Here is a 114587-nt window from a genome sequence, read left to right on the forward strand (position 1 = left end):
GTCCCAGTGTAGTGGCGGCCCGCCCCCGCGGGCGGGGGGGCCGCGGGGGCGGGGGTTCTGGCTTGTTCACACGCCCCCCCACCCCCCCCCCCGCCCGGGGGGGGGGGGGGGGGGGCCGGGCCCCCCCCCGGCCCCCGCCCCCGTTTTGCCGCCCCGGAACACGGGCCTCACCGCCCAGGTGTACGCCGCCTTTCCCCGGGCACACGAAGCTCAGCGGAAATATCTCCCAGCGGACATATCAATGGCGCATCGCCGATCCGCCGAAAGAATGAGCTGGGCGACCTTCGCGAAAGGAGCCACAATGAGCGACTCCCTCTGGGGCTATCAGCCGTCGAGCGGCCACACCGCAGGCGCCGATCTGACCGGATATTCGGTCGAGGCCACCGACGGCAGTATCGGAAAAGTCGACAAGAATTCCGACGAGGTGGGTTCGGCCTATCTGCTCGTCGACACCGGAACCTGGATCTTCGGCAAGGACGTCCTGCTGCCCGCGGGCACGGTGAAGCGCATCGACACCGAGGACCGGAAGGTCTACGTCGACCTCACCAAGGAACAGGTCAAGGACTCCCCGGAGTTCGACCGCCACCGGCAGGCCGACGACCCGGGCTACCACGAGCAACTGTCCGCGCACTACCTGGCGTACCGCATCATGTGACCCGGCGTACGCCCCCGAACGGCGGCGGGCCCGGCCCCGAGGAGGGGCCGGTCCCGCCGCCTCGCGCGGGTGTGCCCTACGGAGAAGCGACGCCGGCAACGTGAACTCGCGGCCGTCGGGCCGGCCCCCGGGACCGACCGGAACGGCGTCCCGCCGTCGGGGCAGTGCGGCGAGCCCGCCCCGCCCGGCCTCAACGCGGCAGCTGCCCCTCCCTGTTGATCTCCGTGACGCGGGCCCGCAGCACCACGCCCGGTGACGCCGGCCGCACCGCCTCCGCCGGGCAGTCCCACTCCGGCCCGCCGCCGGGCGGCCGCAGCCGCACGTTCGGCCCTGACCGGCCCGTCACCCGGCCGACCCGCCCGTCCCGCACGTCCACCGCGAACGCGCCCGGCTCGGGCGCTCCCGGCTCGTCTCCCTCACCCGCCATGACCGCTCTCCTTCTCCGCCAGCACCTCGCACAGCCGCAACGCGGTGTCGATGTTGCAGCGGCCCAGGTCGACCAGGGGCGCCGGTTCGTCGCCCGCGCACGAGACCGGGTCGATCCGCAGGGACGGCAGCTTCACCCCGAACTCCGCCAGCCCCTCCCTCAGCTGCTCCACGGCGTCCTCCGCCGTCCGCACGCGGTCCGCCGCCGCCCTGCGCCGCTCCATCGCTTCCATGCCGCACACCTTCCACTCTGAGTGATGGTCATGCATACCCAGCGTGTCCAACGCGCAGTGGGCCCGGAAGAGGCGCGGTTCCGGCAAGCGACCGCTGCGGGATGGTCAGCCCAGCCGGGAGAAGTACCCCCAGCCGCCGGTTCCCACCGACACGCCACCGGTCTCCGCGAAGGGCGCTCCGCCCGGGTGGAAGACCAGGTCGGCGGCGGCCGTAGTGGTCCAGAGGTCGGCGTGCCCGTCGCCGTCGACGTCACCGAGGGAGAGCCCCAGCGGACGGGACGCTCTGGGGAGACTGCCGAGCGCGGTGGGGGCGCCCAGGGTCTTCGTAGCGCTGTCGTAGCCGTACTGCTCGATGGTCCCGTCGGCACCGCGGGCCCAGACCTCCGCCCTGCCGTCCCCGTCCGTGTCACCGGGGGCGAGGACCTCGCGGTCCTTCCACTCCGCAGGGCCGATCCGCACGGCGCCGAAGGACAGCCAGCCGCCGTCCGCCGCCACCCGCCCCCGGTGCAGCCAGAGGCCGGTGGAGCTGGTGGCCAGGACGTCGGGGCCGCCGTCCCCGTCGATGTCGCCCGCCGCGACCGGGGACGCGTGGGCCCAGCCGGTCTCCGACACCTTCATCACCACGCCGGGTTCGAGGTCGCCCGTGCCCGTGTTGCGGTGGAGCAACAGCTGGTCGCCCGTGCGGGCGACCACATCCTCGTCGCCGTCGCCGTCCCAGTCCCCGCGGTGGCTGACCACCGCGCCGTTCCATTCGGGCCCACTGCCGACCACACGGGGGGAGCCGAAGGAGCCCCTGCCCGTTCCCGGGTACAGCCGGAGCGTGCCGTCCTTGCGGACGGCGAGCATATCGGGGCAGAGGTCGCCGGTCAGATCGCCCGGCACCCGCGTGGCGACCCGCTCCAGCGGCTTCGCCTCCGCCCACAGCATCTTGTGGTCCTCCCCGGGAGTCAGGTCGATGTCGGCGGTCCGGGCCCGCGGTTCCGTGAAGTCCCCGCCGCCGAAGAAGGCGTGGTCGTACTTGAGCCGGTAGGTGAACGGCGCCGCACTCGCCCAGGCCGTCGGGGCGTTCCTCCCGGCGTCCGCCTCGACGAACGGCCCCGTGCCGCACAGCCCCGACCGCAGGGGGACGAGTGCGGAGTGGCCGGGCACCGCGTTGAAGTCCCCGGTGACCAGGGCCGGCGAACCCGCCGCCCACCGCTCCATGTTCCGCAGCACCACCGGCGTCCCGTTCGACGGCAGCGAGGTGCCCAGATGGACTCCGCAGGCGAGGGTGGTCCGGCCGCCGATCGGGCCCTTCGCGCACAGCACCCACCGCTGCCGCGGGAGGGAGGTCTCGTCGGGGTTGACCAGGGCCCGGTACGGCGTGAAGTCCGCGGCCTCGCCCTTGACGAACAGCGCCTGGCCGAACTTCGTCGAGCTGCCGCCCCAGCGCCCGCACCCCTCGGGCTCCTGCTCGCCGGCCCACACCGGGGTGTAGCCGACGAGCACCTGCCGCAGGGCCTCGTACTGGCCGGTGCATATCTCCTGAAGCGCGATCACATCGGCGGGCCCGCCCTCGGCGTTCATCCGCGACCGGAACTTCGCCACCCAGGTGTCGGCGCTGTCCACGACGTTCTGGCAGGTGTGCGCGCCGCACGCGTTGTACGAGACGGTACGCACCGGTGCCGGCCCGGCGGGGTCGGCGGCCACGTGGTGCCCGCTCCCCGCCACCGCCCCCACCAGCAGGGCCGTTCCGACAGCCACCCGGGTTGCCGCGCTGCCGCGGAGTCTGCGCAGGACTCTCAAGGTATTCGTCCTCACCTGTGAAGATCGAGTGATGAATGAGCGGTCATCGTAAGGGGGTCCGCTTCGGGGCAGCGGGCACGCGCGGTGCCCCCGGCCGTCGGTCCGCGCTCTCCCGAGAGCCCCCGCGACCGCACTCCTGGAAGCGCTCTCAGCCTTGTCGGCGCCCGGCGCTAGGCTGTAGACGAATCCGGCGGCGACACCGAGCACGCACACAGCACCACGCAGCGCACCCACGTGCGCACCCGCACCAGCACGGGTATCGCCGCCCCCGTCGACGAGGAGCGACCGCCTTGCCCGAGCAGTCCCCCGGGTCCCGGCCCACTCTGGAAGCCGTCGCCGCACACGCGGGGGTGTCCCGGGCCACCGCCTCCCGGGTCGTCAACGGGGGCGCCGGGGTCCGCAAGCCGCTCGTGGACAAGGTGCGCAAGGCGGTCGACGAGCTGGGCTACATCCCCAATCACGCGGCCAGGACGCTGGTGACCCGGCGGACGGGGGCGGTGGCCGTCGTCATCGCGGAGCCGGAGATACGGATCTTCTCGGACCCCTTCTTCTCCCAGCAGATCCGGGGCATCAGCAAGGAACTGACCGCTCACGACACCCAGCTCGTCCTGCTGCTGGTGGAGGGGCCCGGCGACTTCGACCGGATCGCGCGGTATCTGTCCGGCGGACACGTCGACGGGGCGCTGGCGTTCTCCCTGCACACCGACGACCCGCTGCCCGCGATCACCCGGCGGGCGGGGATTCCCACGGTGTACGGGGGCCGGCCCAGCTGGACCGCCGACCCCGGCGCCCAGGCCGTCCCGTATGTCGACGCGGACAACCGGGGCGGGGCGCGGGTGGCCGTGCGGCATCTGAAGGACCTCGGGCGGGAGCGGATCGCGCACATCGGCGGCCCTCCCGACCAGACCTCGGCGGTGGACCGCTTCGACGGCTACCGGGACATCTTGCTGGACGTGGACCCGACGCTCGTCGCCGAGGGCGCGTTCACCGTGGAGAGCGGGGCGCGCGCGATGGCGGAGCTGCTGGAGCGGCGGCCCGATCTGGACGCGGTGTTCGCGGCGAACGACCTGATGGCGTCGGGTGCGTTGCGCGTCCTGCGGGAGCGCGGGGTGGCCGTGCCGGAGCAGGTGGCGATCGTCGGGTTCGACGACATGGACTCGGTGGCCGAGACGACCGATCCGCCGCTGACCACCGTCAGCCAGGACATCGAGGGGCAGGGCCGCCTGATGGCCCGCCTGCTGCTGCGCGGCCTGGACCGGGACCGTACGGGCAGCGGCACGGCCCCCGACTCGGTGATCACCCCGACGACCCTCGTGCGGCGGGCCTCGGCCTGAGACCCCGGGGCGCGCGGAAGTGCGGCGGGGCCTCCGCCCGAAGGGCCCGCGCGGCACAGGAGTACGTCGGGCTCCGCCCGAAGAGCCCGCGCGCGGCACAGAAGTGCGGCGGACCTCCGCCCTGAGGAGCCGGAGACCCGCCGCACCGGTCGTGCCCGTACGCACGTGTCCTTGTCCTCACACGTACGTACGGATGTCGCCGCTTATCCGCAGCCCGCCGCGGGCCGGGCGCTCGCCACGCGTCCGCGGCCCGCCGCCGGTCCGCAGCTCGCGTCGCCCCGGTACGGGATCACGCGTCAGGCCCGTACGGGATCTTCAGGACGGCCGCGTCCGTGCCGGTCTGCACCTGGGACGTGCCGTTGCCGAGCGCGTTCCAGATCTCCAGGCGCACCGTGCCGCCCCTGAGTTCGCCCAGGCTTCCGGTGACGGCCTGCGTGCCGGACGCGTGCGTGTACTCCTCCCAGCCGTTGACCGGGTCGGTCGCGAAGTAGCGGAAGGTCTCGGTCCGGTCGAAGGCGCCGTCGCCGGTGAGGTCGTAGCTGACCCGGACCTGCGGGGCGTGCCCGACCCTCGTTCCCGCGTCCACCCGGAGGCGGAACGTGGTGGCCGCGCCCGGCGTGACCTTGCCGTTGACCTGCTTGACCTGGTAGACGGTCGGGCGGTACGGGGTGCCGTCCCGGTTGACGCCGTCGGCCGAGGCGATGGAGTCCGCGCCCGCCGGGTCGGTGGTGGCGGTGGTGAGGACCCCGCCGCTCTTGAGGCGGAAGGTGTTGCCGGTGGACGGGCCCGGCTCGTCCGGGTCGGGGTCCGGTTCGCCGCCGCCGGCGCCCGTACCGGTGGCCGTCGAACGGGCCGGGACGGACAGGGACTTGCCGTCGGAGAAGGTGACCGTACGGGTGGTGGAGCCGTGGTTGTGCGCGGTGTAGGTACGCGTGCCGTTCTTGGTGAAGACGGCGGAGGTGGGCAGGTCGCCGCTGACCGTCATATCGGGCGCGCCGACCGTGTTCAGGGTGTTGATCCAGTGGTAGGTGTGCGCCTTGGACTCACCCTGCTCCGGCTCGTAGTTCCCGTTCACACCGTCCCACTTGGCCTTCGCCGCCGCCGGATCGGACAGCGCCTCGAACTCCCAGAGCAGGTCGCGCCACTCCTGGGCGGGTCCGCCGTTCTCGCGCTCCATCTCGGCGATGTTCCGCTTGATGGCGGCCTTCTCGCGGGCCAGGTGGAGTGAACCGCCGGTCACCGGAAGGACGTTGATGCCGTGGATCTCCTCCGGGTTGGCGGTCCACCAGGTGGAGTACGCGCCGCCGCTGCCCCAGACCATGCCGACCGTGTCGTGGCCGAAGGAGGCGGGGAAGACCTGCTGCGAGGCGTCGAACCAGTACTGCGTGATCGCCTCGGACTCGGTGGTCAGCAGGAAACTGCCGAGGTCCCGGAGGGCGGTGTCGCCGGTGGCGGCGCCCCAGAGGACGAGCCCCGCACTGAGGTTGATGGACTCGGAGGAGGACTCCTGGTTGTTGCCGGCCGCGAAGCCCTGGTGGCCGGAGGCCCAGCTGTGGCCGGCGTACACGTCGAAGCCGCGCAGGAAGGGGTAGGCGGAGTCGGTGCGGCTGGGGTTGGCCGCGTCGCGCACCAGGTGCTTGACCATCGAGCCCCACGCGGAGTCGGCGGCCCACGCCTGGTCGTACTGGGCGATGATCGCCGCCGCGTAGACGTAGTAGCTGTAGTGGAAGTGGTGGTCGTTCAGTTCGGTGTCGCTGCCGTACGAGGCCGGGTAGCCGGTGAGGGTCTTCCAGTCCCTGTCGTAGCTGAACTCACTGGCCCCGCCCGCCGTGAACCACTCCTGGAGCCGGCCCTTCATCAGGCCGAGGAGCTTGTCGCGGGTGGCGGTCTGGCCGATCTGGTCGGCGACGGGCACCAGTTGGGCGAGGCGGCCGAGCGCCTTGCCGGTCCAGTAGGTGTCCGCGGCCCCCGAGAACGGGTCGGAGGCGTTCGCGACCTCGTTGAGATAGCCGGTCAGCCGGGCCTTGTCGACACCGCTGGACGCGGGCAGCGCGGGGACGACGCCGTTGTTCTTCTGGCTGGTGGTGAAGGAGGCGGACTCGCGCACCTTCATCGTGCCGCGCGGTGACACGTACGTGTAAGGGGTCAGCGCGTCGGTGGTGTGCAGCCACTGGTGGCGGTAGAGGGCCTGGAGCGCGCCGCGCTCGGAGCCCTCCTTGGCCTCGGTCGTCAGGCTGTAGGTGGCCTTCACCGTGCCGCCGGTGGACTGCCAGGCCACCTGGGAGCCGGTGACGAAGCTGAACGCGTACTTCCGGTAGGTCGCCAGCGCGTCCCTGGACGGCAGGACGGCGAGGGAGAAGTAGTCCTTCCCGCCGAGGCCCGCGGTGATCGTGGAGCCGGAGACGTTCCAGTCGCTGCCGGTCGGGGCGAAGAGGGCGTAGTGGTGCCCGGCGACGGTGATGCCGAGGACGTTGCCGTTGTCCGAGAAGACGGTGGGCGCGGAGGCCGTCGTGACGCGGGCGTCTCCGCCGGAGCCCTTGGCGTACACGAAGGGCATGCCGTGGCCGATGGTGGCCCGGAAGGTGCGGGAGCCGTCCGCCCAGTAGGGCGTGACCGTCCAGTCGGACCAGGAGTCGGCCTTGGTATCGGGCGAGTTGAGGCCGCTGAGGCCGACGGTGAGGTCGGCCTTGTGGGCGTACTCGTACTGCCGGCCGTCGCCGACGATCGCGGGTGTGGTCGGGTAGCCGACCTCCAGGCCGGACGCCTTGGCCTGGTAGGTGAGGGGGTGGCCGTACATGGGGGTGCTGTACGGGTTGTCGCCGTAGCGCTGGTAGGCGAGCGAGGACCACCAGTCGTTGGTCGGGACCGGCTTGTCCCGCGCGGCGGCGGTGACCTTCGGCGTGATGGGCGCGCCGGTGTTGGTGGTCGGGCCCGAGGTACCGGCGGGGCGGGTGTCGCTGTAGCTGCCGGCGCCGGCGGGGATGGTGGCGGCGGCAGCGGGGGAAGCGGCGGGCCCCAGGCCCACGGCGGCCACGGCGATGGCGAGGAGTGACGCCGCAGCGGGTCTGGAGGCGAGTCTGGAGAGGGAGGTTCGCACGAGCAGCACCTCGATCATGGGGGGGGAAGAGCGCGTTCGAGAGCGCTCTCACGTGTCAAGGAACGTAAAACTCCTGAAACGTAAGTGTCAAGAGAACGCACACAGACAGCAGTTGGGTGGCCGCCGGACGTAACCCCAAGCTGTTATGTGTTCGAGTCTTGACGGGGCGGGGGTGGTGGGGGACGCTCCAGACGCAGGTCTGAGAGCGCTCTCAAAGCGCTCGGTTCATCCCGAAGCCAAGGGAGGCTTCCCATGCCCATCGCCCGAGCCGCCAAGAGAGCCACCGCCCGCCTCGGCGCGGTCGTCCTCGCCGGGGCCCTCCTCGCCGCCTGTGGATCCAGCGACTCGTCGGACTCCTCCGACAGCGCGGGCGGAAAGGTCACGCTCACCGTCGACCTCTTCGGGTCCTTCGGCTTCAAGGAGGCCGGCCTGTACGAGGAGTACCAGAAGCTCAACCCGAACGTGACGATCAAGCAGAGCGACACCCAGGACGAGGCGGACTACTGGAAGTCGCTCCAGACCCGCCTGGCGGGCGGCGGCGGTCTCGCGGACGTGCAGGGCGTCGAGGTGGGCCGCATCGCGTCGGTCACCCAGCAGCAGGCCGACAAGTTCCAGGACCTGAAGGAATTCGGGGCGGACAAACTCAAGGACGAGTTCGCCGAGGCCAAGTGGTCGGCGGCGACCACCGAGGACGGCAAGATCCTCGGCCTCGGGACGGACGTCGGCCCCGAGGCGATGTGCTACCGCACGGACCTCTTCAAGGAGGCCGGGCTGCCCACCGACCGCGAGGAGCTCGCGAAGAAGTGGGCCACGTGGGACGGCTACCTGGAGCTGGGCAAGCAGTACAAGAAGAAGGCTCCCGCCAAGAGCGCCTGGCTGGACAGCGTCGGCTCCCTCTACGGGATCATGATCGGCCAGGAGAAGGAGCGGTACTACGACGCCTCCGGCGAGCTGATCTACGAGAAGAACCCGGCGGTCAAGGAAGCCTGGGACACCTCCGTCGAGGCCGCCGAGGCGGGCCTGAGCGCCAAGCTCGACCAGTGGTCCCCGCAGTGGAACCAGGCGTTCTCGGCCGGTTCGTTCGCGACGATCCCCTGCCCGGCCTGGATGCTCGGCTACGTCAAGGGCCAGGCCGGTGACGCGGGCAAGGGCAAGTGGGACATCGCCAAGCTGCCCGGCGGCGCCGGCAACTGGGGCGGTTCGTACCTCTCGATCCCGCGCGCGGCCAAGCACAAGAAGGAGGCGTACGCGCTCATCGAGTGGCTGACCGCCCCCGAGCAGCAGGCGAAGGTCTTCCAGAAGCAGGGCAACTTCCCCTCCTCGACCGGTGCCATCGAGACGATCGCGGACGCGAAGGACGAGTACTTCTCGGGCGCCCCCATCGGCCAGATCTTCGGTGACGCGGCCAAGGCGTCCCCGGTCCAGGTGCTGGGTGTGCACGACCAGAACGTGATGCAGCAGATCACGAACGCGCTGAGCGAGGTCGAGCGCAAGGGGACGTCGTCGGACAAGGCATGGGAGACGGCGAAGAAGGGCGTGGACAACGTGATCGGCTGACGCCGCTCGCCGCCCCGCCCCTCCTCCTTCCCCCCGGCCTCACCGCCGCTTCCTCTCCTCCCCTCCTCCCCCCGGCCTCACCGCCCTCCTCTCCCGTCCCCTTCTCTCCTCCCTCCTCCGTGCCGCTTCCCCTCCCCTTCTCCCCCTCCTCTCCCAGGGGCCGGTCCGCCCGCGCGTCGCGGACGGGCCGGCCCCGGCCCCGTACCCCTGGCTCCATCGCCAGCCCGCTCCCGATCCCGAAGGGCCGCACCGTGTCCCTCACCGCCACCGCGAAGGCCGGGCCCCGCCCGTCCGGATCCGGGCCCGGCCCCGACGACGGCCGGGCCGCCGCCCTCCGGCGCACCTGGCGCAAGGCATCCCCGTACGCCTATATCGCCCCCTTCTTCACCCTGTTCCTGGCCTTCGGGCTCTTCCCGCTCCTCTACACGGCGTTCGTCTCCCTCTACCGGGTCGAACTCCAGACGAGCGGCGAGATGGAGTGGCGGGGCATCGCCAACTACACGGCGCTGTTCACCGACGACTACTTCTGGATCTCGCTGCGCAACACGTTCACCATCGGCGTGCTGTCCACGGTCCCGCAGCTCGCGATGGCGCTCGGACTGGCCCATCTGCTCAACTACAAGCTGCGCGGCCGGACCTTCATCCGGACCGCGATCCTGCTCCCGTACGCGACGTCCGTCGCCGCCGCGACGCTCGTGTTCGCGCAGCTCTTCGGCCGCGACTTCGGGCTGATCAACTACGTGATCGGGCTGGTCGGCTTCGACCCGGTGGACTGGCAGACCGGCACGGTCGCCTCGCAGATCGCGGTCTCCAGCATCGTGATCTGGCGCTGGACCGGGTACAACGCGCTCATCTACCTGGCGGGGATGCAGTCGATCCCGCACGAGCTGTACGAGGCGGCGGAGATGGACGGGGCGTCGCGGTGGCGGCAGTTCATCCACGTCACCCTCCCCGGACTGCGGCCGACGATCGTCTTCACGGTGATCATCTCAACGATCGGCGCGACACAGCTCTTCGGCGAGCCGCTGCTGTTCGAGGGGTCGATCTCCGGCGGCATCTCGCACCAGTACCAGACCCTCGGCCTGTACATGTACGAGCAGGGCTGGGGCTTCTTCCACCTGGGCCGGGCCGCGGCCATCGCCTGGGTGATGTTCGTCCTGATCGTGGTGCTCGTCGGGGCCAACGCCCTGCTCGTGCGCCGCCGTGCACGCAAGGAGGCCGGCCGATGACCGCGCTCGCCGCACCGCCGACCGCGCCCCGGAAGGGCCGCCCGCCGCAGGACCCGCCCGGAAAGCGCCCCCGGTTCCGCAAGGGCGGTGGCGGGGCGGGCCGGACGATGAAGGGCGGCTGGCTCTCCTACCTCGTCCTCGGCTTCGCGGTGCTGATCTCGGCGTTCCCGTTCTACTGGACGATCGTCGCGGCCAGCCGGTCCAACGCCGACCTGGCCCAGGTGCCGCCGAGCCTGCTTCCCGGCCCCAACCTGATCAAGAACTTCGACGCGGTCCTCGAAGAGGCCGACATCGGCAAGGCCCTGCTGAACTCGCTGATCGTGTCCGGCTCGATCACCATCGGCACGGTCCTGTGCTGCACACTGGCCGGATTCGCCTTCGCCAAACTGAAGTTCCGAGGCCGGGGCGCGCTGCTGACGCTGACGATCGGCACGATGATGATCCCGCCGCAGCTCGGCGTGATCCCCCTCTTCATGCTGATCGCCGAACTCCAGTGGGTGAACCAGCTCCAGGCGGTGATCCTGCCGGGCCTGGTGTCGGCGTTCGGGGTGTTCTTCATGCGCCAGTACCTGGTGCAGTCGCTGCCGGACGAGCTGATCGAGGCGGCCCGGGTGGACGGGGCGTCGACGGCCCGGATCTTCTGGTCGATCGTGATCCCGATCGCGCGGCCCGGGATGGCGGTGCTCGGGATGCTCACGTTCATGACCGCGTGGAACGACTTCTTCTGGCCGATCATCGCGCTGTCCTCGCAGGAGCCGACCGTGCAGGTCGCGCTGCGCCAGCTCGGCGGCGGCTATGTCAACGACCAGTCCGTGATCATGGCCGGCACGCTGATGGGCACGCTGCCGGTGCTGCTGGTCTTCGGCCTGCTGGGCCGGCAGATCGTCGGCGGGATCATGCAGGGCGCGGTCAAGGGCTGACGCCCGGACCGGACCGGACCGGTCCGGCCGAGTCCGAGGCCGTCACCGGCTGCCCCCCCGGGTCGGGTCCGGGACGACGGCGGCGGCGACGGGCTGACACGAACGGCGGGTCCGGGCCCGCGACCGGCTGCCCCCCACGCCCCCGGGCCCCCGGCCGCCCCCGGCTGACCCGCGCACTGCTGGACCCCCGACCGCCCTGGGCCGGCCCGCGCGCCCGCCCCCTTCTCTTCGTCCTCCGCCCCCTCACTTCTGGAGTGTCACTCTCATGACCGCTGTCGATGCCCGTCCGGCGACCTCCGCGGGTCCCCGCCCCGAGACCGTGGCGGGACTCCGCTTCCCCACCGAGTTCCGCTGGGGGACGGCCACCGCCGCCTACCAGATCGAGGGCGGGGCGGCCGAGGACGGCCGTACACCGTCCATCTGGGACACCTTCAGCCGGACGCCCGGCAAGGTGCGCAACGGCGACACCGGCGACATCGCCGCCGACCACCTGCACCGGATGCCGGACGACGTACGCCTGATGAAGGAACTCGGCGTCACCGACTACCGGTTCTCCGTCTCCTGGCCCCGGGTCCAGCCGACCGGCCGGGGCCCCGCCGTCGAGCGCGGCCTGGACTTCTACCGTCGCCTGGTGGACGAGCTGCTGGCGGCCGGGATCAGACCGGTCGCGACGCTCTACCACTGGGACCTCCCGCAGGAGCTGGAGGACGCGGGCGGCTGGCCGGAGCGGGACACCGCGCACCGGTTCGCGGAGTACGCGGGCCTGGTCGCCGGGGCGCTGGGCGACCGGGTGCCGACCTGGACGACGCTCAACGAGCCCTGGTGCGCGGCCTTCCTGGGGTACGGGAACGGGGTCCACGCGCCCGGCCGGACCAGCGACCTCGCGGCCCTGCGCGCCGCGCACCACCTGAACCTCGCACACGGGGCGGGCGCGCGGGTCCTGCGCGACCGCCTCCCGGAGACGGCCGAGATCTCCCTGACCCTGAACCTCCACGCCCTGCGGCCCCTGAGCGACACCGGGGCGGACCGGGACGCGGTGCGCCGGATCGACGCGGTGGCGAACCGGATCTTCCTGGACCCGGTCTTCCACGGCCGGCTGCCGCGGGACCTGGTCGACGATACGGCGGCGGTGACGGACTGGTCGTTCGTCCGGGACGGCGACCTGGAAGTGACCTCCACCCCGATCGACTCGCTGGGCATCAACTACTACTCCCCCAGCGTCGTTTCGGCGGGTTCCTCGGAGTCCCCCTCCCCGTGGGCGGGCGCCGAGAAGCACGTGGCGTTCAGCCCGGCGGCGGGCCCCCGCACCGCGATGGACTGGCCGGTCGACGCGAACGGCCTGTACGAGCTGCTGACCCGCCTCCGCGACGAACTCCCCTACGTTCCGCTGCTGGTGACGGAGAACGGGGCGGCGTACGACGACTACGCCGACCCGGAGGGCGACGTCCACGACCCGGAGCGGGTGGCGTACCTGGACGCCCACCTCACGGCCGTGCACCGGGCGATCGCGGACGGGGCCGACGTACGCGGGTACTTCCTGTGGTCGCTGCTGGACAACTTCGAGTGGGCGTACGGCTACAGCAAGCGGTTCGGCATCGTCCACGTCGACTTCGCGTCCCAGCGCCGCACGGCGAAGGACAGCGCGCGGTGGTACGCGGAGGTGATCGCGCGGGGCGGGCTGGAGAGCTGAACCGGAGCGGGTAGCCGGGCGGCGCTTGGAGCCGGAGGCTGGGCGGCCGGAGGACGGGCGGCCGGGAGCCGGGCGGCCGGGAGCCGGGCCCTGGGGTGCGGGTTCCAAGAGCCGGGGTCCGGGGCCCCCGGGTCCGGCTTTCGTGGTCCGGGGCCCCGGGGTCCCGGGCCCGGCATTCGGCTTCCAGGTTCCGGCTTTCGGCCTTCGGCGGGCCCCGGGGGCGCGCGCCTCCGGGGCCCCGCCCTGTGCTCGGCGTGTGCCCTGCGACTGCTCGGCGGCGTGTACCTGGCCCGCCCTCTGCGGTGCACGGCGTGGAGTGGGAGCGCGGGGCGGGCAGCGGGGGGCTGGGCAGCGGGGGAGGGGCCGCACGGGATGGGCCGGGCCGCCCGGACGGTGCGCGTTTTCGCCGGGAATCGGCCGGGCTGGTTTCGGCCGGATGAATCACCGGTGGCATCCGGCGCGCCAGTGGGCAGCGGGCCCACCGGACGACCGGGCGACCATATGGCTCGAAGTGGCCGTGGAGGACGACGCCCGGCCCGCGGCCCCGAGGCGCGACGGGGCCCGCGCCGGCAGAACGGGGCAGCTCAGCGGAGGGGCGGGCCGGAGTCCGCCCCCGCCGGTGAACCGGGGGCGGCCCCGCCGGGCCCCGTATCCGCGCCCCCGGTTTCCCCGCGCCGCACACGATCGCGGTCAACACCGACCGCGCTGGTGCAACATGGCGCGAATGCGTCTCCTCCGACAGGGGCCGCTCCGCAGACCTCTTGACCTGCCGACCCCCGTCCGTATGGTCTAGACCAAGCAATGAGAGGCAGTCGGCGGTGGCGCTCGTATGCCGCCCCTGCCTCGCCATATATCCGGCCAGGCGCGTTCGACCTCCCCTTCTTCCCGATCCTCCAGCTGAGGAGAACCGCATGAGCAGCCAGAGAAGCGGGCCGTAGTGCAGGGGCCGGAGACCGACGGGTATGCGGCGGCAGCCCTCCTCGTCGGCAGGGCGCGGGCACCCGGCCGCGCCTCCTCCTCACCGCGGGAACGCCGAACGCTCCACGCCGCGGCCGGCGTCCGCCACACGGAAGTCGGCCTCCGCCGCACGACAGTCGGCTTTCACCACACCGCAGTTGACGACCCGGAAGCCGGGGCCGCCGGCAGCTGACCACCGCCCCGGGGAACGGGCCCGAGCGAAGGGCCCGCGCCGCCACCCCCCGCGTCGGGCGACGAAGCGACAGGGCAACGAAGCAAGAGCAACGGAGCCGACGCTTCCCGTACTCACCCACAGGCGCTCCGCGTACCCGCGCGGGCCGCCCATGCACGCTTTCCCACCCCCACGGACACAGCGGGAGATCGCACATGAGGAGTCACACCGCCGAGCCGAGCCCGCCCCAGCCCGGCACCGCATCCGAACCCTCGCCCGACCCGGCCGGTTTCGGCCGCGTACGCCCGTCGACGGCCGCCGTACGGACCCTCCGGCGGCTCGCGGACCACGTCAACACACGCGCCCGGGTCCTGCTGAGGGTGACGGTGGGCATCGTCTTCCTCGGCTTCGGCGTCCTGAAGCTGTTCCCCTCGGCCAGCCCCGCGGAACAGCTGGCCGTCGACGCGGCGGTGAAGATGACGCTGGGGCTCGTACCGGAGACGGGGCTACTGCTCTCGCTAGCGGCCCTGGAGACGGCCATCGGGATCGGCCTGATCACCGGCCTGCTGCTGCGCCCCACGCTCATCGCGTTCTTTCTCCACATGGGCGGCGTCTTCTCGACCCTCTTCCTCCTGCCCGACGCGATGTGGCAGCCCCACTCCCCCGCCCCGACCATGGAGGGGCAGTACGTCGTCAAGAACGTGATCCTGGTGGCCGTGTGCCTGGTCGTGGCGGCGGATGAATGGGGGCGGGGATCCCGGTCACGGAGGCCGGACGGGACGGACCGCGACCGTACGACGGCAGGATGAGCGGAGCCGGGTCGGGCCGGGTCGGGTCCGGTCCGGTTCGCCGGACCAGTCCCGGGCAGGGCCTCGGCCTCCGGGCGCTCCGGGCGCTCCGGGCGCTCCGGGCGCTCCGGGCGTAGCACCCGGAGGGCGGCGGTGCCAGCGGTCACCCCACGTGGGCCGGCACCTCGGCGAGCTGTTGCGGGGTGGCCACGGGGCGCGGGCCGCGGAGCATGGTCGCGGCGATGACCGCCGCGACCACCAGGGTGACGGCGGTGGCGAGGAACACCGCGGAGTAGCCCTCGGTGAGGGCGGTCGCCCGGCCGCCACCGGCGGCGGCGGACCGTTCGACGGCACCGAGGTAGATCGTGGTGAACACCGACAGGCCCACACATCCGCCGATCTGCATGGCGGAGTTCACGAGGGCCGATGCCGCCCCCGCGTCGGCGTGGCCGACGCCGGCGAGAGCGACGTTCTGCACGGGGATGATCACGAACGCGATGCCGATGCCCACGACCACGAGGCCGCCGAAGACCTCTGTCCAGTAACTTCCCTCAGCGGTGATGAAGGTCAGCCACAGCATCCCGGCGGCAGCGATGAGCGGCCCGCCCGTCATCAGCACACGCGGGCCCTGAACGGGCAGCAGCCGGGCGGCCACGGGCGCCGTGATCATGGTGGCGAAGGTCATCGCGAGGCTCGCGAGTCCGGCCATCAGCGGGGAGAGCCCGAGGACGATCTGCAGGTGGAACATCAGGTAGAGGGTCATCCCGATGTAGACGGCCCCGATGGTCGCCTGGATGAGGAACGCTCCGGCGCGGGCGCGATCACGCACGACCCGCAGCGGCAGCAGCGGCTGCGCGACGCGGGCTTCGATCCACACGAACGCCGCCAGCAGCACCAGGCCACCGGCGAGGAAGCCGATGGTGTCGGGCTCGGTCCACCCGGACTCGGCCAGGGTGAACCCGTAGACCAGGGCGGCCAGGCCGAGGGTGACGGCCAGGGTCCCCCAGACGTCGTACCGGTTGTCGCCCTCGACGCGGCTCTCGGAGACGAACAGCAGCGCGCCGATCAGGCCGACGACGGCGAAGACGATGTTGACCAGCAGGCACCACCGCCAGTCGGCGAATTCGGTCAGGACGCCGCCCAGCGCCAGGCCCACGGCGGCACCGGTGCCCGCGACGGTACCGAAGACCGCGAACGCCGTCCCGCGCTCGCGCCCGGCCGGAAACGTGACCGTCAGCAACGCGAGCGCCGCAGGCGCCAGCAGCGCGGCGAACACCCCCTGCAAACCGCGCGCCACGATCAGCTCGGTCCCGCTCTGCGCGAGACCGCCCCACACGGAGGCGAGACCGAACCCGAGCATCCCGACCATGTAACTGCGCTTACGGCCCCAGTAGTCGGCGATACGCCCGCCGAGCAGCAGCAACGCGCCGAAGGCCAGGACGTAGGCGGTGATGACCCACTGCCGCTCGGTGTCGCTCAGCTCCAGTTCGAGCTGTGCCTGGGGCAGGGCCACGTTCACGATGGTCGCGTCGAGCACGACCACCAACTGCGTCAGGGCGATCACCGTCAGCGCCCACCATCGGCGGGGGTCAGGAGCTGCGGGCAGGGACGGCGAGACAGACATGAAGAAACCTCCGGGGTTCTGTCCAACGAGCGCCGGAGGTTTCAAGCCTCGGACCAGACACCGGACGGCCGGGTCTGACCACCTCGACCATGGGGCCGAGCACATCCATCCTAACCACCCGTTTCCCCCCGCTCCGCGCCACAGAAGGCCGTGATTCGGCTCACAGGGCGAGCTCACTCCCCCGCCGAATCCGTGCCGGCACCTGAATCTCACGGCAGAAATGGCACCGGCCCGCCCCGCCCCGAGCCTTCGGCGACGAGCCCTGCGGGCACCTGGCCGGGCGTGCGTGCGCAGCTACAAGATCGCTGCTGCCCAATCGCGCAAGCTTCGCCCGCACAGGCCGGATCGAGAGCCATGATGGAGTCATGCACCTTGGCCCCGGCCCGCCCCCGTTCGGGGGGCGGTGCGCCCGCGAACGGGACGATGGGGCTGCACGATCGGCCTCCGGGAGCCATGAGAGGAGGTGGGCGATATGCCCGTTTCTCGGGAAGTGGTGAAAAACAACCCTCCGGCCGCATAAACCCGCAGGTCACGAACTGTCCTCCCCGCGCGTGCGGGGGTGTTCCCACGCCTCCGAGCACCGACCGGGGCCTGTGGCAGTCCTCCCCGCGCGTGCGGGGGTGTTCCCTGCCCGGTGGCCGGGTTGTAGTCCAGACCGTCGTCCTCCCCGCGCGTGCGGGGCTGTTCCTGGCGCAGGACGCCCCCCGCGCCCTCGGTGACTCGTGATACTGGGCGACCGCGGTTACGACCACCACGAGTACCCCAGCCCCGTCCGGGGACCTCGGTGTAAAACCGCCCCTCGCCAGCCGGGGCACCGAGCACGGCTCCGGACCGGGCACCGGGCACCGGGCACCGGGCACCCAACGATGGGACGCAGAGGGCGCGTTCGCTCACCTGCGTTGGTACCGGGCGGCCGAGGTCCCGCTGGGAGGTACGCGGCGACGCCCGTGCAGCCTTCCTCGTCCTCGGATGCGCACTCATCCACTGGGGGCGTCCGAACGCACCGCGTACCAGCGGATGATCGCGCTTCCGCCACTCGGGGGAAAGCACGTCGTGGCGACGGTACCCAGGCGTGACGCCTGGACGCCCGCCACAGGAGCACGGTGGACACGGCCGACGACAGCCGTTGGCCAGTGAGAACACTGGGCGGGAGTGGAAATGGCGCGCGTGGTGACGCCAAGGGCAGCTCGGATGGTCGTGGCGCTGGGCAGTGCGGCTGCCGCGCCCTATGTCGCTATGAAGATGTACTGGGCGTTCGGCGGCAGGGCGGGGCTTGCGGACGGGTTCGATGTGGCGGGCGAGTTCGAGAGGAACGGTGCTCCCGAGGCGTTGGTGTGGCTGGAACGACACGGCATCGACTTCACGGCCGTGCTGGCGCTGATGGGGGTGATGCTGGCATTCGCCCTCGTCCGGCCATGGGGACGAAGGCTCCCTCGGTGGCTGTTGCTTCCCCCGGCCTGGGCGGGAACGCTGTTGATCCCTTGGGGCCTGCTGACCGCCGTAGCCGCCCTCGCCGGCAACAGCGGTGATGCCACGCCTTCGGTGACGCAGTGGGTGGTGCCCGCCGGCGTCGGCGCTTTCCTGGGCATCGGAACAGCCCTGGGCGTCGGAGCCTGGTCACGCCTGAACCGACACACCGTCACCGAAAGCATGCCTTGTTGAAGCGGGCGTGCGATAGCCGGGCCGCGTCCTCGCGGGCAGTCCGGGGCTTGGACCATGCCGTCCCGCACCCGAATCGTCACTCCCACGATGATCCGACCGACGCAGAGATCACAGCGAGGAGTACCTGCGACCCCCCTCACACGCGAGGGACGAGCACAGGACGTGCACGGCCTTGCCACGAGGGTCAGTTCGGTTGTGAAGGCGACCGCGTCGGGCCCGGTCGCGCGCCGGAGCGACGCCGCCGGCTACGAGGCGAGCAGCACGTGCCGGGCATCAGGCAGGGCCGGCCGGTCCTGGACGGCACTCTCCGGCCGGCTGATGTCGGCCCAGACCGCGTCGAGGGACAGCCCGAGGGTGTCGGCGATCGCCGCGATGGTCGGAAAGGCGGGGGTGGCCACGCGGCCCGATTCGATCTTTCGGAGCGTCTCCGGCGAGATGCCCGCGGCGAGCGCGACGTCGAGCATCGAGCGGCGGCCCCGGGCCCGGCGGAGCAGGGCGCCGAGACGCTGTCCGCGTTCGACCTCGGCGGGAGTGAGCGGCAACCTGACCATTCACCCATTCTAATACCGGTACAGTTAGACCGGTATAGTTATTGGAAGCACGTGAGAGGTCCCCCGTGATTGAGATCCTGAACTCCACCCGGCTCGATCGGGCCAAGGACACCGGAGCGTTGGTCGGCCACATCCTGCACACGCTGAAGCGGCGCAGCACGGTCGGCACGAACCTTCTGGACATCGACCAGTGGGCCAAGGAAATGATCACCGAAGCCGGGGCGCAGTCGTGTTACGTCGACTATGCGCCGTCCTTCGGTCGCGGCCCGTTCGGCCACTACATCTGTACGGCCGTCAACGACGCCGTACTCCATGGCCGGCCCCACAACTACACGCTCACCGACGGCGACCTGCTGACGCTCGACCTGGCCGTCTCCCTGCGCGGAGTGGCCTCGGATTCCGCGATCAGCTTCCTCGTGGGCAAGGCCCGGCCGGCAGAGAGCGTCGCGATGATCGAGACGACCGAACGCGCGCTGGCGGCGGGCATCGCCGCAGCCAGGCCGGGTGCACGCGTCGGCGACCTCTCCCACGCCATCGGTACGGTCCTCGGCGAAGCCGGCTACCCGATCAACGTGGAGTTCGGCGGCCACGGCATCGGGTCGACCATGCATCAGGACCCGCACGTCCCGAACACCGGGCGGCCCGGCCGTGGCTACAAGCTGCGCCCCGGACTGCTTCTGGCCCTGGAGCCCTGGGTCATGGCCGACACCGCCACGCTCGTCACCGACGCCGACGGCTGGACGCTGCGCAGCGCGACGGGTTGCCGGACGGCACACAGCGAGCACACCATCGCCATCACTGACGACGGAGCCGAGATCCTCACCCTGCCCCCGGAGGCGTAGCCGTCGAGTAGGCAGCAGCACCCCCAAGCCGCCCCGGGCCTGCGGGCGGCGGGTCAGTGGGCCAGCGGGTCGGCAGGTCGGTGGGCCAGCCGGCGAGGGGCGGTGGGTCAGCGGCCCCTCGTTCACGCGTGCGCGGATCGCCGGCCTCGCACCCTGCCCGGAGAGAGGACGCCCGGGCGTGCCGTTCTCCGGCCCCGAGCACGCGGTGGGCGTCCTCATCGACGCCTGCGGCCCCTCCTCCCTCTCGGCCCCGGCCCGGGGAGACGTCTAAAGTCCGCCACGCCCCGTAACGCGCCTGTGTGCTCGGCGCGGGTACCGGGCGGGGGCGGTGAACTCACCCCGCCCACCGTCCCGTCAGGAACGTCAGCGCGACGAGCGTCGTCAGGGGGGCGGCCACGCACAGGTACGCGGCCCTGAACCACGGGCGGCGCAGGGTCAGCGCCGCCAGGCCGATCCACAGCGGCCACCACAGCAGCGTCGCGCGCGGGATGGACGTGTACCAGTACGAGGTGCCCAGGGCCCACAGGCTGAGGGCCACGTACACCGCCTCGGGCCAGCGGCGGCGGCGCAGGAGGACGGCTACCAGCGCCAGGCCCACCAGCATCGCCGCCAACTCGGCCTGGAACATGAACGCGTATCCCGTGGACTGCGACTGGCCGAACGCCCCGTGCCAGGTGTTCCCCCACGCCTCCCAGGGAGTGTGGAACGTGCGGTACCAACCGCGTTCCTGAGCGTGCTTCCAGGCCATCCAGTCGCCCGTGTGCGTGTGCAGGTACCAGCTGTACGCCGCCGGGGGCAGCGCCGGAAGCAACATCCAGCCCGCCCCCCGCCAGCTCCGCCGGCCCTGCAAGCCCTGCCGTTCCTGCCGGACCTGCCGGCCCTGCCGGTCCTGCTGATCCCGCCGGTTACGGACGGACAGCAGGAAGAGCAGGGCGATGGCTGCGGCGAGGAACAGGCCGCTGACGCGCACCGTCGTCGCCAGCGCGGTCAGCACGGCGGCGAGCGCCCAGCGGTACCGCGCGGCGGCGAGCCAGGCCGGCAGCGCGAACGCGAGGAACAGCGCCTCCGTGTAGCCGGCCGCCAGGAAGACCGCGCAGGGCGAGAGCAGGAAGAGGACGGCCGTCCGGTGGCCCGCCGCGTCCTCCGGCAGGTACGCCCGCGCGATACGGGCCAGGGCCAGTACGGCCACCGCGCCCGCGACGAACGAGACCAGCAGTCCGGCCGCCGTCCAGTCAGGGACGACGGTGTGCACGGCGCGCAGGACGAGGGGATAGCCCGGGAAGAACGCCTCCCGGTTGTCCCAGCCGCTCGTCCAGGGACCCGCGCCTGCGGGGAAGTATCCGTCGCGCGCTATGTGGAGGTAGTGGTTCGCGTCCCACCGCTGAAAGGGCGCGAGGACGGGTGCCGCCTCCCGCGTGCCGGAGCGGGCCGGAAACAGCCAGCGGGCGAAGTGGGCGGTGATCCACAGGGATATTCGGGTCAGGAGGTACAGCCACAGCACGCCCCGGTCGGCGGGGGTCAGGAGGTCCGCCACCCGGCGGAACCGCCCTGTCCGGGGCTCGGGGGCGACAACGGTCCCGACGGTCCGGGGCTCAGAGCGCGCGGGCCCCCGGGGCTCGGGCGGTGCTGGGCGGGGTGCTTCTGGCCGCAGACCGGGGGAAAGCGTGGACAACTCAGGCACCTTTCGGGCGCGCCTCGCGGTACGTCGAGGCGTACGGGACCACCCGGTCGAGTCGCCGGGACACGGACAGACGTGGGGAGGAGGAGAAGAAGGAAGACGAGGAGGGGGCCGGGGCTGGGCAAAGAGGGGGGAGAAGAGGGGGAGAAGGGGAAGGGGGCGCGGGCCGGGACCGCGTACGGCGAGTGCCGGGCTGCCTCGGCAGGGTGTGCGGTGAGGCGTACGCCGCCCGCGCGACGGCCGGGGTCAGGGCCTCGACGCGGCCCCATCGGTTGTCTCCGTCGGCGTCGGCGGCGATGTCGACAGCGGCGGCGATGTCGATTTCGGCGGTGGCGGCGCTCCCGAGGCCGATGTCGAGACGGAGGTGGGCGTCGATGTGGCGGTCGAGGCCGGTCCGGTGGGCCGGTCGTCGCCCGCCCCCCGGGTCCCCAGGGTCGTCGCACCCCCGGGCAGCGTGCTGTCCGGCGTCGGCGGTGAGGACCGCTCCTGCGGCAGCCGGCCGGACGGTGTCGGGGACGGGTAGCCGGGCGACGGGCCCGTGGCCGGGGCGACCGGTTCCGGCCGTAGCGGCAGCAGGCCGACCGCGACGGCTCCACCGCCGCCGACGACCAGGCACACGCCCATCGCGACCACGGCCATCCGGCGGCGCTGCGCGCGCGTTCCGCGTTCGGTGATGCTCGACACCGGGTCCGCCGCGGAGCGGGCCTGCCCGAAGTCACCGGCCTCCCGGAACAAGGACCGCAACGGATCCCGGGGTTCAGACATCAGGAGCCTCCTCGATGCGGGGGTCCCGCAGACGGTGGGCGAGCGCCGCACGTCCGCGAACCAGATGCGTCTTGATGGTGCTGCTCGAAAGTCCGGTCTCCCCGGCGATCTGCTCGACGGTGAGGTCACACAGGTAGTGCAGGGTCAGGGTCCGCCGCTGCTGAGCGGGCAGTTCGCGGAGCGCGTCGACGAGCACCACATGGCCCGGGTCCGGCGGCTCGACGTGCCGGGGCGCACCGCTCCCCCGGCCCCAGGCGTCGGCCGAACGCCGCCGGAAGCGCCAACGGCTCACCGCCAGCCGCCAGGCGACCGTACGGATCCACGCCTCGGGCTGTCCGTCACGCTCCAGGCGGGCACGCCGGACCCACGCCTTGACGAACGCCTCCTGCACGACGTCCTGCGCCTCCTGGAGGTCGCCGGTCATCACGTACAGCTGGCCTGTGAGACGCGCGACCGCCCGGGCGTAGAACTCTTCGAACTCCTCGACGGTCAAAACTTGCTCCCGGATCTTTCGCTTCACCGGGTATACGCCCGGCACTCCGCATCCGGTCGACACCACCTGCCGTCCGGCCGCGGTGACGGTCGTCACATTCCCGAACGGCGCGGGGCCGCCGCCGCCCCCGCGCGCCTCCCGAAGCTCAAGCAGCGAGATCCGAGCGCTCTTAACAGTGATGGGGTGGATGGGTCAGTTCTCCCACCCGCCCACCCTTGCTGCGAAGTTGACACTTTGTGATCGAGTTGCGACGCACGGTCGCCAGGCTCTAGCGTTCGGCAGGACCACGACCAGACAAAAGGACGACCCCCACCGGTGCACCAACACCGACAGGGGTCTCACCAACGAAGATCGGACACAACGATCCCCATGGCTGACAGCCACCTTAATGCCGACCCCTGCGCCCCTCCGGCAGCCCCTGCCGCAGCCCCGGTCGCAGCCCCTCTCGCGACGCCTCCCGCAGCCCCTGCCGCAGCCCCTCTCTCGGCCCCTCTCTCGGCCCTTCCCGCGACGCCTCCCGCGACGCTTCTCGCGGCCCCTCCCGCGAGCCCGAGGGCCGCCCACGCGATCCCCCACCCCATGGCCGGGCCCGGCTACGGCAAGCGCTCCGCCCCCGACGAACGCCCTCGCACCGACCGGGACTTCGCCCACCTGCTCCCGCGCGACGCCGCCGTGGCGGCCTACATCGACCGGCTGCCCGACGGCTCCGACATCTCTGTGAAGACCCTGGCCAAACACCTCCCGTACGGCCAGTGCGCCCTGCGCACCACCCTCAACCGGCTCCAGGGCGCGGGGCACCTGCGACGCGGCAGCGAGTGCGTGATCACGGACAAGGTCATGCTCTGGGTGACCCGGAGCTTCTTCTCCCGCACCGCACGCGAGGACGACTGGTGGAACGCCTACACCCGGGGCGACGCTCCGCCAGACGAACACCAACGCCCCACCCGGTCCCGTGCGTTCATTCTGCTGGCCGCCCTGGGCCGGACGGCCCCCGTGCTGACGCTGTCCGCCGCCGACTGCGTACACCTGGAACCGCGGGTGGCGGAGTGGTTCGCACGGGGCGCCACCGAGGCGGAACTGCTGCACGCGCTCACCCACGGCCTGCCGTCGCCCGTCCACTGCGCCGCCCGCCTCGTCGAACGGCGACTGCTCGACAAGCTGCCGCCCGAGCGGGTCCTGCCGGGCCCCCGGGCCGTCCTGCGCACCCTGGAGTGCGGCGAGTGCGGGGTCCCCGGCCCGCCCGGGGCGCTGCTCGGCGGCCTCTGCCGGCCGTGCCGGGGGGCCTCCCCGGAGCCGCCGGCCGGCCCGCCGGGGGCCGTGCGGCCGACCGGCGTACGCGACCGGATGAACGCGGTCCGGGCCGGGCTGGTTCCCCGGTCCGAAAGGGCCCGCCGATGACCGTGCGGCTCACCCGACGGGCGGGACGGCCGCCGCCATGGCCGCCTAGACGGCCCTCTCCGCGCTTCTCAAGGGCCGCCCCGTAGACCCTCCGTGGGCGTCCACCGCGAGCTGGGTCGTCGCCAGCTCCCGGTAGAGGTCGTCCGAGGCGATCAGCTCCTCGTGCGTGCCCGCCGTGCGGACCCGGCCGTCCTCCAGGACCACGATGCGGTCCGCGTGGCGGACAGTGGACAGGCGGTGCGCGATGACCAGGACCGTGGTCTGCTCCGCCAGTTCGAGGATCACGTCCCGCAGTGCCTGCTCGTTGACCGCGTCCAGTTGCGAGGTCACCTCGTCGAGGAGGAGCAGCCGGGGGCGGCGCAGGAGGGCCCGGGCGATGGCGATGCGCTGGCGTTCGCCGCCGGAGAGGGTGACGCCGCGGTGGCCGACCGCCGTGTCCAGACCCTCGGGCAGCCGGTCGACCAGCGTGTCCAGGCGGGTCCGGGAGACGGCCTCGGCCAGCGCCTCCTCCGAGGCGTCCGGTGCGGCGAAGGCGAGGTTCTCGCGGAGCGTCCCGGCCAGGACGGGCGCGTCCTGCTCCACGTAGGCGAGGGACCCCCGCAGTTCGGCCAGCGGCCAGTCGCGGATGTCCCGGCCGTCCACGGTGATCGTGCCGGAGTCGTGGTCGTAGAACCGTTCCAGCAGGCTGAACACCGTCGACTTGCCCGCCCCCGACGGGCCCACCAGCGCCACCAGACCGCCGGTCGGAACGTCGAACGTCACTCCCTTGTGGGCGGGGGCGCGCTCGTCCCCGTACCCGAACGTCACGTCCTGGAACGTGACGCCGAGCGGCGTCGAGGGCGCCTCCCGCGATACGTCCCCGGGCGCGGCGGCCGGCTCGCCGGGCAGGGACTCGACCTCGTCGATCCTGCGCACCGCGGCGAGCCCGCTCTGCAGGCCCGTCCAGCCCTCGACCAGGCCGCCGATCGGGCCCATCAGGTAGAAGAGGTAGAGCAGGAAGGCGATCAGTGACGAGATCTCCAGCGAGCCGGAGGCGACCCGCGCGCCGCCGACGCCCAGCACCGCCAGGAACGCCAGCTGGATCGACATCATCATCGTGACGTCGGAGACCGACGACCACCGCGCCACCGAGACGCCCCGGTCGTGCGCGTGCCGGGCGGCCGACGCGACGGCCGCCGTCTCCCGCTCCTCCGCCCCGCTCGCCTTGACCGTGCGGAACGCCTGGAGCACCCGGTCCAGCGCCGCGCCCATCGCGCCGACGGACTCCTGGGCGCGCAGCTGGGCCCGCTGGATGCGGGGCATCAGCAACGACGTGACGGCTCCGATGCCGACGATCACCACCAGCGTCACGCCGAGCAGCGTCAGGTCCATGTACGCCATGAAGCCGATCGTCCCCAGCAGCATCAGCACGCTGTTGAACGACTCGACCAGACCGCTGGAGAGGACCGTCCGCAGGAGGGTCGTGTCGCTGGTGACGCGTGACTGGAGGTCGCCCGGGGTCAGCCGGTCCACCGCCGGGACCTTCAACCTCATGATGCGGCCGACGAGCTGGTCGCGCGCCCGGAGGACGACGCCTTCTCCCGTACGGGCCATGAGATAGCGCCCGTACGCGGAGAGGCAGGCTCCGAGCAGCACGAGCGCGGTCAGCGTGACGAGCGGACCGGCGGGTGAGCGCTCGGCGGCGAACGCGTCGACCGCGTGCTTCGCCATCAGCGGCATCGCCAGTCCCGCCGCCGATCCGGCGAGCGAGAGCAGGCCCGCGCGGACGAGAACGCCCCGGTGCGGGCGGACCCGCGAGAGGAGGAGGCGGAGCGGGGAGGGCCCCTGCCCGCCGCCGTCGGACTTCCCGGGGGCGCCGGCAGGGGGCTTCCCGGCGGACTCCCCGGGGGAGCCCGCGGGAGGCTTCCCGGTGGGCTTCCCGGTGGGCTCCCCGGCAGACGTCGCGGCGGACTCGCCGGAGGGATTTCCGAGGGACTTGCCGGAGGACTCCCCGGCGAGATTCCCGGAGGACTCGCCGATGGGCTCCCCGGCGGGCTTCGCGGCGGCGTCCTCGGGAGGTATGCGCTCCTCGCCGTGAGCCCCGTCCGCCCGCTCAGGCGGCCTGCCCGCTTCCGCCCCTGTCGTCCCCGCCACCGTGCTCATCCCGCACCCCTTCGCCTGCCGCTGCCGCTGCCGCTACCACCATCAAGGGACGCAGATCCGCCGGTTCCGCCTTCTCCCCGACCGTGCGGCCCCCGGCCTGTACCCAAGCATGTGGGGAGAACGGAGGGGCCGCCCGCACCCCCGCGCACCACTCGGGCCAGACACCGGACATCCGGCAGGCCAGGGCGACGGCGACCGAGCGGGGCAGGCAGCCGTAACGGCCCGCGCAGCGGCGGCTGGACGTGACGACCGCCTCGAACACCTCCAGCGTCTCCGCGTACGAGGCCGGGCGCGCTCCCCGGGCGCAACCGGCCAGCACCCGGCGCAGACGGCCGGGCTTGAGGCGGGCCAGGACGAACGCGGCGGCGATGGCCGCGCGCAGCCGCACCCCGCCCGCTCCCGCGTTCCGGCGCGGCATGGTCATCTCGGTGGTCATGGGCGCAGGATCTTCGCCTCGACGAGCTGCCGGGTCAGTTCCGCGACGTCCGACTCCGCCTCCGCCCGCTCGACGTCGAACGCGGCGAGAATGCGCTCCACGGCGGTCTCGGGCGGGTGCCCCTCGGCGAGGGCTTCGACCACGATGGTGCTGGTGTCGTTCAACTGCCAGTAGCTGCCGTCCTTCTCGTCGAGGAGGACGCCGCCGTACTCGGTGGTCGTGACGGCGATGCCTTTTCTGAGCTTCAAAGCGATGCCTCGCTGGTAGAGGGCCGGTGGGGCGGGGGCCAGGCGTTCTCGGCCGTACGGAGCCAGGTCTCCCCGGCCACGGTGGAGCTGACGGAGTGCTCGACCAGGACCGGCGAGAAGGGTTCGGCGGCCAGCCGGAGCAGTCGGCGGGAGTCGACCAGGCCGCGCTCGGCGAGCCGGGAGTCCGTCCACAACTCCGCCAGCTCCCCCGCGTGTTCGCGCAGGCCCTGGTGTTCGTCCGAGGACATGTGGTCCTTCGTCGTGCGGGCCGGCAGCACGTCCGGGACCACACCGCGCATCGCCTCGACGAGCAGCGGCTTGTAGCGCCAGGGGCTGATCCGCTCCGACAGGCGTACGGCGAGGGCCGCCTCCAGGACCCGGTCGTCGTAGAAGGGCGCGGCGACCGGCAGCCCGAGCGTCATGCCGATGTCCTCCATCGCCTGGAAGTGCCGGGCTCCCATCCGTACGGCGTCGATGTCCACGTGCCGTCCGCGCCAGGGGTCGATCGGCTCGGCGTGTTCGGCGGCGGCCCGGAACTCCTCGGTGATCAGAGTGTTCGCGTGCTCGGTGAACCAGGGCCGCAGCGACTGCCGCACCCCCCAGGAGAGCAGCGGAGTGCGGGCGACGGGCTGGGGTTCGGCGGTGACCGCCCCGGCGAGCCAGCGGGGGAACGGGGAGCGGTCCAGCAGGGCCCTCACCGTGGGCAGGAGCGGCCAGCCGAGCTGGTGGCGCAGGCCGCCGAGGTGGTTCCAGGCGGTGAACGGGTTGCCGTGGAAGAGGTCCTGGTAGGCGTGGGGCAGGCCGAGGAAGAGTTCGTCGCCGCCGTAGCCGGTGAGGTGACAGCGCGAGCCGGTGGCGTGGGCGCGGCCGAGGAGGAGGTGCGCGCGGGCCCGGCCGGGGGCGACCGGGAGCGGTTCGTCGTTCAACTCGGCGGCGCAGGAGGCGAGGTCGGCGTAGAAGTAGGGGGCGTCGTCGGCGGGGATCACGTGGTGGGACAGGGCGGTGGCGTCCGCCCCGCCTCTCCGCGCCGCCGCGCCCGCCCGGGCCGGCGTGCCGTGCCGTGCCGCCTCCACCGCCCTGAGCGCCCAGGTCTCGTCCTCGCTGTAGCGGTCCCGGGCGGCCACGGTGAGGAGGGACAGCTCGGCGGGCCCGGTCGCACGCGCGGCGAACATGAGCGCGGTGGAGTCCACACCGCCGGACAGCTCGCAGCTGATCCGGTCCAGGCCGCCGACATGGGCCCGTACGGAGGCGGCGACGGCGTCACCGACCGCCCGGGCCCCCTCGGCCAGCGGGAGTTCGGCGGGCGGCGGCTCCCACCAGCGGTGTTCGGCGGGGCCGGGGACGGCGGCCGTGCCCGGTGCTGCGGCGGGCAGGGCCAGGCCGTACCCGGCGCCGGTCTCGTGCACCCCCCGCCACACGACGCGGCGGCTGAGGGGATGCGGCAGGAAGTCGAGCATGCGCAGCGCCAGCGCGCCGTCGTCCAGGGGTGCGCCGATCAGGCGGGCGAGGACGGCCGGCCGGTCGGAGGCGATGGTTCCGGCCTCCGGGTGCCGGGCGTGGTAGATCCGGCGCAGCCCGGAGGCGGTGCCCCGGATCCAGGTCTCCCCGGAGAGCCGGGCGACCACGTGGTGGAGGCCGGGCAGCCGGGCGAGGCGGCGCTCCAGGCCGGCCCGGTCCCGGGCGCCCTCCAGGAGACCGGCGAGCACGGCCTCGGGCACACGGCCGGGGCCGATGAGCACGAGGGCGTCGTCGCCCCGGCGGAGGTGGCTCACCTCGCGGACCAGCGGACGGGCGAGGACCCAGGGCCGCCCCGACGCGTGCGGGACGGCCGGCGCGCCGCCCGCCCCCGGGGGAAGCTGCCCGGCCACCGCCGCTCCCGCCGCGCTGTCCGGCAGGACGACGAAGTAGTCACGCAGATGGCCGGGCATGTTCACCTTCCGGAAGTTCTCGTACGGGTTCTCATACGGAGCGCGGGGAACCAGGAGCCGATCAGATGATGCGACGGACCCAGTACTCCTTGTACGAGCCGTAGAAGTAACCGGCGGTCTTCTTCGAAAAGTCGCCCTGCTTGAACAGCGACGGCTTCACGTAAGCCTTCTTCTGCTGCTTCATGACACCTTCCCTTATGCGCGGTTGACGACCGCTATGCCCGACTGACTGCCGCACAACAGGCGTTGCTCGTGCGACAGATGTTCACCGGAGGAACACCAGAGCCATCATGTCCCGCTGCCGAACCGGTACGCATGATTCCGACTTACCGTGCGAAGTTGGCTGGATAGCGCGAACGGCGAGACCTCCGGGGGCGGGCACTCCGGGCCGTCTCCGCCGGGTCCCGGACTGCCGGGCGGCCGCCATGTGCAGTCGCACACCGCTGAGGTGCGGGCGGGGGTGGACGCCGGGCGGACTGGACCATTGGTCGGCTGCGGTCACCGGATCGGGCGGTGAGCTGGCAGGAGACGGCGCGGTGGCCGGGAGGGACGGGAAACCAGCCGGAACGGGCCTCCGGCCGGTCCCGCCCGGCCCCGGCCCGGCGGGTGCGCGGGGCGGGCGAGCGGACGCCGTCATCGACGGGACCGCCCCGGTCCGCGCTGCCGTACGGGGAAAGAGTGCGGCAAGTAGCCATTCGGCCACGCCACCCGCACGGTGAGAGCCCCGGGGCGGCGCTCACACGGTGAGAGCCCCGGGGCGGCGCTCACACGGTGAGAGCCCCGGGGCGGCGCGCTCTCGGGGAGAGCCCGGGAGGGGCGTCGGGCGCTCAGAGCACACCACCGGGCCCCTTCTGTGCCCGGGAACGCCACAGGGCGCCGCCGAGGCCGGGAACGCCACAGGGGCGGCACCTCCGTGAGGAGATGCCGCCCCCGTGGGACGTACGCAGGACTGCGATCGGGTGGGGGGCCGGAGCCCCCGCGGCCGATCAGAAGTCCATGTCACCGCCCGGCATGCCGCCCGGAGCGGCCGCGCCGGCCTTCTCGGGCTTGTCGGCGATGACGGCCTCGGTGGTGAGGAACAGCGCGGCGATGGACGCGGCGTTCTGCAGAGCGGAGCGCGTGACCTTCGCCGGGTCGATGATGCCCTCGGCGATCATGTCGACGTACTCGCCGGACGCGGCGTTGAGGCCGTGACCGATCGGCAGGTTGCGGACCTTCTCCACGACGACGCCACCCTCAAGACCACCGTTGACGGCGATCTGCTTGAGCGGGGCCTCCAGCGCGAGCTTCACGGCGTTGGCGCCGGTAGCCTCGTCGCCCGTGAGGTCGAGCTTCTCGAAGACGGCCGAAGCCTGGAGCAGAGCCACGCCACCACCGGCGACGATGCCCTCCTCGACGGCGGCCTTGGCGTTGCGCACCGCGTCCTCGATGCGGTGCTTGCGCTCCTTGAGCTCCACCTCGGTGGCGGCGCCGGCCTTGATGACGGCCACGCCGCCGGCCAGCTTCGCCAGACGCTCCTGGAGCTTCTCGCGGTCGTAGTCCGAGTCGGAGTTCTCGATCTCGGCACGGATCTGGTTGACGCGACCCTGAACCTGGTCGCTGTCACCGGCGCCGTCGACGATCGTGGTCTCGTCCTTGGTGATGACGACCTTGCGGGCACGGCCGAGCAGGTCCAGGCCGGCGTTCTCCAGCTTGAGACCGACCTCCTCGGAGATCACGGTGCCACCGGTGAGGATGGCGATGTCCGCGAGCATGGCCTTGCGGCGGTCGCCGAAGCCCGGAGCCTTGACGGCGACGGACTTGAACGTGCCCTTGATCTTGTTGACGACCAGGGTGGAGAGCGCCTCGCCCTCGACGTCCTCGGCGATGATCAGCAGCGGCTTGCCCGACTGCATGACCTTCTCCAGCAGCGGGATGAGGTCCTTGACGCTGCCGATCTTCGAGTTGACGATCAGGATGTACGGGTCGTCGAGCGACGCCTCCATACGCTCCATGTCGGTCGCGAAGTAGGCCGAGATGTAGCCCTTGTCGAAGCGCATACCCTCGGTGAGCTCAAGCTCCAGACCGAAGGTCTGGGACTCCTCGACGGTGATGACGCCTTCCTTGCCGACCTTGTCCATCGCCTCGGCGATCTTGGCGCCGATCTCGGTGTCGGCGGCGGAGATGGAGGCGGTCGAAGCGATCTGCTCCTTGGTCTCCACGTCCTTGGCCTGCTCCAGCAGAGCGGCGGAGACGGCCTCGACGGCCTTCTCGATGCCCCGCTTGAGGGCCATCGGGTTGGCGCCTGCGGCGACGTTGCGCAGACCCTCGCGAACGAGAGCCTGAGCCAGAACGGTGGCGGTGGTCGTACCGTCGCCGGCGACGTCGTCCGTCTTCTTGGCGACCTCCTTGACCAGCTCCGCACCGATCTTCTCGTACGGGTCCTCGAGCTCGATCTCCTTGGCGATGGAAACACCATCGTTGGTGATCGTGGGCGCGCCCCACTTCTTCTCGAGGACGACGTTACGGCCCTTGGGGCCGAGGGTGACCTTGACGGCGTCGGCGAGCTGGTTCATCCCGCGCTCGAGACCGCGCCGTGCCTCCTCGTCGAACGCGATGATCTTGGCCATGTGAAGTGGTCCTCCCGGACAGGGGTGGATTCTCCGGACCGAGAGGCGCCCGCGACGGACGGCCTGCCTGCGTGGTGGTTCCTTGCCCCACCGCGCCTGCGGGCCTCACCGGCCCGGTCCAAGTTTCTGTCACTCTCACCTGGAGAGTGCTAACGCCAATGATTAGCACTCGACCCCTGCGAGTGCAAGCGTCCCCTGCCGGATCCGGACGGGACGTGGGCCCAAGGTGCCCCGGAAGCGGGCCGCGGCGGGACCCGGGAGCGGCCGGCGGCGCACCCCTCGCCGGTACCGCCGAAGACGCGCGGGCCCCCGGAGCGCGGGAACGCGGAACGCACGCAGGGCCCGGTCCCCTGATCCCGGGGCCGGGCCCTGCGTGCGTGAGTAGTGTCGTCGGACGACCGCGCCGAGCTCAGCCGACGGCGAGCTTGACCATGTCGGCCTGGGGCCCCTTCTGGCCCTGCGAGATCTCGAATTCAACTCGCTGACCCTCTTCGAGGGTGCGGTACCCGTCCATCTGGATCGCGCTGTAGTGGACGAAAACATCCGCACCACCGTCGACCGCGATGAAGCCGTACCCCTTCTCCGCGTTGAACCACTTGACGGTGCCCTGAGCCATGCCTAACTCCCCTATTACTGGCCCTTGCACGGGACCGCACTTCGCGGCCCCGGGTCGGAACTCACCCTCCGACAGGAGAGGGTGCGCGGCGCCGCAGCGCGTCGACCGCGGCCGAATGTATCCGCCCAACTGCCCTCTGCAACAGGTCAGTCGGACGAGAATTCTGGGCGCCGAAGAACACGCGAATATGCGGGTTTGCTGAGATTTACGGGCAAGTCGGGCCAGACAAAGGGCACTTATGCCACAAGAGGTTCACGCACTTTGGCTGCTTCTTATCGGGGCCGGGCGCATTCTCATATGCGGGCGGCACGAGCAGCAGACGGGGCTTCCCCAACTGTACCGCGCTCAACCATGCAGAATTGCCCCCTCCGCTTCTCTCGCGGAGGGGGCAACCGTGGTCACACAGAGGTGCGGTGGAGGCCGCCGTGGGGCGGCCCGGGGCGGTTCAGCAGCCGCCGGCCACCGCGGGGATGATCGACACGCCCGCGCCGTCCGGGGTGGCCGCGTCCAGGCCGCCCTCGAAGCGCACGTCGTCGTCGTTGACGTACACGTTCACGAAGCGGCGCAGCTTGCCCTGGTCGTCCAGGACGCGGGCCGCGATGCCCGGGTGGTCCTTCTCCAGGGACTCGATGACCTCGGAGAGCTTCGCGCCCTCCGCCGGGACCTCGGCCTGGCCCCCCGTGTACGTACGGAGGATGGTGGGGATACGGACCTTGACGCTCATGGTGGGTGCCTTCCTGGAGTCTCGGGTGGTCAGCTGCCGGCGAGGCCCGCGGCGCGGAACGCGTCCAGGCTCGGCTTGATGGTCGCCGTGGCCTGCGAGGTCGGGGCGACCGCGTCGAGCGTCTTGAGCCCGTCGCCGGTGTTCAGGACGACGGTGGTGAGCGCCGGGTCGATGACGCCGGCCTCGATGAGCTTCTTCGTCACGCCGAGCGTCACCCCGCCCGCCGTCTCGCCGAAGATGCCCTCGGTACGCGCCAGCAGCTTGATCGCGTCGACGACCTGCTCGTCGTCGACGTCCTCGACGGCTCCGCCGGTGCGGCGGGCGATGTCCAGGACGTACGGGCCGTCCGCCGGGTTGCCGATGGCCAGCGACTTGGCGATGGTGTTCGGCTTCTGGGGGCGCACCACGTCGTGGCCCGCCTTGAAGGCGGCGGAGACCGGGGAGCAGCCCTCGGCCTGGGCGCCGAAGATCTTGTACGGCCGGTCCTCGACCAGGCCGAGCTTGATCAGTTCCTGGAAGCCCTTGTCGATCTTCGTGAGCTGGGAGCCGGACGCGATCGGGATGACGATCTGGTCGGGCAGCCGCCAGCCGAGCTGCTCGCAGATCTCGTACGCCAGCGTCTTGGAGCCCTCGCCGTAGTACGGGCGCAGGTTGACGTTGACGAAGCCCCAGCCCTCGCCGAGCGGATCGCCGATGAGCTCGGAGCAGAAGCGGTTGACGTCGTCGTAGTTGCCCTCGATGCCGACCAGCTCACCGCCGTACACCGCGGCCATGACGACCTTGCCCTGCTCCAGGTCGTGCGGGATGAACACGCAGGAGCGCAGCCCGGCGCGGGCGGCGGCGGCGCCGACGGCTCCGGCCAGGTTGCCCGTGGAGGAGCAGGAGAGGGTGGTGAAGCCGAAGGCGCGGGCGGCCTCCACGGCGATCGCGACGACCCGGTCCTTGAAGGAGTGCGTCGGGTTGCCGGAGTCGTCCTTCACGTACAGGCCGCCGGTGACGCCGAGTTCGCGGGCGAGGTTGTCGGCCTTGACGAGCTTGGTGAAGCCGGGGTTGATGTTGGGCTTCTCCGCGACATCGGCGGGTACCGGCAGCAGCGGGGCGTAACGCCAGATGTTGTCCGGGCCGGCCTCGATGCGCTTCCGCAGCTCCTCCGGGGAGCCGGTGGGCAGGTCGTAGGCCACTTCCAGCGGTCCGAAACAGGAGGCACAGGCGAAGAGGGGGCCGAGCTCGAAACGCTCGCCGCACTCGCGGCAGGAAAGCGCCGCGGCGGGACCGAGATCGACGGCCGGGGCGGGAGCGGTGGTGCCTGCGACGGTCTGAACAGCCATGATGGCGGAGTCCCTTTCTCCTCATCTTCCTTGCGACGCATTTCGCCACAAGACGGAATTGGCACCTTCCCCACCGTGACCTCGCGGTCGGCAGGGGGGTTGCCGGGACTTCAACGGGCCGTTCCCTCAGTCCCTCTGGATGAGCTCTATGGCACTGGATCTTCGATCCAGGCGTTTATCCGCGGTCCGACCCCGACATGCGACGGTCATCCGCGTTGTTCAAGACTGTAACCGAAGCATCGGACCGTCGAGATAGCCGTCCGAACCGCGAGATGGATCACACACAGGGAGTACCGACCGTGCTCGAAGAGGTGGAACGCTGGCTGACCAGGCGTTCCTGGTCGTCCGGCGACCGCCCGCTGAACCGGCTCGCCGACGCCCGGGACGCCGACCCGCGCGGCACGTCCGTGAGTGTGGTGCTGCCCGCGCTGAACGAGGAGGCCACGGTCGGCGCGATCGTGACGACGATCCGCCGGGAGCTGATGGAGAAGGTCCGGCTCGTCGACGAGCTGGTGGTGATCGACTCCGGCTCCACCGACGCCACCGCCGCCGTGGCCCGGGCGGCGGGCGCCCGGGTGGTCCACCGGGACGCGATCCTCCCCCGGATTCCGGCCCTGCCCGGCAAGGGCGAGGTGCTGTGGCGGTCGCTCCTGGTGACCGGCGGCGAGATCGTCTGCTTCGTCGACGCCGACCTCAGGGACTTCTCGGCGGACTTCGTCTCGGGCACGGTCGGCCCCCTGCTCACCGACCCGGCCGTCCAGTTCGTCAAGGCGATGTACGACCGTCCCCTCGGCGACACCGCAGGTCAGGGCGGCCGGGTCACCGAACTGGTGGCACGCCCGCTGCTCAATCTGCACTGGCCCCAACTGGCCGGATTCGTGCAGCCGCTGGGCGGCGAGTACGCGGTGCGGCGGTCCCTGCTGGAGCGCCTGCCGTTCCCGGTCGGCTACGGGGTGGAGCTGGGCCTGCTGGTGGACGCGCTGCACACGGTGGGCCTGGACGCGCTGGGCCAGGTCGACGTCGGCGTGCGCAAGCACCGCCACCAGGACGGGCAGGCACTGGGCCGGATGGCGGCGGCGATCTACCGGACGGCGCAGCTGCGGCTCTCCCGGGGCCATCTGGTGCGGCCCGCGCTGACCCAGTTCGAGCGCGGCGCGGACGGCTTCGTGCCCCGCACCCATGCGGTGGACACGGAGGAACGGCCCCCGATGCGGGAGATCGCGGAGTACGCGGAGCGGCACGCGGCCTGAGGGCTGCCGCCGGGGCGCACTCCCCGGCCCGCCGGCGCCCGGCACGCGCCTCCCGGCACGAGGAGCGGGAGGCCCGGGGGGCGTTTGACGGCTTCCCGAACGGGCTAGGTTGCGCACATGGTCTCCGAGTACGCCGAATCCGCAGCAGCTTCCACCGCCCAGGTCCTCGTCGCGTCCAACCGCGGCCCGGTCTCGTACACGCTCGGCGATGACGGGACGCTCGACGCCAAGCGCGGGGGCGGCGGCCTCGTCTCCGGGCTGAGCGCCGTCGACGACAAACTGTGGGTCTGCGCGGCCCTCGGCGACGGCGACCGCGAGGCGGTGCGGCGCGGGGTCGGCGAGGAGGGCGTGCGCATGCTCGACATCGACGCCGAGGTCCACGCCGACGCGTACAACGGCATCGCGAACTCGGTGCTGTGGTTCGTCCACCACCTGCTCTACCAGACCCCCGTCGAGCCCGTCTTCGACGCCGAGTTCCGCCGCATGTGGGCCTCGTACGAGACGTACAACCGGGCCTTCGCCGAGGCGCTCGCCGAGGAGGCGGGCCCCGGGGCCTCGGTCCTGGTCCAGGACTACCACCTGTCCCTGGTGCCCGGAATGCTCCGTGAGCTGCGCCCCGACCTGCGGATCGGCCACTTCTCGCACACCCCGTGGGCGCCCGTCGACTACTTCCGGCTGCTCCCCGACGACATCGCCGAGCAACTGCTGCGCGGCATCCTCGGAGCGGACCGGGCCGCGTTCCTGACCCGCCGCTGGGCGGACGCGTTCATCGGCTGCTGCACGGAGATCCTGGGCGGGACGGGCCGCACCAGGGTCGGGGTGCACGGCCTCGGGGCGGACGCGGACTTCCTGCGCCGGCGCTCGCACGAGGCGGACGTGGACGAGCGGATGGCGACGCTGCGCGAGCAGGTGGGCGAGGGCCGGAAGACCGTCGTCCGGGTGGACCGCACCGAACTGTCCAAGAACATCGTGCGCGGCCTGCACGCCTACCGCGCCCTGCTGGACGCCCGCCCGGAATGGCGCGAGCGGGTCGTGCACATCGCCTTCGCCTACCCCTCCCGGCAGGACCTCGCCGTCTACCGGGACTACACGGCGGCCGTGCAGTCCCTGGCCACGGAGATCAACGGGGCGTACGGCACGGAGACCTGGACGCCGGTCGTCCTCCACGTCAAGGACGACTTCGCCCGCTCGCTGGCCGCGTACCGGCTGGCGGACGTGGCCCTGGTCAACCCGATCCGCGACGGGATGAACCTGGTCGCCAAGGAGGTCCCCGTCGTCTCCGACCACGGCTGCGCCCTGGTGCTGTCGCGGGAGGCGGGGGCGTACGAGGAGCTGGGCCGGGACGCGATCGTGGTGAACCCGTACGACGTGACGGGCACGGCCGAGGCCCTGCACGAGGCGCTGACGATGAGCCCGGACGAGCGTTCCGCCCGCACGGAACGGCTGGCCGAGGCGGCCACCGCGCTGCCGCCCCAGCAGTGGTTCCTGGACCAGCTGGAGGCGCTGCGGCGGGAGTGAGGGACGCGTGGAGCAGCGGCTGGGGGGCCGAACAGGTTCTCCTCGCCGGGGTGTCCGCGTGCCGCATATGCCATGGAGGTGTTCCGTGGGCAGGGTGGTCGCACTGCACGTCACCGATGGCATGAAGGAGAGCGGTTTCATGATGCGTCGTATCGCGATCACCCTGGCGGCTGTCGCCGCGGCCGGGTTCGTCGCCGCGGGCCCGGCCGCCGCGCACGGGACGAACGGCGGGGACGGCCCCGCCGGCGCCGGCCACGCGGGGATCGAGGGCGGCTGGGCCAGCGGCGAGTACCGCAACCTCGGCGGCCCGTACGGGATCACGTACATCAAGGGCGAGAAGGCGTACTTCGACGCGGAGCGCGGCTACTTCGTCCGCTGACCCGGCAGCCGGCACGTCCGGCCGCGGCGGTTCCACAACGGTGAGGGCCCGCGCCATCCGGTGCGGGCCCTCACCCGTGTCGTCCCGCCCCGGAGGGGCCGCCCCGCGTCACCGCAGCAGCCCGCTCGACGGTGGAAGGCGGGCAGGCCGGGCCGCCGCGGGCCCGGCTACAGCCGCTCGGCCAGGGCCGTCAGGAAGCCGACCACGCCGGCCGGGCCCGGCACCGCCAGGTCCGCGCGCTCGGCCAGTTCGGGTACCTCGGCGCTGCCGCTGCACACCAGGAGGCCGGGGATGCCGTCGGGGCCCTCGGTCCGCAGCTTCTCCACCGCGGCGAACGCGGCGAGGTCGCCGAGGTCGTCGCCCGCGTAGATCACCGACTCGGCGTCCAGCTCCGCGACGAGCGTGGCGAGCGCGACGCCCTTGTCCATGCCGGGCGGGCGCAGCTCCAGGACCAGGCGGCCCGGTTCCACGATCAGCCCGTGTTCCGCGGCCAGTTCACCGAGGGGGCCGCGCAGCGCCTCGAAGGCCGCCTGCGGGTCCTCGGCGCGCCGGGTGTGGACGGCGACGGCCCGCCCCTTCTCCTCGATCCAGGTGCCGTGCCAGGCGCCCACCTCGTGCAGTACGCCGGGGAGACGGGCGCGCGCCGCGGTGACGCCCGGGTGCGGGGCGGGGGCGTGGACGGTGCCGGTCACGGCGTCCCAGCGCTCGGCGCCGTAGTGCCCGAGCACGACGAGGTGCTCCAGGCCGGGGACGCCCGCGAAGCCTCCGTAGCGCACCGCGACGCCCGCCGGGCGGCCGGTGATCACGGCGATGGCGGCGACCTTCGGCGCGAGCGCGGCGAGCGCGGTCACCGTGCCGGGGTGGGCGCGGGCCTGCTCGGGGTCCGGGACGATGTCGGCGAGCGTGCCGTCGAAGTCGAGGGCGACGACCGCGCGGTCGGGCCGGGCGAGAACGGCGTCGAGCCCCTCGCGGCCGGCCGGGGTGGTCGGGTTCGGCAGGTTTTCCGGGTGGCTGCCCATGGGGCGAGCCTATGCCCTGGACGGGTCGATCACGAGCGATGCCGGCCACGCGACGACTACTCACGGGCGCCCGCGAGTTCGACCGGCCGGGTCCGCAGGGCGAGCGAGGCCGGCAGAACGGCGGAGACGGCGGCCAGGAACACGGCGGCCACGACGACGAGGCCGAGCGTCCCCCACGGCACCACCACGACGGCGGACGTGACCCCCAGCAGCACCAGCGCACCCCACACCACCAGCAGGTTCACCGCCGCGACCGCGCCCCCGAGCACGGCGCCGACCCCCACCGCCGCCACCGCCTCGGCCACGACGAGCCGCAGGACCTGGGGGACGGTGGCCCCGGCGAGGCGGAGCACGGCGAGGTCGCGCACCCGGTCGGAGGTGGCCATGACCAGGGTGTTGGCCAGGGCGATCGCCGTGCAGAGGAGCGCGATGCCGAGGATCATCCGGAGTCCGGTCCCGGTGTGGTCGTTCGTCCCCGGGCTGTTCGCGGCCGGCCACGCGGCGCGGGTCGTCACCCGCGTACCGGTGTCGGCCGCGGCGGTGTGCAGTGCGGCGGCGACGGCCCGCCGGTCGCCGCCCTCGGCGACCTTGACGTCGATCCGGTCGACGCCCGCGCCCCCGGCGTTGCGCGGGGTGACGTAGACGCCGTTGTCACCGGTGCCGGTGGCCAGGACGGCGGCGATCCGCAGCGAGGTCTCGCGCCCGTCGCCGAGCCAGACGGTGACCCGGTCGCCGATCCGCGTGGTCAGCCACTCCTCGTTGACGACGATCGAGCCGTCGTCGAGGTCGGTCAGCCGGCCGGCGGTCACGGGCAGCCGCGACACGGCGGCCAGCCGGGCCGGGTCGACCGCGCGGGCCGGGGAGGAGACGAGGGCCGTGTCCTCTTCGAGGACGGTGACGGCGGTGGACCGCGAGACGCTGACCACGGCCCCCTCGACGGCCCGCGCCCGCTCCACGAGGGCGGGCGCCAGCGGCCGTCCCTCCTGTCCTGGCGTCACCACGAAGTCGGCGGTCGTGGCGGTGCGCGCCTCGGCCGCCCTGGCCTCCTCCAGGGTGGCGACGGTGCCCGTCAGGGAGGCGGCGAGGGCGACGGTGATGAGGACGGGCGCGACGACGGCCGCGGTCCTGCGTACTCCGGCGGCGGTGTTCTCCCTCACGAGTACGCCGACGGCGCCGGGCAGCCGCGCGGGCAGCCAGGTCAGCAGTCGGCCGACCGGGCGCACCAGGACGGGGGCGAGGAGGGCGCAGCCGACGATGAGCGGCATCGGCCGGGTGACATAGGACTTGCGGCCCAGCAGATCGCCGGGGTCGGTCGCCAACGCCAGTGCGGGCAGGCCCAGTCCGGCGAGCAGCACCAGGGCGGCGGACACCCAGCGGCTCACCGGCATGACTCGGCTGTCGACGGCCGCCTCGCGCAGCGCCTCGGTCGGGGCGGTCCGTCCGGCCCGGTGGCAGGAGACGAGCGCCCCCGCCGTGGCGACGAACACCCCGGTCCAGAAGGCGGTGTGCAACGGCCAGGACGCGTCCCCGAGGGCGAACCAGGACGGCGCGAGGCCCGCGTCGGTCAACCGGCCCACCAGCAGCGGCGCACCCCTGGCCCCCAGCCAACTGCCCACGGCCGAGGCGAGGGCGCCGATGAGGACCGCTTCGGCGCACACCGTACGGCGGATCTGTCCGGGCGTCGCGCCGGCCGTGCGCAACAGGCCGAACTCCCGCCGGCGTTGGGCCACGGCGAAGGAGAACGTCGAGGCCACCACGGCGGCGGAGACGAAGAGGGTGATGCCGGCGGCGGTGCCCAGCAGGGCGTTGACGGAGACGAGGGCCCGGGCGTCGCGGTCGGGGTCGGGGTCGGCGCGGCGGCGGTCGTGGCCGGTGAGGACGTCCATGCCGCTGTCCGGCCCGAGCGCCCCGCGTACGGCGGTGGCGCCGGCGTGGACGACGAGGGCGTCGATGTCCGGGGAGATCCGGGCGGCCTCGTCGTCGGTGAAGAAGACGGCCTCCTCGAAGCCCCGGTCCGCCACGGTGCCGACGACGGTCCGGGGAGCGCTGCCGGCCGGGGTGCGGATCTCGACCCGGTCCCCGGTGCGGAGCGGTGCGCCGCCGGGCCCGGTGGTGACGACGACCTCGCCGGGGGCGGCGGGGGCCCGGCCCGAGGTGAGCCGGTACGGGGCCCCGGCGGCGATCGACCACGGATGACCGACCCGGGCCCCGGCTCCCCGGCCGGTCGGGGACTCCCCCGCCTCAGCGCCGGTACGAGCCGCCGTGACGTCGGCCGGGAACGTCCGGTCCGCCACCGTGCGGCCGAGGGCGGCCAGCCGTTCGGCGACCCGCGGGCGGACCGGTCCGGGGTCGGCGAGCGGCTTGGTCCGGGTCCCGGTCGGGGTCTCGACCCGGAGGTGAGCGGAGGTCCGGACGACGACGGGAGCGGCGGCGAACCGTTCGGGCCCCCGCTCCGGTGCGGCGAACGTCGCCGCGAGGGCGAGGCCGGTGGCCGCGATCAGGCCCACGCCCAGGACCAGGGCGACGAACGACCCGACGAAGGTGACCCAGCGTTCGCGCAACCCGCGCAGGGCCGGCATCAGCACGGGACCACCGCCGGGGCCGCGGAGCCCGCCGGGGAAGCCGGGGCGGCACCCGCTGCCATGCGGGCGGCGACCCGCTCCGCCGAGGGCGCGTCCAGTTCGTCCCGGACCCGGCCGTCGGCGAGGAAGACGACCCGGTCGGCGAAGGAGGCGGCGACCGGGTCGTGGGTCACCATGACCACGGTGCGCCCCTCGTCGGTCATCTCGCGCAGAAGGCCCAGCACCGCCCGGCCGGCGGTGGAGTCCAGCGCCCCGGTCGGCTCGTCGCCGAAGAGCACCTCGGGCCTGGTCACCAGGGCGCGGGCGACGGCCACCCGCTGCTGCTGGCCGCCGGAGAGCTCGCCGGGCCGGTGTCCGGCCCGCTCGCGCAGCCCGACCCGGTCCAGCGCGCGGAGCACGTCGGCCTTGCGCGGCCGGCGGCCGGCGAGCCGCAGGGGCAGGGCCACGTTCTGCGCCGCGGTCAGGGAGGGCAGCAGGTTGAACGCCTGGAAGACGAAGCCGATCCGCCCCCGGCGCAGGCGGGTCAGCCGGGCCTCGCTCAGCCCCGTCAGATCGGTGTCGCCCAGCAGCACCCGGCCGCCGGTGGGCCGGTCCAGACCAGCCACGCAGTGCAGGAGCGTCGACTTGCCGGAGCCCGAGGGCCCCATGACAGCGGTGAACGTGCCGCGGCGGATGGTGAGGCTGACGTCGTCGAGGGCTTTGACCGTGCTGCCGTCCCGGCCGTAGGAACGGGTCACGGACCGGAGCCGTACGGCCGGTACCTGGTCGATGCGCGCTGCTGGATTCATGAGGTCCACTCAAGCGGCGGCGCTCGCACGGCACATCACAGCGGGAGGGGGCGTCCCTGGTGGAGCCAGCTCCACCACGCGCCTGGCGGAGAACAGGGTGGCCGCCCGGCGCGGGCGTCTCGTAGCGTGCCCGGATGCCCTCCCCCAGCCCGCCGCCCATGTCACCGGCGCCCCGGCCCGCCCTCCCTCATGACGCCTCCCGGGACCTCCCCGGCGCGCTGCCCGGCCGGCTCCCCGGCGGTCGGCCGTGGCGTGCCGCGCTCTACCTCCTGACCAGCGTGCCCCTGGGCGTCGCGACGCTGGTGGCGCTGCTCCTGCTGGCGGTGGCGGGCAGCGCGCTGGCCGTCCTCGTCATCGGGGTGCCGCTGCTGCTCACGCTCGTCCTCGCCGGGATTCCGCTGGGCGCGCTGGAGCGGCGCAGGCTCCGGCTGATCGACCCGGTCCCGCTCCCCGACCCGCACCGCGAACCGCCCGAGCCGGGACTGGCGTCCTGGCTGCGGACCCGCCTCCAGGAGCGGTGCACCTGGCGGGAGCTGGCGTACGCGTTGCTCTTCGCGTCCGTCCTGTGGCCGCTGGAGGCGCTGGCCGTCGGCAGCGTCCTGCTGGTGTGCGGCGGGCTGATCGGCACCCCGGTGATGATGGCGGCGGGCGGGGACGGGGAGGCGCGCGTCCTGAAGCTCTGGCTCGCCGACTCCTGGCCGGAGGCGTTCGCGGTGCTGCTGGCCGGGGTGGTGCTGCTGCCGTTGCTGACCTGGCCGCTGGGGGTGGTGGCCCGGGGCCGGGCCGTGCTGACCCGGGCGCTGCTCTCCCCGTCGGCCGCCGCGCTCGACTCCCGGATCGCGGAGCTGGACCGGTCGCGGACACGGCTGGTGGACGCGTTCGAGGCGGAACGCCGCCGTATCGAGCGCGACCTCCACGACGGGGCGCAGCAGCGGCTGGTGGCGCTCTCCATGACGCTCGGGCTCGCCCGGCTGGAGAAGCCCGCCGACCCGCTGGGCGGGCTGCTGGAGCGGGCGCACGAGGAGGCGTCGGTCGCGCTGGTGGAGATCCGCGAGCTGATTCACGGCATCCACCCCCACCTCCTCACCGACCGGGGTCTGGAGGCCGCCGTCGAGGACCTGGCGGACCGCTCTCCCGTCCCGGTCGAGGTGCGGCTCGCTCTACCGGGCCGGCTGCTCGAAGCCGTCGAGACCGCGGTCTACTTCGCGGTCAGCGAGGCGCTGGCGAACGTGGCGAAGCACAGCGGGGCGACCCGCGTGACGGTGACCGGCGCGACCGCGCGGAGGTGGCTGACGGTGGAGGTCGAGGACGACGGGCGCGGCGGCGCGCGGCTGGGCGGGACGGCGGGCGGCAACGGGGGCGGGACCGGCCTCCAGGGCGTCACCGATCGTCTCTCGGTGCTGGGCGGCAGCCTGCTACTGTCCAGTCCGCCCGGGGGACCGACGGTCTTCCGGCTGGAGGTTCCCTGCCCGCCCGCCCGATCGAGGACCTGATGCCGCGCGTCGTACTGGCCGAGGACAGCGTCCTCCTGCGCGAGGGCCTGGTCGGCCTGCTGGAACGCTTCGGGCACCGGGTCCTCGCCGCGGTGGGCACGGCCGAGGAGCTGACGGCCGCCGCCCTGGAGCACCGCCCGGACATCGTGGTGACCGACGTCCGGATGCCGCCCGGCTTCTCGGACGAGGGCCTGCGGGCCGCCGTCGCGCTGCGCGAGAAGCTGCCGGGGCTGCCGGTCCTGGTGCTCAGCCAGTACGTCCAGCGCACCTACGCGGAGGATCTGCTGGACGCGTCGGACGGTACGGGGGTGGGCTACCTGCTCAAGGAGCGCATCGGCCACGTCGAGGAGTTCGCCGACGCGCTGCGCCGGGTGTCCGAGGGCGCCACCGTCGTGGACCCCGAGGTCGTACGGCAGCTGATCCGGCGCCGCCGCGACCCGCTCGCCCGGCTCACCGCCCGGGAGCTGGAGGTCCTCGCGCTGATGGCGGAGGGCCGGTCCAACGCTTCCGTCGCCGAGGCCCTGCACGTCGGCGAGGGCACGGTCAGCAAGCACTTCGGGTCGATCCTCACCAAGCTGGACCTCGACGTCTCGGAGGCCACCAACCGACGGGTGCTCGCGGTCCTGGCCTTCCTGCGCGGCTGAGCCCACCGCCCCTCGCTCCACGTCCCCCCGCCCCTCCGGGCGCACGCCACGCCCCGGCTCCCCGGTTTGACAGTCATTCCCTCACGACTCCATGATTCCATTAATTGACTCATGGAATCGAGGCGAAGCGCGTGGCAGACACGAGCACTCCGAACGCGGCGCCCGGCAGCTGGGCGCTGGAAGCCCGCGGCCTGGGCAAGCGCTACCGGCGCGGCTGGGCGCTGCGCGACTGCTCCTTCCGGATCCCGGCCGGCCGCATCTGCGGACTGGTCGGACCGAACGGGGCCGGCAAGAGCACCCTGCTGGGACTGGCCACACGGCAGCTCCAGCCGACGACCGGCGAACTCCGGGTCTTCGGCGTCCCGGTCGACGACCCCACCGTCATGCCCGTATTCGCGTTCCTGGGGCAGGAGAAACCGCTGTTCAAGCGGTTCACCGTGGCCGACACCCTGCGCATGGGCGCCGAGCTGAACCCCGGGTGGGACGCGGCGGCGGCAACGCGGATCGTCCGCTCCGGCAACGTCCCGCCGCACGCCAGGATCGGCACCCTCTCCGGCGGCCAGCGCACCCGCGTGGCCTTCGCGCTCGCCTTCGGCAAGCGGCCCGACCTGCTGCTCCTGGACGAGCCGATGTCGGACCTCGATCCGCTGGCCCGGGATGAGATGAGCACCCTGCTGATGGCGGAGGCCGTGGAGCGCGGCACCACGGTGGTGATGTCCTCGCACATGCTGTCCGAGCTGGAGGACATGTGCGACTACCTGCTGGTCGTCGCCGAGGGCCGGATCCGGATGGCCGGGGACGCCGACGCCCTCGTCCCGGCCCACACCCTGGTCACCGGGGTGGCCCGGGACGGCTCGCTGCCGCCCGAGCTCGCCCACCACACGGTCGTCGAGACCCGCCTCCAGGGGCGGCAGTTCCAGGCGATGATCCGGCCGAAGGCGCCGCTCCCGGCCGACTGGCAGAGCAGCGAGCCCTCGCTGGAGGAAGTCCTCCTCGCCCATCTCCGCTCCCCGGACGCGCCCTCCCTCTACACCCAGGGCGCCCGCGTCGAGACCGAAGGGACCCAGGCCGCATGAGCACCACCCTCACCGAGAAGCCCGCCGGAACCGTCTCCCGCCGACGCCTGTTGCACGGCCTGCCCTGGCTCGTCGTACGCCAGCACCGCACCGCGCTGATCTGCGTCCTCGGCCTCACCGTGCTGTGCGCGCTCTGGATCGTGTACGAGCGCCACACGATGATCCAGCTGCTCGACGCGAAGGGCTGGCCCGGGCAGGACGCCGGCGACGTGCTCCAGAACGACCGGGGCTACCGCTACATCACGTCCATCCTCGGCGGCCTGCCCCTGATCCTCGCCGTCTTCATCGGCGCCCCGCTGATCGCGGGCGACCAGGAGAGCGGCACCGCACGGCTCGTGACCACCCAGTCCGTCACCCGCCGCCAGTGGCTGATCTCCAAGCTGGGCCTTGCCTACACCCTCGCGCTGGTCTCCGGGCTGGTCCTCTCGATCCTGTTCACCTGGTGGTGGAAGCCGTACCGCTCCGTCTTCCTCAGCCAGTGGATCGACGGCGTGATCTTCGACAACACCGGCCCGGTCCTGCCCGCGCTCCTCCTCTTCCTCACCGCGGCGGGCGTCACCGTCGGCGTCCTGGTCCGCCGGGTGCTCCCGGCCATGGTGATCACGTTCCTCTTCGCCGCGGTCACCACCATGTTCGTCTGGGACGAGATCCGCGTACGCATCGGCTCCTCGCAGATCTTCACCTACCCGCTGGACGGCGAACTCCCGGACCGCTTCCGCGACGCGTACGAGGTGGAGCGCTGGGTCGGCAGCGCCGACGGGGCCCTGTACGGCTGGGGCACCTGCACGGAGGCGACCGAGGAGGCGCGGAACGCGTGCCTCAGGGAGAGCGGCATCGTCAACAACGTGGTCGAGTACCTCGACTACGGCCAGATGGCGCCGATGCAGTGGACGGCGGCGGGCATCCTGGTCGCCGGAACGGCCCTGCTCACGGCGGTCACCCTGTGGCGCGTCTCGCGCCGCCCGCTGTAGGTACGGCTCCCTCCCCCTACGTAAAGTGTCGGCAGTCGAGCGGAAGGTGAAGTCCGTGGTCGTGTTCCGCATCGACCGGCGCAGTGGAGTGGCGACCTATCTCCAGATCGTCCGGCAGGTCGAACAGGCGTTGCGCATGGGCGCCTTGGAGGAGGGCGACCGGCTGCCCACCGCCGCTCAGGTCGCCGCGACCACCAAGGTCAACCCGAACACCACGCTCAAGGCGTACCGCGAACTGGAACGCATGGGTCTCGCCGAGGTGCGCCAGGGAGCGGGTACGTTCGTCACCCGCTCCCTGGCCCAGCCCCGGTCCGGCCCCGGCTCGCCGCTGCGCACCGACCTCGCCGACTGGCTGGACCGGGCCCGCGCCGAAGGTCTCACCGGGCAGGACGTCACAGCCCTGTTCCACGCGGCGTTCGAGAGCGCGTACCCGGGAGAGGCGGCCGACTGACCGCCCGGCCCGCTCCCCGACGAGGCCGCTTGGGCGGCGGGGCGTCGAATGGGACACTGGCCCGGGAGCGACGGCGAGGGAAAGACGGAGGAGACCATGGGACGCTGGCGCCCACTGGCCGCCGAACTCCCCATGGAGCACCGGCGCCTGGTGCAACGCCTGCGCATACTGAAGGACCGCACGGGTCTCAGCTACGCCGCACTCGCCGCCAAGTCGCCGTGCAGCGCCGCGTCCTGGCACCGCTACCTCAACGCGGTGGCGTTCCCCCCGTGGGACGCCGTCAGCGCGCTGTGCCGGCTCGCGGGCGGCAACGCGACGGATCTGGCCCGCCTGCGGGTGCTGTGGGACGCGGCCGGGAACCACCGGCTCCCCGACGCACCCCGGCGGCCCGGCGCCACCGGCCGCCCCGAGGGGACGGCCGTGCCGGACACCGCGCCGCCGCCCTCTCCACCTCCGCCGACCGGCCCTCCGCCACCCGCCCCATCGCCGCCCGTCGCACGCCGGACTCCGGCCCTGCTGCGGGGCGCGGCCGCCGCCCTCACCCTGGCCCTGCTGGCGTCCGTGCCCGCCTCCACGATTCCCGAGGCGAGCGTCCCGGACCAGACCTGGCCCGTCCCGGCCCGGCTTCCCGCGGCCTCGGCGACCCGTCCCTCGCCGTGCCTCGGACAGTCCTGTGACGGCCTCGACGCCGCACGGGCCGGATGCGTGCACGACCGGCGCGTACTCGGCAGCTACGTCCGCGACGGCCACCGCACACGCCTGGTGCACAGCCCCGGCTGCTCCGCGGTGTGGGGAGAGGCCGAGCCCTCGCAGGACGTACGCGCCCTCACGCTCAGCGTGCGCGGGGCGGGGCAGGAACACGAGCCCGCGGGCTCCGCCCGGACGCGGATGGCGCCCGCCCCCGAAAGGCTCGGCACCAACGTGCAGTTCTGCGCCGTCTTCCGGGAGTTCCAGTCCTGTATCGACGCCGGGAACCGGGTGTGGTCGGGAGCCGTACGCCCGGAGGAACCGCCCGCCGTCACCGCTCGCCGGCCTCGCACACCGTGAGCGTCGCCCGGTCACGGCGCAGGGGTTTGTACGACCCGTCGTCCTCGACCAGGTAGCGGCCGTCCGGGGCACGCCGGAACGACACGGTGTGCTCGGCCCCCCGGTAGAAGACCTCGCCCTCGCTCTCGACGAGTCGCTCGCCGGCCCTGGCCAGGGTCAGCGGCCCGACGATCCCGTCGGCCCCCAGCTTCCGGTTGCTCTGCCACACCCGGGTGGCCCGGGGGGTCTCTCCGGTGAACCGGCAGTCGATGTCGGCCCGCCCGAGATAGCCGTCCGCCCACAGCACCGTCTGCCACAGCGCGGCGAAGTCGCTGCGCAGCGGCAGGTCCTCCCCGAGCATGCCCTCGTCCCGCCAGTCGTCGGCCGGGTCCCCCGAGCCCGACACATAGACCCGGTCCACCGGTGGATCCGCCGCTTTCGCCGGGGTACCGCCGGGCCCGGCGGCCGGGCCGGACCCGGCGTCGGCGCCGGCGCACCCCGCGGTGGCCAGCACGGCCAGCGTGGTGACCGTGCGTACCCAACTCCTGTTCACTGACATGGAATGATGCATACCGTCAGTGTGGCGGTCACACACCAGCCGAGCCGTCCGTCCACGGGCCTGCCGCGGCGCCCCGGACGCCACGGCGCACCCGTCCGTCAGCGCCGAGAACCGAAAGGGTCGCGGATGACCACGTGGAAGGAACTGCCCGCCGGACTGGAGCCCGACGTCGTGCGCTTCATCGAGGAAGTACGGGCCATCAAGGACGCGCGGAACCTCAGCTTCACGGCCCTCGCCGAAGGCACCGGCTACAGCAAGTCCTCCTGGGAGCGCTGCCTCAACAGCGGCCGTCTCCCGCCCGAGGCGCCGGTCCGCTTCCTCGCGCGACGGACGTGCTCCGACCCGGACTTGCTCGTGGCCCTGTGGGAGCTGGCCGAACAGGCGGCCAGCGGACGCGGCCAGGCCGCCGAACAGCCGCCCGCTCCGGACAGCACGCCCCCTCCGCCGGCGGAGGCGTCGGCGCCGCCGCCCCTCGCGGACGTCCCGGAGGAGCCGGCGGGCGGCCCCGGGCGACGCCTGCCACGGTTCGGCGCCCGCAGCGCCCTGTGGGCCGCGCTCGCCGCGCTGACGGTCGTCGCCGGGCTCCTGGTCGTCCTCACCGGGAGGGGCGGGTCGCCCTCCTCCCCGAACCCCGCGCAGCCCTCCGAAGCCGCCGCGGGCCGCCCCCCGTTGAAGGGCGTGGGCAGCGACTGCCACGGCAGCGGGTGCGACGGGCTGGACGCCGTCGAGCAGGGCTGTGGCGGCGACGCCTGGACCGCGGCGATCAGCCGGTCGGACAGCGCCTACATCGAGGTCCGCTACAGCAGCGTCTGCCGTGCGGCCTGGGCGCGGATCAGGTGGGCGGCTCCCGGCGACCGCGTCGACATCGTGGCGAAGGACGGGCGCACCCATACCGAGACGGTGCCCGACGATCCCAACCTCGCCGCCTTCACCTTCATGATCGGCGCACCCCGCCCGGGCGAGGTGCGCGCCTGCTGGCAGACGAAGGCCGGAAAGAAGGGCTGCACGGAGCCCGGCGGCAACGAGCCCCTCCCGGAAGCTCCTCCCGTGGCGTCCTGACCGCGGGCCCCCGCCCGGGCGGCCGGACACGTCCTCGGGCCGCCCCGGGCACGTCCGCGGGCGGCCCGGCCTCGCGCGCCGGCCGGGGGAACCCGCCCGGCGGGGGCTCCCCCGTCACCCCCGCCGGGCGGCCCCGGCCCCCGCCGGCGCGGCACCTGCGGCTCCCCGTCCCTCTGCCGCAGGTCCCCGGCTCCCCCGGGTCCGGCCCGCCCCGCCGGGCCGGCTCAGCCCGGCCCGGAGGACGCCGAGGCACGGGCCGTGCGCAGCGCATGGCGCTTCATGTCCCGGACGCGGTCCAGCTTTTCCGCCAGTTCCGGAGTACGGCGCAGCTCCTCCCGCTCCACCCGCTTCTGGGCCTCGGCAGTCGCCTCGTGCAGACGGACGTCACGCTCGCACGCGTGATCGCGGGAAGCCGTCTCGATCTCCTCCTCCCCCACCGCCCTCAGCTCGGCGGGCGACTTCGCCCGCTCCGCACGGGCCGCGAACTCCGCCCTCGGCGCCCGCAGGTCCGGGAAGTCGTGTCCGCGCTCGGCCATGCAGGCCGACCAGTCACGCAGGGACGCGCGGTACCCGGCGTCCTGTTCCACGGCCTGGACGACGCCGTTGGCGGCGGTCTCCACGGTGAACAGGACGACGTCCCAGCCCTTCCCGTAGACCTCCTCGCGCCCCCGTACCTCGCAGGAGGACGGCGAGTACCGCAGCGTCGGCCCATCGGGCACCGACACCTCCCGCATGTCCTTCTCCCCGCCGAGCAGGGCCTCCCGCCACCGCTTGCCCTGCTCCTCCCCCAGTCCGGCCACCGCCGCGGCGTTGGCGTCCGAGGGAGGGGCCTCACCGCCGGAGAGCAGCCCGCCGACCACCCCGTACCCGTCGGCGCGGGAGACAGCGGCGCTCAGCAGCCCGTAGGGGCTCGTCTCCGCGGCCCGTCGATCGCTCCGCGCGGGCTGAGGCCGGTAGGCGAACCCACGGTCGTCCATGCACTCCGCGACGGCGCGCTGCACCGTGTCGTGCAGGCGTGTCGTCTCGTCCGCCGAGAAGTGCGCCGCACCCGACCACGGCCGCACCTCCGGGCCGTCCGGCCGGCGGTCGGCCGCTCCTTGGGAGGAGCAGCCGACCGCGAGCAGCGACAGCGCGAGCCCGGTCAGGGCCGCGGGCCGGAGTGCCCTGGAGGTCAGACGCACCACTGGTTGGAGTGGATGCCGTTCTTCAGCTGCCCGTAGTCGTTCAGGTTGTAGAGCGCCGTACCGCGGTTGATCGTCCAGTAGCTGCCGGTGTAGCTGTTGCCGCTGTAGACGCGGACGTTGCAGCTCGTACCGTTGTTCCAGGCGGAGTCGGCGTACCGGAACTTGGTGTACTGGGTGAGGTTGGTGTTGTTCCCCTCCACCTTGCCCGGGGTACCGCCGGTGCCGTTGGTGCCCGTGTAGGCGCAGAGGTAGCCCTTGGGGCAGGCGTCCCACGCGGCGTTGGCCGGGGCGGCGGTGGCGATCAGCGCTCCGGCCGCGAGGGCCGTTCCACCGAGGGCGGCGACGGCCTTACCGAGAATGCGGTTCACGAATGCTCCTCATCTTGGTTCGCATACCACCGCTTCCCGCGGTGGCGGCGGCCGGGGGACGAACGCTTCCCCGTGCCGCCGGAAGCACTCTGCCCAGCGGGATCACCGTCCCACCAGCGCATGGAACAACGTGGGACGCCGGAAGGGGACGCCACCGGTCAACCGCCCGCTCCCGGGCCGTCCCCGGGGCCTCCCGGGACGCGGGACGGCGCGGGAGCGCACAGCCCGCCCCTCCCTCAGGCGGGCGGCGGTTCCGCTCGGCGGCCTCCGGTGGACTTGAGCTCGGCGGCCCGCCGCTCGGTGACGCGCTGCTCGGCCTCCCGCCGGACCGGGCGGCGGATCAGCTGATACGCCTGCTCCGTCGCGACCTGCTTGAACACGCGGTTGACGTCGGCGTCGTCGAAGTAGCGGACCAAGAGGGCGTCGTGGGAGGCAGCCTGGTCGATGACGATCCGGTCGAGGTCCTTCTCCAGTTCCCCGCCGAAGACGTCACTGTCCTGGTGCAGGGCGATGGCCCGGAGCTCCGGATCCTCGCTGACCGCGACGACGAGCCGGCCGAGCAGGACCTGGTCGGCGGCGGACAGCCCCGTCCCGTACGCGTCGTTGACGGACCGGATCACCTCGGCCAGCGACATCTCCTCCGCGTCGGCCACCGCTCCGGCCGTTTCGGCCGTCAGGCCGGGCAGGACCTGCGCGCCCGCCGCTTCCAGACGCAGCTCCGGGGCGCCCGTACGAGCGATGCGCAGATGACTCGGCGCGGCCGTCCCCGTGTCGGCTCCGGCGCTGCGGACGGGGGCGGGCAGCCGGCGCAGCAGGAAGCGTCCGTACTGGTAGAGCCGTTCGAGTTCGAGGTTCTCGAAGCCGATCACGTGGGAGAGCCAGCCGTACGCCTTGGTGTAGGAGCCCAGGGCGCGGCGGAATGCGGCGGCGGTCTCCGGTTCGGCGCGGTCGAGGGCGTTGAAGCGGTCCAGGGCCGGCTGGAGGTGACCGTAGAGGCGGGCGTGGGCCTTCATGATGGCGGTGTCGGTGGCCGACCCGCCCTGGAACGCCGCGAAGTACGCGGTGGCGAAGGCGTCCATCTCGGCCTCCACCAGGAGCTGGTAGGCCATCACCTCGCGCTCGCGGTCGAACAGCAGGTTGGGATCGGTGGGCTCGCTGACCGACGCCTCGTAGTACTGCTGGAAAGCCTGCTCGATGTCCTCGGGCCGGTTGGCGAAGTCGAGGATGAACAGGTCCTCGGTGGTCTTGAGCCGGTGGGTGCGGTTGAGCCGGGACAGCGTCTGCACCGCGGCCAGCTTCACCAGGACCTTGTCCACGTACATGGTGGTCAGCAGGGGCTGGTCGAAGCCGGTCTGGTACTTCTCGGCGACCACGAGGATGCGGTGCTCGGGCCTCGGTACGGAGGGCGGGTTCGGGTCGTCCGCGCGGGTGTAGGCGAAGCGGGTGGGCAGTTCGCGTTCGGGGAAGCCGTTGAGCCGGGGCTCGGTGTACTCGACGCCGTCGAGGGTCAGCGCCCCGGAGAACGCGACCAGGGTGCCGCAGTCGGTGAAGCCGCGCTGGTCGATGTAGGCCCGCATGGCCCGGCAGAGCCGTACGGCGTGGTCGCGGCCGGAGGTGACCACCATCGCCTTGGCCCGCCCGCCGAGGCGCGGGCTGGAATGCGAGCGGAAGTGATCCACGATGATCTTCGCGCGGGAGGCCATCGACGCCTCCGACAGCAGGGCGGCCCTCACCAGCCTCGAACGGGCCTTGCGCGGGTCCACCTGCCGCTCCGCCTCGTCCGCGGCGGCCTCCTGGAGCTTGAAGTAGGTGGCGTAGGTGACGTAGTTGCCGAGCACGTCCAGGATGAAGCCCTCTTCGATGGCCTGCCGCATCGAGTAGACGTGGAACGGCCCCTTCTCCGGCTCCTCCGGGCCGGGGCGGGCGGACGGGGTGCCGAAGAGCTCGACCGTCCTGGCCTTGGGGGTGGCCGTGAAGGCGAAGAAGGACAGGTTCGGCTGCCTGCCGCGCGCCAGGGCCGCGGCCGTCAGCGGGTCGCCGTCCTCGTCCACCGCGTCCGGCCCGAGACGTCCCAGCGCCTTCTTCAGCGCGGCGGCGCTCTCACCGCCCTGCGAGGAGTGCGCCTCGTCGATGATCACCGCGTAGCGCTGCCCGCCCAGCCCGGCGACCTTGCCCAGGACGAAGGGGAACTTCTGCACCGTGGTGATCACGATCCGGGCCGTCGGTCCGGTCAGCGCGTCCGCGAGCTGCTGGGAGTTCTCGTCGATCCGCACGACCACCCCGGCCTTGTGGTCGAACTGGAAGACGGTGTCCTGGAGCTGCTTGTCCAGCACCCGCCGGTCGGTGATGACGACGACCTTGTCGAAGACCAGCCTGTTCGCCCCCAGGCCGGAGGCGAGCGCGGCGGGCGCGAGCTGCCCGGCGTCGTGGGAGGTGTGCAGGCTGGACAGGTGGTGCGCGAGCCAGGCGATGGTGTTGGACTTGCCCGAGCCGGCGGAGTGCTGGATCAGGTAGTTCTCCCCCGCTCCGTGGCGGGCCGCGTGGGCGACGAGCTTGCGCACCGCGTCCCACTGGTGGAACCGGGGGAAGATCAGCGGCTGTGTGTGCGCCCTTCCCGGCCTGTGCGACGGCGCCCGGCCGGCCTTCGCGGCGGCGTCCTCCACGTGCAGGAAGCGCTGGAGCAGCTCCAGCCAGTTGTCCCGGGCCCACACCTCGTCGAAGAGGTGGGAGGTGGGATAGGCCCCGTCGGCCGGCGCCGGGGCGTTGCCCGCGCCGCCGGTCCGGCCGGGGCCGCCGGAGCCGGTGTTGAAGGGGAGGAAGCGGGTCGCACCGCCCGCCAGGCGGGTGGTCACGAACGCCAGCGTGGGATCGACCGCGAAGTGGACCAGGCTGCGCTTGGCGAAGAACAGCTCCTTGGGATCCCGGTCGCGGTACTGCCGCTTGGCGTCCTCGACGCTCTGCCGCGTCAGACCGTTCTTCAACTCGACGGAGGCGACCGGCAGCCCGTTGAGGAGGAACGCCATGTCGAGGCTGTCGCCCGGGCGCGCGGCGGAGTGGTGGAACTGACGTACGAAGGTGAGCCGGTTCGCGTCGTACTCGGCCATGGCGTCGGCGGCGAGGGTGTGCGCGGGCCGGAAGAACGCGAGCCGGATCTTCACGTTCCGGTCGTTCACCCCCCGGCGCAGCACGTCCAGAAGGCCGTGCGCGTCGATCTCCCGCGCCACCCGCTTCGCGAACCGGCCGACGGCCCGCTCCTCCGCCTCGCCGTAGGCGGCCTGGAGCTCCAGCCACGCGTCGTGCTGCGACCGCCGGAGGAAGTCCCTCAGCTCGGTCGTGTCGATGCCGAGCGCGCGGTCGTAGGCGGCCGACCGCCCACGCTGCCAGCCGCCGCGCAGCAGCGCCGCTTCCACGGCGTTCTCGAAAGCCTTCTCCGTGTACACGCGGGCGTCGTTCATCCGCATCCCCCTCAGAGGCCGCGTTCGTGCGTGCGGCGGGCGGCGGTGACGTCGAGCCGGCCGGTGACGGCGGCGGTGATCAGGGACCGGCGACGCTCGGCGAGCAGCGCGGAGGACGCTTCGACGGCTGTCCGGGCGGCCTCGATCGTCCGCTCTCCGGCCGTGAGGCCGGCCGCGATCCCCGCTTGCCGTCCGACGGGCACGGCGGGGACGCGGATGCCCTTGATGTCTTCGGACCTGAGCTTGATCGTCTGGCCGGACTGCCCCCGCATCAGCAGGGACGTGAAGGCCCTCACCGGCCGGCTGCGCAACATCAGGGCCACGAAATCCGGATTCCAGCCCCGGTCGGTGCGTACGCGGTAGAGAAGGTCGCTGAGAAGCAGCTTGCGCCCCTCCGTGCGGGCTACCGCCGAGACTCCGACCAGCTCCGCGGACCCGCTTCCCCGGGTCATCAGGAGGTCGCCGTCCAGAATGCGGTGACGGACGTCGGGCCGCAGGTCGTCGGGGAGCCTCTTGTGCTCCTGGGGCCGGAAGACTCCCGAGCTCACGGCGCTCGTCCTGAGGACCGCCCACTCGTCCGGCCCGGCGGGAGCGTCCTCGCACTGCGGGCTCCAACCCTGCTCCACGGAACGGACCACCCTGCGGAGGGCGATGACGCCATGGTCCGCGATCAGGTTCTCGACCTCGGTGGCCAGCCGCGATTCCGCCAGCTCCTTCAGCAGGCGGAGCTGGCGGCCCCGGGCCTCGACGAGCGCGTCGATACGCGCGGTCTCGGCGTCGAGGAAGTCGGCGATGCGGCGCTGCTCGGCCCGGGGCGGGACGGGGATCGGGACGTTGCCCAGATCCTCCTTCGTCACGTGGACCATACCGATCATGCCGCTGGTGAGCTCTCGCTCGATCCAGTACGTCGCGGCCTGCAACGACCAGTACAACCAGTCCTTCTCGCAGCCCTGGACGGACACCTTGAAGATGTGCTGGTTGAGGAAGTGGAGCCCCGGCTTCTCCCAGCGGAACGGGCCGAAGGACGTGCCCGGGTTCCCCGACCAGGAGAAGAGCAGGTCTCCCGCACGCACGTGGTGCTTCTCGCTCAACGCCAGCCGGGAATGGTTGAAGCTCCCGGAGCCGTTCAGGTTCTCGATACGGATGATGGGCGTGCCGGAATCCGCCCAGCCATCGGACTTGAAGACGTATCCGTTGTGCAGGACCGCGAGATGCTTGAGCGGAACCACCTTCCACGCATCGGGGGGCGACGCTCCGTACGGAATCCGACGGGAGCCGGAGGTCACGCGATCACCTCGCCGAGCAGGGCCTGGATCTCGGCCTCCAGGGACTTCAGTTCCGCGTCGATCTCCGGAAGCGGCCTCGGCGGCCGGTAGGCGGAGAAGTGGCGGGTGAAGGGGATCTCGTACCCCACCTTGAACCGCTCCGTCTCCTTCGTCCTCGGATTGCGGGTCTCCGCGATCCAGGCGTCCGGGACGTGCGGGAGCACCTCGCGCGCGAAGTACGCGTCGATGTCCTCGCCCAGCGGAACGTTCTCGTTGTCCCGCAGGTCGGGGTCGGGCTCCGGCCTGCCCTTGACGAGCTGGACCTCGCCCTCCGGGTCGGTCACGCCCACGGCTTCGCGCAACGCCTTGCGGAACGGTGCGGCGGACGGCCACGGCACGCCCCCGGCCGCCGCCGCCGTCCGCAGGGCGTCCCACGCCTCGGCCTGGGTGGACCACCGCGAGCCGAGCAGCGGTTCGAGCACGGCGAGCAGCAGCCCGGTCGCGGCCTCGCCGCCGGCCGCCTTCCGCACGGCGGCCGAGGCGCCGAGCCGGGCGAGGCCGTCCTCGGTCAGCTCGAAGCGGAGCTTGAGCGGCCGGTCCACGGTGATGCGCTGGTAGCCGAAGTCCCGGTTGGCGAAGACCTTCACCCGCCCGTGGTCGGGATGGGCCTCGTCGCCGGCGATGCCGAGCGCGTCGCGGTACATCGCGCAGATGCGTCCGATCTGCGCCCGGGTGATCTCCTTGCGCTTGTCCCCGAGGGACTTGCGGATTCTGGTCCACTGGTCGCGGGCGTCGAGCAGGATCACGCGGCCCTCGCGGTCGGCGGGCTTGCGGTTGGTGACGATCCAGAAGTAGGTGGAGATGCCGGTGTTGTAGAAGAGCTGGTCCGGGAGGGCGACGATCGCCTCCAGGTAGTCGTGCTCGATGATCCACCTGCGGATCTCCGACTCGCCCGACCCCGCGCCACCGGTGAACAGCGGGGAGCCGTTGAAGACGACGGCCAGGCGGGAGCCGCCGGCCTCGTCGCCGGCGGCGTCCTTCTTGAGCGGCCGCATCTTGCTCATCATGTGCTGGAGGAACAGCAGCGACCCGTCGTTGATCCGGGGCAGGCCGGCTCCGAAGCGGCCGTCGAACCCCCGCTCGTCGTGCTCGTCGCGGACGGTCCGCTCGACCTTCTTCCACTCCACGCCGAAGGGCGGGTTGGCGAGCATGTAGTCGAAGGTCTCGCCCTCGTGGCCGTCCTGGCTGAAGGAGTTGCCGAAGCGGATGTTCTTGGCGGTGTGGCCCTTCAGAAGCATGTCGGAGCGGCAGATCGCGTAGGACTCGGCGTTGAGCTCCTGGCCGAACAGGTTCACGCGCACGCGGGGGTTGAGCTTCTGGATGTGCTCCTCGGCCCCCGCCAGCATGCCGCCCGTGCCGCAGGCCGGGTCGAGGATCTTGACGACCTGGCCCTCGCCCGTCAGCCGCTCGTCGTCCGGTGCGAGCAGCAGCTCGACCATCAGCTCGATGACCTCACGGGGGGTGAAGTGTTCACCGGCGGTCTCGTTGGAGGCGTCGGCGAACTTGCGGATCAGCTCCTCGAAGACGTAACCCATGTCGTGGTTGTCCACGGCCGCGAAGCTCAGATCCAGGCCGGCGAACTTCCGCACCACCTGATACAGCAGGTCGGTGTTGTCGAGGCGGTCGATCTGGAGGTGGAACTCGTAGCGGTCGATGATCTCGGTGGCCTCCGCCGAGAACCCGCGGATGTAGTCCTTGAGGTTCTTCGCCACATTGGCCGCGTCCGCGCTGATGGTGTCGAAGGTCTGCTCGGAGAGGTTGTAGAACTTGAGCCTGGAGGCCGCCAGCAGCAGCCCGTCCTTGTTCTCCCCGGTGTAGGAGGCCGCCCGGTCCCACACCGCCTGGCGGGTCGGGGCCATGACGCAGTCCAGCCGGCGCAGCACCGTCAACGGCAGGATGACCTTTCCGTAGTCGGAGCGCTTGTAGTCACCGCGCAGCAGATCGGCCACCGACCAGATGAAGTCGGCCAGTTCCTGGTTCTTGCTCAACGTGTCCAGTCCTCTCGCCCCACCGAGGCGTCTCCGTCGGTCATCGTGCTCGGGTGCGCGGCGTCGTCGCCGTCGCGGGCCGGCGGCGGATCGAGTGCGCCGCCGGTGAGGCCGTCGCGGGCGAGCCGCGCGGCCCGGTCGCCCATTCCGGCCAGTTCGGCGAGCTCGCGTTCGAACGCCTCCAGCGAGCGGAAGGCGGCGCCGTAGCGGTGCTGCCGTTCCACGTCCATGCGGGGCAGTCGGGCCGCCCGCAGGCCCGCCCGGGACGTGCCCGAGGAGGACGTGCCCCGGCGGGTGTGCGCCGCGCTGCCGGCGAATCCGCGCACGTAGTCGGGGTCCACCCGGCCGTTGACGGAGACGATCTCATCACCGTCCATACGGATCAGGCCGGCCGCCAGCAGATCGCTCACCGCCACCGGTACGCCGTCGTCCGGGCCGCCGGCCCCGCCGCGCGGCGGCAGCTCGGGCAGCAGCGCCCGCAGACGGCCCAGGCGCGCTTCGAGCTCCTCGCGCAGCCTGGCGTACTCCACCGCGTAGTCGGGCTCCGGCTCGCGTACGTAGCGGCCGGGCGTGAGGTCCACCTCGTCGTCCAGCAGATCGACCAGCGGGACCCGCGCCTCCTGGTGCCGCTGCGGCTCCCACGGGCCGTCGGGGCTGTTGGCGCCGAGATCCACCATGCGCACGGTCGCCCTCGGCCGCCCCGCGACCGATGGGCGGCTCAGCAGCCACAGGTGCATCGGAAGCGCGTGAGCGGCGGCCAGCCCCGGCGGCAGGGCAGCCACCGCGGCGACGCAGCCGCGACGCACCAGCTCCGCCCGGACCCTGCGGCCGGACCGGCGCTGGGCCACCGACGCGGGCAGGACCACCACGGCTCGTCCGCCGGGCGCCGTGTGGTGGTAGCAGTGCTGGAGCCAGGCCAGTTCGCTCTCCCCGCGCGAGGGCACACCCGCCTCCCAGCGCGGATCGATGAGCAACTGCTCGCGGCCCCAGTCGGCCACGGCGGTCGGCGGCTCGCAGACGACCAGGTCCGCGCGGAGGCCGGGGAACGCGTCGGCCCGCAACGAGTCGCCCGCCGCGATCCGGACCGGCTCGGCCGCCCCGGGGGCGGCCAGGGCGGCGCGCACCCTGGCCACCCGCGTCGCGTCCGCGTGCGTGTCCTGCCCCAGCCGGCGCCGGACCCCGTCGCCGCCCGCCGCGACGAGGAGCGATCCGATGCCGCAGGCCGGGTCGAAGACGGTGCCGGAGGTCTCGCCCGCGAAGTGCCGGACGGCGCGGGCCAGCCGCGGCGTCGAGGCCCCGTCCAGCGCGGTGCGCGCGGTGGATTCCAGCAGCCGGGCGACCAGGGCGTCCATCACCTCGGTGGGCGTGCGGCCGGCGGCCAGCCCGTCCACCGCCTCCCGGGCGGCCCGGTCGGCCAGCCCTTCCGCGTCGCCCCGGAGGTGGCCCCCGACAGCGGCCAGCGCCCCGACCATCTCCTCGCCGTGGGCGGCGCGCAGCGCCTGCCAGAGCCGGGCCTCCCCGCTGACCTCCCGCCCTTCGCGCCGCCCCTCCAGCCACCGGCGTACGTCGGCGAGCGAGAACAGCGGGCTCGCGGGGGTGCCGCCGACGGGCGCGGGGAAGTCCGAGCGCCGCCTGCGCCAGTTGGACACCGCGGCGCGCGTCACGCCCGCCAACCGCGCGATCTCCGCGGCGGTCGCCGTGGCGTCGGGCGCCTCGTCTCCTCCGCTCATGCCATGACCGTACACCACCAACCGCCTGCCCCAAGGTTACACTCGGTTGACGGTGCTAACAGGATTCGCAGGGCCGTCCGCAGCTCCTTTCCGGGGCGGAGGCCGCCCGCGCTCCCGGCCGCGGCTCCCGGGCGACCCACCGCGCGACTCCCCGAACGGGCTCTAAAGTAGGCCGACATGAGGTCACGGTTCCCCAAGGGTGAGGTCATCGTCCGGCGCGAGATCCTGGACGGTCGCGAATGGCTGGTGTATCCGGTGCGGGTCGCGGGCGACGACGAGCGGGCGCTCGCCGTGTACCTGGCCCGGGGCACACCGCTCACCTTCGGGGGCGGCGACTTCCGCTGGGGGCCGCACCCCTGGACCCAGTTCGAGCACGTGTGGCAGTCCAGCGGGGTCCTCCAGCTCCAGCGCCCGGGGGACGGCTACTCCGTGTGGGGCCGCTGGGCGGACGGGGTCCTGACCGAGTGGTACGTCAACTTCCAGGCGCCCCTGGTCCGCACCGGGCGCGGATTCGACACACTGGACCACGAGCTGGACCTGATCATCCCCGGCGACGGCTCCCCCTACCGGTGGAAGGACGTCGAGCACTTCGAGGAACGGGTGCGCACGGGCGGCTTCGACACCGCGGAGGCGGACGCCGTACGTGCGGCGGCGGCCTGTGTCGTGGACCTCGTCGAGCGGGGCGCGTGCTGGTGGGAGGAGTGGCGTGACTGGCGGGCGCCGGCCGACTGGGGTCCCCCCGCCGCCGTGGCCCTCCAGGACGACGCCACGGCGGGCACCCGGTGAGGGCGCCCGCCGCGGTGTCGGAGCGGACCGTCAGAACGACTCGGCGTACAGGGTGAACAGCCGGTCGCGGTCCACCTGACCCGCCGGGTCGTTGTCGAGGTTGCCCGTCACGCTGTCGACCAGCCGGGGCAGGTCGTCCCTGGCCACTCCGCAGTCCCGCAGCCGGGCCGCCAGGCCCGCCGAGGCCAGGAGCCCGCCCACCGCGTCGTGGACGGTGTCGCCGCCCAGCAGATCGGCCACCGCGGCGAACTCGTCCGGCGCCAGGGGCGCGGTGTGCCGCAGCCAGCTCGGGTAGAGCACCGCCAGGCCCCGGCCGTGGGAGAGGTCCACCCCGGGCAGTGCGCCCATGGCCTGCTGCAACCGGTGCGGGAGGCAGGTACTGACGTTGGCGACGTTCACGCCCCCCAGCAGGGCCGCCCGGCACAGCGCCTCCCGCGCCTCGGGGGAGTCCTCGCCCCTCAGCACGGCCGGCAGGTGCGCGGCGATCAGCGCGATGGCCTCGTGCGCCCGGGCCCGGCTCGCCCCGTCCGCGCGCGCCGCGACGCAGCCCTCGACGGCGTGGGCGAACGAGTCGAAGACGGTCTCCGCCATGACCGCGCGCGGCACCGACGCGATCAGGTCGGGGTCGACGACCGCCGTGTGCGGGAAGACGGCGTCACCGCGGATGCCGGCGCGGAAGCCGCGCACCGTGTCCGTGATGATCGCCCCCTTGGTGACCTCCGAGCCGCTGCCCGCCGTCGTGGGCACGGCCAGCAGCGGCAGCCGGGGTGCGCCCGCGCCCAGCGTCACGCCGATGAGGTCCCGTACGCTGCCGCCGGCGGGCGCGGTGACGCTCACCCCCTTGGCAGCGTCCAGGGCACTGCCGCCGCCGAGGCCGACGACGAGGTCGCAGCCGCGCGCGCGGGCTGCCGCGGTCGCCTCGTCCACCTCGTCGGACCTCGGGTTGGCCGACACCCGGTCGAAGACCGTGGCGCGCACCCCCGCGGACTCCAGGGACGCCACGACCCGGTCCAGATAGCCGTGGGAGCGTGCCGCGCTCCGCCCGGTGACCACCAGCGCGTGCGCGCCGAGCGCCTTCGCGTGCGTCCCGGCCCGGTCCAGCTCACCGCGGCCGAACTCCACGTGGGTGGGGACGTCGAGGTCCACCTTCATGTGCTCACTCCATCCATGACGTTGTCGTCGGCGGGGCCCCGGCCCTCGCCCGCCACGCGGCGGGCGTTGTCGCGCAGCGCGTCCAACACCGCGCAGGTGCCGGTGGCGAGCAGTTGCAGTGCCGACCCGCCGCCCGTCGACACCGGTCCGGGCCAGGGCAGTTCGGCCACCGTGTCGCCGCCGAGCAGCAGGGCCGGCCCGGCCGCGCGTGACAGTGCGGACAGGACGGCGTCGGCGGACCTGACCTGCCCGTCGAGATACCGGGAGGGTGTCCCGGCCAGCACGGCGGAGCCGGCGCCGGCCAGCGCCCGGGCCGCCCACGGCTCCAGTTCGAAGTCCACGACGGCGTGCCCGGCCGGCACCCCGTCGGCGACGGGGCGGGACCGGGCCTCGCCGACGATCCGCCGTCCGTCCACCGGAGCCACCCGGACGGTCCGGGGCACGTGCAGCCGCGCCCTCGCCGGCAGGTCCATCACCCCGCGCACGGCGTCCAGGCAGGCGTCGGGCCTGCTGCCCAGGTCCGAGGCGCCGAGGTCGTGGCCCAGTGCGCGCAGCACCGTGTTGAGCACCACGCCGCCGGGTACCACCAGGTCACAGGTGCGCATCGCGTGGACCAGGCCCACCAGGGTCTTCTCGGGTTTGCGGCCGCCGAGCACGGCCGCGCGGTACACCCCTTCCCCCGGCCCCGCCCAGGGCGCGAGGAACCGGACCTCCGTCACCAGGCTCCGTGCGGCCCAGCCCGGCAGCAGGCGCAGTACTCCGGTGTTGGAGGCATGGGCGCGGTGGGCCTTGGAGAAGCCGCCGACGGCGACCGCGTCGCCCAGCAGCGCGAACCTCCGGGCCAGTTCCGGATCGCCCCGCTCCTCCCCGGCGTGGTGACGGGTGTTGCCGAACACGGCGATCTCACCGGGCTCCAGCGCCTCGGCGGCCCGCACCGCCGCGTCCGAGGCGTTCTCGGGGACGTAGCGCACCGGTCGGCCCAGCCGCCGCGAGAGGTGCCCGGCGACGTGGTCCAGCGCGGACGCGGTGCCGTCGCGGTGGCTGCCGAGGTGGGACAGCACGGCCACCCGCGCGCCCGCCCCGGCGAGCCGCCGCAGGTCGTCCAGCTCGCTGTCGATCCGCCCGGTGCTGGTCAGGGCCGCGTCCACGTTGAACCCGGCCGAGAAGACCCAGCGCTCGCCCGCGGTGACGTGCCGTGCGTCCAGCAGCGGCACACCGGCGAGCGGGTCGGCCCACCCGGTGTCAGAGGCCATAGGTGCGCAGCCCGGCCGTCTCGTCATGACCGAGCATCACGTTCATGTTCTGGATGGCCGAACCCGCCGCGCCCTTGACCAGGTTGTCGCTGACGGAGACGACCTTGGCGATACCGCGCCGCGCGTCGTAGTCCACTCCGATGTGGCAGTGGTTGGAGCCGACCACTGCGGCGACGCCCGGATACCTGCGGTAGTCCTTGTCGGTGAGGCCGCCGAGCCGGGGTTCGGCGTTGATCCGGACGAAGAACTCGCCGTCGGCTCCGGCGCCGTAGCGCTCGGCGTAGCGGTCGAGGAGCAGCTCGCGCGAGACCTCCTCGCGCAGCTCCTCCCGGACCCGGACGCTCGCCTGGATGTGGATGCCGCGGGCGAAGGGGCCGTGCGCGGTGGAGAGGTCGACGGTGACCGGCCCGCCGGCCGGGCCGGCGAGCCGGTCCTCCAGCTCGGGCGCGTGCCGGTGGCCCTGGAGGCTGTACGGAAGCATCGAGCCGAAGACCTCGGCGTGCAGGATCTCGGTGCGCGGCTTGATCCCCGCGCCCGTGGTCCCGTTGACCGCCGCGATGTGGAGCGGGGCGCCGGGCTCGGCCAGACCGGCGGCCAGCAGCGGTTCGAGGCCGAGCAGCGCCGTGATGACGTAACAGCCCGGGTTGGCCACCAGCCGGGCCCCGGGCAGCAGGTCCCGGTGGAACTCGGTGACGCCGTACACCGCTTCCGCCAGCAGCTCGGGGGCGGTGTGCTCGGCGCCGTACGCGGCCCGGTACGCCTGCGGGTCGGCGAACCGGAAGTCGGCGCTGAGGTCGATCACGCGGGTCCCGGCCTTCAGCAGTCCGGGGGCCCGGCGCATGGCCTCGCCGGACGGCGTGCACAGGAAGACCACGTCCAGGTCGCCGGCGGCCTCGGTGACCTCGTCCGCGTCGTGGAACCGCAGCCCGGAGCCGAGCAGGTTCGGGTGCACCCGCTCGAAGGACTCCTCGCCCCGGGACGTCGGCAGGATCTCGGCGACCGCCGGATGCCCCAGGAGCAGGCGGCACACCTCCCCGCCGGTGTAGCCGGTGCCTCCGATGACCGCTGCCCGTATGCCGTTGCTCATTGGCCCCATCCGTTCGTGAACTCGTCCTGGTCGGTGGTCACATGCAGCATGATCTTGCCGGTGGGCACGTCGGCCCGGTCCATCAGCCGCAGCGCCGGACCGGCGTCGGCGAGCGGGAAGTGGTGGGTGACCATGGGCAGCACGTCGAGGGTCCCGGTCGCGAGCAGGTCGATCACCTCGGTGAAGTCCCGGGGCGTGGACAGCGCCGATCCGTGCACGGTCACCTCGCGTCCGACGAGGGTGTTGAGGTCGACGGGGTGCCGGTCCTCGAAGTAGCTGACGATCACGATGTCGCCGCCGGGCCGGACCGCGCGCAGCGCCTGGTCGGTGACTCCGGGGTATCCGGCGGCGATCACCACCACATCCGCCGGGCCGCCGAGGGCCTCCAGCGCCGCCGGCACCGGGTCGCCCTCGCGGGCGTCGGCGTAGGCGTCGGCGCCCATCCGGAGGGCGAGCCGGCCCTTCTCCGGCCCGACGTCCACGCAGGCCACCGCGGCGTGGCCGAGCTGCCGGGCGGCGACGAGGCAGCTGAGGCCGATCGTGCCGGAGCCGAGCACGAGGACGCGGCGGCCCGCGCCCTCCCCCACGAGCCGTACGGCGTGCAGGCCGATGGAGAGCGGCTCGACGAGCGCACCGGCCACCGGATGCAGGCCGGGGGGCAGCCGGTGGGCCATGTTGGGGCGCAGGACGAGCAGTTCGGCGAACGAGCCGGTCCAGTCGAGGTGGCTGAGGTTCAGCTTGCGGGTGCACAGGTGGGGGGCGCCGCGCAGGCACTCGGCGCAGGCGTCGCAGTGCGAGAAGGCCGCCGAGCACACCTGGTCGCCCACGGCGAAGCCGTCCGTCCCGACGCCGAGGGCCACCACGGTCCCGGAGAACTCGTGGCCGAGGACGGCGGGCGCCCTCTTGTAGGGGTGGGTGCCCCGGTAGGCGGCGAGGTCGGAGCCGCAGATCCCGCTGGCGGCGACCCGGACGAGCAGCTCGCCGGGGCCGGGCTCGGGGGCGGCGGCGTCCTGGTGGGCGATGGTCCGGCGGCCGGTGAGGACGGCCGCCTTCATGGTCGTCGGCTCCGTGGTCCCGGGCGCGGCGCTGTCGGACGTCATGTTCAGCACACCCTGTTCGTCGGCCGGCCGCCGGCCAGGACGGCGCGCAGGTCCGCGGCGAGCAGCCGCCCGACCCGGTCCTGGGCGTCGGTGGTGGTGGCGCCGAGGTGCGGGGTGAGCACCACGTTGTCCAGGGCGGCCAGCGCCGGGGTGCCGGACTCCTGCCCGTGCACGTCGAGGGCGGCGCCGGCGATCACACCGTCCTTCAGCGCCCGCAGCAGGGCGTCCTCGTCGACGACCCCGCCGCGGGAGACGTTGATGAGGTAGGAGGCGCTGTGCATCCGGGCCAGTTCCGCGGCGCCGACGAGATTCCTCGTCCGGTCGGTGAGCGGGACGGCGAGGCACACCATGTCGGCCGCGCCGAGGAGGTCGGGCAGCGCGACCCGCTCGATCCCGCGCCCGCGCAGTTCCTCGTCGCGGGCCGGCGTGACGCGGTCCACGGCGGCGAGGACGCGCATGTCGAACGCCGAGCCGAGCCGTGCGATGCGGGAGCCGATGGGGCCGAGGCCGACCACGCCGAGCACCCGGTCCGCGAGGCCGGGTCCGGCGAGCCGGGGCTTGTTCCACCGCCCGCCGCGGACCTGCCGGTCGGCGAGGGCGATGTTGCGGGTCACGGCGAGCATGAGGCCGATGGCGAGATCGGCGACGGCGGGTGCGGAGACGCCGGGGAAGTTGAACACCTGCACCCCCGCCGTACGGCAGGCGTCCAGGTCGATGTTGTCGGTCCCCGAGCCGGCCCTCGCCACGGCTTTCAGGCGGCGTCCGGAGCGGATGACGTCGCCGGTGAGGGTCACGCCGCTGCGCACGACGAGGGCGTCGGCGTCGGCGGCCAGGGCGAGGAGTTCGTCATGGCCGGGGTGCAGCCGCACCACGACCTCGTGGTCCTGCTCCAGGTCCGCCAGGGCGCCGGGGGAAACGGGGTCCAGTACGACGACGCGGGCTCGATAGGTCATGCCGATGATCCTGCACTGTCGTGACACTCCTTGGCAATAAATTGCCAAACCTGATGGCCGACATCGTCACGCTCATGCTAGCTTCGCCAACCTAGCCGCAGCCTGGCAGCAGAAACGGCTAGTCAATTTTCTGACAACGACTGTCCTGTCGCGTAGCCACCCCCGCTTCGGCCGAGCCGAAACGCCCGGGAACACCGCCCGAGGAAGGCCCTAGATGCTCAAGCGCAGCTATCCCTCGTTCCGCTCCGTACTCGCCGAACACGACGTGGTCCGCCTCGCGGGCGCCCACCACGCGCTCAGCGGCGTCCTGGCCCAGGAGGCCGGATTCCAGGCGGTGTGGTCGTCGAGTCTGGAGGTGTCGGCCTCCCGGTGCCTGCCCGACGCCAGCATCCTGAGCATGACCGAGTACCTGGAGGCGGCCGCCAACATCCAGAAGGCCCTCGACATCCCCGTCGTCGCCGACGTCGACACCGGATACGGCGGCAACTACAACGTGGCCCACATGGTCAACGAGTTCGAGGCCGCCGGCATCACCGCCGTGTGCATGGAGGACAAGCTCTTCCCGAAGATGAACAGCTTCGCGAACGGCGACCAGACGCTGCTCGAAACCGCGGCCTTCGCCGGCAAGATCCGGACCGCCAAGGCCGTGCAGTCCACCGAGGACTTCTACCTCATCGCCCGCACCGAGGCCCTGATCTCCGGTGCGGGTGTCGACGAGGCGGTCAGCCGCTGCAACGCCTACGCGGACGCCGGCGCCGACGCCGTCCTCATCCACTCCAAGGCACGCACCAAGGACCAGGTGCTCGCCTTCCTCGACCGGTGGGACAACCGCGTCCCGGTGGTCATCGTCCCCACCACCTACCCGGACTGGCACATCGACGAGGTGCGCGCGGCAGGCGTCTCCGTGGTCATCTACGCCAACCAGGGCATGCGCGCGGCGCTCTCCGCCATGCGCGACACCTACCGGGCCATCTACGAGGCGGGCCAGACCACCGCGCTGGAGTCGGAGATCGCCTCGGTGCGCGACATCTTCGACCTCCAGCGGATGGCCGACTGGCAAAAGCTCGACGCGTGAGCGGGGCGCGGTCGGACGGCACACGGCGGACGGGCGGAGGCGAGCCGAAGGCATGACAGTCATCACGGGGGCCGACGAGCTCCTCGACACCGAGGTCTACCTGGATCTGCGGCGGCTCCTGGACTGCCGCCTGTACCTGAAGTGCGAGGGCTTCAACTTCGCGGGATCGGTGAAGGTCCGGCCCGCGGCCTGGATGGTGGACGCCGCACAGCGCGAGGGCACCCTCGGCCCCGACTCCATCCTGATCGAGTCCTCCTCCGGCAACCTGGGAGTCGCGCTCGCCGTCATCGCGGCGTCGAAGGGACTCAGATTCGTCTGCGTCACCGACCCCAAGTGCAACCCGGCCGCGACCGACCTGATGAAGGCCCTCGGCGCCGAGGTCGTCGTGGTCGACGAACCGGACGCCACCGGCAGCTATCTCGCCGCGCGCAAGGACCACGTACGCGAGCGCTGCGCGCAGGACCCGCGCTACGTCTGGCTCAACCAGTACGAGAACCCGGCGAACTGGATGGCGCACTACGAGAACACCGCCCCCCTGCTCGCCAAGCAGTTCCCGGACCTGGACACGCTGTTCATCGGCACGGGCACCGGCGGGACCCTCATGGGCTGCGCCCGCTACTTCCGCGAGCACCGTCCGGGCGTGCGCATCGTGGCCGTGGACAGCGTCGGCTCGGTGAACTTCTCGGGCGCGCCCGGGCCCCGGCACATCCCGGGGCTGGGCGCGAGCACGCCCATGCCGCTGATCGACCCGTCCGTCGTGGACGAGGTCGTCTGGGGCGACGAGCGGGAGGCCATCCGCATGTGCCGGCGCCTCGCCTCCCGCGGCCTCCTCCTCGGCGGCTCCTCCGGGACCGTGATCAGCGCGGCCGCCGCATGGCTGGCGCGGCACGGCTCGGCGGACCGCACCGCGGTGGCCATCGCCCCCGATCTCGGCGAGCGGTACATCGACACGATCTACAACGACGCCTGGGTGGCGCGCCACTACCGCAGGGGCGCGCAGGACCTCTTGGAGAACCAGTGAACAACCCGCCCCCGACACCGGACTTCTCTGTGGTCACGGGTGCCGCCGTGCACCACGCGCTGGACGGCCGGCAGCAGGAGGTGTGCGAGCTCGTCGAGCGGACCTACCTCCTGCACGGCGAGGCCGGCACCGTGAATCCGCCCTCCTACTTCCTGCGGTTCCCCGACCGGCCCACCGCCCGCATCATCGCCCTTCCCGCCTCCGTGCGGGGCGAGCGACCGGTCGACGGCCTCAAGTGGATCTCCAGCTTCCCCGCCAACCTGGACCGGGGCATCCCCCGCGCCTCCGCCGTACTGATCCTCAACGACCCGGCGACCGGCTACCCGTACGCGTGCCTGGAGAGCTCCATCATCAGCGCCGTACGCACCGCGGCGTCGGCCGCCGTCGCGGCCCGCGCCCTCACCCGCAACCGGCCCGCGCCGCGCAGCGTCGGCTTCGTCGGCACCGGCCTGATCGCCCGCTACCTGCACACCTACCTGTCCGCACTGGGCTGGGAGCCCCGGGAGTTCGGGGTGCACGACCTGTCGGAGGAGTACGCCGAGGGCTTCGCCGGACATCTGCGCGAGACCGCCGGCGGCGCCGCCGTCCGCGTCCACGACAGTGCGGAGAGCCTGATCCGCTCCTCGGACGTCGTCGTCTTCGCCACCACGGCCGCCACACCCCACGTCGAGGACCCGTCCTGGTTCGCCCACCACCCGCTCGTGCTGCACGTGTCGCTGCGCGACCTGGGCACCGACGTCATCCTCGACAGCGTCAACGTGGTCGACGACATCGAACACGTCCTCAAGGCGGACACCTCCGTCCACCTCGCGGAACAGCGCACCGGAGGTCGCGACTTCATCGACGGCACCCTGTACGACGTGCTCACCGGCAAGACCGGTGCGCCCGCGGACCGCACCGTCGTCTTCTCCCCGTTCGGGCTCGGCGTACTGGACCTGGCCGTCGGCGACTTCGTCCACGGCAGGGCCCGGGAGACGGGCGCCCTCTCCGTGGTCGACGGCTTCTTCCACGACCTCGAACGCCACCGCGCCCCGTCTCCCCTGGGCGGCACGCGATGACCGCCGACCGCCACGACCGGGCAGAGCTGCCCCTCCTCCCCGGCGCCGCGGAGCGGGCCACCGCCCTGGCCCTGACCGCGGCCAAGGAGGTGGACACCGCCACCGGCGTCCTGGAGTACGTCGCCCGGCACGCCGAGAGGGACCCGGACCGCCCGGCGCTGACCGAGGGCGGACGCACCCTCGGCTACCGTGACCTGCTGCTGCGGGTCGCCGCCATCCGGGACCTCCTGCTCGACGAGGGCGTGGCCGCCGGGGACGTCGTCGCCTGTGTCGGTCCGCGCAGCGCCGAGACGCCCGCCGTGTTCCTGGCGCTGGAGAGCGTCGGGGCCTCCTACCTCCCGATCGACCTCGACTGGCCGCAGGAGCGGGTCCGCGACGTGCTGGAACGCAGCCGCGCCGCGCTCCTCCTCGACTACGCCTGCCTCACCGCGGCCCCGGCCGGCCCCGCGCACGCCGCCGCCGGAGCCGCCCGGGTGAAGGCCCTGCGCCTGCCGGCCGGCCCGGCGGCGGACGCGCCGCCCCGGAACACCGCCGACCGCTCGCACGAGGCGCGCTACACGATCTTCACCTCGGGCACCAGCGGGCGGCCCAAGGGCGCCACCGTCGAGCACCGGGGCATGCTCAACCACCTGTGGGCCAAGGTCGTGGACCTGTCCCTCGGCGCCGACGACGTCGTGGCCTTCACCGCTCCGCTCGTCTTCGACATCTCCATCTGGCAGATGCTCTGCCCGCTGCTCGTCGGCGGGCACGTCGTGGTCGTGGACGACACCGTCATGCGCTTCCCCCGACGGCTCGTCAAAGCCCTCGACGCCCACCGCGTCACGGTCGTCGAGCTGGTCCCCACGGTCGTGGGCTGGCTGGTCGACGAGACCCGCAGGCGCGACCCGGCCCCGCTGCGGGACCTGCGGTGGCTGCTGTCCACCGGCGAGGAACTGCACCCGCCGGTCGCCGAGCGCGCGATGACGGCCCTGCCCCAGGTCACCCTGGTCAACGCCTACGGTCCCACCGAGTGCTCCGACGACGTCACCCACCACGTGGTCACCCGCTCGGACCTGGAGCGCACCCGCCTCCCCGTGGGCTCGCCCGTCATCAACACGGCGCTGTACCTGCTGGTCGAACAGGACGCGGGCTGGCGGGCCGCGGAACCGGGCGAGTCCGGCGAGCTGTTCGTCGGCGGCGCCGGCGTGGGCCTGGGCTACCTCAACGACGCCGAGACCACCGCACGCGCCTTCTTCCGCGACCCGTTCGACCCCGCCTCGGCCACCGGCCGGCTGTACCGCACCGGCGACCTGGCGCGGTTCGACGAGGGCATCGTCCACTACCTCGGCCGCGGCGACCGCCAGGTCAAGGTGGCGGGCGTACGGATGGAACTCGACGAGATCGAGGCGGTGCTCAGCCGCCATCCCGCCGTCACCCAGTGCGCGGTCACCGTCAGCGGCGACGACGACGGCGGCCGGCTGGTCGCGCACTACAGCCGGCGTGCGCCCGTGACCCCCGAAGAACTCCAGCTCGCCGTACGCGCCGCCGTCCCGCCGGCCATGGTGCCCCGGCGCTGGCGGGAGTGGGAGGCGCTGCCCCTCACTCCCAACGGAAAGGTCGACCACCGGTCCCTGCGGGCGGCCGTCAGCCAGGAGGAGACGCGATGACCACCGCAACCCGAAAGACCGCGCCGGCGGACACCCCGGCCCCCGGCGGCCCGGACACCTCCGCCCTGCCCGCCCACGCCCGGCTGCTGCTCGCCCTGGCCAGGCCGCGTCCGGAGGCGGAGCACGAGCGCCTGGCCCGCTCGCTCGCCGGCCGCGACGATCTCGACTGGGGCGCCTTCCTCGACGCCGCGGCCCGCCACAAGCTGCTCCCGCTGGTCGGCCGCCATGTCTTCACCCACCGCCTCGACCGCGAGAGCGAGGGCGTCAAGGGCTTCCCGTACAGCTGGGTGTTCACCACCGCCTACCTGGGCAACCGCGCACGCAACCAGGCGCTGTCCGACGACTTCGGCCGGGTGTTCCGGGAGCTGGGCGAAGCCGGTGTCCGGCACGCCGTGCGCAAGGGCTTCTCGCTCGCCGAGGACGAGTACCGCGACCCCGGGCTGCGCCGGATCAACGACGTGGACCTGCTGGTCGACCGGGACGACGTGCCCCGGGCCCACGAGGTCCTGGAGCGGCTCGGCTACGTACAGGGAAAACTCGCCGACGACGGCGAGACGATCGTGCCGTTCAGCCGCAAGACGCAGATCTTCTGGCGCGTCAACCTCAGCAACCAACTGCCCTACCGCAAGGCCGGACACCGCCCGGACGTCCCCGAGTTCAACGTGGACCTGTGCCACGACATCTTCCAGAAGAAGTCCGGCGTCAGCGCACCGGCCCGCGAGCTGCTCGACCGCGCCGTGCCCAAGGTCCTGTGCGGCGCCCCGACCTGGATCCCCGAACCCGCCGACCGGCTGCTGGACCTCTGCTCCCATCTGCACAAGGAGGCCACCAGTCTGCAGTTCATCGAGGACAGCGTCGATCTCCAGATCAGCAAGTTCCTCGACGTGGCGCTCGTCGCCGCGAGCTACGACGAGGACGTGTGGCGCGCGTTCCTGACCCGGGTCGAGGAGTACGAGGCCGGCCCCATCGCCTACTACGCCCTGCACTTCACGGCCGAGCTGTACCCGGACGCGGTGCCGCCCGAGGTGCTCGACACGCTGCGGCCCGCGGACACCGCGTACCTGGACCAGTACGGAACCCTCGACGGCCAGACCGCCCGGTGGGCGCTGCCCTTCCTGGAGCGGCTGTTCGACACCGGCCGCGGGGACGCCACCGAACGCTCCAACGTCCCCCATGACTGACCGGCCCCGACCACCGGCCGGCGCCACCGCTCCCCCACCGAACACTCCGCCCTCTCACCGACATCGGGAACATCCATGAACACACCCTGGGACAGCCGTTTCGAGGCGCTGGTGATGCGGCATGTCGACCTCGGCCGCGACGGCGGACTGCGGCCGGACGACGACCTGCTGGGCCACGGGCTCGACTCCATCGCGATCGTCGAACTGGTCGTCTCCCTGGAGGAGACCTACGACATCGAGATCCCCGACGAGCGGCTCACCCAGCAGTCGTTCACCACGCCGGCCACCCTGTGGTCGGTCGTCTCCGGGCCGGCCGAGCGGGAACCGAGCCGGGAGGGCGCCGCGTGATCGTCTCCCTCGTGGGCTCGGACGGGGCCGGCAAGTCGACCGTCTCGCGGCTGGCCACCGAGCGGCTGGCCGCCGCCGGGACGCCGATCGAGCGGGTGGACCGCTGGGACATCGTCGACAACCCGGCGTACCCGGCGACCCGCTTCATGAAGCCCGATGTGCCCGACACCCGGCTCTGTGTCGCGGAGATGCCCAACCCGACCCGCTTCCTGTTCCTGATGTGGTCGATCTCCCACGCCCTGCTGGCCCGCACCCCCCAGGCGGTCAGGCCCGGCACGGTCACCCTGCTCGACGGCTACTGGATGAAGCACGCCGCCGCCGAGATCGTCTACGGCCTCGACCGCACCTGGGCGGAGGGCGTCGTCTCCGCGCTCCCCGTCTCCGGGCAGGTCCTGTACCTGCGGCTCGACCCCGAGCGGGCCTGGGAGCGCAAGGTCGGACGGGACGTCGTGCCCTACGAGTGCGGGATGGACCCCGAGTGCACACGGGAGAACTTCCTGACGCACCAGAACCGCATCCTGGCCGTGCTCGACGACTGGGCCGCGCGGTTCGGATGGCTCACCCTCGACGCCGAGGCGCCCCTCGACGACGTCGTCGGCCGGGTCGTGACCACCGTGTCCGGAGCGCTCGCGGAGGAGCGGTGAGCGCGCCCGCGGCTGCCGCCCCGCCCGTGCGGACCGGGGAGCCGCGCACCCTCGTCGTCAAGGTCGGCGGCAGCCTCGTCTCCGACAAGCGCACCGACGACCACCTGGACGCCGCGGCGGTGCGCGCGTACGCGGCGCTCGTCGCCGATCTCGTGCGGACCTTCCCGGGCCGCACGGTGTTCGTGGCCGGCGGCGGTGCCCTGGGGCACGGGGCGGTCCGCGACCTCGACGCCGCGGACGACTTCGCCGCCCTCGGCCTGACCCGGGCCACGTTCGCCGTCAAGTGGGCCTGGACCGAGGCGTTCCGGGAGGCGGGCGTCCGTGCCGTGCCGCTCCAGGTGGCCGCCATGTGCGCCGACCAGCCGTCCGGGGCCGTCGCCGACCTCACCGTCGTACGCCGGATGCTGGCCGAAGGGGTGCTGCCGGTGCTCTCCGGCGACTGCATCCTGACGGCCGACGGCGGCCTGCGGATCTACGGCAGCGACCAGGTGCCCGGCATGCTCGTCGACGGGTCGCTCGACCCCGTACGGATCGTCACGCTCACCGATGTGCCGGGCATCCTGACCGGGACCGGGCCGGACGGCCCCGTCCTGCCCTGGGTCAGCCCCGACGACCCGACGCCCGCGCACGCCCTCGTGTGGGAGACCGCCTCCTGGGACACCAGCGACGCGATGCGCGGCAAGGTCGACGCCATGGTCGAGCACGCCCGGCGCGGAGCCGAGTGCGTGATCACCCGCGGCGACCCCGCCTCGGCCTCGCTGCACCACCTTCTCGCACCGATGAGCCGGTGGCCGGCGGACGTGCCCCACACCCTGATCTCGCGCACCCGCCCCGTCCCGGCCCACCGAACACCCGCCACCCCGCCCCCGACCGGGGGCGCGGGTACGGCCGGCACCGACGGCCGCCCGCCGTCCCCGTCCGGCTCCAGCACCTCGTCCGCCCGCTCCTGAGGAGATTCCGGCATGTCCGCCACCACCGCCAAGCCCGCCGCCGGCCGTCTGGTTCTGCTCAACCCCGGCCCGGTCAACGTCCACGACGACGTGCGCGCCGCCATGACCTCGCCCGACCAGTGCCACCGCGAGCCCGAGGCCGCCGCGCTGATGACCCGGGTCCGGGAGAAGGCCACCCGCATCAGCGGCGGCGACGACACCTGCACCTCGGTGCTGCTGGCCGGCTCGGGAACCGCCGCGCTGGAGGCCGCGTTCTCCTCCATCGTCCCCGCTGACGGCCGCATCCTGATCCTCGACAACGGCAACTACGGCGAGCGGCTCTGGCGCATCGTCGACGTGCACGGCATCCCGTACCGCCGCATGGAGTTCGGCTGGTGCAACCCGATCGACGTGGACGCCGTCGACCGCGCCCTCGCCGAGGACCCGGGCATCACCCACGTCGGCCTGGTCCACCACGAGACCAGCACCGGCATGCTCAACCCGCTCCGCGAGATCGGCGCCGTCGTCGCCCGGCACGGCCGGCAGTTCGCCGTGGACGCCATCAGCAGCCTCGGCTCCGAGCGGCTCGACCTGCGCGCCGACCACATCGACTGGTGTGTGGGCACCGCCAACAAGTGCCTTGAGGGGCTGCCCGGCGTCAGTTTCGTCACCGCCCCGCGCCACCGCCTGGAGGAACTGAAGGACGTACCGGCCCACACCTTCTACCTGGACCTGTACGGCCACTTCATCTCCCAGGACCGGAAGAACGCGCCGCTGTTCACCCCCGCCCTCCAGGTCATGACCGCGCTGGAGGAAGCCCTGGACCGGTCCCTCGCGGAAGGCGCCGAGGGCCGCGGCGCCCGCTACAGCGCGCTCGCCGAACAGGTCCGGTCGGGCCTCGCCGAGCGCGGCGTCCGCTTCCTGCTCCCGGCCGGGCAGCGCGCCAACTCCGTGACGAACGTGTACGTCCCCGAGGGCATGACGTACGACGAGCTGCACGACGGCCTCAAGACCGAGGGGTACGTCGTCTACTCCACGCAGGAACAGCTGGAGGGCGTCTTCCGCGTCGCCAACATGGGCCAGCTGGACGCCGACGACATCACGGGCTTCCTCGCCGCCTTCGACCGTGTGGTCGCCAAGTACGCCGACCGGAACGTGTGACCGGACCGCAGCGGCTCGCTCCCACCACTCTGATCAAGGAGACCCACCGTATGCGTTCCAACCGACTCGCCATCGTCGGCGCGGGCCCCAGCTGCACCTACGTGCTGGACCGGCTCGCCGCGACGGCGCGGGCGGCGACGACGGCGCTGTCGCTCGACATCCACATCTTCGACCACGCGGGGCAGTTCGGCGCCGGGCAGGTGCACAGCGCCGATCAGCCGGTCACCAGCTTCCTCAACCGCATCGTCGGCCAGGTGGCGTTCGCGGCGGACGAGAGCGTCGTCGGCGCGGGGCCGCTGCTGCCGAAGGAGGACCGGCCCACCCTGCTCGAATGGTGCCGCGCCCGGTACGAGGAGACCGAGGACCCCGTCTTCGACCTGGCCGCCGAGGACTGGCCGAAGCGCTACGTCCACGGCCTGGCGCTCGCCGACCAGTTCCGTCGGTATGTCAGGATGTTGCGGCAAGTGCCGGGCGTGGAGGTCCATTTGCATCACAAGGAGGTCACCGACCTTCGGGAGCTGCCGGACGGCCGCCTGGCCGTCGTCGGCGGCGGCGAGCACGTGCTCGACGCCGACCAGGTCCTGATGCTGACCGGGCACTCCTCCAACGACCCGGCCCGCTACCCGCGCCAGGCCGAGTGGGCCCGGTTCGCCGATCGGCACCGGGCGGCGTTCGTCCCCTCCGCCTACCCGCTGGAGAACGCCTTCGAGCCCGGTCAGGCGGGCCCCGGCAGCACCGTCGGCTGCGTCGGCATGGGCCTCACCGGCATCGACGTCATCCTGCACCTGACCGAGGGCCGGGGCGGAGTCTTCGAGGAGCGGCCCGACGGCACCCTGGCCTACCGGGCCTCCGGACAGGAGCCCGACTCCATCGTCCTGTTCAGCCGCGCCGGGCTGTTCACGTTCGCCCGGCCCTACAACGCCAAGGAACGCGACCCGGAGGAACTGGAGCACCGGGGCGTCTTCCTGGTCGAGGAGGCGGTGCACCGGCTGCGCCGCTCCGCCGGCCGGCCCGTCACCATCGGCGGGGCCGAACAGCGCCAGCTCGACTTCCGCGACCACGTCTTCCCCGTGATCGTGCTGGAGATGGCCCACCTGTACTACACGACCCTGCTCGGCGCCGACTTCGGCCGCCGTCTGGAGGCGGCCGCCCGGCCCGCGTACGAGGCGTTCCTCGCCGACGGCGGGCGCGGCGCCCCCTCCGACGACTCCGTGCGGCGCCTCCTGTCCCCGCTGGAGGCCCTGGTCGACGAGGCGGCTCAGGCGCTCGACGCGGTCCTGGCGGGCACACTGGACCTGGCCTCGGCGGCCGCGGAGCACACGTGGGACGCCGAAGCGGCGCTGCGGCGCCTCCTGGACGTGGTTTTCGGACCCGAGCAGGCGGCCGGTCTCGCCGCAAGGCTGCCCGACCCGGCCGGGTTCGCCGCCGGCGTCGCGGCCGCGACGTCGCCCTGGCGGCACCCGAAGAGCCTCGGCACCCAGCGGTTCTCCTGGGAGCGCTCGATCCGTCCGATCGACCGCGCCTCCTTCGCCACGCCCGGCGAGTACCGCGCGGCGATGCTCGACTTCCTCGACCTCGACCACCGCTGGGCCGCCCAGGACAACCTGTCCAACCCGGCCAAGGCGGCGGCCGACGGGGTCTGGCGCGACCTGCGGGACGTACTGGCGGCGGCGGTCGACTTCGGCGGGCTGCACGCCGCCTCGCACCGGGACTTCCTGGACGTCTTCATGCGCCACCACAACCGGCTCTGCAACGGCGCCGCGCTGGAGGTCATGGAGAAGATCCGCGCCCTCATCGAGCACGGCCTGGTCGATGTCTCGGCCGGGCCCGAGGCCGAAGTGTCCCTGGACGAGAACAGCGGACGCTTCGTGGTGCGCGGCGGTGTCACCGGCGCCGAACTGCCGGTCGACATCCTCGTCGACTCGCGCGTCCACCCCTTCGACGCCGAGAACGACGTACGGCCGCTCTACCCGAACCTGCTGCGGCACGGCCTCGTCCGCAAGTGGAGCAACCCGGGCATCGGCGAGGCGGACTTCGCCCCCGGCGGGCTGGACCTCACCGAGGACTTCCACCCGGTGCGCGCCGACGGCGAGGTGGACCGGCGGCTCACCCTGCTCGGCCCGCCCAGCGAGGGCGTGATGTTCTTCCAGCTGGGGGCGCTGCGCCCGAACCAGAACCATCACGTCATGCAGGACATCCTGCGCTGGATCCGGGAGTTCTGGGGCCAGAACGACACCGCCGCCGACACCGTCGGCGAGCGCATCACCACAGGGGTGTGAACGATGACGACCACACACGGCGACGGCGCCGCACGGCTCGACGAGATCGCGGCCGTCCACGCCCGCCTGCGCACGGACGCGGCCACGCTGGACGACGCGGCGGCCCGTGAGGCGACGGAACTGCCGGGCTGGAGCAGGGGACACGTCCTCACCCACCTCGGCGACCTGGCCCGCGCCTTCGCCCGGCAGGCGCGCTACGCACTCCAGGACCGCACCGTCGAGGTCTACGACGGCGGCCGTCCGGGCCGGGACGCGGCCATCGAGCGGGGCGCCGGCCGCCCCGCCGCGGAGCTGCGCGAGGCACTGGAGGACGGGCTCACGCAGCTGGAGAAGGCGTGGGCCGAGCTGGGCTCCGACGACTGGGGCCTGCGCTGCGCCTACCGCGACGCGGACCTGCTGGCCACCCAGCTGTGCTGGTGGCGCGAGGCGCACATCCACTACGCCGACCTCGGCACCGGCTACCGGCCCGAGGAGTGGAGCGACGCCCTCGGCGCGCACCTCGTCGGCTACCTGCTGCCCCGGCTGCCGGCGGACCGCACCACGGTGCTGCTGTCCGCCGACACGTCGCGCCGCTGGGAGTACGGGGCGGGCGCCCCCACCACGGTGCACGGCACCCAGAACACCCTGGCGGCCTGGCTCGCCGGGCGGTCCGCCGCCCAGCTGCCCAAGGCGTACGGGTCCACCGATTCCCTGCCGGACCTGGGCTCCTGGCCCTGACCGGCGGCTCCGGCCACCGCACCCCGCGGACCGGGACACCACGCACGATCGAAGGAGACGACAGGCATGGCGGCACAGACACAGAGTCTCAGCGGTGACACCACTCTGGTGCTGCCCGAGTTCGACACCCCGCCGCAGGACCCCTGCCCGCTGATGCGTGCCTGGCTGGACTCAGCGGTGGAGCGCGGGGTCCGCGAGCCGTACGCGGCGGTGCTGGCCACCGCCGACCGGTCGGGCCGGGCGTCGAGCCGGGTGCTGCTGGTCAAGGAGATCGACGACCGGGGGCTGCAGTTCACCAGCTTCCGGGGCAGCCGCAAGGGCCAGGACCTGGCCGGGACGCCCTGGGGGTCGCTCACCTTCTACTGGCGCGAGACGCTCCAGCAGCTCACGGTGCAGGGCCCGGTGGAGGTCCTCACCGGCGCCGAGTCCGACGAGCTGTTCGCCCGGCGTCCGCTCGCCGCGCAGGCCACCACCGCGGTCTCGCGGCAGAGCCGCCCCCTCGACGACGAGGCGGAGCTCAAGGCCGGCGCGAAGGCCCTGGCCGCCGGGGGCGGCCCGGTCGCCCGCCCCGAGGAGTGGACCGGCTACCGGCTCGTACCGGAGGCCATCGAATTCTGGTACGGCAGCCCCGACCGGCTGCACCGGCGGCTGCGCTACGACCGCGGCGCCGAAACCGCCGGCTGGACGCATCAGCGCCTCCAGCCCTGAGGCGCTCGATCCTCATCCGCCCAGCGACAACCTTGGAGACACCCCATGTACGCTACCGAGCCGCTCCGGGCGGTGGCCGACGACCTGGTCAGCGAGCTGCGCCGGCACCGTCCGCCGGACTGCGCGGGCACCTCGGGCGCGGTCCAGACCTGGCACCGCACCAGCGGGCGCTTCGCCGAGGGCCGGGTCAGCGACATCAGCGTCCAGCGGGGCGAGGGCACGTCCGCCCGGTATGTGCTGCGTGACGGTTTCCGCCACCGCTCGGTGTCGGGCCTCGATCCGTACGCCGCCGTCCTGGACGGGGTCGGCGGCCGTGCCCCGTCGGGCGCGGGACGGGGCGCCGGGGCCCGTCCCGGGCCGGAGTGGATGGACCTCTCCGCCGTCCTGTCCGTGCTCGGCGACCTGGAGAAGTCGGCCCGGGACTTCGACCCGGCGGTGGCCCAGGTCGTCATCGACTTCGAGCTGAGCGAACAGGACATGGTCCTCGCCCAGGACGACCGGCTCCGCGAGGAACACCGGCTGCTCAGCTATCTCACCGTCCGCGTCATCGCCCGCCGGGGCGGCCGGATGTCCACCGGCTTCTACACACCCGGCACCAGCGGCACCCTGGACGGCATCGACGCCGCGGCCGCCGGCACCGAGGTCGCCCGGCGCGCGGTGACCGGCCTCGACGCCCGGCCCGCCCCGGTGGGCCACCTGCCGGTCGTGGTGGCCGGGGGGCGCGGCATGGTGCTGCTCCACGAGGCGTGCTGCCACCCGCTGGAGGGCGACGAGGTGCTGCGCGGCTCCGTCTACGCCGGGCGGCTCGGCGAGACGATCGCCTCCCCGCTGGTCACCATCACCGACGACCCGACCGTCCCCGGAGCGGTCGGCTCCTTCGGCCACGACGACGAGGGGACGCCCGGCACACCGACGACGCTCATCGAGAACGGCGTCCTCAAGGGCTATCTGACCGACCAGGAGTCGGCGGCGCGGCTCGGCCTCCCGCCCAGCGGCAACGGCCGGTGCACCACCGTGCTGCACCCGCCGCAGCCCCGGATGACGAACACCTGCCTGGCGGCCGGCACGTCCGGCGTCGAGGACATCGTCTCCGGCACCGAGTTCGGGATCTACGCCCAGCACGTCGGCGGCGGCGAAGTCATCGAGTCCACCGGCGAGTTCACCTTCCGGGTGACCAACGGCTTCCTGATCGAGAACGGCAGGATCACCGACCCCATCGAGGAAACCACCATCACAGGAACGGGAACCCAGGTGCTCAGGGACATCGACGCGATAGCCGACGACCCCGTCGTCGGGGCGGCCAAGTGCGGCAAGTTCGGCCAGTGGGTGCCGGTGGGCGTGGTGGGCCCGACCCTGCGCGTGCGCTCCCTCCTGGTCGGCGGTACCGGACGATGAGCGAGGCATCCGACTTCCTGAACGCGACCGCCGCGGAACGGGGCGCCGACTGCGAGGTGTGGGAGAACGCCCACGAGACCGACGAACTGGTCTGCCGGGACGGCGCGGTGGAACGCCGCGTCGCCACCGCCGCCACGGCCACCGCCCTCACCGTCTGGAAGGACGGGACCGAGGGGTACGCCGTGCACATCCCCGGCGGAGCCGACGCCTCGCTCGTCGACACCGCCCTCGCGGTCGGCCGGGCCCTGGGCTCCGCGCCGCCCGCGCCCGCCCACCGCACCCCACCGCCCGCGGAACCGGGACCGGGCCCGCTCGCGGACCCGCGGCTCGACGAGACCGTGGCCCAACGCCTCGCCAAGCTCACCGCGGACCCCGGCGACGTGGACGTCGAGCTGCGCGCCAGGGCCGACCGGTCCCGGGTCCTGCTGCACCGGGCCGGCGGCGAGCCGCTGCGGCACACCACCGGCACCTTCCAGCTACAGGCCCGGATCACCGCCAAGGGCCGGCGCGTCGGGTTCATCGCGCACCAGATGTTCGGCCGGTCGGCGGACGCCGTCCTGGCGGACGCCGAAGGCACCGAGCTGGCGGAGCTGACGGCCCTCGCCCGGGTGCTCGCCCGCGACCCCGTGCCCCACCTCTCCCACGACGACGTCCTCCTCGACGGGCGCGTCATGGTGAAGCTGTTCATGCTCGCCGTGCCCGCCTTCCAGCTCGACTCCGTCCTGGAGGGCCGCTCGCCGCTGGCCGGCCGCACCGGCGAACGGATCGGCAGCGCGGGCCTGTCCCTCGTGGACGACCCCCTGGCGGCGGACAGCCCCCTGCCCACGCCCTGGGACGACGAGGGCACCGCCTGCCGTGCCACCACGCTGCTGGAGGACGGTGTGCTGCGCGGCTTCCTCAGCTCGCGCCGCACCGCCGCCGAGGCGGGGACGGTGAGCACCGGATCGGGCCGCCGCGGCGCCTCCGGCGAGATGCCCACCGTGCAGCCCGGGTTCCTGGCCCTGCGCCCCGGCACCCCGCTGGGCGACGCCCCGCGCGACGGCCGGACCCTGCTGAAGGTGGTCCAGGCCAACGGCGCCCACACGTCGAACGTCATCACCGGCGACTTCTCCATCGGCGCCAACGCGGTCCTCGTCACCCCCGACGGCGCCCAGCACAACGCCGGCAACATCACCCTCGCCGGCAACGTCTTCGAACTGCTCACCCGGATCGACGGCCATGACGGGCGACCGCGGGTCAACCGCGGGCACACCTCCTTCGTCACGAGCCCCGGCGTCTGGACGTCCGGGCTGGCGATCGGACGGTAGCCGCGCCATGTCACTGCTCAAGCACCGGGACTTCCGCTTCTTCTGGGCGGCCCAGACGGCCAGCACCTTCGGCGCCAACATGAGCCGGGTGGCGCTGCCGCTCCTGGCCGCGACGACGCTGGCCGCCACCCCCTTCGAGATGGGGCTGCTGCAAGCCGCGCAGACCATCGCGTTCCTGCTCATCGGCCTGCCGGCGGGCACGCTGGTGGACCGGATGCGCCGACGGCCGATCCTCATCGCCTGCGACCTGCTGCGCGCGCTCTTCCTGGCGCTCCTGGTCCTCGGGTTCGCCCTGGACCGGGTCGACTTCACCGGGCTGATGGTGGTGACACTGGCGATCGGCTTCGCCACCGCCTTCTACGAGATCGCCTACCAGTCGTACATCCCGGCCGTGGTGGGCCGCGCCCACCTCGTCGAGGGCAACGCCAAGCTGGAGAGCACCAACGCGGTGTCCCGGCTCGCCGGTCCCACGCTCGGCGGCTCGCTCGTACAGCTGCTGGGCGCCACGTTCACCGTCGCCTTCCAGGCCGTGAGCCATGTGGTGTCGGCGCTGCTGGTGGCCCGGATGCGTACCGTCGAGGAGGCGCCGGCCCGCGGGGACCGGCGCCGGATGGCGGCCGACATCAGCAGCGGCCTGCGGTACGTGCTGCGGCATCCGGTGTTCCGGGCCATCACCGGCTCCGCCGCGACGTACAACTTCTTCTACGCGGTCATGCTGCCGCTGGTGATGCTGCTGCTGGTGGAGGAGCTGGACCTGCCCGGCACCACCGTCGGCGTGCTGATGGCGGTCAGCGGACTCGGCGGCATCCTCGGCGCGGCGGCGGCCGGCCGGCTCGCCCGGCGGTTCGGGCAGGTGCGCGCCATGTGGCTGGCGTATCTGGTGACCGTGCCGACCACCCTGCTGATGCCGCTGTCGCACGACGGCTGGGGAATCGCGCTGTTCGCCGTCCCCTGGTTCACCGTCAGCTTCGGCATCGTCGTCTACAACGTCGGCCAGGTCAGCATCCGCCAGGCCCTGTGCCCGCCGGACATGCTGGGACGGATGAACGCGAGCGTGCGGTTCATCGTCTGGGGCATCCTCCCGCTCGGCTCGCTCACCGGCGGGGCGCTCGGCGAGTGGATCGGCCTGCGCGGCGGCCTGTTCGTCGCGGCCGCCGGGATGAGCGCCGGAGTCCTGTGGCTGCTCATGTCCCGGCTGGTCCGGATGCGCGACCTGCCCGCCGAGGAGCCGCGTGCGGTGCCCGACCCGGCCCCCTCCCCCTGACGAGACCCGAACCCGACCGGCCCCCGAAGGGCCCGTTCAAGGAGCACCCCCATGTCCGACCGGAAGACTTCCCGTTACGTGGTCTTCGTCGAGTCCCCCCTGACCGGCGCGGGCCAGGACTGCGCCCGGTTCCTGCTGGAACAGGGCGTGACCCCCGTCGTGGTGGCGGCCCGGCCCGCGGCCATGGCGCCCTCGCTGATCCGCGACTACGCCGAGCTGGGCGTGGAGGTCCGCGCCTGCGACACTCATGACACCGACGCGGTCGTCGCGGCCTGCCGCGAGATCGCCGCGGACGGCGAGCTCGTCGGAGTCGCCTCGGTGTACGAGTACTACTGCGACATGGGCGCCCAGGTCGCCGCCCGGCTGGGCCTGCCCGGCCCCGACCCGGCGGCCGTGGCCGCCTGCCGCTCCAAGGCGTCCATGCGGGCCGCGATGGCCGCGACGCCGGGCCTCAACCCGCGCTTCCAGGTGTGCTCGTCGGCGGACGAGGCCGTGGCCGCCGCGCCTTCGATCGGATTCCCGGTCGTGGTCAAGCCGCTGGACCTGACCGGCAGCCTGTGGGTGCGCCGGTGCGGGAGTGCCGAGGAGGTCGAGGCGATCACCCGGGAGATCCTGGGGATCGGCGCGTACCTCGGCCAGGAGGTGGCCCCCCGGGTGGTCGTCGAGGAGTACGTCCCCGGCGCCGAGTACTCCGCGGAGGTCATGCACGGCAAGGTGCTCGGCCTCACCGAGAAGATCTGCAGCCCGCCCCCGCTGTTCCTGGAGATGGGCCACATCTTCCCGGCGGCGGTCACCGGTGACCGGGAGCGCCTGCTGGTCGAGAAGGCCGAGCAGGCCGTCAAGGCGATCGGGCTGACCTGGGGCCCCGCCCACGTCGAGCTGAAGCTGACCGCCGACGAGAAGGACGCCCGGGTCATCGAGGTCAACGGGCGGATCGCCGGTGACCGGATTCCCGAGGCGGTGCGGATCGCGAGCGGCGTCGACATGTGCCGCCTCCACATGACCGCGCTGCTGGGCGACGCCCCCGACCTGACCGTCGTGTGCGACCGCACCGCGGTCGTCCACTTCCTGATGTCGGCGCCGCTCGGCCGCCTCGACGCCATCGACGGCGTCGCCGAGGCACAGGCCCTGGAGGGCGTGCATGAGGTGCACATGCGCCCCGGTGTGCAGCCGGGCATGGTCTACAAGGCCAACGGGTCGAACCGGGACCGCGCCGCCTGGATCATCGCCGAGGGGGCCGACCGCGACGAGGCTCTCGGCCGAGCCGTGGCGGCGGGCGGGAAGCTGACCTTCACCTGGTCCCCGGTGAACGAGTCCGAGGCCGGGGACTAGCCGCCATGCCGACCACCTCCGAGTACCGCCCGGTGCGCTTCGCCGCGGGCGAGGCACGCCGGGCGGCACTCACCTGGAGCCAGCAGTACTACCTGGCCGAGACGGACACCGCCCGGCTGCTGGGGCGCGGGCTCACCATCCGCAGGCTGTACGAACTGCGGGCCGGCGTACGCGAGGAGGACGTCGTGGCGGCCCTGCGGGAGCTGCTGCACCGCTTCGAGGGCCTGCGCAGCACGGTCGTCCGCGACACGGCGGCCCCCGACGCGGCAGCCGCAGCCGCAGCCGGGCAACGCGTCCACACGGAGGGCGCCCTGCGCCTCGCCGTCCATGACGTGGACGGCGAGGCGCAGGAGGTGGCGCAGGGCGCGGCGTCCGTACTGGGCGAGCTCTCCGCGACACCGTTCGACGTCACGGAGGAGTGGCCGGTACGCGCGGCGCTCATCGGCGCCGCGGGCCTGCCCCGCTTCCTCGCGCTGGTGTTCAGCCACGTCGCCGTGGACGCGTTCGCCCTGCTGCCGGTCACCGACCACCTGGTCTCCGCCGTCGCCGTACGCGATCCCGAGTGGCCCGCCGCCCGGAGCCGGGACGCGGGCCGCAGCCCTCACGAGCAGGCCGCCGTCGAGGCGGGCGAGCCGGCCCGCCGCACGGCGGAGCGCGCCCTGCGCCGGGCGGCCGAGACCTTCCGCACCATGCCGACGGCGCCCCCCGTCCCGGACCCCGGCCCGTCCGCCACCGACCCGTACCGCTTCCTGTCCCGCACCTCGCCCGCGCTGGACCTGGCGGCCGGCGCCGTGTCGCTGCGTACGGGGGAAAGCGTCGCCACCGTGCTCGCGGCGGCCATGGTCGCGGTCGACGCCCACCTCGCGGACAGCCCGACCGGCTACCTGCAACTGCTCGCCGCCAACCGGTCGCGCCCCGAAACCGTCAACGCCGTGGTGCCCGCCTCCCAGCCCGTGCCGTTCTGCGTGCCCGTGGCGGGCTCCTCCTTCCCGGAGCTGGTCCGGGCCACCGCCTCGGCCACCCTGGGCGCGCTGCGCTTCGGCTCGTACCCGCCGGACCGGCTGGCCGAGCTGCACCGGGCCGTCGAACGCGAGCGGGGCGCCCGCCTGGACATCACGCCCACCCTCAACTACCGGCCCCGGGCGGGCGCGCTGCCGCGCCGCGAGGTCACCGCCGCGGAGCTGGAGGAGTCCGCCGCGGCCGGGGTCACCCGCTGGATTCCCAGCGACCTGGTGTGGCGGTCCTCCCGCTATCTGAGCGCCGACGTGAGCGAGTCCGGTGTCCGGCTGGTGCTCCAGGTGGACACCCGGGTGCACGCCCCCGACCGGGCCGAACACTGGATGGCGGCGCTGGAGCGGCTGCTGTGCGCGGCCGCGACCCGGGACGTGACCGCGGAGGAACTGCGGCACATGGTGAACCAGTCACAACCGATACGTCAGGAGCCGAGATGTCGCTGAGCGGTACACAACGGACCGTGGTCCTGGTCGGCGCGGGCGTCATGGCGGAGGGCTATCTCCGCGCGGCACAGCGCCTCGACCTGCGGGTGGGCCTGGTGGAGACCGCCGCGCGGCACGCCGAACTGGCGCCCCGGTTCCCGTGCGTCGTCGACTTCGAGCCGGTGGAGGGCGTCGCGGCCCGGGACGAGGCGTGGCTGCCCCCGGCGATGGCACTGGCCGGCCGGCTGGCTCCGGACGCGGTGCTGGGGTTCGCCGAGCCGCACGTGCTCGCCACGGCGATCCTGCAGCACCGGCTCGACGTGCCCGGGCCGGGCCTCGACGCCGCCACCGTCTCGCGCAACAAGGCGTTGCAGCGCGGCGAGTTCCACCGCGCCGGACTCCCGCAGCCCGGCCACCGGCACACGGTTCGGCTGTCCGACGCCTCCGGGTGGGCCCTGGAGCGGCTGCCCGTGGTCGTCAAGCCCGTGTCGATGCAGGGCAGCGCGGGCGTCGAGCGGATCGACACCCCCGAGCAGTGGCAGGACGCCGTGCGCCGCCGCGACGACGAGGGGCCCCTGCTGGTCGAGGGCTATGTGGAGGGTCCGGAGTACAGCGTCGAGGCGCTGGTCCGGGACGGCGAGGTGCTGTTCACCAACCTCACCCGCAAGGAGACCACCGGGGCCCCGTTCTTCGTCGAGCTGTTCCACGAGGCAGGCCACGGCGCCCGGCAGCCGGTGCTGCGGAAGGCGGCGGACGAACTGTGCCGCGGCGTGGTGACGGCCCTGGGCCTCCGCACCGGGATCGCGCACCTGGAGTTCCGGGCTCGCGCCGACGACGACCTCGTGATCATGGAGGTCGCCGTGCGCACGCCGGGCGACCACATCATGGAGATCACCTCCCTGGCGCACGACTTCGACATGTACGAGGCGTGCCTGCGGCTGGCCCTGGGCGAGCAGCCGCACCTGCCTCCCGCCGGGCGCGAACCCGTGCGCTCCGCGGGCAGCCTCTTCCTCGGCGCCGGCCGGGCCGGTGTCCTCGCCGCTCTCGACCTGACGGACTGGGAGACCCGCGAGGGCGTCGTCCGCCACGCCGCGCGGCTGGCGCCCGGCACGGCCGTACGCCCCGCCGAGAACTCCGGGGACCGGCTGGCGTACGCCGTGCTTACCAGCCCGGTGGCGAGCGAACTCACCGCCCTGGCGGCGCGGTTGAAGGACACCGCCCAGGTGGAGATCACCGGTCCCGCACCCGCCTGAGCCGCTCCCGCGCTCAACCGCCCGACGGAACCCCAGCACGCACAGGACAAGGAAGACGCATGTCAGCAGAGCGAGTCTTGATCATCGGCGGCCGGATCGACAATGTGCGCAAGGCCGTGGAACAGGGGCTCGGGGTCGTGTACCTCCAGCAGCCGGGTCAGTTCACCCCCGAACACGCCAAGCTGGTCGACGCGGCCCTCCTCGTCGACTTCGCGGACTGGTCCGTGGTCGAGCCCCTCGTCACAGCCGCCCACAAGGTCTACGGCTTCACCCGGGTGGCCACCACCGGCGAGGCGGGCGTGGAGATCGCCGGCCGGATCAACGACCTGCTGGGCCTCGGCGGCGTCTCCCACGGGGTCGCCCACCTGCTCCGGGACAAGCTGCGCATGCGCGAGCACCTCACCCGCGTCGGGGCCACCACGGTGCCGGCCGCCGAGGTCACCGGCCGCGCGGCGCTGGAGGCGTTCGGCGACGCGCACGGCTACCCGTTCATCGTGAAGCCGGTCGACGGCATCGCGAGCCTGGGCATCCAGCTGGTGCGGGGGCCGCGGGAGCTGGACGCGGCCTGGGACCGGATCGTCGAACTGCGCTCCGCCGACCACCAGTTCGCCCAGTACTTCCCGCTGGACCGCTTCGTCGCCGAGGGCTATATCGAGGGGCCCGAGTACAGCGTCGAGGCGTTCACCTTCGAGGGCCGCCATGTGATCGTCGCCATCACCGAGAAGCTGACCGACGACAACTTCGTGGAGGCGGGGCACGTGATCCCGGCCCGAATCGGACCGGACGCCGAACAGTCCATAGAGGCGGCCGTCGTGGACTTCCTCGACGCCGTGGGCGTGGTGCACGGCCCCACCCACACCGAGCTGCGGCTCTCCCCGGACGGGCCACGGGTGATCGAGTCCCACAACCGGCCGGGCGGCGACCGGATCAGGGACCTCGTGGAAGCGGCGTACGACTTCGACATGGAGGCGTACACCGTCGCCTGGCCCTGCCCCGGGCTGCCGGCCCCGGCCGGGCGGCCCCCGCTGGTCCAGGCCGCCGCGACCCGCTTCCTGACCGCCGAACCCGGGGTGGTGTCCCGGACCGAGGGCGCCGAGGAGGCCCGCGCCCTGGACGGGGTCGTGGACCTGGACCTCTCGGTCGCGGCCGGGGACGAGGTGGCCGCGCTCAGGTCCAGCTGGGACCGGATCGGCCAGGTGATCGCGGTCGGCCCCGACGCCGACGCGGCACTGGCGGTCTGCGAGGAGGTCTGCGCCAGAACGGTGATCGTCACCGGGGACGGCCCGGCGGAGCCCGGCGACGGAGCGGGGGGCGGCCCGGCGGGAGCCGGTGGCGGGGCGGCGGACACCGGTGACGGGGCGGGCCGGTGAGCTACTCCGAGATCACGTCCCTGGAAGAACTGCGCGAGATAGTCGGGCCGGCCCCGCGCCGGGCCTTCGACAAGGCTTCGGCGACGCTCCGGGACGTGGACCGCCAGTGGCTGAGCGCGTCTCCGTTCTGCCTGGTCGCGACGGCGGCGGCGGACGGCACGTGCGACGTCTCCCCGCGAGGGGACCCGCCGGGCTTCGCCCATGTCGTGGACGACTCGACCCTGGCGATCCCGGACCGCCCGGGCAACCGGCGGGTCGACAGCTGGCGCAACGTTCTCGCCAACCCGAGAGTGGGCCTCGCCTTCGTCATCCCCGGCAGGCCCGACACGCTGCGGATCAACGGCCGCGCGAAGCTGCTGCGGGACGCGCCGTTCTTCGACCGTATGACGGTACGGGGCAACCGGCCCCGCATCGCCCTGCTCGTGGAGGTGGAGGAGGTCTACTTCCACTGCGGGAAGTCCTTCCTGCGCGCCCGGCTGTGGGACCCGGCCGGCTGGGCTCCGGACGCCGTGCCCTCGCGGGCGCGGATCACCCACAGCACGGAGTGGACGGACATGTCACTGGAGCAGCTGGAACAGCGCTACGGCCCCGAGTACGAGCGGCGCCTCTATCCGCAGCGGCCGGACTCCGCATGAGGTTGGCCAGAAGTTGCCACAGCATGTCAATTGCTTGCCAAGCCCTGCGCTCGCGATCTAGTGTTCGAGACGACCCGCGCGACCGTGCCCCCGCCGCCCCCACAGCCGGACGGCCACGGCCGATGGCGCGGGCGAAACAACGCATGGACGTCAAGGAGCCAGATCGTGAAGATCGCCAAGCTTGTCAGGATCGCCGCCGGGGGGCTGGCCGCCCTCGCCCTGTCCGTGGCTTTCGCGCCCGGAGCCGGGATCACGTCCGACCGTTCCGCCGAAGCGAGCGCGAGCGTCCAGTCCGGCGGACAGGCGCCCGACCCCATCGACTGGCCGTAGGACCCGCCGGTTTCGACCGGCCGTGCGACCGGCACCGAACCGTTTGCCCCCCGTCAGTCAAAATTTGCCAAGCCGTCCTGGGGATGGAACCTTTGGGGGTGAGTGTTCAAGCCCACCCCATGGTTGACTTGAGACTGTCCGGTCGGGGGACAAGGTGCCACATGTTCCACGCAGAGGTAGAAGTTGCTTGAGCAGCCAGCATTCGGTCGACGCCTGCGCCAGCTGAGGCAGCAGCGGGGCAAGTCCCAGGCCGAGTTGACAGGGCCTGGGATGTCCGCCACCTATCTGTCACGCCTGGAGTCCGGCAGCCGTCGGCCGACCGAGCGCTCGGTCGCCTACCTGGCCGAACGCCTCGGCATCCCGGTCGAGAGCCTGGAACAGCAGCCCGGGGACACCCTGACCGACGCCGTCGCCTCGGTCGACGCGCTCTCCGAGCGGGAGATCGACGAGGAGGCGGCGGGCGCCCTCGTCGAGGCCCTGGACGCCGCCGACGACACGGACACCGACCCCGCCATGCGCTGGCACGCGCTCGCCCAGCTCGCCCGCTGCTACGAGGCGCTCGGCGACTTCCCCGGCCAGCGAAGCACCCTGACGCGCCTGAGCCGGCTGAGCGACGACATGGGCCGGCCCGTCCTCCAGGTCCGGGCCCAGCTGAGGCTGGCGCGCTGCGCCCGCAACCTCGGCGACGCGGAGGCGGCCCGGGACGCCGTACGACAGGTGCTGGCCATCAGTCAGGAGTACGGGGTCCGCATCTCCACCTCCGACCTGGTGCGCAGCAAGCTCGTCCTGGTGTCGGCGGAAGCGGAACTGGGCGACCTCGCGGAGGCCGCGCGGCTCATCGACGAGGTGCGCAAGTCGCTGGAGGGCACCGACGGGGTACTGGCGGCCGAGGTCCTCTGGACCGCGGCCACGGTCAGCACCCGGCAGGGCAATCACGCCCGCGCCTTCGCCTTCCTGCTCGACGCGCTGGGGACCCTCAGCAGCCACGACAACCTCTTGCTCTGGATCAGACTGCGGCTGGCCGCGGCGTCCCTGTCCATGCAGTCCACACCGCCCCGGCTCAACGAGGCCGAGTCCTTCCTCGACAGCGTCGAACCGCTGCTGAAGGTCACCGGCCCGCTGCGGCACTGGCACGAGCTGCTCTTCCTCAAGGCGAAGCTCGCCTACCACCAGGGCGACACCGCCCGCGCCGCGGAACTCGCCGCCCAGGTCGAGGAGGGCGCCCAGTCGTTCACCTACCGCGACCAGATGCGGCTGAAGGTCCTGCGCGAAATGCTCGCCCTGAAGGCCGGCGACCAGGAGGCGAGCTGCCGGCTCAGAGACCTCGTCGCCCAGGTGGAGACGGCCAACATGCCCGACCTGGCGGCCGAACTCTGGCGAACGGTGGCCGAGAGCTCACTCCAGCCCCTCCGCCCCAGCACCGAGCCCCAGCACTGACCCCCGGCCGTCGCCGCGGCGGGATGTCCAGGTCGGTCCGCCTCCCGGGGTGCCCATGGCCCCGGTCCGGACCGACAAGGGCGTCCCCGTCAGGGGGCAGTCGTCGAAGCCGTGCCGCCCTAGGGCACTTCCGCGCCGGACCCCAGCAGCGTCTCGATGCGCTCTGTCGCCAGGGAGTCCACCCGCGTGGCCACTGACTCATCAAGCTCCGCGCCCGCGGAGGCGAAGTAGGCCAGAAGCGCCCCGCGGACGACTGACCTGACGTCGCCCGCCCCGACATCGACCCGGGCGTGCCGAAGATCCGTCAGCTCCCTTGTCGCCGTCGCCAGGGCTTCGTCCACCGAAGCATGGGGGTTCGCCGCTCCGTCCACGGCGCGGCGACAGACCACAACGCTGTCGAGGTTGGAGGGTTCACGGGCCCCGGCCTTGACGACACTGGTCGCCATCTCGCCCTTCACCGGCTGGACGGCCGTCACGACCCAGCCCGAGCGGCGAAGCGATTCGACCACCTGCACCCACCCGCTGATCCGAGCCTGGTGGAAGGTGAAGGCCAGCAGGCCCCCCGGCTTCAGGACTCGCGCCGACTCGGTCCACACGGCTTCGAGTGCCCTCCCGAACTCCACCGGGTCAGCATTCTGGACCTCTCCGGACCGTCGGGTCGTGGTCGCCGCGGAGTAGCCGGTGTACGGCCGCATGTGCTGGAGCCACGCGTGGAAGAAGTCCGCGAGCTCCGCGTAGTGGACGTTGTCCATGTAGGGCGGATCGGTGACGATCAGATCGACCGACCCGTCCGGAAGATCCATCTGCGCCGAGTTCCTGGTGGCGACATAGGCCGCCTGCCCTTCGGCCGAGACGAAGGACTCCCACGAGTCCGCGATGCTCGCGCCCACGGGCTTCGACACCCCGGAGATCCGCTCGATCCCGGTGCCTCGCTCCACGAGGTCGGCAGGATTCGTCTTGTACTCGTGGGCACGCCGCAAACGGCTCTTGAAGAGAGTGGAGAACGCGCCGGAGGACTGCGACGTACCCCAGGGGTGCGCTTCCAGTGGGGTCCGCTCCGGCTTGAAGACGTGATGACTGAACATATGCCGGACAGCTCCCGTCCCCTCGCCCTTGAACGACGTGAACAGGTTGTTGAACTCAAGCGTTCCTGAAAACAGGGCACAAAGCGCTTCACGTTCGGGTGCCGGTCCGGTCAGGTCGCGAATCGCCGTCGCGATCAGCGAGAGCGAAACAAGCTGGCGCGCGTTGAAAAAGTCGCGCCATTCCCGGAAATTCCACTTCAGGGCCTGGTCCGTGTTGTTCCCGGGAGCGAGCCGACCGCGTGGGAGCACGGCGGACTGCGGTAGCTCCGCAAGCGCGTCAACACACTCGTCGTAGAGTTCCCGGTCCCAGTCGGTTATGGCTTCGTACCCCTTCGACCCGTCCGGGTTGGCCACCATCTTGGCGTACATCTCGTATCCGGGCAGCGTCCCGTCAAGGGCTCCGAGGATCTTGAAGCTGTGACCGTTTCCGCAGGTCGCCGACTGCCCCCTCACTGCGCCGCGCTGCGTCATCACGTGCCCGTTCGCGCACATCTCGGTGACGAAGTCGTACCGGCTCTCCTTGATGGAGAGGCACTCGGGGCAGACAATCTGGGCTTTGGGCACTCGCTTCGGGTACGCGTTCCTGGAGAAAACCGGCGAGTCGAACAAGCGCACTTCTTCGGAGCACTCGGGGCAGCGAAGGGTCGCGACCCAGAAGTAGTAGAGAACAGTCTTCCCGTCCTCTGTACGGTGCAGTCGGTCAACCTCTGACCGACAAGCCGCCTCGACCTCTTTGTAGGCAGCTTCGAGCGACCCGATATCCCATGGCTGAACAGCTTGACGCTGAACGAGCGTCGCCACGGGGTTGATGTCGAAACAGACAGCCTTGGCGCCGAGTTTGAGGGCTTCCACGCCGGTCACGCCCGAACCGGAGAACGGGTCGAGCACAACGGTTCCCGCCAGATCGAGCGACGATCCGTAGGCCCCCACGGCATCGGCTCCCTCAGGCGTCGCCGCCGAGGTGATGATCCCCCGGAATACGGTACCGAGACGCTTCGCCCACCACTTGTGGGTGCTGGTGGCCGGGCGATGGACTTCCTTGCGCCAGGATTCCTTCGTGCCGACGCCGCTGAGCATCGCTGCCGGAAAGTCCGACTCCAGGCTGGTACGCCGCGGCACTCCGACCGTCACAGCCGAGGCCCCGCGAAGGAGACCGGCTGGGAGTCGCCGGCACCGCGCGAGCGGTATGCCCGGAAGCTTCGAACCTTGCCCGCCTGGGGATTCGGCGCCTTGCGCGTCACCATCTCGTTGGTCTGAAGGTTGAACTCGTACGAGACGACGACCTCGTCGGCCTCCGCCCGATCGAGTTCGCCCACCTGGACAAGAGCGTCCGACCGGATCTCGAATCCCGTGGGCACGATCAAGGTCGCGAGCCCCGCGGTTCCGGAAGCGAGCGCGAACGGCGTCGGAACGACGTACATCTTACGGTCGCGGACCAGTATGTCCCCGTAGGATCCGAATCCGCGGAACGACTTGTTCTTATGGGCGTACTCAGCATCCGCGTTGAGGAAACTGCCGTGGCACACCACCAGGTCCACAACCGGGTACTCGTCGACGCCGCGCTCAGCCTTCGGGTAGCGTCCGAAAACGTAGAAGACCTCACGCCCGTCGTGGTTACCGGTGGGCACCTGCGAGTTCGAGTCGTAGTCCGCCTCGCGGCCGGGAAACTCCAGACCTTTGACCTCGTACCCCTCCGGGTGATGGACGAGCCGGAAGTCGGGATAGGTATTCCGGCCGGGCTTGTGGTACGAAAGCCCGCACGCCTCCACGCGTTCCTGTACCCAATTCTGAAAATGATACTCTTTATCGCTGGCGGAGACCCGCCGAATCAATTCACCATGTGCCCGAGCGCGCTCGCACTCCAAAAAGACCTGCTCGACCGCACTCACTGGCACCCTCTGTCACCCTCTATAGCTGAGCATCCACCCGGACCGCCGTCCACGGCGGTGCTGCCCCGAGGTTACAGAACAAGCCCTCCTCGCACGGACCACGCCGGCGAAACCGATCTTCGGGCCACCGAAGGAGTGCGCGAGCCCTTTCCGCAGAGCCGAAGGGCCGCGTTGATCCGCATCGCCATCGCCGCTCCGGCGCGCCGCAGCCTGCCCTCAGGGTGTGAGCCCCGCCAGGGACGGGCAGTCGGGCCAGCACGGAACAAGCGACACAACCAAAGACAGATGGGGTGTACGCGCATGAACAGCACAAAGATCAACATCTCAGCGGCGGCCCCCGTACCCATCACGGTCCGGGGCGACAGTGCAGCAAGCATCAGCCGGGCCCGCCGTGCCACCCGGGTCTTCACCGACCGCCTGGTCCCCAAGCCCTGTCCGGACGTGGCGGACACCCTCGTCCTGGTGGTCTCGGAGCTCGTCACCAACGCCCTGCGCCACGGCGACGGCGCCTTCACGCTCCGGCTGAACGCGCACCCCGACGCCGTCGAGGTGGCTGTCGACGACACAAGTCCGCGATGGCCGCGGGCGCGGACCCCCGACTTGACCGGTTCCGGCGGCGGCTTCGGCTGGCCCATGGTCAAGCGCCTGGCCCGCACGACCGCGGTCACACGCCGGGCAGCCGGAGGCAAGACCGTCACGGCCTTCGTCTCCCGCTGACACCGGCGTGGCCGACAAGACTCGGAGTCGGGTCCCCGCAGCGCCACCGAGAGCCCGAAGGACTGATCACGGTGCCGTCTCTGCGAGCGCGGACCGAATCCGCCGTCGCGGCAAACGGGGCGACTTGCGCCTTCTGCGCCCTGGCGTCGACGGCGGTGACGGTGCCGACGGGACCGGAACGCCTCGGCCGCACTGCCGCACACCGGGTGTCGACGGGCTCGCCCGGGAGACGCCGGCGGCGAACAGGCTGCGAGCGGCGTGGGTTTCGGCGGTCAGTCCGCGCGGCAGGACGTGTCCTTCGAGGGCATCACGCCGTCGACGAGGTAGCGCGTGGTGGTGTTCAACGCGCAGGAGTTCCCGCCCAGGACGTAGACGCCGTGCCCGCTGTCGTCGACGCTGACCAGCCGGGCGCGGTCGCCGAACTTCTCGCGCAGCGACTTCCCGCCCAGGTGCGGGGTCGACGCGTCCCTGCGGTTCTGCAGGAGCAGCACGTTGCGCGGGCCTTCGGCGCCGACCTCCACGGGCGGTTCGGCGGGGGCGTACGGCCAGAAGGCGCACGGTGTGATGTTGGCGGTGGCGGCGCCGTACAGCGGGTAGCGCGCACGGTCCTCTGCGACGCCCCGCCGGTAGGTGTTGACGTCCTCGGGCCACTCGACGTCGTTGCAGGTGACGGCGAGGAACACGGTCAGGGCGTTGTCGGCCGGCGACAGCGCCCCGTCCGTCCCTTCCTGCTGGAGGACCTGCGGGTCGCGGGCCGCGGCCTCGTCGCCTTCGAGCAGCGTCTGCCAGGTCTGCGCCAGCTTGGGGTACTGCGTCTGCTTGAACAGGTGGCCGAATGTCAGGAGCCGGAAGAGGTTGCCGTCGATCCCTGCGACGGGAGCCCTGTCGAGTCTGCCGGCGAGGGTGAGGTAGGACGCCCGGACCTGCCTGGGTGTGCGGCCCAGGCCGTAGCCGCCGTGCCGGACGGCGGCCCACTTCGCGAAGTCCGGCAGGGTCTGCTCCATGCCGAGCGCGTAGCGGCGCATGCCGTCGCGGTCGAGGTGGGTGTCTCCGATGTTGCTGTCGAGCACTATTCGGTCGGCGCGCTCGGGGAACATCGACGCGTAGGCGGCGCCGAGGGCCGTGCCGTAGGAATAGCCCAGGTAGCTGGTCTTCTCCTCGCCGAGCGCGGCCCGGATCCGGTCCAGGTCGCGGGCGGTGTTCGCGGTGGTGAGGTGGCGCAGCGTGCCGTCGTCGTTGTCCGCGCACTGCTCGGCCGCCCGCTCGGCGATTTTCGCCTGCGCGGTGACCGCGGCGTCGTCGACCGCGTAGGGCGGGATGTTGGCGTAGTAGGGACCGTCCGTGGTGAAGCCGCAGCTGACCGGTGTGGAATGACCGGCCCCGCGGGTGTCCATGCCGATCAGGTCGTAGCGGTCGGTGACACTGCTGGGCAGGCCCTGGGCCACCAGCAGCGCCGAGAGCGCGAGCCCGGATCCACCGGGGCCGCCCGGGTTGAGCAGGAGGACGCCGCGCCTCCTGTCCGGGTCGGTGGCGGCCAGCCGGGAGACGGTGAGGTCGATCCGCTCGCCCTCCGGCTCGGCGTAGTCCAGCGGTACGGGCACGGTGGCGCACCGCAGCACGGTCGGAGCGGCTTCTGCCACGACGTCGTCGGGGCACTGGCCCCACTTCACCTGAGGCGTTTTCGCCTCCTCGGCGGCGGCGGGCACGGTGGTCAGCGAGGCGCCCAGGCCGAGGACCGCCAAGAGGGCCAGGCTCTGGGCGGCACTGCTTCGTCGATTCATGTCCGGTCTCCGCATACGGGTTCGTGGTGGTCGCGACCAGCCCACTCCCTGCCCCTGGGGCACGGTCAATGACCGGCCGGCCGGAACCGGACGGAGTTGACCGTGCCCCAGGGGCAGGGTCTTCAATGGCCGCCGGGCACGATCCTGGAGAGGGGGCTCGTGGTGGCGTGGAGTACCCGTCAGCTGGCGGAACTCGCGGGGACGACGGCAAAGGCCGTCCGGCACTACCACGAGATCGGCCTGCTGGACGAGCCGGAACGGGCGCCCAACGGCTACAAGCGGTATGGCGTCAGCCATCTGGTGCGCCTGCTGCGTATCCGCAGACTGACCGACCTCGGCGTGGCCCTCGCAGACGTCCCCTCGGTCGAGAGCGGTGATGAGAGGGCACGGCAGGTCCTTCGGGACCTGGACGCCGAACTCGCGGCGGACATCGAACGCCGACTGCGGATGCGGCGGGAACTGGCGGCCATCATGGACGACCGGGCCGCGCTCGACATGCCCCCGGACTTCAGGACGCTCGCCGACGACCTGCCCGAATCCCAGCGATCCCTGCTGATGGCCTACTCCAGCATCCTCACACCCGAAGCGATGGCAGCGCTCCGAGAACAGCTTTCGGGACCTCGCGGGGACCTCGAAGCGGAATTCGCGGCGCTCGACGAGGACGCTCCCGACGACGTACGGCAGCGGCTGGCCGAGCGAATGGCGCCCGTAGTCCGCCAGCAGCACCGGGATCACCCTCGTCTGGCCGACCTCGGGCTGTCCTCGCACCGGGAAAGGGCTGTCGCGGAGTCGGTCGTCGTCCACGCGCTGGTCGAGTTCTACAACCGCGCGCACCTCGACGTGCTGCGACGCGTTCACAGCATCCTCGCCGAGAACGACACCGCGGGGAGCGGGCGCGGCGACGGCCAGCAGTGAGGCGGCGCCGGTGCCGGGCAGGCGCACGCCGCCCGGGGGGCCTCGATACGCGGTGAGGGTCCGGCCGGAGTACTCCGGCCGGACCCTCACCCATGCTTGCCGACAGCTCGCGCCCGGCCGTCCGTCAGGCGGCCACAGGTGCGCCGAGCATCGCGGATGCCCGCCGCACCGGGTGGAGAGCGCGGGCGGGTGCGGGGACCGGGGCCAGGTCGCGGCAGGTGAAGCCGAGCTGGGTCATGGCCCGCAGGACTTCTCCCGCGCTGAAGTCGCGGCGGTCCTGGCGTGTGATGACCTGTCCGACCTGTTTGACGGGGTAGGTGCGCCGGCCGATGATCACCGATTCGCCACAGGCGGGCTCGGGCTTGACGCCCTTCATCGATTCCAGGACGCCGCTCCTGGTCAGGTCGAACGGGAAGCGGGCGATGACACAGCGCATGAAGCCTCACAGGGAGAGAAACGAAGAGGGAGTGGTCCTGCCGCGGCGGGAACGGCTCAGTGGGCGAGGGCGAGTACGCCCAGGGCGTTGCCGTGTTCGTCGACCACAGGCAGGGCATCGACGTGGCTGTGGCGCATCGTGCGCCCCGCCTCGGCCATGGTGGTCACGGGCGAGGTGAACGGCCCTCGGTCGCCGAGGACGCCCCGCAGCTGGACCCTGTCCGAGTACGCCGAGCTCTCACGGACTTCTGCGAGCCGGGCGTGGGTGACCAGTCCGATGCACAGGCCGCTGTCGTCGCAGACGAGCAGATGCCCGGTACGGGCACTGGCCATGACGGACAGGGCCGCCTCGACGGTCATGTCGTCACAGACCTGCGGTCCGGCGGTGTCCATGGCGTCGGCCACCGTGCTGCCTACGGCTGTGGCCCGGGACGGGCGGGGCTGCATCTGGACCAGCGTCAAAAGGTGCCTCCTGCACAGGTGGGTCAGCTTCCGGATCACGAAGTTCTCAGGCAGCCGCGCCGAAGGAGGACTGATGCGCCGACACACGCCGGGCCGCGGAGGCGGGGCTGCGCCGGCCACGCGAGGACGCGCTGCGCTGACGCCGCTCGACCACCGGCGCCGTGATCGTCACGGGAATGCCCGAGGGGGTCCGGGCGCCGGTGATGTGGCCGAGGGCCTCCTCGCCGGAGCGGACCTGGGTGGTCTGGGGGACGATGCCCGCGGCGGTCATGAGCCGGGTCATGTCGCGGCGCTGGTTGGGGGTGACCAGGGTGACGACGCTGCCGGACTCGCCGGCCCGCGCGGTGCGGCCGCCGCGGTGGAGGTAGTCCTTGTGGTCGGTCGGCGGGTCGACGTTGACGACGAGGTCGAGGTTGTCGACGTGGATGCCGCGGGCGGCGACGTTCGTGGCCACGAGCACGGTGACGTGCCCGGTCTTGAACTGGGTCAGGGTCCGGGTGCGCTGGGACTGCGCCTTCCCGCCGTGCAGAGCCGCGGCCCTCACACCGCTGGCCAGCAGGTGCTCGGTCAGCTTGTCCACGGCCCGCTTGGTGTCCAGGAACATGATGACCCGGCCTTCGCGCGCCGCGATCTCGGTCGTCGTCCGGTGCTTGTCGGTGCCGTGGACGTGCAGCACGTGGTGCTCCATCGTGGTGACCGCGCCGGCGGAGGGGTCGACGGAGTGGACGACCGGGTCGCTGAGGTAGCGGCGTACCAGGCGGTCGACGTTGCGGTCCAGGGTGGCGGAGAACAGCATCCGCTGCCCTTCGGGGCGGACCTGGTCCAGAAGTTCGGTGACCTGGGGCATGAAGCCCATGTCGGCCATCTGGTCAGCCTCGTCCAGCACGGTGATCGCGACCTGGTCGAGCCGGCAGTCACCGCGGTCGATGAGGTCCTTGAGCCGCCCCGGCGTCGCCACGACGACCTCGACGCCGCCGCGCAACGCGTTGGCCTGCCTGCCGATCGACATTCCGCCGACCACGGTGGCCAGCCGCAACTTGACCGAGCGGGCGTACGGGGCCAGCGCGTCGGTCACCTGCTGGGCCAGCTCACGCGTCGGCACGAGGACCAGGGCCAGCGGCTGCCGGGGCTCGGCGCGCTGACCGGCCGTACGGGCCAGCATGGCAAGGCCGAAGGCAAGGGTCTTGCCGGAGCCGGTGCGCCCCCGGCCGAGTGCGTCGCGGCCCGCGAGAGTGTTGGGCAGGGTCGCACCCTGGATCGGGAACGGAACGCTCACGCCCTGCGCGGTCAGCGCCGCCAGCAGCTGCCCCGGCATGTCGAGGTCGGCGAACGCCTCGACCGCGGGAAGCGCGGGAGTGACCGTGACCGGCAGGGCGAACTCGCCCTGCACCGCGGCGGGCCGCCGACCATGGCCGCCCGAGCGGCCCGAACCGGCGGAACGGGCCGGGGCGGCCGGACGGGTCGGGGCGGTCGAGTTGAAGCGGCTGCCGCCACGACCGGAGTCGGCGGCACGGCTGCGGGCGCGGGAAGAGCGGTTGTTCGTACGTGTGGGGTTCATTCAGAACCTTCCTTGATACGGCACGTATCAAGGAATTCCCGCAGCGGAAGAACAGCGCAAGGAATCACAAGAACGGGCCGAGCGAAATGTAGAAGTCAAATGAGGGGGCGGTCGATCCCGGATCGGGATGCGGGCCGCGTGATGAGCGACGCCACGGGGGGCGGGGAATCCATCCCCACTGGCGGGAGGAACTCCGAAGGAGCGGGCGACGACTCTGCGGGCCGAGGCTCTGCCGCAGACGGCACCGATCCGGGAGGATGCCCGTAGCCGGGTCCCGCACCCCGAGGGATGCGGGACCCGGCTACGAAGTGCGCGTAGGCGTCAGGCGGGAACGATGTTCTCGGCCGTCGGGCCCTTCTGGCCCGGTGCGATGTCGAAGGTGACCTTCTGGCCTTCGAGCAGCTCGCGGAAGCCCTGGGCGGCGATGTTCGAGAAGTGGGCGAACACGTCAGCGCCGCCACCGTCCTGCTCGATGAAGCCGAAACCCTTGGCCGCGTTGAACCACTTCACAGTGCCTGACGCCATGTGACATCTCCTTAGGGGGCAGGTACGCCGAGATCCGCGATGTACGGACCCCGCGTCGCCGCGATGATGCCCCGACCGGAGAAAACCGGAAATACAATGAAGCATCCACTGGTCGAAAATACCCACGCGGAAGCTTGAAGTTCTGGGAACCACAACTGCAACTGAGATCGACAGTAGCACGACGTAATGGTCCGCGTACGGCGAATAACTCCACTCTGTTTGCAGCCGTAATAACACTCCCGGCACGGCGCATTGAACCCTCACACCGTGGCCATAGATATTGGCCGGCCCCGAGTACAGCGTTGCGGGAAGGACGCTGACGTTTCACAGCACGAGGAGGCCGACCACGCGAAGCAGGTCAGCGCGTCGCGAAGCAGGTCAGCGCGTCGCGAACAGGTCAGCGCGTCGCCCGCCGGACGAAGGGCCGCGGAAGACGCACCCGGCAGGGCCGTCACGAACCGCGCCCACCGGACGCGCCGGGCTTCAGACGGCGGGTGGTGCGCTGGGCGGCTTGGCGCCCCGGCGGTGTTCGGCGTTGATGCGCTGGGCTTCTTCGAGCTGATCCTCGAGGATGACGATGCGGCAGGCGGCTTCGATCGGCGTGCCGGCGTCGACGAGCTCGCGGGCGCGGGCGGCGATGCGGAGCTGGTAGCGGGAGTAGCGGCGGTGGCCACCCGCGGAGCGCAGAGGAGTGATGAGACGGGCCTCGCCGATGGCGCGGAGGAATCCCTGTGTGGTGTTGAGCATCTCGGCGGCCCGGCCCATGGTGTAGGCGGGGTAGTCGTCGTCGTCGAGACGGCCGAACGAGTCGCCTGCTGTCATCTGTACCTTCCCGTGGAACACACGTCGGAGGGGCCCGAGTGCCACTTGGCACCCGGGCCCCGAAGGAACTGTTACACCATCGGCCGGCCTTGATCGACTACGCCGGCTCTGTGTTGCCGCATACCTGCCGGGAAGGGGTCCGGGGGCTGCGGGGATCGCGGTTGCTCGACCGGAGACCACCTCACTATCGATGTCCTGCGGTACCCGGGCCCAACATGTTCACCCGGGCGATCCTGATGGCGCTCAACTCCTCCGTTCTTCCCTCTGGACAAACTACTTCCGTACTTCTGGTGGCCTCTCTCAGCGCCACTCCGGCAGCCGGCCCCGTCGCCTGTCCTGCATCTGCTCCGGCTTGGGACCCCACTGCCGAACCTCCCGGCACGCGCGCCGCAGCCTGGCGCCATTTGCCGAGGATCCACTGGTACCGCGGACTGCACTTGCGTACTGCTCACGGCAGCCCCTGAAGACCGCGGGCCACCCGGTCCGGTCGCCAGCCCCGTCGCCATCCTGCAACAACCCCGGCTTCGGAACTCCGCCACCGCACCGACCTGCTGAGTACTGCTGCCTGGCAGTTCATCTCTGCCAAGCTCTGCTGCCCTTCTTGGTTACGAGAAAAACCATAACCACCCCGCACACCAATGTCTACCTCAGCCAGAACAGATTTTCAGACGCTAGCCAGCAAGACTCTCTACCCGAACCACCGACGGTGCACGAGCGAACCACCCCGGCCGAGCCCCTAGGGCGCGCCCAGAAGCACTGCCCCAGCAGTCGGCCTCCCCGACCGCACCGCCGACCCGATGGGCGCACTCCACAGTCGGGGGCGTCTCCATGCGGAGCGCGACAGGCCGGGACAACGCCCCCACGCCGGTAGGGCCTCCCGCAGCTGAGCGAATGGGCCGGCCACCGGAAACGATCAGAACTTGCGCCGACCCGGCCGGACGGCCCCACCGCCCACGTCGAGATCGACCCCCGTGCGCAAGCCGAAGGCGCTCGTGTGGACCGACGAGCGGGTCGCCGAGTGGGAGCAGACCGGCGAGAAGCCGTCCCCCTCATGGTCTGGACGCCTCAGCGGACCCGGCGCCTTTCTCGACTTCGCCGCCGAGGGCCGGCTGTACGCGATGTGGCACCTCGTCGCCTTCCGCGGCCTGCGCCGGGCGAAGCAGGCTGGCAGTCCTGGTCGGAAATGAACGTCGACACCCACTTCCTCAGCGTCTCCTCCCAGCTCGTCCAGGACGGCTGGGGAGTGGAAGCATTCGACCCCGAGACCGACAGCGGCTCCCGCGCGGCCGCCCTCGACGACGACACCGTCAACGCCCTGAAGCCACACCGCGAACGGCAGAACAAGGCCCGCGAAAAGTGGGCACGCGGCCTGGGTCGAGATCGGCCATGTCTTCTTCACGCAGGAAGACGGCTCCTGCCTCCACCCCGGCAAGGTCAACGACCTCTTCCAGCGCGCCTCGTCGCCGCGTCCGGCCTCCCGCCCATCCGCCTGCACGACCTGCGGCACGGCGCGGCCACCCTCATGCTCGCCGCCGACATCGACATCAAGATCGTGTCGGACACTCTCGGGTACGGCGACACCCGGATCACGCGCGACATCTACCCGAACGTCCTCCCCCACGTGGGGAAGAGCGGCGCCGAGGCGATCGTGAAGCTCGTCCCCCTCCAGCGCAAGGCCGGGCAGGGAGAGAAGGCACGCCAAGCCACCAAGGCGGCGAAGAAGGCCGCAAAGACGGAGGCAAAGGGAAAGAAGAAGGACAGGGCCAAGAGGACCGCGATGAAGGGCTGACTTCAGCTCCGCTCACGCATCACTCACACGTTCACCCTATGGGCAGCTCTCCTCCGATTTCACAACGTGCAAAGTGATAGCAGGGACCTCCACCGACTCGCCAATCTGCGAGATCACTTCCTCGACTACTTCTCCCGCTGGAGGCTCGTGCGAGCAGACCTTCCAGTCACGCGACTCGGCCAGGGTGCTGCGCCCCTTGCCTGTGGCATCCGCGTCCTTGACTCCATTGACGAGGACGAGTGCCTCTCCCGCATCGAACAGGTTCATACCGGCGAGATCCGGCATCTCGTCGCCTGGGCGAACCCTGAATCCGGGAGTGCCGGCAGGGCACTGCTCGTCCGTCTTCACCACGGTGAAAGTGACGAGCTCATCAGGGTCAGTTTCGCCCGGTTGGGGGTCCTGGTCGCAGACCACCCAGTTCCGGTCCCAGACCTGCGCTCGCCCCTGGCCCAGTGCGTCCTCCGACGTGAGGTTGCCGAACCCGGCCTCTTGGGCATCGTCCTGGGCGGCCTGCAGCTCACGGCCCGCCATATCGGGAAGAGTTGAGGTGCATGCGGTGAGCGCGAGCATGGCGAGCGGTACAAGGAGCGCGAGACGTGCATTTCTGCTTGTGGACGGACGTGACGGCATGTTCCCCCCTAGGACATGTCAACGCGGTGAAATGATCATAGGAGGTGATGTGCCCGATCATCGAGGGGCATGGTTGCCATTCCGTTGCGGCGGCTCGCTCCGCCGTGGGCTACGCAGAGCGACGTCCGCCCCGGGGGGCCTTGTCCACTCCTCCCCTCACGCAGGCAACGCCACGGCACCCCGGCCGCGCGCCCCGTCATGCCCCGAGCAACAGAAATCCCCAGGTCACGGGCTATGTGACCTGGGGTTCTTCTGAGCCGCCTTCGGGATTCGAACCCGAGACCTACGCATTACGAGGGCTGGCGGGATCGTGACAGCACCTGCCGACACGTGCCGGCAGGTGCTGTTTCCCCAGGTCGCGAGCAGGCGGCACCCTCAACTGCATCGCTGGATGCCACCTGCTGCCGCGCAGTCCGCTCACGCAATGCTCACGCGGTACAGGACCCCGGGGCCTGATGCCGGCAGGCCGGCGGCGTCAGCGGATGAGGAACCGCGTAGCGATGATCTGGATCGCGAGGGCGCCGCCGGCGTAGGCGGCACCCTTGAGAGCCTGGACGGTGAGCGCCCAGCGGAGGAAGCGCAGCCGACTCAGGATCTTGCGCCACGAGCACCAGGTGGTGAGACCGCCGGAACCGCCCTGGCGCATCCGGATCGCCTTGACGCGGCGCGTCCAGACAGCCTTGATCTTCCTGGCACCCTTGGCCAGGTAGGCCGTATAATTCACAGGAGGGAACTCCTTCTCGTCTTTGATTCGAAGTAGGGCGTTTCCTTCAGGGGAGGTTGGACGCGGTTGGGAAGCCTTTCGTCCGACCTCTCCTGCCTTTACTGGTGCGGCGGCGCGCGACAGGCGCCACCGCATGCCCGGCTGCGAGAGCCCGGCGATTCGACAATCACAGAATAGCCCCTCCAGTGGCCGACAAATGTACCTGCGCCACTCCACCTAATCCTAATCACACCCAAGAGCGGCAAGCGCGATCTTTACGGTATCCCGGCCCGCAGACTCCGCCGACCTCAGAAGTACCTCTATTTCAGGTTTCATCCGATTTCGACTCAGCTCTGACACCAGGGAGCCGCACTCGTCCTCGGAAAGTGTCGCACCGAGGTTCCACAGGAGGGCGGTCCGGGCCGCCGGGGGAAGCGCGGCAAGGGAATCCGGAATACCGCATTCCGGCTTGTCGGCAGCCGCACTGTTGCGCCGGTCCCCCTCGGCAGGCTGGCTGCCTCCGCTGTTGCGCCGGTCCCGCCCCGCGCGCCCGCCACCACATGAGCATGCGCTCGCGCAGTCGGCGCAAGGCGAGCACCGCGCCATCAGCAAGAGGCGCTCTACGCGCGCGAGGTCCTCGCCCAGACGATCCGCCCCGGCGATCTGCGCAGATCGCACCAGCTGCCTCAAGGCCAAGAGGACCTCGGGGCGGGGCAGCCTCCTCCCGTGCAGCCAGTGCGAGAGCAGGGAGGGTGAGACACCGAGAGCCTGCGCCTTCTCAGCCATAGTCGCCCCAGGGAGGAACTGGGGTAGCACCTCCCGGAAAGCGAGCGCGAAAGCCTTCACCCCCTCCGTGGCCTCGTCCACGCAGGAGTTTTTGATCGATCCGAGTGACGGCATGCAAAGGAGCCTCTCGCTCGCCGGAGACCACCAGGGTTTACGTGATCGCCAGAACTCTACCCCTTCCTTTCCGTGCCGCAGAGCCGTCCGACATTATTACGCGGATGTATTTATGACAGCGGCTTCAATGTGCTCAAAAATGACCACTTAAGGGGCAAAACGGATCTTTACCCTGCCGGAAAGCGTAAAGATCCGAAACCACTGGAACGGGTGACGCCACTTGTGCTAATAATGGGTAGGAATCGTGGCCCGTGATGCGTCTTCAGGGCTGCACCCGGAAGTACGGCATGAAATGGAGGCACTATGACGCCGTCGTGGCGCGATGACAGTCTCGGAACGATGAAGCGGGTCGCCCTCTGGCTCGTGTCGGAGGTCGGCGAGGGGCAGCCCTTCACCAAGGAGGAGCTGCGCGACGCCTTCCCCGGGGTGTCCCAGGTGGATCGGCGCATGCGTGATCTCCGCGACTTCGGGTGGCGAATCGACACAAACAGGGAGGACGCGGACCTCGACTCCCACGAGCAGCGTTTCGTGAAGCGCGGCGACCCGGTATGGGAGCCCGGCCGAGCCACCCGGAAGACCGGTACGACGGCGATCGGTGCCGGGCGTCGCCGCGAGGTCCTCCAGCGAGACGGCAACATGTGCCGCTCCTGCGGGATCGTTCCCGGTGAGACCTACGCCGGCACGTACGAAGCGGCCCAGCTGGACATTGCACGGCGCGAGGTCCTGAAGCCCGGCGGGTCGAAGGCCACCGAGCTGGTCACCGAGTGCAAGCGGTGCCGCATCGGCGGCAGGGAACTGGTCGCGGACCTGGACCGAGTGCTTCAGGAGGCTGCCGGACTCAGCTCCATTGAGCGCGATGTACTGTCCGGCTGGGTGGAAGCCGACGAGCGCCAGTTCAGCCGACTTGAGCAGCTCTGGAGCGACTACCGGTCCCTGCCCGAGGAGTCGCGCGCCCATGTGCGCAAAGAGCTGGGCGTCGACTGAGCATCCGGCAGGCGCGGAGGGAATTCGAAGCAGGACGAGCAGAGGCAGGAGCGAGGACAGCGGACATGGCCAAGGATTACGGGCTGCCGCCCAGGGCTGAGGAGAACCGGGCCACCGTTGCGGCCCGGCTGGCGGAGAGCGCGGCCGGCGGAGGCACCCGCGAGACGTTCACCGTCGAGTGGCGGGGCAAGCCGGAGCACCTCGAAGTGGTCGAGATGCAGGTCGGCGATCTCTACTACAACCCGGCCACCCATCGGATCCGAGCGCAGGCCGATCACGATCCCAAGAAGTCCGAGCTCCTCGAAACGGACCCGTGGGACACGGACGCTCAGCGGTACCTGGGGCGTCTGCTGCAGGTAGTTCCTGCCGATCCGGCGAAGACCGATCCCGCGTTCGACGAGCTCACCGCAAGTCTCAAGGAGTTCGGACAGACCGAGCCAGGGTTGATCACCCACGAGGGCGTCCTCGTCAACGGCAACACCCGGCGTGCCGCGCTCCTGGAGCTCCACGGTCCGAACCACCCCATGCGCGTGGCGGTGCTGCCCTCTTCCTGCGACTGGCAGGACGTGGCCGCCGTCGAGCTCTCGCTGCAGCTGCGCAAGGAGCACCGGCGGGACTACTCCTACATCAACCGGCTCCTCGCCGTGGAAGAACTGGTCGATCAGGGCACCCCGCTCGCGGCGATCGCGACCACCTTCCGCACCACGGCTAAGCGGGTCCGGCAGGACCAGTGGGTGCTGTCCATCATCCGCCAGTTGATCAAGCGCAGTGCGACCTCCGGCGAGCGACTGTCCCTGGTCGCGTTCGAAGAGCATGCGGAGAAGTTCCGCGAGCTACATCGCGCCTACGAGAAGCAGTACGCCGTCAACCCCGAGCGGGCCGATCTGCTCGTGGAGAACCGCCTGGCCGCCATGCTCATGGGCTTCGCCAAGACGGACGTGCGCTTTATTGATGACAAGTTCCGTGACACATACCTCTCGGAGAAGCTGCCAGACGGGTTGGTCCCCGACCCTGCTCCGTCCCACGAGGGTGTAGCGATCCCGGGCCTGGGGCGTGCCGTACAGGGCCCCAGCCCAGCCGTCTCGGCTGCCAGAGCCCTGACAGACGTCGTCCTCCACGCTCGGGCGGTCACTCAAGCCGGTAGCTCCGCGCCGACGGAGGTAGTCGCTGCGGCGCAGGACGAGGTCAGGCGCATGCGCAGTGCGATGGACGAAGCCATCACCGACGCCGGCCGCGACGCCCGCATCACCAAGCGCAAGCAAGCCGCTCCTGCTCGCCTCGCAGACGCGAACCGCAGCATCGAGCAGTGCGTCACGGACCTGGTCCTGTCCCGCTCGCAGCGAAGCCTCGATGAGGAAGCCTTCGACGACGCCGTCGTCGAGCTGCGGAAGAGGTTGGAGAAGCTGGCGATCGAAGCCCGACGAACGGTCGGCGAGCCCGGCGACGGTTTGGCCTGGCTTCTTGAAGCTACAGAAAAGGCACGCTGAGTGGGCAGCCAGCCCAGCCTGGTGATCGGCTTCGACACCACGCGCACCCAAGCGGCGCTCAGGACCGTGCCCGAGTGGCGCGGCGAGTTGGGGCAGATGATCTCCAGCTTCCCCAGCGGCCGGATGACCGACCGGCTGTCCGCCGCTGTCCCCCTGGACAGCTTCCTGGCCAGTATCGGCTCCCTAGCCGAATGGCCGCAGCCCGAGAGCGTGGTCTGGGAGGACGACTTCCGCCGCATTGTCAGCGAGATGCTCGATACCGCCGAGACGGCGGATCGCCTGCTCAACGGCGCACCGGACGAGGAGGGCGCCGCCCCGGAAGAGGTGCCAGCCCTGCTGGGCGACTCCTGGACGGGAGCGCTCACCCCCTTCCAGCTCCGGGATATCGCCCAGCTGCTCTCGGTCGGCCACGGGGCCAACTTCAGCGTGCCCGGCGCCGGCAAGACCCGCGTCTCTCTGGCCGTGTTCGCGGCGCTGCGGGAGCAGGGAACGGTCAACCGCATCCTGGTGGTCAGCCCGAAGTCGGCTTACGAGGCGTGGCAACTGGAGGCGCGGGAGTGCTTCTCCTCTCCTCTGGACGTACAGGTGCTTGGCAAGTCGGCACCTCCACCAGCAGACGTCCTCCTGGTCAACTACGAGCGGTTGGACCGGGCACTGGCCGGCCTGTCGCAGTGGCTGAAAGCGGCCCCGACCATGCTCATCCTCGACGAGGCGCACCGTATGAAGCTCGGCGGAGCGGGTGTCTACGGGGCTGCCTGCATGGCGCTGGGGCCGCTCAGCCGCGTGCGCATGATCCTCAGCGGTACTCCGGCGCCGAACGGGGCGAAGGACCTGGAGAACCTGCTGTCCTTCGTCTGGCCTGGCCACGGGCGACGCGTGGTCACCCAGGCGGTCGACGGTGGCGACCTAGCCCACGCAAGCCAGGTACTGCGCCCCCTCTACACCCGGACGACGAAGGCAGAGCTGGGGCTTCCGCCTGTCGACTTGCGCGTCCGCCCGCTCAGGATGCCTCCATTGCACCGCGAGATCTACGACGCCTTGATCGGCAAGTTCTCTCCGCGCGCAGCTGCCGACCGAGGCGATTTCGAGGCATTCGGCAAGGCAGTCCTGCGTCTGCTCATGGCCGCGACAAGTCCAGCGCTCCTCGTCGGCGGCTCGACCCGCTACGAGCCGCTGAGCTTCCGTGTCCCGCCCTTGGATGTCCCGGAGGGGGACTCTCTTGCGGCCCTCCTCCGGAAGCTCCCGGACTACGAACTGCCGCCCAAGTACACGGAGACGTTGTCCATCGTCTCCGCCAATGCCGCGGCCGGCAGGAAGACCCTGGTGTGGACTGGCTTCGTCCGGAGCATCACGTCATTGCAGACGCTGCTCGCACCGTTCCAGCCCGCCGCAGTGCACGGCGGCACTCCAGACCGGGAGGAGGAACTGCGCCGCTTCCGCGAGGATCCGGATTGCAGCGTCCTCATCTCCAACCCGGCGACCCTGGGTGAGGGCATCAGCCTCCATCAGGTCTGCCATGACGCCGTGTACGTCGACCGCGACTTCCAGGCAGGCCGGTTCCTCCAGAGCCTGGACCGCATCCATCGACTTGGCCTCTCACCAGACACGGAGACGCGGGTCACCGTCCTCACTGCTGCGGAAAGTGTCGATGATGTCGTCTCCATGCGGCTCGCAGAGAAGCTGGAGTTCATGGGCAGCATCCTCGACGACCCCGAGGTGCAGCAGCTCGCTGACCCGGAGGACGAGGCCCCGATGGCCGCAGGGATGAACTCAGCCGACGTCCAGGCACTGCTGGACTATCTCAAGGGGCGCCCGGCATAGGGGGCGCCGCCAGTCCTCCGGTTAGCCGTCAAAGCGTGCCCTCGCTGAGGAGCCGCTCGATGGCGTCCGCCTCCCGCTGCAGCACGATGCGTCCATCGCCGTCGCTGAAAGCGAGAAGGCGACTGCCTGCATCGAACCCTGCCTCCGCTAGGAGGCCGAGAGGGAGTACGACCTGCCCCTCATCACCGACCAAGAGTTCTGCTGGTTCGCGTATCACGCCCAGCAGTCTGCCAGCCCCGCCCGGGCAACCGGCTGCCCCGGTACGCCCTCTGCCGATAGAGTCCCGCTGTGGACGGCGAAACGATCAGCGTGCAGACGCCCCTGTGGCCAGTCGATGAGGGCGATGACCCGGCCTTGGAGGCGGTGGCCGAAGAGATTCTTCGCGCGGACCCGGACGGCAGCCGGTTCGCCGACGCGGTCCGCCGCAGCATCGACATGCTGCTGGACGGCCAGCACACCGGGCGCTTCCGCTGGGACCAGCTCTTCAAGACCGAGAAGGCCCACCTGGGAACCCTGATCGAGATCAATGTGCAGCGCGAGTTCGGCTTCGCGGACGGCGCCAGCATGGACTACTCGATCGCCGGGTCAGACGTCGACTGCAAGTACTCCCAGACCCTCGGCCAGTGGATGATCCCGCCCGAAGCCCACGGGCACCTGCTGCTCGTTGTCTGGGCCAGCGACGAGCAGTCCACATGGTCGGTGGGACTCGTTCGGGCGTTGCCCGAACGGCTCAACAACGGCGGCAACCGCGACGCCAAGAAGACACTGAATGCGGCCGGGCGGGGCGCAGTGCGATGGCTGTTCCGCGACGCGCCCCTCCAGGAGAACATGCTGCTGCGCCTCTCCGAGGAGGACATCACCGCTGTCTTCTCCCACAAGAGCGGCCAGCGCCGCGTGGACGAGCTGTTCATGCGGGCGCAAGGACGCCGGGTCAGCCGCAACGTCGTTGCTACGGTGGCTATGCAGGAGGACTACATGAAGCGTGTCCGCTACAACGGCGGATCGCGCTCCAGGCTCCAGCGCCACGGAATAGTGATCTTGGGTCACTACACCCGCCACGGGCGCATCGCCGAAGCCTTGGGGCTGCCGGTTCCGGGCCCCGGTGAATCTGTCAGTGCCCGCCTGACCCCTGCACGGGCCCACCACGTAGGGGTACCGACAGTAGAGCTGGACGGACAAGAGTGGGTCCTGGCCATGGCCGACGACCCCGAAGAGACAGTACCGAGACTGCCGGAAATATGAACAGACACAGCAAGCCCAGCACGGTGCCGGAGTCGGGGCCCCAGGCGGGACCGTGGGTCCCGCCCGAGGGATCGTGGGCTTCGTCAGCCGCAAACAGACGCAGCATGCTGGGCAACCGGAGCCGCGACACGGCTCCGGAACTTCTGCTGCGGTCACTTGTCCACGCAGCGGGGCTGCGCTACCGGGTAGCGGCCAAGCCCTTGCCGAAGATGCGGCGCACAGCCGACATGGTCTTCCGCCCCGTAAAGGTGGCTGTCTTCATCGACGGATGTTTTTGGCACGGCTGCCCTGACCACTTCGTCATGCCGAAGACCAACCGTCCGTACTGGGAAGACAAAATCGGGCGGAACGTCCAGCGCGACCGGGACACCGACCAGCGCCTGGCGGACGAGGGCTGGCTTGTGATGCGCTTTTGGGAACACCTCGATCCCGAAGCATGCGCCGAGACCGTTATTGACGCGGTGAAGTCTCGGCGGCAGGCGGCAGCTGGGTCGCGGCGGCCCCATTAGGCCCGGCGGACACCGCGCCCGCCTTCGAACACGCCCCGGGGGGTCAGCTGATCTTCGCCTGGTTCAGCGAGAACAGCTCATGTCGCTGGTGCCCCTCCTGGCCGACGAACGCCTTGAACTCGCCGAGGCTGTACGCGTATGTGCCGCCGGAACGCTGCTCCCTCCGGATCTCGAAGTCCCTTTCGAGATGCGCAATGTGCCGCTCGACCTCAGGTTCAGACAGTCGCTTGCCCGCCTTCTCCAAGCGGCCGATGATCTGGGTGATACCGATGAACCTCTGCTTCTCGGCCTCCGCGCGGAGCAGTTTGTACACAGGATCGTGCACCGTCTCGGTGTCCTCGACCAACGCCGCCGGGGCACCCTTCTTGTTCAGCGCGCGGGCGATAGACCGGCCGATGGCCTCAGCCACAGGCGGAGGGAAAGCGTTCCCGACCTGACGGTACTGGCTGGTCTTCCTCCCTGCGAAGACCCACTTGTCCTCGGGCTTCCATCCCTGGATGCGGGAGACCATCTCTACCGTGAGCTTCGGCCCGGGCTTCCCCTCGGCAGGCTCCCAGTCCTCGCCGGGCGCTTCATCCGCCACACCATGAGCATCGACTCCGAGCTTCGCCCAGGCCGCCTTGGCACGGGTAGGCCCCAGGTCCGCCCCGCCGTGCTTTTTGGAGCCACCGACGATGGTCGGCGCAATGTCGTTAGCACCCTCAGCCCACTTCTCAGCACCCTTCCATCCACGGGCAGCCATGAGGTCGTAGAGCGTCTCGCCGACCTTCGGACGCTCGCCTTCTAGAGGCTTCGGCCAGGCAAAATAAGGTGCGTACTCGCGCTGGAGCGCCACAAGGACGAACCGCGGGCGCAGCTGCGGTACGCCGAAGTCCGCAGCGTGGAAGAGCTCCCACTGCGCTACGTAGCCAGCGTCTTGCAGCGTGTCCAGGACGTTCTGGCGGTAGGCGGCAAAACGGTTCGCGCTGAGCCCTCGCACATTCTCCAGAAGGAGGGCTTTGGGCCTCACCCTCTCAGCGAGACCGACAGCCCAAGCGAAGAGGTCTCGCTCGTCAGCCGCGCCAAGCTGCTTGCCTGCAATAGTGAAGGGCGGGCAGGGGACGCCACCGGCAATCAGGTCGGGGGTGCCGTGCTGGGCACAGAACTCCTCGGGGTCCCAAACCGACCGGTCGGCCACGTCCCCAGTGCGTACATCGCAGCCCGGCATGTTGCTTTTCAGGGTTTCCGCGGCCCTTGGATCGAGCTCCACGGCAACAGCGTGCTCGAATCCGGCGCGCTCCAACCCCAGAGCCTGCCCGCCAGCACCTGCGCAGATCTCAGCAACCTGAAGCTTGGCCATTCGTCCTCCATACGTGCGCACCGCCCGCCACGCGCTCGGCTGCACTCGCGACGGACCGGACTCGAACACGTTAGCGAGTCCGTCTCCGCTCACGAACATCCCAGCAAGATCGCAACAAGTCCACTGGGCCGGGGCAGGAACAGCTGAGCTGACCGCGAACGCGGTCAGCGAGGTGGCCTATATTAGTTCGCCGGCATCAGCCGGTGCGGCTATCCACAGGCTCCGCTCGACGAAAAGGGACGAGCATCTCATTCATAGGCAAAGCCTGACCGACGAAGAGCCAATGCATGGAATCGGGGCAATTCAGGCATCAGGCTAGTCACTGGTGCTGTCTACAGGTCGCACGACCGCAAAGCACTGACCGGCCTCACCCTGTCACGCGTTACCGGTTCCGGCCAGCTGCGGGCCGGAACTCACCCAGTGGTGCTAGCCGGGGCCCACCGTGCGCTGACACATCCGGTGTGGTTGCGCAGGGCCTACCTGAGCACGTCCCGAGTATGGACGACTGGACGATGGAGTGGGCGAGCGCGGTGGCCGAGGCTGAGGTGAGCGGCCGCCTCGTCGCCGCTGGCCGCACTTGATAGAAGCCTCACAACGGGCGGCCGAAGTGGCTGGGCTACCAGGAAAGGAAGAGAGCTCTAGGGAGCGTCTTACCGATCATGCGTCGAAGCAGATGAGGGCGGCGGTCAGGGCGCTGGCGGAAACCGTGTGCAGGTGTCATCGAATGCGGTGGCTTGGGCCGACTACACCCTGGGCAGAGAGCCAGACATGGGCGATCTCATCGGGGACTGGGCAACGCACATCACCAGGGCCGAACTCAGCTGCACGCTTCCACGAAGGTGGGCGCATACGCAGGGAGTGGCTAACCGCGCCGCCGAAGTAGGCCAGGTCCTCAACCAAGACGCCAGCCTTCTTGTCGCCGCCGCCACGCTGCATGACATTGGGTATGCGCCTCGTCTGGCGGTGACGGGGTTCCATCCACTGGACGGTGCCCGGTTTCTTCGGGACGAGCACGGGGCCGACGAGCGGCTGGTGCGGTTGGTCGCGAACCACTCGTTCGCGCTCCTTGAGGCAGAGGAGCGCGGGTTGCAGGAGGAGCTCGCCACGGAGTTCCCGCTGCTGGATCAGCCGCTGTTGGTAGACGCCCTCGTGTACTGCGACATGACGACCACGCCTGACGGCGACCGAACCACCGCGCAGGACCGGGTCGCGGAGATCGTCAGCCGCTACGGGGACGGCAGCGTGGTCGGGCGGTTCATCCGCCGGGCGGCTCCGGAGATCTTTGCCTCCGTGGAGCGAGTGGAAGCAGCCCTGGCTGGTCAGCCGAGGTAGGGGTAGGTGCCGGCGAGGTAGTCCCCGATCTGCTGGCGCATGCTCGGGTGGATGTCGTACTGGTCGAGGTCGGCCGGCTGGACGAAGCGGACGCCGTCGGCCTCGTCGTTGACCGTGGGCGCTCCGCCGACGGGCCGGCCGATGTAGGTGTTCTCGTACTGCTGGCGGATCTCGCCGTCGGTGTACGCGACGATGTGGTTCGGGTTGGTGTAGACGCCGAGGAACCCGGTGAGCTCCGCGATGATGCCGGTCTCCTCCAGGCACTCGCGCACCGCGCACTCGGCCGCGGTCTCGCCGATGTCCTGGGCTCCGCCCGGGAGAGCCCACTGGCCGGTGTCCCGGCGCCGCTGGAGGAGGATGGCGCCCGTCTCGTCGGCGACGAGCAGGTTGCTGGCCGGGATGAGGGTGTTCGCCTTCGGGGCAGAGGGGTCGTTGTAGTACTCAGTCCTGCCCATGGTCGGCGGTCCTCTCCTGGTCGGGTGCCCATTGCCTCGCCGCGGCCCAGACGGCGTCGAAGCTTTCAGCGTAGTTGTCGAACCACCCCGTATCGCCTGCCCTCTTGAGGTGCAGGAGGGGGTTGGCGCTGGCCGGTTGACCCCAGATGTGCGGGTTGACGAGCAGGTTGTCGTCGTAGCGGAACATGGACGTGTAGAGGGTGGTGTCGTGGAGTCGTACGCCGCACCCGGCCTCGCCCAGCAGCGGGCGGTAGTACGTCAGTGAAGCGCGGATCTTGGCAGCGAGGGTGTCGCCGATTCCCTCCTCGCGGCCCCGTACGGCGACTGCCTGTCCACCGGGGTCGCCGAAGCACAGGCGGACCCGGACGCCCTCGGCGGCGCGCTCGGAGAGCATCTTGGCGACGTGGGGGTTGGACTGGGCGAAGAAGGTGCCGGAGAAGACGAGGACGCCGATCTCGTGCCGCGCTTCTCGCAGCAGTGCGAGCCATACGTCCCGGGGCACGCTGGCCCGGTTCTGGTAGGTGCCGACCAGCTCGGTGCCCAACTCGTCCCTCGGCCGGCCTGGACGCTTGGACGGCTCGGGCCAGAGAAAGGTCTCTTCGACGCGCAGGTGTCGCGCGACGCGGAAGCGGTGCCGTGCATGGGGAATCCGTCCGCCCAGCCACCGGCTGACCGTCTTGGGATCCACCTCGCAGATCTCGGCGAGTGCATCGGGCGAGACGCCGCGTTGGCCGAGCACGGTGCGCAGTCGGTTGTTCACAGCCGCCATCGAATCGGCACGGCGTGTGATCGCGCAAGGACGTTTTGGGACGCAGTCCGCTGCAATGGCACCTCGCGGACTGCCTACTCTGGCGGCATGGAGCTCTTCGTCCTGTGGGACATCGACCACACCCTCATCGAGAACGCGGGGGTCAGCAAGGAGATCTACGCCGCTGCCTTTCGTGGCCTCTCAGGTCGCGAACCCACGGAGCCCGCGCGTACTGAGGGGCGTACGGATCGACTGATCATGCGCGACATGTTCGTCCGCGAAGGGCTGCCCGTGCCCGACTGGCACCTCATCGAAGCAGCACTCGCCCAGGCAGGGGAAGCGCGCCGGGAGGAGCTGCGCAGGCGCGGGACCGCCCTGCCCGGTGTGCACGACGCCCTGAAAGCCGCCTCGGCTCACACTGGTTGGGTCTCCTCAGTCCTCACCGGCAACATCTCCGCCAACGCCCTTGTGAAGCTTGCCGCGTTCGGCCTGGACTCCCTGCTTGATCTACCGGTCGGCGCCTACGGAGCGGACGCGGAGCTCCGCCCCCACCTGGTCGCTGTCGCCCGCGAGCGCGCACAGCGGCTTCATGGTGTTCCGGTCGACATCCCCACCGTCCTCGTCGGGGACACCCCTCGTGACGTGGAAGCGGCTCTGACCACAGGCTCCGGCGTCCTCGCCGTCGCCTCCGGCATCCACCCCCAGGAGGAACTGACCGCCGCCGGAGCCGTCGAAGTCCTGCCCGACCTGTCGGACACGAAGCGTGTCCTCAGCACCCTGGAGTCCTTGGCAGGTCACTGAAAACGTCCCAGGACGTCCTTGGACCGTCCCCGAACGCGGTGTCGAGGTC

General features: G+C 71.7%; 98 protein-coding genes, 1 pseudogene and 1 riboswitch. Of the genes and pseudogenes, 53 read left to right on the top strand and 46 right to left on the bottom strand.

The window, feature by feature from the left end; all coding sequences use genetic code 11:
• Positions 1 to 301 precede the first annotated feature (301 nt).
• Complete coding sequence (locus ACIQMU_RS10880) at positions 302 to 655, top strand: PRC-barrel domain-containing protein (protein ID WP_352239517.1); 354 nt, start codon at positions 302 to 304, stop codon at positions 653 to 655.
• Positions 656 to 845: 190 nt separating this feature from the next.
• Here the strand turns inward: ACIQMU_RS10880 and ACIQMU_RS10885 are convergent, their stop codons facing one another.
• The 3 genes from ACIQMU_RS10885 to ACIQMU_RS10895 form a co-directional block, all read right to left on the bottom strand.
• Positions 846 to 1082 (bottom strand): hypothetical protein, encoded by a 237-nt coding sequence (locus tag ACIQMU_RS10885; protein ID WP_352239518.1) that lies wholly within the window; start codon positions 1080 to 1082, stop codon positions 846 to 848.
• Complete coding sequence (locus ACIQMU_RS10890; protein WP_352239519.1) at positions 1072 to 1314, bottom strand: hypothetical protein; 243 nt, start codon at positions 1312 to 1314, stop codon at positions 1072 to 1074. Before ACIQMU_RS10890 ends, ACIQMU_RS10885 begins: the two co-directional genes overlap by 11 nt.
• A 105-nt stretch (positions 1315 to 1419) precedes the next feature.
• A complete protein-coding gene (locus tag ACIQMU_RS10895) occupies positions 1420 to 3057 on the bottom strand; it encodes an FG-GAP-like repeat-containing protein (RefSeq protein ID WP_402688678.1) in 1638 nt (545 codons plus the stop codon).
• 332 nt (positions 3058 to 3389) lie between these two features.
• Between ACIQMU_RS10895 and ACIQMU_RS10900 the strand changes: the two genes are divergently transcribed.
• Complete coding sequence (locus ACIQMU_RS10900) at positions 3390 to 4433, top strand: LacI family DNA-binding transcriptional regulator (protein ID WP_402688679.1); 1044 nt, start codon at positions 3390 to 3392, stop codon at positions 4431 to 4433.
• Between the two features lie 289 nt (positions 4434 to 4722).
• On the opposite strand, the gene ACIQMU_RS10905 is transcribed toward ACIQMU_RS10900, so the two are convergent.
• Entirely contained in the window at positions 4723 to 7548 is a 2826-nt protein-coding gene (locus tag ACIQMU_RS10905; RefSeq protein ID WP_402688680.1) for a glycosyl hydrolase, read from the bottom strand.
• A gap of 234 nt (positions 7549 to 7782) precedes the next feature.
• Here ACIQMU_RS10905 and ACIQMU_RS10910 point away from each other — a divergent pair, with 234 nt between their 5' ends.
• From ACIQMU_RS10910 to ACIQMU_RS10930, 5 genes are all read left to right on the top strand, one after another.
• Complete coding sequence (locus tag ACIQMU_RS10910) at positions 7783 to 9087, top strand: extracellular solute-binding protein (RefSeq protein ID WP_352239522.1); 1305 nt, start codon at positions 7783 to 7785, stop codon at positions 9085 to 9087.
• Between the two features lie 251 nt (positions 9088 to 9338).
• Complete coding sequence (locus ACIQMU_RS10915) at positions 9339 to 10316, top strand: sugar ABC transporter permease (RefSeq protein ID WP_352239523.1); 978 nt, start codon at positions 9339 to 9341, stop codon at positions 10314 to 10316.
• Positions 10313 to 11236, top strand: a complete 924-nt coding sequence (locus ACIQMU_RS10920) for a carbohydrate ABC transporter permease (protein ID WP_402688681.1) — start codon at positions 10313 to 10315, stop codon at positions 11234 to 11236. The genes ACIQMU_RS10915 and ACIQMU_RS10920 overlap by 4 nt, the downstream gene beginning before the upstream one ends.
• 265 nt (positions 11237 to 11501) lie before the next feature.
• Positions 11502 to 12926: a GH1 family beta-glucosidase gene (locus tag ACIQMU_RS10925; RefSeq protein ID WP_352239525.1), complete on the top strand. Its 1425-nt coding sequence runs from the start codon at positions 11502 to 11504 to the stop codon at positions 12924 to 12926.
• A 1344-nt stretch (positions 12927 to 14270) separates the two neighbouring features.
• Positions 14271 to 14864, top strand: a complete 594-nt coding sequence (locus tag ACIQMU_RS10930; protein ID WP_352239526.1) for a DoxX family protein — start codon at positions 14271 to 14273, stop codon at positions 14862 to 14864.
• A 142-nt stretch (positions 14865 to 15006) separates the two neighbouring features.
• On the opposite strand, the gene ACIQMU_RS10935 is transcribed toward ACIQMU_RS10930, so the two are convergent.
• On the bottom strand, positions 15007 to 16467 hold the full coding sequence (locus ACIQMU_RS10935) for an MFS transporter (protein ID WP_402688682.1): 1461 nt from the start codon (positions 16465 to 16467) through the stop codon (positions 15007 to 15009).
• Positions 16468 to 17658: 1191 nt separating this feature from the next.
• On the opposite strand from ACIQMU_RS10935, the gene ACIQMU_RS10940 reads away from it, so the two are divergent.
• A complete protein-coding gene (locus ACIQMU_RS10940; protein ID WP_402688683.1) occupies positions 17659 to 18129 on the top strand; it encodes a hypothetical protein in 471 nt (156 codons plus the stop codon).
• Positions 18130 to 18374: 245 nt separating this feature from the next.
• On the opposite strand, the gene ACIQMU_RS10945 is transcribed toward ACIQMU_RS10940, so the two are convergent.
• Complete coding sequence (locus ACIQMU_RS10945) at positions 18375 to 18680, bottom strand: helix-turn-helix transcriptional regulator (protein WP_402688684.1); 306 nt, start codon at positions 18678 to 18680, stop codon at positions 18375 to 18377.
• A gap of 65 nt (positions 18681 to 18745) precedes the next feature.
• Between ACIQMU_RS10945 and map the strand changes: the two genes are divergently transcribed.
• Positions 18746 to 19522 carry a type I methionyl aminopeptidase gene (gene map, locus ACIQMU_RS10950; protein ID WP_402688685.1) on the top strand — a complete coding sequence of 259 codons (777 nt, stop codon included), beginning with the start codon at positions 18746 to 18748 and terminating at the stop codon, positions 19520 to 19522.
• A gap of 334 nt (positions 19523 to 19856) precedes the next feature.
• Here map and ACIQMU_RS10955 read toward each other — a convergent pair whose 3' ends face one another.
• From ACIQMU_RS10955 to ACIQMU_RS10965, 3 genes are all read right to left on the bottom strand, one after another.
• Positions 19857 to 21194 carry a mannosyltransferase family protein gene (locus ACIQMU_RS10955; RefSeq protein WP_352239531.1) on the bottom strand — a complete coding sequence of 446 codons (1338 nt, stop codon included), beginning with the start codon at positions 21192 to 21194 and terminating at the stop codon, positions 19857 to 19859.
• A 252-nt stretch (positions 21195 to 21446) separates the two neighbouring features.
• A complete protein-coding gene (locus ACIQMU_RS10960; protein ID WP_402688686.1) occupies positions 21447 to 21965 on the bottom strand; it encodes a hypothetical protein in 519 nt (172 codons plus the stop codon).
• The gene (locus tag ACIQMU_RS10965) at positions 21958 to 22458 is read right to left on the bottom strand and encodes a SigE family RNA polymerase sigma factor (protein WP_352239534.1); all 501 of its coding nucleotides are present in this window, start codon (positions 22456 to 22458) and stop codon (positions 21958 to 21960) included. The genes ACIQMU_RS10960 and ACIQMU_RS10965 overlap by 8 nt, the downstream gene beginning before the upstream one ends.
• A gap of 579 nt (positions 22459 to 23037) precedes the next feature.
• Between ACIQMU_RS10965 and ACIQMU_RS10970 the strand changes: the two genes are divergently transcribed.
• Positions 23038 to 23856, top strand: a complete 819-nt coding sequence (locus ACIQMU_RS10970; RefSeq protein ID WP_352239535.1) for a hypothetical protein — start codon at positions 23038 to 23040, stop codon at positions 23854 to 23856.
• A gap of 45 nt (positions 23857 to 23901) precedes the next feature.
• Here the strand turns inward: ACIQMU_RS10970 and ACIQMU_RS10975 are convergent, their stop codons facing one another.
• The 9 genes from ACIQMU_RS10975 to thrC form a co-directional block, all read right to left on the bottom strand.
• Complete coding sequence (locus ACIQMU_RS10975) at positions 23902 to 25998, bottom strand: ABC transporter transmembrane domain-containing protein (protein WP_352239536.1); 2097 nt, start codon at positions 25996 to 25998, stop codon at positions 23902 to 23904.
• Positions 25949 to 26434, bottom strand: a complete 486-nt coding sequence (locus ACIQMU_RS10980; RefSeq protein WP_402688687.1) for a lasso peptide biosynthesis B2 protein — start codon at positions 26432 to 26434, stop codon at positions 25949 to 25951. The genes ACIQMU_RS10975 and ACIQMU_RS10980 overlap by 50 nt, the downstream gene beginning before the upstream one ends.
• Positions 26431 to 26682 carry a lasso peptide biosynthesis PqqD family chaperone gene (locus tag ACIQMU_RS10985; RefSeq protein ID WP_402688688.1) on the bottom strand — a complete coding sequence of 84 codons (252 nt, stop codon included), beginning with the start codon at positions 26680 to 26682 and terminating at the stop codon, positions 26431 to 26433. Before ACIQMU_RS10985 ends, ACIQMU_RS10980 begins: the two co-directional genes overlap by 4 nt.
• Positions 26679 to 28610: an asparagine synthase-related protein gene (locus tag ACIQMU_RS10990; protein WP_402688689.1), complete on the bottom strand. Its 1932-nt coding sequence runs from the start codon at positions 28608 to 28610 to the stop codon at positions 26679 to 26681. Before ACIQMU_RS10990 ends, ACIQMU_RS10985 begins: the two co-directional genes overlap by 4 nt.
• Positions 28611 to 28671: 61 nt before the next feature.
• Positions 28672 to 28794, bottom strand: coding sequence for a keywimysin-related RiPP (locus tag ACIQMU_RS10995; RefSeq protein ID WP_018511015.1), 123 nt, complete (start codon positions 28792 to 28794; stop codon positions 28672 to 28674).
• An 802-nt stretch (positions 28795 to 29596) separates the two neighbouring features.
• Positions 29597 to 31219 (bottom strand): chaperonin GroEL, encoded by a 1623-nt coding sequence (gene groL / locus ACIQMU_RS11000; protein ID WP_352239540.1) that lies wholly within the window; start codon positions 31217 to 31219, stop codon positions 29597 to 29599.
• A 409-nt stretch (positions 31220 to 31628) separates the two neighbouring features.
• Entirely contained in the window at positions 31629 to 31835 is a 207-nt protein-coding gene (locus ACIQMU_RS11005; RefSeq protein ID WP_003967346.1) for a cold-shock protein, read from the bottom strand.
• A gap of 445 nt (positions 31836 to 32280) precedes the next feature.
• Entirely contained in the window at positions 32281 to 32559 is a 279-nt protein-coding gene (locus tag ACIQMU_RS11010; protein ID WP_003967347.1) for a MoaD/ThiS family protein, read from the bottom strand.
• A gap of 29 nt (positions 32560 to 32588) precedes the next feature.
• The gene (gene thrC / locus ACIQMU_RS11015) at positions 32589 to 33887 is read right to left on the bottom strand and encodes a threonine synthase (protein WP_402688690.1); all 1299 of its coding nucleotides are present in this window, start codon (positions 33885 to 33887) and stop codon (positions 32589 to 32591) included.
• Between the two features lie 18 nt (positions 33888 to 33905).
• Positions 33906 to 34033: riboswitch (SAM riboswitch) on the bottom strand.
• A 153-nt stretch (positions 34034 to 34186) separates the two neighbouring features.
• Between thrC and ACIQMU_RS11020 the strand changes: the two genes are divergently transcribed.
• The 3 genes from ACIQMU_RS11020 to ACIQMU_RS11030 all read left to right on the top strand — a co-directional run bounded on the left by ACIQMU_RS11020 (position 34187) and on the right by ACIQMU_RS11030 (position 37034).
• Entirely contained in the window at positions 34187 to 35137 is a 951-nt protein-coding gene (locus ACIQMU_RS11020) for a glucosyl-3-phosphoglycerate synthase (protein ID WP_352239821.1), read from the top strand.
• Positions 35138 to 35254: 117 nt separating this feature from the next.
• Positions 35255 to 36655 (top strand): trehalose-6-phosphate synthase, encoded by a 1401-nt coding sequence (locus ACIQMU_RS11025; protein WP_352239542.1) that lies wholly within the window; start codon positions 35255 to 35257, stop codon positions 36653 to 36655.
• A 139-nt stretch (positions 36656 to 36794) separates the two neighbouring features.
• Positions 36795 to 37034: a hypothetical protein gene (locus tag ACIQMU_RS11030; RefSeq protein ID WP_352239543.1), complete on the top strand. Its 240-nt coding sequence runs from the start codon at positions 36795 to 36797 to the stop codon at positions 37032 to 37034.
• A 167-nt stretch (positions 37035 to 37201) separates the two neighbouring features.
• On the opposite strand, the gene otsB is transcribed toward ACIQMU_RS11030, so the two are convergent.
• From otsB to ACIQMU_RS11045, 3 genes are read right to left on the bottom strand one after another with little or no spacing between them, the layout of a single operon-like run.
• Positions 37202 to 38053 (bottom strand): trehalose-phosphatase, encoded by an 852-nt coding sequence (gene otsB, locus ACIQMU_RS11035; RefSeq protein ID WP_352239544.1) that lies wholly within the window; start codon positions 38051 to 38053, stop codon positions 37202 to 37204.
• Between the two features lie 56 nt (positions 38054 to 38109).
• Positions 38110 to 40638 (bottom strand): FtsX-like permease family protein, encoded by a 2529-nt coding sequence (locus ACIQMU_RS11040; RefSeq protein WP_352239545.1) that lies wholly within the window; start codon positions 40636 to 40638, stop codon positions 38110 to 38112.
• A complete protein-coding gene (locus ACIQMU_RS11045; RefSeq protein ID WP_352239546.1) occupies positions 40632 to 41423 on the bottom strand; it encodes an ABC transporter ATP-binding protein in 792 nt (263 codons plus the stop codon). The genes ACIQMU_RS11040 and ACIQMU_RS11045 overlap by 7 nt, the downstream gene beginning before the upstream one ends.
• Positions 41424 to 41557: 134 nt before the next feature.
• Here ACIQMU_RS11045 and ACIQMU_RS11050 point away from each other — a divergent pair, with 134 nt between their 5' ends.
• The 6 genes from ACIQMU_RS11050 (at position 41558) to ACIQMU_RS11075 (ending at position 47105) form a co-directional block, all read left to right on the top strand.
• Complete coding sequence (locus tag ACIQMU_RS11050; protein WP_352239547.1) at positions 41558 to 42916, top strand: sensor domain-containing protein; 1359 nt, start codon at positions 41558 to 41560, stop codon at positions 42914 to 42916.
• Positions 42916 to 43560: a response regulator transcription factor gene (locus ACIQMU_RS11055; RefSeq protein ID WP_356726598.1), complete on the top strand. Its 645-nt coding sequence runs from the start codon at positions 42916 to 42918 to the stop codon at positions 43558 to 43560. The genes ACIQMU_RS11050 and ACIQMU_RS11055 overlap by 1 nt, the downstream gene beginning before the upstream one ends.
• Before the next feature lie 131 nt (positions 43561 to 43691).
• On the top strand, positions 43692 to 44636 hold the full coding sequence (locus ACIQMU_RS11060; RefSeq protein WP_352239549.1) for an ABC transporter ATP-binding protein: 945 nt from the start codon (positions 43692 to 43694) through the stop codon (positions 44634 to 44636).
• On the top strand, positions 44633 to 45607 hold the full coding sequence (locus tag ACIQMU_RS11065; RefSeq protein WP_402688691.1) for an ABC transporter permease: 975 nt from the start codon (positions 44633 to 44635) through the stop codon (positions 45605 to 45607). Before ACIQMU_RS11060 ends, ACIQMU_RS11065 begins: the two co-directional genes overlap by 4 nt.
• Positions 45608 to 45653: 46 nt before the next feature.
• Positions 45654 to 46058, top strand: coding sequence for a GntR family transcriptional regulator (locus ACIQMU_RS11070; RefSeq protein WP_352239822.1), 405 nt, complete (start codon positions 45654 to 45656; stop codon positions 46056 to 46058).
• A gap of 96 nt (positions 46059 to 46154) precedes the next feature.
• The gene (locus ACIQMU_RS11075; RefSeq protein WP_402688692.1) at positions 46155 to 47105 is read left to right on the top strand and encodes a helix-turn-helix domain-containing protein; all 951 of its coding nucleotides are present in this window, start codon (positions 46155 to 46157) and stop codon (positions 47103 to 47105) included.
• On the opposite strand, the gene ACIQMU_RS11080 is transcribed toward ACIQMU_RS11075, so the two are convergent.
• Positions 47077 to 47643, bottom strand: a complete 567-nt coding sequence (locus tag ACIQMU_RS11080; protein WP_352239552.1) for a hypothetical protein — start codon at positions 47641 to 47643, stop codon at positions 47077 to 47079. The two genes, ACIQMU_RS11075 and ACIQMU_RS11080, sit on opposite strands and share 29 nt — an antisense overlap.
• 126 nt (positions 47644 to 47769) lie before the next feature.
• On the opposite strand from ACIQMU_RS11080, the gene ACIQMU_RS11085 reads away from it, so the two are divergent.
• On the top strand, positions 47770 to 48702 hold the full coding sequence (locus tag ACIQMU_RS11085; protein WP_352239553.1) for a DUF2690 domain-containing protein: 933 nt from the start codon (positions 47770 to 47772) through the stop codon (positions 48700 to 48702).
• Positions 48703 to 48926: 224 nt separating this feature from the next.
• Here ACIQMU_RS11085 and ACIQMU_RS11090 read toward each other — a convergent pair whose 3' ends face one another.
• From ACIQMU_RS11090 to ACIQMU_RS11115, 6 genes are all read right to left on the bottom strand, one after another.
• Positions 48927 to 49886, bottom strand: coding sequence for a hypothetical protein (locus tag ACIQMU_RS11090; protein WP_352239554.1), 960 nt, complete (start codon positions 49884 to 49886; stop codon positions 48927 to 48929).
• Complete coding sequence (locus ACIQMU_RS11095; protein WP_352239555.1) at positions 49874 to 50254, bottom strand: peptidase inhibitor family I36 protein; 381 nt, start codon at positions 50252 to 50254, stop codon at positions 49874 to 49876. Before ACIQMU_RS11095 ends, ACIQMU_RS11090 begins: the two co-directional genes overlap by 13 nt.
• A 236-nt stretch (positions 50255 to 50490) precedes the next feature.
• Positions 50491 to 53709 carry a DEAD/DEAH box helicase family protein gene (locus tag ACIQMU_RS11100; protein WP_352239556.1) on the bottom strand — a complete coding sequence of 1073 codons (3219 nt, stop codon included), beginning with the start codon at positions 53707 to 53709 and terminating at the stop codon, positions 50491 to 50493.
• A gap of 11 nt (positions 53710 to 53720) precedes the next feature.
• Positions 53721 to 54995, bottom strand: a complete 1275-nt coding sequence (locus ACIQMU_RS11105) for a restriction endonuclease subunit S (RefSeq protein WP_352239557.1) — start codon at positions 54993 to 54995, stop codon at positions 53721 to 53723.
• On the bottom strand, positions 54992 to 57022 hold the full coding sequence (locus ACIQMU_RS11110) for an N-6 DNA methylase (RefSeq protein ID WP_402688693.1): 2031 nt from the start codon (positions 57020 to 57022) through the stop codon (positions 54992 to 54994). The genes ACIQMU_RS11105 and ACIQMU_RS11110 overlap by 4 nt, the downstream gene beginning before the upstream one ends.
• Positions 57019 to 58752 (bottom strand): N-6 DNA methylase, encoded by a 1734-nt coding sequence (locus ACIQMU_RS11115; protein ID WP_402688694.1) that lies wholly within the window; start codon positions 58750 to 58752, stop codon positions 57019 to 57021. The genes ACIQMU_RS11110 and ACIQMU_RS11115 overlap by 4 nt, the downstream gene beginning before the upstream one ends.
• A 177-nt stretch (positions 58753 to 58929) precedes the next feature.
• Between ACIQMU_RS11115 and ACIQMU_RS11120 the strand changes: the two genes are divergently transcribed.
• Positions 58930 to 59538 (top strand): DUF402 domain-containing protein, encoded by a 609-nt coding sequence (locus ACIQMU_RS11120; RefSeq protein WP_402688695.1) that lies wholly within the window; start codon positions 58930 to 58932, stop codon positions 59536 to 59538.
• Between the two features lie 30 nt (positions 59539 to 59568).
• Here ACIQMU_RS11120 and ACIQMU_RS11125 read toward each other — a convergent pair whose 3' ends face one another.
• From ACIQMU_RS11125 to ACIQMU_RS11145, 5 genes are read right to left on the bottom strand one after another with little or no spacing between them, the layout of a single operon-like run.
• A complete protein-coding gene (locus tag ACIQMU_RS11125; RefSeq protein WP_352239561.1) occupies positions 59569 to 60690 on the bottom strand; it encodes an iron-containing alcohol dehydrogenase in 1122 nt (373 codons plus the stop codon).
• The gene (gene pgk, locus ACIQMU_RS11130) at positions 60687 to 61943 is read right to left on the bottom strand and encodes a phosphoglycerate kinase (RefSeq protein ID WP_402688696.1); all 1257 of its coding nucleotides are present in this window, start codon (positions 61941 to 61943) and stop codon (positions 60687 to 60689) included. Before pgk ends, ACIQMU_RS11125 begins: the two co-directional genes overlap by 4 nt.
• Positions 61933 to 63030 (bottom strand): N-acetyl-gamma-glutamyl-phosphate reductase, encoded by a 1098-nt coding sequence (gene argC, locus ACIQMU_RS11135; RefSeq protein WP_402688697.1) that lies wholly within the window; start codon positions 63028 to 63030, stop codon positions 61933 to 61935. Before argC ends, pgk begins: the two co-directional genes overlap by 11 nt.
• The gene (locus ACIQMU_RS11140) at positions 63027 to 64130 is read right to left on the bottom strand and encodes an alcohol dehydrogenase catalytic domain-containing protein (RefSeq protein WP_352239564.1); all 1104 of its coding nucleotides are present in this window, start codon (positions 64128 to 64130) and stop codon (positions 63027 to 63029) included. The genes argC and ACIQMU_RS11140 overlap by 4 nt, the downstream gene beginning before the upstream one ends.
• 2 nt (positions 64131 to 64132) lie before the next feature.
• Complete coding sequence (locus ACIQMU_RS11145; RefSeq protein WP_352239565.1) at positions 64133 to 65083, bottom strand: NAD(P)-dependent oxidoreductase; 951 nt, start codon at positions 65081 to 65083, stop codon at positions 64133 to 64135.
• Positions 65084 to 65297: 214 nt separating this feature from the next.
• On the opposite strand from ACIQMU_RS11145, the gene ACIQMU_RS11150 reads away from it, so the two are divergent.
• The 22 genes from ACIQMU_RS11150 to ACIQMU_RS11255 all read left to right on the top strand — a co-directional run bounded on the left by ACIQMU_RS11150 (position 65298) and on the right by ACIQMU_RS11255 (position 89609).
• Positions 65298 to 66158 carry an isocitrate lyase/phosphoenolpyruvate mutase family protein gene (locus ACIQMU_RS11150; RefSeq protein WP_352239566.1) on the top strand — a complete coding sequence of 287 codons (861 nt, stop codon included), beginning with the start codon at positions 65298 to 65300 and terminating at the stop codon, positions 66156 to 66158.
• A 52-nt stretch (positions 66159 to 66210) separates the two neighbouring features.
• Positions 66211 to 67179, top strand: a complete 969-nt coding sequence (gene sbnA / locus ACIQMU_RS11155; protein WP_402688698.1) for a 2,3-diaminopropionate biosynthesis protein SbnA — start codon at positions 66211 to 66213, stop codon at positions 67177 to 67179.
• Complete coding sequence (gene sbnB, locus ACIQMU_RS11160; protein WP_352239569.1) at positions 67176 to 68237, top strand: 2,3-diaminopropionate biosynthesis protein SbnB; 1062 nt, start codon at positions 67176 to 67178, stop codon at positions 68235 to 68237. Before sbnA ends, sbnB begins: the two co-directional genes overlap by 4 nt.
• Positions 68234 to 69883: an amino acid adenylation domain-containing protein gene (locus ACIQMU_RS11165; protein ID WP_402688699.1), complete on the top strand. Its 1650-nt coding sequence runs from the start codon at positions 68234 to 68236 to the stop codon at positions 69881 to 69883. Before sbnB ends, ACIQMU_RS11165 begins: the two co-directional genes overlap by 4 nt.
• On the top strand, positions 69880 to 71064 hold the full coding sequence (locus tag ACIQMU_RS11170; protein WP_352239571.1) for a nucleotidyltransferase family protein: 1185 nt from the start codon (positions 69880 to 69882) through the stop codon (positions 71062 to 71064). Before ACIQMU_RS11165 ends, ACIQMU_RS11170 begins: the two co-directional genes overlap by 4 nt.
• Before the next feature lie 75 nt (positions 71065 to 71139).
• A complete protein-coding gene (locus ACIQMU_RS11175) occupies positions 71140 to 71412 on the top strand; it encodes a phosphopantetheine-binding protein (protein WP_352239572.1) in 273 nt (90 codons plus the stop codon).
• Positions 71409 to 72056 (top strand): thymidylate kinase, encoded by a 648-nt coding sequence (locus ACIQMU_RS11180; protein WP_352239573.1) that lies wholly within the window; start codon positions 71409 to 71411, stop codon positions 72054 to 72056. Before ACIQMU_RS11175 ends, ACIQMU_RS11180 begins: the two co-directional genes overlap by 4 nt.
• Positions 72053 to 73006 carry a hypothetical protein gene (locus tag ACIQMU_RS11185; RefSeq protein WP_402688700.1) on the top strand — a complete coding sequence of 318 codons (954 nt, stop codon included), beginning with the start codon at positions 72053 to 72055 and terminating at the stop codon, positions 73004 to 73006. The genes ACIQMU_RS11180 and ACIQMU_RS11185 overlap by 4 nt, the downstream gene beginning before the upstream one ends.
• 12 nt (positions 73007 to 73018) lie before the next feature.
• Positions 73019 to 74146: an aminotransferase class V-fold PLP-dependent enzyme gene (locus ACIQMU_RS11190; RefSeq protein WP_352239575.1), complete on the top strand. Its 1128-nt coding sequence runs from the start codon at positions 73019 to 73021 to the stop codon at positions 74144 to 74146.
• Positions 74147 to 74196: 50 nt separating this feature from the next.
• Positions 74197 to 76425 carry an FAD/NAD(P)-binding protein gene (locus tag ACIQMU_RS11195; RefSeq protein ID WP_402688701.1) on the top strand — a complete coding sequence of 743 codons (2229 nt, stop codon included), beginning with the start codon at positions 74197 to 74199 and terminating at the stop codon, positions 76423 to 76425.
• Positions 76426 to 76428: 3 nt separating this feature from the next.
• A complete protein-coding gene (locus tag ACIQMU_RS11200) occupies positions 76429 to 77142 on the top strand; it encodes a maleylpyruvate isomerase family mycothiol-dependent enzyme (protein WP_352239577.1) in 714 nt (237 codons plus the stop codon).
• Positions 77143 to 77208: 66 nt separating this feature from the next.
• The gene (gene phzG, locus ACIQMU_RS11205) at positions 77209 to 77850 is read left to right on the top strand and encodes a phenazine biosynthesis FMN-dependent oxidase PhzG (protein WP_352239578.1); all 642 of its coding nucleotides are present in this window, start codon (positions 77209 to 77211) and stop codon (positions 77848 to 77850) included.
• 45 nt (positions 77851 to 77895) lie between these two features.
• Positions 77896 to 79245 carry a TldD/PmbA family protein gene (locus ACIQMU_RS11210; protein ID WP_352239579.1) on the top strand — a complete coding sequence of 450 codons (1350 nt, stop codon included), beginning with the start codon at positions 77896 to 77898 and terminating at the stop codon, positions 79243 to 79245.
• Entirely contained in the window at positions 79242 to 80552 is a 1311-nt protein-coding gene (locus tag ACIQMU_RS11215) for a metallopeptidase TldD-related protein (RefSeq protein WP_402688702.1), read from the top strand. The genes ACIQMU_RS11210 and ACIQMU_RS11215 overlap by 4 nt, the downstream gene beginning before the upstream one ends.
• A 7-nt stretch (positions 80553 to 80559) precedes the next feature.
• Positions 80560 to 81816: an MFS transporter gene (locus tag ACIQMU_RS11220; RefSeq protein ID WP_352239581.1), complete on the top strand. Its 1257-nt coding sequence runs from the start codon at positions 80560 to 80562 to the stop codon at positions 81814 to 81816.
• A gap of 51 nt (positions 81817 to 81867) precedes the next feature.
• On the top strand, positions 81868 to 83148 hold the full coding sequence (locus ACIQMU_RS11225; protein WP_402688703.1) for an ATP-grasp domain-containing protein: 1281 nt from the start codon (positions 81868 to 81870) through the stop codon (positions 83146 to 83148).
• A gap of 5 nt (positions 83149 to 83153) precedes the next feature.
• Positions 83154 to 84605 (top strand): hypothetical protein, encoded by a 1452-nt coding sequence (locus ACIQMU_RS11230; RefSeq protein ID WP_352239583.1) that lies wholly within the window; start codon positions 83154 to 83156, stop codon positions 84603 to 84605.
• A complete protein-coding gene (locus tag ACIQMU_RS11235; RefSeq protein WP_402688704.1) occupies positions 84596 to 85837 on the top strand; it encodes an ATP-grasp domain-containing protein in 1242 nt (413 codons plus the stop codon). The genes ACIQMU_RS11230 and ACIQMU_RS11235 overlap by 10 nt, the downstream gene beginning before the upstream one ends.
• Positions 85838 to 85896: 59 nt before the next feature.
• Positions 85897 to 87207: an ATP-grasp domain-containing protein gene (locus tag ACIQMU_RS11240; protein ID WP_352239585.1), complete on the top strand. Its 1311-nt coding sequence runs from the start codon at positions 85897 to 85899 to the stop codon at positions 87205 to 87207.
• On the top strand, positions 87204 to 87842 hold the full coding sequence (locus ACIQMU_RS11245; RefSeq protein ID WP_352239586.1) for a pyridoxamine 5'-phosphate oxidase family protein: 639 nt from the start codon (positions 87204 to 87206) through the stop codon (positions 87840 to 87842). Before ACIQMU_RS11240 ends, ACIQMU_RS11245 begins: the two co-directional genes overlap by 4 nt.
• Before the next feature lie 165 nt (positions 87843 to 88007).
• Positions 88008 to 88172 carry a hypothetical protein gene (locus ACIQMU_RS11250; RefSeq protein ID WP_352239587.1) on the top strand — a complete coding sequence of 55 codons (165 nt, stop codon included), beginning with the start codon at positions 88008 to 88010 and terminating at the stop codon, positions 88170 to 88172.
• Positions 88173 to 88355: 183 nt separating this feature from the next.
• A complete protein-coding gene (locus ACIQMU_RS11255) occupies positions 88356 to 89609 on the top strand; it encodes a helix-turn-helix transcriptional regulator (protein ID WP_352239588.1) in 1254 nt (417 codons plus the stop codon).
• 119 nt (positions 89610 to 89728) lie between these two features.
• Here ACIQMU_RS11255 and ACIQMU_RS11260 read toward each other — a convergent pair whose 3' ends face one another.
• Positions 89729 to 91825: a DNA methyltransferase gene (locus ACIQMU_RS11260; RefSeq protein ID WP_402688705.1), complete on the bottom strand. Its 2097-nt coding sequence runs from the start codon at positions 91823 to 91825 to the stop codon at positions 89729 to 89731.
• Positions 91822 to 92583 carry a hypothetical protein gene (locus tag ACIQMU_RS11265; RefSeq protein WP_352239590.1) on the bottom strand — a complete coding sequence of 254 codons (762 nt, stop codon included), beginning with the start codon at positions 92581 to 92583 and terminating at the stop codon, positions 91822 to 91824. Before ACIQMU_RS11265 ends, ACIQMU_RS11260 begins: the two co-directional genes overlap by 4 nt.
• A 300-nt stretch (positions 92584 to 92883) precedes the next feature.
• Here ACIQMU_RS11265 and ACIQMU_RS11270 point away from each other — a divergent pair, with 300 nt between their 5' ends.
• Positions 92884 to 93300, top strand: coding sequence for an ATP-binding protein (locus ACIQMU_RS11270; RefSeq protein ID WP_352239591.1), 417 nt, complete (start codon positions 92884 to 92886; stop codon positions 93298 to 93300).
• 272 nt (positions 93301 to 93572) lie between these two features.
• On the opposite strand, the gene ACIQMU_RS11275 is transcribed toward ACIQMU_RS11270, so the two are convergent.
• Positions 93573 to 95081 carry an alpha/beta hydrolase gene (locus tag ACIQMU_RS11275; RefSeq protein ID WP_402688706.1) on the bottom strand — a complete coding sequence of 503 codons (1509 nt, stop codon included), beginning with the start codon at positions 95079 to 95081 and terminating at the stop codon, positions 93573 to 93575.
• A 102-nt stretch (positions 95082 to 95183) separates the two neighbouring features.
• On the opposite strand from ACIQMU_RS11275, the gene ACIQMU_RS11280 reads away from it, so the two are divergent.
• Entirely contained in the window at positions 95184 to 95996 is an 813-nt protein-coding gene (locus tag ACIQMU_RS11280) for a MerR family transcriptional regulator (protein ID WP_352239593.1), read from the top strand.
• A gap of 124 nt (positions 95997 to 96120) precedes the next feature.
• Here the strand turns inward: ACIQMU_RS11280 and ACIQMU_RS11285 are convergent, their stop codons facing one another.
• The 5 genes from ACIQMU_RS11285 to ACIQMU_RS11305 all read right to left on the bottom strand — a co-directional run bounded on the left by ACIQMU_RS11285 (position 96121) and on the right by ACIQMU_RS11305 (position 99798).
• Positions 96121 to 96432 carry an SCO5918 family protein gene (locus ACIQMU_RS11285; RefSeq protein ID WP_352239594.1) on the bottom strand — a complete coding sequence of 104 codons (312 nt, stop codon included), beginning with the start codon at positions 96430 to 96432 and terminating at the stop codon, positions 96121 to 96123.
• Between the two features lie 56 nt (positions 96433 to 96488).
• Positions 96489 to 96893 (bottom strand): CBS domain-containing protein, encoded by a 405-nt coding sequence (locus tag ACIQMU_RS11290; RefSeq protein ID WP_352239595.1) that lies wholly within the window; start codon positions 96891 to 96893, stop codon positions 96489 to 96491.
• Between the two features lie 46 nt (positions 96894 to 96939).
• The gene (locus ACIQMU_RS11295; protein ID WP_402688707.1) at positions 96940 to 98451 is read right to left on the bottom strand and encodes a DEAD/DEAH box helicase; all 1512 of its coding nucleotides are present in this window, start codon (positions 98449 to 98451) and stop codon (positions 96940 to 96942) included.
• A 321-nt stretch (positions 98452 to 98772) separates the two neighbouring features.
• Positions 98773 to 98976, bottom strand: a complete 204-nt coding sequence (locus tag ACIQMU_RS11300) for a cold-shock protein (protein WP_076967088.1) — start codon at positions 98974 to 98976, stop codon at positions 98773 to 98775.
• A gap of 483 nt (positions 98977 to 99459) precedes the next feature.
• Positions 99460 to 99798 carry a MerR family transcriptional regulator gene (locus ACIQMU_RS11305; protein ID WP_352239597.1) on the bottom strand — a complete coding sequence of 113 codons (339 nt, stop codon included), beginning with the start codon at positions 99796 to 99798 and terminating at the stop codon, positions 99460 to 99462.
• 943 nt (positions 99799 to 100741) lie between these two features.
• On the opposite strand from ACIQMU_RS11305, the pseudogene ACIQMU_RS11310 reads away from it, so the two are divergent.
• A pseudogene (locus ACIQMU_RS11310) lies at positions 100742 to 101587 on the top strand (site-specific integrase); the annotation flags it as partial.
• A 36-nt stretch (positions 101588 to 101623) separates the two neighbouring features.
• Here ACIQMU_RS11310 and ACIQMU_RS11315 read toward each other — a convergent pair.
• Both ACIQMU_RS11315 and ACIQMU_RS11320 read right to left on the bottom strand, forming a co-directional pair.
• Positions 101624 to 102157, bottom strand: coding sequence for a hypothetical protein (locus ACIQMU_RS11315; protein ID WP_402688708.1), 534 nt, complete (start codon positions 102155 to 102157; stop codon positions 101624 to 101626).
• Between the two features lie 535 nt (positions 102158 to 102692).
• On the bottom strand, positions 102693 to 102941 hold the full coding sequence (locus tag ACIQMU_RS11320; protein ID WP_376497427.1) for a hypothetical protein: 249 nt from the start codon (positions 102939 to 102941) through the stop codon (positions 102693 to 102695).
• 1182 nt (positions 102942 to 104123) lie between these two features.
• Between ACIQMU_RS11320 and ACIQMU_RS11325 the strand changes: the two genes are divergently transcribed.
• The 5 genes from ACIQMU_RS11325 to ACIQMU_RS11345 all read left to right on the top strand — a co-directional run bounded on the left by ACIQMU_RS11325 (position 104124) and on the right by ACIQMU_RS11345 (position 109863).
• Positions 104124 to 104804: a hypothetical protein gene (locus tag ACIQMU_RS11325; protein ID WP_401615547.1), complete on the top strand. Its 681-nt coding sequence runs from the start codon at positions 104124 to 104126 to the stop codon at positions 104802 to 104804.
• A 65-nt stretch (positions 104805 to 104869) separates the two neighbouring features.
• Positions 104870 to 106291 carry a transcriptional regulator gene (locus tag ACIQMU_RS11330; protein ID WP_402688709.1) on the top strand — a complete coding sequence of 474 codons (1422 nt, stop codon included), beginning with the start codon at positions 104870 to 104872 and terminating at the stop codon, positions 106289 to 106291.
• A complete protein-coding gene (locus tag ACIQMU_RS11335; protein ID WP_402688710.1) occupies positions 106292 to 108112 on the top strand; it encodes an SNF2-related protein in 1821 nt (606 codons plus the stop codon). It begins immediately after the preceding gene.
• A gap of 288 nt (positions 108113 to 108400) precedes the next feature.
• The gene (locus ACIQMU_RS11340; protein WP_402688711.1) at positions 108401 to 109354 is read left to right on the top strand and encodes a NaeI family type II restriction endonuclease; all 954 of its coding nucleotides are present in this window, start codon (positions 108401 to 108403) and stop codon (positions 109352 to 109354) included.
• Positions 109351 to 109863 carry a very short patch repair endonuclease gene (locus ACIQMU_RS11345; RefSeq protein ID WP_402688712.1) on the top strand — a complete coding sequence of 171 codons (513 nt, stop codon included), beginning with the start codon at positions 109351 to 109353 and terminating at the stop codon, positions 109861 to 109863. The genes ACIQMU_RS11340 and ACIQMU_RS11345 overlap by 4 nt, the downstream gene beginning before the upstream one ends.
• 43 nt (positions 109864 to 109906) lie before the next feature.
• Here the strand turns inward: ACIQMU_RS11345 and ACIQMU_RS11350 are convergent, their stop codons facing one another.
• The gene (locus ACIQMU_RS11350) at positions 109907 to 111202 is read right to left on the bottom strand and encodes a DNA cytosine methyltransferase (protein WP_073874487.1); all 1296 of its coding nucleotides are present in this window, start codon (positions 111200 to 111202) and stop codon (positions 109907 to 109909) included.
• Between the two features lie 768 nt (positions 111203 to 111970).
• Here ACIQMU_RS11350 and ACIQMU_RS11355 point away from each other — a divergent pair.
• The gene (locus ACIQMU_RS11355; RefSeq protein WP_402688713.1) at positions 111971 to 112534 is read left to right on the top strand and encodes an HD domain-containing protein; all 564 of its coding nucleotides are present in this window, start codon (positions 111971 to 111973) and stop codon (positions 112532 to 112534) included.
• Here ACIQMU_RS11355 and ACIQMU_RS11360 read toward each other — a convergent pair.
• Together ACIQMU_RS11360 and ACIQMU_RS11365 are read right to left on the bottom strand one after the other, a co-directional pair.
• The gene (locus ACIQMU_RS11360) at positions 112522 to 112989 is read right to left on the bottom strand and encodes an NUDIX hydrolase (protein WP_402688714.1); all 468 of its coding nucleotides are present in this window, start codon (positions 112987 to 112989) and stop codon (positions 112522 to 112524) included. The genes ACIQMU_RS11355 and ACIQMU_RS11360 overlap by 13 nt on opposite strands.
• On the bottom strand, positions 112976 to 113749 hold the full coding sequence (locus ACIQMU_RS11365; protein ID WP_402688715.1) for an XRE family transcriptional regulator: 774 nt from the start codon (positions 113747 to 113749) through the stop codon (positions 112976 to 112978). Before ACIQMU_RS11365 ends, ACIQMU_RS11360 begins: the two co-directional genes overlap by 14 nt.
• A gap of 96 nt (positions 113750 to 113845) precedes the next feature.
• Here ACIQMU_RS11365 and ACIQMU_RS11370 point away from each other — a divergent pair, with 96 nt between their 5' ends.
• Positions 113846 to 114538 carry an HAD family hydrolase gene (locus tag ACIQMU_RS11370; protein ID WP_402688716.1) on the top strand — a complete coding sequence of 231 codons (693 nt, stop codon included), beginning with the start codon at positions 113846 to 113848 and terminating at the stop codon, positions 114536 to 114538.
• Positions 114539 to 114587: the final 49 nt, after the last annotated feature.

The organism is Streptomyces sp. NPDC091649, assembly GCF_044756785.1.
GTDB lineage: Bacteria > Actinomycetota > Actinomycetes > Streptomycetales > Streptomycetaceae > Streptomyces.

Coding starts and splice junctions, on each gene's coding strand:
- ACIQMU_RS10880 (WP_352239517.1), top strand. CDS start 302: ATGAGCGACTCCCTCTGGGGCTATCAGCCGTCGAGCGGCCACACCGCA.
- ACIQMU_RS10885 (WP_352239518.1), bottom strand. CDS start 1,082: ATGGCGGGTGAGGGAGACGAGCCGGGAGCGCCCGAGCCGGGCGCGTTC.
- ACIQMU_RS10890 (WP_352239519.1), bottom strand. CDS start 1,314: ATGGAAGCGATGGAGCGGCGCAGGGCGGCGGCGGACCGCGTGCGGACG.
- ACIQMU_RS10905 (WP_402688680.1), bottom strand. CDS start 7,548: ATGATCGAGGTGCTGCTCGTGCGAACCTCCCTCTCCAGACTCGCCTCC.
- ACIQMU_RS10910 (WP_352239522.1), top strand. CDS start 7,783: ATGCCCATCGCCCGAGCCGCCAAGAGAGCCACCGCCCGCCTCGGCGCG.
- ACIQMU_RS10920 (WP_402688681.1), top strand. CDS start 10,313: ATGACCGCGCTCGCCGCACCGCCGACCGCGCCCCGGAAGGGCCGCCCG.
- ACIQMU_RS10925 (WP_352239525.1), top strand. CDS start 11,502: ATGACCGCTGTCGATGCCCGTCCGGCGACCTCCGCGGGTCCCCGCCCC.
- ACIQMU_RS10930 (WP_352239526.1), top strand. CDS start 14,271: ATGAGGAGTCACACCGCCGAGCCGAGCCCGCCCCAGCCCGGCACCGCA.
- ACIQMU_RS10935 (WP_402688682.1), bottom strand. CDS start 16,467: ATGTCTGTCTCGCCGTCCCTGCCCGCAGCTCCTGACCCCCGCCGATGG.
- ACIQMU_RS10940 (WP_402688683.1), top strand. CDS start 17,659: ATGGTCGTGGCGCTGGGCAGTGCGGCTGCCGCGCCCTATGTCGCTATG.
- ACIQMU_RS10945 (WP_402688684.1), bottom strand. CDS start 18,680: ATGGTCAGGTTGCCGCTCACTCCCGCCGAGGTCGAACGCGGACAGCGT.
- ACIQMU_RS10960 (WP_402688686.1), bottom strand. CDS start 21,965: ATGTCTGAACCCCGGGATCCGTTGCGGTCCTTGTTCCGGGAGGCCGGT.
- ACIQMU_RS10970 (WP_352239535.1), top strand. CDS start 23,038: ATGGCCGGGCCCGGCTACGGCAAGCGCTCCGCCCCCGACGAACGCCCT.
- ACIQMU_RS10975 (WP_352239536.1), bottom strand. CDS start 25,998: ATGAGCACGGTGGCGGGGACGACAGGGGCGGAAGCGGGCAGGCCGCCT.
- ACIQMU_RS10980 (WP_402688687.1), bottom strand. CDS start 26,434: ATGACCACCGAGATGACCATGCCGCGCCGGAACGCGGGAGCGGGCGGG.
- ACIQMU_RS10990 (WP_402688689.1), bottom strand. CDS start 28,610: ATGCCCGGCCATCTGCGTGACTACTTCGTCGTCCTGCCGGACAGCGCG.
- ACIQMU_RS10995 (WP_018511015.1), bottom strand. CDS start 28,794: ATGAAGCAGCAGAAGAAGGCTTACGTGAAGCCGTCGCTGTTCAAGCAG.
- groL (WP_352239540.1), bottom strand. CDS start 31,219: ATGGCCAAGATCATCGCGTTCGACGAGGAGGCACGGCGCGGTCTCGAG.
- ACIQMU_RS11005 (WP_003967346.1), bottom strand. CDS start 31,835: ATGGCTCAGGGCACCGTCAAGTGGTTCAACGCGGAGAAGGGGTACGGC.
- ACIQMU_RS11010 (WP_003967347.1), bottom strand. CDS start 32,559: ATGAGCGTCAAGGTCCGTATCCCCACCATCCTCCGTACGTACACGGGG.
- thrC (WP_402688690.1), bottom strand. CDS start 33,887: ATGGCTGTTCAGACCGTCGCAGGCACCACCGCTCCCGCCCCGGCCGTC.
- ACIQMU_RS11025 (WP_352239542.1), top strand. CDS start 35,255: ATGGTCTCCGAGTACGCCGAATCCGCAGCAGCTTCCACCGCCCAGGTC.
- ACIQMU_RS11030 (WP_352239543.1), top strand. CDS start 36,795: ATGATGCGTCGTATCGCGATCACCCTGGCGGCTGTCGCCGCGGCCGGG.
- otsB (WP_352239544.1), bottom strand. CDS start 38,053: ATGGGCAGCCACCCGGAAAACCTGCCGAACCCGACCACCCCGGCCGGC.
- ACIQMU_RS11045 (WP_352239546.1), bottom strand. CDS start 41,423: ATGAATCCAGCAGCGCGCATCGACCAGGTACCGGCCGTACGGCTCCGG.
- ACIQMU_RS11050 (WP_352239547.1), top strand. CDS start 41,558: ATGCCCTCCCCCAGCCCGCCGCCCATGTCACCGGCGCCCCGGCCCGCC.
- ACIQMU_RS11055 (WP_356726598.1), top strand. CDS start 42,916: ATGCCGCGCGTCGTACTGGCCGAGGACAGCGTCCTCCTGCGCGAGGGC.
- ACIQMU_RS11065 (WP_402688691.1), top strand. CDS start 44,633: ATGAGCACCACCCTCACCGAGAAGCCCGCCGGAACCGTCTCCCGCCGA.
- ACIQMU_RS11075 (WP_402688692.1), top strand. CDS start 46,155: ATGGGACGCTGGCGCCCACTGGCCGCCGAACTCCCCATGGAGCACCGG.
- ACIQMU_RS11080 (WP_352239552.1), bottom strand. CDS start 47,643: ATGTCAGTGAACAGGAGTTGGGTACGCACGGTCACCACGCTGGCCGTG.
- ACIQMU_RS11085 (WP_352239553.1), top strand. CDS start 47,770: ATGACCACGTGGAAGGAACTGCCCGCCGGACTGGAGCCCGACGTCGTG.
- ACIQMU_RS11100 (WP_352239556.1), bottom strand. CDS start 53,709: ATGAACGACGCCCGCGTGTACACGGAGAAGGCTTTCGAGAACGCCGTG.
- ACIQMU_RS11115 (WP_402688694.1), bottom strand. CDS start 58,752: ATGAGCGGAGGAGACGAGGCGCCCGACGCCACGGCGACCGCCGCGGAG.
- ACIQMU_RS11120 (WP_402688695.1), top strand. CDS start 58,930: ATGAGGTCACGGTTCCCCAAGGGTGAGGTCATCGTCCGGCGCGAGATC.
- ACIQMU_RS11125 (WP_352239561.1), bottom strand. CDS start 60,690: ATGAAGGTGGACCTCGACGTCCCCACCCACGTGGAGTTCGGCCGCGGT.
- pgk (WP_402688696.1), bottom strand. CDS start 61,943: ATGGCCTCTGACACCGGGTGGGCCGACCCGCTCGCCGGTGTGCCGCTG.
- argC (WP_402688697.1), bottom strand. CDS start 63,030: ATGAGCAACGGCATACGGGCAGCGGTCATCGGAGGCACCGGCTACACC.
- ACIQMU_RS11140 (WP_352239564.1), bottom strand. CDS start 64,130: ATGACGTCCGACAGCGCCGCGCCCGGGACCACGGAGCCGACGACCATG.
- ACIQMU_RS11145 (WP_352239565.1), bottom strand. CDS start 65,083: ATGACCTATCGAGCCCGCGTCGTCGTACTGGACCCCGTTTCCCCCGGC.
- ACIQMU_RS11150 (WP_352239566.1), top strand. CDS start 65,298: ATGCTCAAGCGCAGCTATCCCTCGTTCCGCTCCGTACTCGCCGAACAC.
- sbnA (WP_402688698.1), top strand. CDS start 66,211: ATGACAGTCATCACGGGGGCCGACGAGCTCCTCGACACCGAGGTCTAC.
- ACIQMU_RS11165 (WP_402688699.1), top strand. CDS start 68,234: ATGACCGCCGACCGCCACGACCGGGCAGAGCTGCCCCTCCTCCCCGGC.
- ACIQMU_RS11170 (WP_352239571.1), top strand. CDS start 69,880: ATGACCACCGCAACCCGAAAGACCGCGCCGGCGGACACCCCGGCCCCC.
- ACIQMU_RS11175 (WP_352239572.1), top strand. CDS start 71,140: ATGAACACACCCTGGGACAGCCGTTTCGAGGCGCTGGTGATGCGGCAT.
- ACIQMU_RS11190 (WP_352239575.1), top strand. CDS start 73,019: ATGTCCGCCACCACCGCCAAGCCCGCCGCCGGCCGTCTGGTTCTGCTC.
- ACIQMU_RS11195 (WP_402688701.1), top strand. CDS start 74,197: ATGCGTTCCAACCGACTCGCCATCGTCGGCGCGGGCCCCAGCTGCACC.
- ACIQMU_RS11200 (WP_352239577.1), top strand. CDS start 76,429: ATGACGACCACACACGGCGACGGCGCCGCACGGCTCGACGAGATCGCG.
- phzG (WP_352239578.1), top strand. CDS start 77,209: ATGGCGGCACAGACACAGAGTCTCAGCGGTGACACCACTCTGGTGCTG.
- ACIQMU_RS11210 (WP_352239579.1), top strand. CDS start 77,896: ATGTACGCTACCGAGCCGCTCCGGGCGGTGGCCGACGACCTGGTCAGC.
- ACIQMU_RS11215 (WP_402688702.1), top strand. CDS start 79,242: ATGAGCGAGGCATCCGACTTCCTGAACGCGACCGCCGCGGAACGGGGC.
- ACIQMU_RS11220 (WP_352239581.1), top strand. CDS start 80,560: ATGTCACTGCTCAAGCACCGGGACTTCCGCTTCTTCTGGGCGGCCCAG.
- ACIQMU_RS11225 (WP_402688703.1), top strand. CDS start 81,868: ATGTCCGACCGGAAGACTTCCCGTTACGTGGTCTTCGTCGAGTCCCCC.
- ACIQMU_RS11230 (WP_352239583.1), top strand. CDS start 83,154: ATGCCGACCACCTCCGAGTACCGCCCGGTGCGCTTCGCCGCGGGCGAG.
- ACIQMU_RS11235 (WP_402688704.1), top strand. CDS start 84,596: ATGTCGCTGAGCGGTACACAACGGACCGTGGTCCTGGTCGGCGCGGGC.
- ACIQMU_RS11240 (WP_352239585.1), top strand. CDS start 85,897: ATGTCAGCAGAGCGAGTCTTGATCATCGGCGGCCGGATCGACAATGTG.
- ACIQMU_RS11270 (WP_352239591.1), top strand. CDS start 92,884: ATGAACAGCACAAAGATCAACATCTCAGCGGCGGCCCCCGTACCCATC.
- ACIQMU_RS11275 (WP_402688706.1), bottom strand. CDS start 95,081: ATGAATCGACGAAGCAGTGCCGCCCAGAGCCTGGCCCTCTTGGCGGTC.
- ACIQMU_RS11285 (WP_352239594.1), bottom strand. CDS start 96,432: ATGCGCTGTGTCATCGCCCGCTTCCCGTTCGACCTGACCAGGAGCGGC.
- ACIQMU_RS11295 (WP_402688707.1), bottom strand. CDS start 98,451: ATGAACCCCACACGTACGAACAACCGCTCTTCCCGCGCCCGCAGCCGT.
- ACIQMU_RS11300 (WP_076967088.1), bottom strand. CDS start 98,976: ATGGCGTCAGGCACTGTGAAGTGGTTCAACGCGGCCAAGGGTTTCGGC.
- ACIQMU_RS11305 (WP_352239597.1), bottom strand. CDS start 99,798: ATGACAGCAGGCGACTCGTTCGGCCGTCTCGACGACGACGACTACCCC.
- ACIQMU_RS11315 (WP_402688708.1), bottom strand. CDS start 102,157: ATGCTCGCGCTCACCGCATGCACCTCAACTCTTCCCGATATGGCGGGC.
- ACIQMU_RS11325 (WP_401615547.1), top strand. CDS start 104,124: ATGACGCCGTCGTGGCGCGATGACAGTCTCGGAACGATGAAGCGGGTC.
- ACIQMU_RS11330 (WP_402688709.1), top strand. CDS start 104,870: ATGGCCAAGGATTACGGGCTGCCGCCCAGGGCTGAGGAGAACCGGGCC.
- ACIQMU_RS11345 (WP_402688712.1), top strand. CDS start 109,351: ATGAACAGACACAGCAAGCCCAGCACGGTGCCGGAGTCGGGGCCCCAG.
- ACIQMU_RS11350 (WP_073874487.1), bottom strand. CDS start 111,202: ATGGCCAAGCTTCAGGTTGCTGAGATCTGCGCAGGTGCTGGCGGGCAG.
- ACIQMU_RS11355 (WP_402688713.1), top strand. CDS start 111,971: ATGGGCGATCTCATCGGGGACTGGGCAACGCACATCACCAGGGCCGAA.
- ACIQMU_RS11360 (WP_402688714.1), bottom strand. CDS start 112,989: ATGGGCAGGACTGAGTACTACAACGACCCCTCTGCCCCGAAGGCGAAC.
- ACIQMU_RS11370 (WP_402688716.1), top strand. CDS start 113,846: ATGGAGCTCTTCGTCCTGTGGGACATCGACCACACCCTCATCGAGAAC.